Annotated in this window: 115 protein-coding genes and 3 pseudogenes (2 of these 118 cut by a window edge); 49 read left to right on the forward strand and 69 right to left on the reverse strand. The window is 63.7% G+C overall.

The window, feature by feature from the left end:
* A protein-coding gene (locus tag IM733_RS08145) for a 3-deoxy-7-phosphoheptulonate synthase (protein WP_248920384.1) crosses the window boundary here: on the forward strand, positions 1-311 show its 3' portion. 751 nt of this gene lie to the left of the window's left edge; the window shows 311 of its 1,062 coding nt (coding positions 752-1,062); the start codon falls outside the window, past its left edge; the stop codon is at positions 309-311.
* A 93-nt stretch (positions 312-404) separates the two neighbouring features.
* Here the strand turns inward: IM733_RS08145 and IM733_RS08150 are convergent, their stop codons facing one another.
* Positions 405-3,269: an Ig-like domain-containing protein gene (locus tag IM733_RS08150; protein WP_248920385.1), complete on the reverse strand. Its 2,865-nt coding sequence runs from the start codon at positions 3,267-3,269 to the stop codon at positions 405-407.
* A 161-nt stretch (positions 3,270-3,430) separates the two neighbouring features.
* Between IM733_RS08150 and IM733_RS08155 the strand changes: the two genes are divergently transcribed.
* The 10 genes from IM733_RS08155 to IM733_RS08200 all read left to right on the forward strand — a co-directional run bounded on the left by IM733_RS08155 (position 3,431) and on the right by IM733_RS08200 (position 14,687).
* Positions 3,431-3,712: a peptidylprolyl isomerase gene (locus IM733_RS08155; protein ID WP_248920386.1), complete on the forward strand. Its 282-nt coding sequence runs from the start codon at positions 3,431-3,433 to the stop codon at positions 3,710-3,712.
* Positions 3,713-3,725: 13 nt separating this feature from the next.
* Positions 3,726-5,642 carry an extracellular solute-binding protein gene (locus IM733_RS08160; protein ID WP_248920387.1) on the forward strand — a complete coding sequence of 639 codons (1,917 nt, stop codon included), beginning with the start codon at positions 3,726-3,728 and terminating at the stop codon, positions 5,640-5,642.
* Positions 5,639-6,697, forward strand: a complete 1,059-nt coding sequence (locus IM733_RS08165) for a microcin C ABC transporter permease YejB (RefSeq protein WP_248920388.1) — start codon at positions 5,639-5,641, stop codon at positions 6,695-6,697. Before IM733_RS08160 ends, IM733_RS08165 begins: the two co-directional genes overlap by 4 nt.
* Positions 6,697-7,713 carry an ABC transporter permease gene (locus IM733_RS08170; protein WP_248920389.1) on the forward strand — a complete coding sequence of 339 codons (1,017 nt, stop codon included), beginning with the start codon at positions 6,697-6,699 and terminating at the stop codon, positions 7,711-7,713. Before IM733_RS08165 ends, IM733_RS08170 begins: the two co-directional genes overlap by 1 nt.
* Positions 7,714-7,782: 69 nt before the next feature.
* The gene (locus IM733_RS08175) at positions 7,783-9,171 is read left to right on the forward strand and encodes a sigma-54 interaction domain-containing protein (RefSeq protein ID WP_248920390.1); all 1,389 of its coding nucleotides are present in this window, start codon (positions 7,783-7,785) and stop codon (positions 9,169-9,171) included.
* A gap of 364 nt (positions 9,172-9,535) precedes the next feature.
* Complete coding sequence (locus IM733_RS08180; protein ID WP_248920391.1) at positions 9,536-10,927, forward strand: GntP family permease; 1,392 nt, start codon at positions 9,536-9,538, stop codon at positions 10,925-10,927.
* An 11-nt stretch (positions 10,928-10,938) separates the two neighbouring features.
* Complete coding sequence (hbdH, locus tag IM733_RS08185; RefSeq protein WP_248920392.1) at positions 10,939-11,709, forward strand: 3-hydroxybutyrate dehydrogenase; 771 nt, start codon at positions 10,939-10,941, stop codon at positions 11,707-11,709.
* Positions 11,710-11,752: 43 nt separating this feature from the next.
* On the forward strand, positions 11,753-13,705 hold the full coding sequence (locus tag IM733_RS08190; protein ID WP_248920393.1) for an acetoacetate--CoA ligase: 1,953 nt from the start codon (positions 11,753-11,755) through the stop codon (positions 13,703-13,705).
* 142 nt (positions 13,706-13,847) lie between these two features.
* On the forward strand, positions 13,848-14,123 hold the full coding sequence (locus IM733_RS08195) for a peptidylprolyl isomerase (RefSeq protein WP_248920394.1): 276 nt from the start codon (positions 13,848-13,850) through the stop codon (positions 14,121-14,123).
* A gap of 93 nt (positions 14,124-14,216) precedes the next feature.
* On the forward strand, positions 14,217-14,687 hold the full coding sequence (locus IM733_RS08200) for an autotransporter outer membrane beta-barrel domain-containing protein (protein ID WP_432760399.1): 471 nt from the start codon (positions 14,217-14,219) through the stop codon (positions 14,685-14,687).
* On the opposite strand, the gene IM733_RS08205 is transcribed toward IM733_RS08200, so the two are convergent.
* Positions 14,643-15,266 carry a LysE family translocator gene (locus tag IM733_RS08205; RefSeq protein WP_248920395.1) on the reverse strand — a complete coding sequence of 208 codons (624 nt, stop codon included), beginning with the start codon at positions 15,264-15,266 and terminating at the stop codon, positions 14,643-14,645. The genes IM733_RS08200 and IM733_RS08205 overlap by 45 nt on opposite strands.
* A 132-nt stretch (positions 15,267-15,398) precedes the next feature.
* Between IM733_RS08205 and IM733_RS25700 the strand changes: the two are divergent.
* Positions 15,399-15,506, forward strand: a pseudogene (locus tag IM733_RS25700) (LysE family translocator); the annotation flags it as partial.
* Here IM733_RS25700 and IM733_RS08210 read toward each other — a convergent pair.
* On the reverse strand, positions 15,484-16,179 hold the full coding sequence (locus IM733_RS08210; protein WP_248920396.1) for a metallophosphoesterase: 696 nt from the start codon (positions 16,177-16,179) through the stop codon (positions 15,484-15,486). The pseudogene IM733_RS25700 and the gene IM733_RS08210 sit on opposite strands and share 23 nt — an antisense overlap.
* Positions 16,180-16,253: 74 nt before the next feature.
* Between IM733_RS08210 and IM733_RS08215 the strand changes: the two genes are divergently transcribed.
* A complete protein-coding gene (locus tag IM733_RS08215) occupies positions 16,254-16,766 on the forward strand; it encodes a DUF3016 domain-containing protein (RefSeq protein ID WP_248920397.1) in 513 nt (170 codons plus the stop codon).
* Positions 16,767-16,768: 2 nt separating this feature from the next.
* On the opposite strand, the pseudogene IM733_RS08220 reads toward IM733_RS08215, so the two are convergent.
* Positions 16,769-16,885, reverse strand: a pseudogene (locus IM733_RS08220) (DUF2867 domain-containing protein); the annotation flags it as partial.
* 70 nt (positions 16,886-16,955) lie between these two features.
* Positions 16,956-17,456: a methylated-DNA--[protein]-cysteine S-methyltransferase gene (locus IM733_RS08225; RefSeq protein WP_248920398.1), complete on the reverse strand. Its 501-nt coding sequence runs from the start codon at positions 17,454-17,456 to the stop codon at positions 16,956-16,958.
* A 604-nt stretch (positions 17,457-18,060) separates the two neighbouring features.
* Between IM733_RS08225 and IM733_RS08235 the strand changes: the two genes are divergently transcribed.
* From IM733_RS08235 to IM733_RS08260, 6 genes are all read left to right on the forward strand, one after another.
* Complete coding sequence (locus IM733_RS08235) at positions 18,061-18,318, forward strand: hypothetical protein (RefSeq protein WP_248920399.1); 258 nt, start codon at positions 18,061-18,063, stop codon at positions 18,316-18,318.
* A gap of 91 nt (positions 18,319-18,409) precedes the next feature.
* A complete protein-coding gene (locus IM733_RS08240; protein ID WP_248920400.1) occupies positions 18,410-18,736 on the forward strand; it encodes a DUF2388 domain-containing protein in 327 nt (108 codons plus the stop codon).
* Between the two features lie 598 nt (positions 18,737-19,334).
* Positions 19,335-20,060 carry an META and DUF4377 domain-containing protein gene (locus IM733_RS08245; RefSeq protein ID WP_248920401.1) on the forward strand — a complete coding sequence of 242 codons (726 nt, stop codon included), beginning with the start codon at positions 19,335-19,337 and terminating at the stop codon, positions 20,058-20,060.
* Between the two features lie 109 nt (positions 20,061-20,169).
* Positions 20,170-20,376 carry a DUF6434 domain-containing protein gene (locus tag IM733_RS08250; RefSeq protein WP_248920402.1) on the forward strand — a complete coding sequence of 69 codons (207 nt, stop codon included), beginning with the start codon at positions 20,170-20,172 and terminating at the stop codon, positions 20,374-20,376.
* A gap of 96 nt (positions 20,377-20,472) precedes the next feature.
* The gene (locus tag IM733_RS08255) at positions 20,473-20,754 is read left to right on the forward strand and encodes a hypothetical protein (RefSeq protein ID WP_248920403.1); all 282 of its coding nucleotides are present in this window, start codon (positions 20,473-20,475) and stop codon (positions 20,752-20,754) included.
* Between the two features lie 577 nt (positions 20,755-21,331).
* Positions 21,332-22,918: an ABC-F family ATPase gene (locus IM733_RS08260; RefSeq protein WP_248920404.1), complete on the forward strand. Its 1,587-nt coding sequence runs from the start codon at positions 21,332-21,334 to the stop codon at positions 22,916-22,918.
* A 237-nt stretch (positions 22,919-23,155) separates the two neighbouring features.
* On the opposite strand, the gene IM733_RS08265 is transcribed toward IM733_RS08260, so the two are convergent.
* From IM733_RS08265 to IM733_RS08275, 3 genes are all read right to left on the reverse strand, one after another.
* Positions 23,156-25,915 (reverse strand): hypothetical protein, encoded by a 2,760-nt coding sequence (locus IM733_RS08265; RefSeq protein WP_248920405.1) that lies wholly within the window; start codon positions 25,913-25,915, stop codon positions 23,156-23,158.
* Positions 25,916-26,110: 195 nt separating this feature from the next.
* The gene (locus tag IM733_RS08270; RefSeq protein ID WP_248920406.1) at positions 26,111-38,644 is read right to left on the reverse strand and encodes a filamentous haemagglutinin family protein; all 12,534 of its coding nucleotides are present in this window, start codon (positions 38,642-38,644) and stop codon (positions 26,111-26,113) included.
* Positions 38,645-39,010: 366 nt separating this feature from the next.
* Positions 39,011-40,171, reverse strand: a complete 1,161-nt coding sequence (locus IM733_RS08275; RefSeq protein WP_248920407.1) for a substrate-binding domain-containing protein — start codon at positions 40,169-40,171, stop codon at positions 39,011-39,013.
* Between the two features lie 373 nt (positions 40,172-40,544).
* Between IM733_RS08275 and IM733_RS08280 the strand changes: the two genes are divergently transcribed.
* The 8 genes from IM733_RS08280 (at position 40,545) to IM733_RS08315 (ending at position 49,219) form a co-directional block, all read left to right on the forward strand.
* Positions 40,545-40,700, forward strand: a complete 156-nt coding sequence (locus IM733_RS08280; RefSeq protein WP_213657233.1) for a hypothetical protein — start codon at positions 40,545-40,547, stop codon at positions 40,698-40,700.
* 3 nt (positions 40,701-40,703) lie between these two features.
* Positions 40,704-41,180, forward strand: coding sequence for a hypothetical protein (locus IM733_RS08285; RefSeq protein ID WP_248920408.1), 477 nt, complete (start codon positions 40,704-40,706; stop codon positions 41,178-41,180).
* A gap of 126 nt (positions 41,181-41,306) precedes the next feature.
* Entirely contained in the window at positions 41,307-42,890 is a 1,584-nt protein-coding gene (locus IM733_RS08290; protein WP_248920409.1) for a GGDEF domain-containing protein, read from the forward strand.
* Between the two features lie 254 nt (positions 42,891-43,144).
* Positions 43,145-44,644, forward strand: a complete 1,500-nt coding sequence (glcD, locus tag IM733_RS08295; RefSeq protein ID WP_248920410.1) for a glycolate oxidase subunit GlcD — start codon at positions 43,145-43,147, stop codon at positions 44,642-44,644.
* Positions 44,644-45,696 (forward strand): glycolate oxidase subunit GlcE, encoded by a 1,053-nt coding sequence (gene glcE / locus IM733_RS08300; RefSeq protein ID WP_248920411.1) that lies wholly within the window; start codon positions 44,644-44,646, stop codon positions 45,694-45,696. Before glcD ends, glcE begins: the two co-directional genes overlap by 1 nt.
* A 9-nt stretch (positions 45,697-45,705) precedes the next feature.
* On the forward strand, positions 45,706-46,932 hold the full coding sequence (glcF, locus tag IM733_RS08305; protein WP_248920412.1) for a glycolate oxidase subunit GlcF: 1,227 nt from the start codon (positions 45,706-45,708) through the stop codon (positions 46,930-46,932).
* A 441-nt stretch (positions 46,933-47,373) separates the two neighbouring features.
* A complete protein-coding gene (locus tag IM733_RS08310) occupies positions 47,374-47,712 on the forward strand; it encodes a hypothetical protein (RefSeq protein ID WP_248920413.1) in 339 nt (112 codons plus the stop codon).
* Positions 47,713-47,785: 73 nt separating this feature from the next.
* Positions 47,786-49,219: a PLP-dependent aminotransferase family protein gene (locus IM733_RS08315; protein ID WP_248920414.1), complete on the forward strand. Its 1,434-nt coding sequence runs from the start codon at positions 47,786-47,788 to the stop codon at positions 49,217-49,219.
* Here the strand turns inward: IM733_RS08315 and IM733_RS08320 are convergent.
* Together IM733_RS08320 and IM733_RS08325 are read right to left on the reverse strand one after the other, a co-directional pair.
* Positions 49,212-50,408, reverse strand: a complete 1,197-nt coding sequence (locus tag IM733_RS08320; RefSeq protein ID WP_248920415.1) for a cyanate transporter — start codon at positions 50,406-50,408, stop codon at positions 49,212-49,214. The two genes, IM733_RS08315 and IM733_RS08320, sit on opposite strands and share 8 nt — an antisense overlap.
* Entirely contained in the window at positions 50,405-50,863 is a 459-nt protein-coding gene (locus tag IM733_RS08325; protein WP_248920416.1) for a nucleoside deaminase, read from the reverse strand. The genes IM733_RS08320 and IM733_RS08325 overlap by 4 nt, the downstream gene beginning before the upstream one ends.
* A gap of 192 nt (positions 50,864-51,055) precedes the next feature.
* Here IM733_RS08325 and IM733_RS08330 point away from each other — a divergent pair, with 192 nt between their 5' ends.
* Positions 51,056-51,493 carry a carboxymuconolactone decarboxylase family protein gene (locus IM733_RS08330; protein ID WP_248920417.1) on the forward strand — a complete coding sequence of 146 codons (438 nt, stop codon included), beginning with the start codon at positions 51,056-51,058 and terminating at the stop codon, positions 51,491-51,493.
* Positions 51,494-51,613: 120 nt separating this feature from the next.
* Here the strand turns inward: IM733_RS08330 and IM733_RS08335 are convergent, their stop codons facing one another.
* Complete coding sequence (locus tag IM733_RS08335; protein WP_248920418.1) at positions 51,614-52,624, reverse strand: AraC family transcriptional regulator; 1,011 nt, start codon at positions 52,622-52,624, stop codon at positions 51,614-51,616.
* 170 nt (positions 52,625-52,794) lie between these two features.
* Here IM733_RS08335 and IM733_RS08340 point away from each other — a divergent pair, with 170 nt between their 5' ends.
* The 3 genes from IM733_RS08340 to IM733_RS08350 are packed head-to-tail and all read left to right on the forward strand — an operon-like array spanning position 52,795 to position 55,442.
* The gene (locus IM733_RS08340; RefSeq protein WP_248920419.1) at positions 52,795-53,979 is read left to right on the forward strand and encodes an acetyl-CoA C-acyltransferase family protein; all 1,185 of its coding nucleotides are present in this window, start codon (positions 52,795-52,797) and stop codon (positions 53,977-53,979) included.
* 14 nt (positions 53,980-53,993) lie between these two features.
* Entirely contained in the window at positions 53,994-54,842 is an 849-nt protein-coding gene (locus IM733_RS08345) for a 3-hydroxybutyryl-CoA dehydrogenase (protein WP_248920420.1), read from the forward strand.
* Positions 54,843-54,854: 12 nt separating this feature from the next.
* Entirely contained in the window at positions 54,855-55,442 is a 588-nt protein-coding gene (locus tag IM733_RS08350) for a TetR/AcrR family transcriptional regulator (protein WP_248920421.1), read from the forward strand.
* A gap of 158 nt (positions 55,443-55,600) precedes the next feature.
* Here IM733_RS08350 and IM733_RS08355 read toward each other — a convergent pair whose 3' ends face one another.
* Genes IM733_RS08355 through IM733_RS08375 form a run of 5 tightly spaced genes read right to left on the reverse strand, consistent with a single transcriptional unit; the run spans position 55,601 to position 62,117 of the window.
* On the reverse strand, positions 55,601-55,978 hold the full coding sequence (locus tag IM733_RS08355) for a response regulator (protein ID WP_248920422.1): 378 nt from the start codon (positions 55,976-55,978) through the stop codon (positions 55,601-55,603).
* A gap of 44 nt (positions 55,979-56,022) precedes the next feature.
* Complete coding sequence (locus IM733_RS08360) at positions 56,023-57,249, reverse strand: hybrid sensor histidine kinase/response regulator (protein WP_248920423.1); 1,227 nt, start codon at positions 57,247-57,249, stop codon at positions 56,023-56,025.
* Positions 57,243-57,818 (reverse strand): chemotaxis protein CheB, encoded by a 576-nt coding sequence (locus tag IM733_RS08365; RefSeq protein ID WP_248920424.1) that lies wholly within the window; start codon positions 57,816-57,818, stop codon positions 57,243-57,245. Before IM733_RS08365 ends, IM733_RS08360 begins: the two co-directional genes overlap by 7 nt.
* A complete protein-coding gene (locus tag IM733_RS08370; protein ID WP_248920425.1) occupies positions 57,815-58,636 on the reverse strand; it encodes a CheR family methyltransferase in 822 nt (273 codons plus the stop codon). Before IM733_RS08370 ends, IM733_RS08365 begins: the two co-directional genes overlap by 4 nt.
* A 4-nt stretch (positions 58,637-58,640) precedes the next feature.
* On the reverse strand, positions 58,641-62,117 hold the full coding sequence (locus tag IM733_RS08375; RefSeq protein ID WP_248920426.1) for a response regulator: 3,477 nt from the start codon (positions 62,115-62,117) through the stop codon (positions 58,641-58,643).
* A gap of 255 nt (positions 62,118-62,372) precedes the next feature.
* Between IM733_RS08375 and IM733_RS08380 the strand changes: the two genes are divergently transcribed.
* Positions 62,373-62,735 (forward strand): response regulator, encoded by a 363-nt coding sequence (locus IM733_RS08380; RefSeq protein WP_248920427.1) that lies wholly within the window; start codon positions 62,373-62,375, stop codon positions 62,733-62,735.
* 113 nt (positions 62,736-62,848) lie between these two features.
* On the opposite strand, the gene cobF is transcribed toward IM733_RS08380, so the two are convergent.
* Positions 62,849-63,598: a precorrin-6A synthase (deacetylating) gene (gene cobF / locus IM733_RS08385; RefSeq protein ID WP_248920428.1), complete on the reverse strand. Its 750-nt coding sequence runs from the start codon at positions 63,596-63,598 to the stop codon at positions 62,849-62,851.
* Positions 63,599-63,669: 71 nt separating this feature from the next.
* Entirely contained in the window at positions 63,670-64,959 is a 1,290-nt protein-coding gene (locus IM733_RS08390) for an OprD family porin (protein ID WP_248920429.1), read from the reverse strand.
* Between the two features lie 358 nt (positions 64,960-65,317).
* On the opposite strand from IM733_RS08390, the gene IM733_RS08395 reads away from it, so the two are divergent.
* The 3 genes from IM733_RS08395 to IM733_RS08405 all read left to right on the forward strand — a co-directional run bounded on the left by IM733_RS08395 (position 65,318) and on the right by IM733_RS08405 (position 66,750).
* Positions 65,318-65,677 (forward strand): histone-like nucleoid-structuring protein, MvaT/MvaU family, encoded by a 360-nt coding sequence (locus tag IM733_RS08395; protein ID WP_248920430.1) that lies wholly within the window; start codon positions 65,318-65,320, stop codon positions 65,675-65,677.
* A gap of 206 nt (positions 65,678-65,883) precedes the next feature.
* Positions 65,884-66,411 carry a lactoylglutathione lyase gene (gloA, locus tag IM733_RS08400; protein ID WP_248920431.1) on the forward strand — a complete coding sequence of 176 codons (528 nt, stop codon included), beginning with the start codon at positions 65,884-65,886 and terminating at the stop codon, positions 66,409-66,411.
* Positions 66,412-66,507: 96 nt separating this feature from the next.
* Positions 66,508-66,750, forward strand: coding sequence for a hypothetical protein (locus IM733_RS08405; protein WP_248920432.1), 243 nt, complete (start codon positions 66,508-66,510; stop codon positions 66,748-66,750).
* 123 nt (positions 66,751-66,873) lie between these two features.
* Here IM733_RS08405 and IM733_RS08410 read toward each other — a convergent pair whose 3' ends face one another.
* A complete protein-coding gene (locus IM733_RS08410; protein WP_248920433.1) occupies positions 66,874-67,695 on the reverse strand; it encodes a shikimate 5-dehydrogenase in 822 nt (273 codons plus the stop codon).
* A 164-nt stretch (positions 67,696-67,859) separates the two neighbouring features.
* Here IM733_RS08410 and IM733_RS08415 point away from each other — a divergent pair, with 164 nt between their 5' ends.
* Together IM733_RS08415 and IM733_RS08420 are read left to right on the forward strand one after the other, a co-directional pair.
* The gene (locus IM733_RS08415) at positions 67,860-68,207 is read left to right on the forward strand and encodes a hypothetical protein (protein ID WP_044488202.1); all 348 of its coding nucleotides are present in this window, start codon (positions 67,860-67,862) and stop codon (positions 68,205-68,207) included.
* A gap of 101 nt (positions 68,208-68,308) precedes the next feature.
* Positions 68,309-68,491, forward strand: coding sequence for a hypothetical protein (locus IM733_RS08420; RefSeq protein WP_248920434.1), 183 nt, complete (start codon positions 68,309-68,311; stop codon positions 68,489-68,491).
* A 431-nt stretch (positions 68,492-68,922) separates the two neighbouring features.
* Here IM733_RS08420 and IM733_RS08425 read toward each other — a convergent pair.
* The 12 genes and pseudogenes from IM733_RS08425 to IM733_RS08480 all read right to left on the reverse strand — a co-directional run bounded on the left by IM733_RS08425 (position 68,923) and on the right by IM733_RS08480 (position 78,682).
* Positions 68,923-69,161 (reverse strand): annotated as a pseudogene (locus tag IM733_RS08425) (hypothetical protein).
* Positions 69,094-69,639, reverse strand: coding sequence for a DUF2514 domain-containing protein (locus IM733_RS08430; protein WP_248920435.1), 546 nt, complete (start codon positions 69,637-69,639; stop codon positions 69,094-69,096). Before IM733_RS08430 ends, IM733_RS08425 begins: the two are co-directional and overlap by 68 nt.
* Positions 69,636-70,067 carry a lysozyme gene (locus IM733_RS08435; protein WP_248920436.1) on the reverse strand — a complete coding sequence of 144 codons (432 nt, stop codon included), beginning with the start codon at positions 70,065-70,067 and terminating at the stop codon, positions 69,636-69,638. The genes IM733_RS08430 and IM733_RS08435 overlap by 4 nt, the downstream gene beginning before the upstream one ends.
* A 57-nt stretch (positions 70,068-70,124) precedes the next feature.
* Entirely contained in the window at positions 70,125-70,577 is a 453-nt protein-coding gene (locus tag IM733_RS25530; RefSeq protein ID WP_283107522.1) for a tail fiber assembly protein, read from the reverse strand.
* The gene (locus tag IM733_RS08445; RefSeq protein WP_248920437.1) at positions 70,574-71,248 is read right to left on the reverse strand and encodes a hypothetical protein; all 675 of its coding nucleotides are present in this window, start codon (positions 71,246-71,248) and stop codon (positions 70,574-70,576) included. Before IM733_RS08445 ends, IM733_RS25530 begins: the two co-directional genes overlap by 4 nt.
* Positions 71,249-71,347: 99 nt before the next feature.
* A complete protein-coding gene (locus tag IM733_RS08450) occupies positions 71,348-72,211 on the reverse strand; it encodes a hypothetical protein (RefSeq protein ID WP_248920438.1) in 864 nt (287 codons plus the stop codon).
* Positions 72,212-72,219: 8 nt separating this feature from the next.
* On the reverse strand, positions 72,220-72,522 hold the full coding sequence (locus IM733_RS08455) for a hypothetical protein (RefSeq protein WP_248920439.1): 303 nt from the start codon (positions 72,520-72,522) through the stop codon (positions 72,220-72,222).
* Positions 72,522-75,995: a host specificity protein J gene (locus IM733_RS08460; RefSeq protein ID WP_248920440.1), complete on the reverse strand. Its 3,474-nt coding sequence runs from the start codon at positions 75,993-75,995 to the stop codon at positions 72,522-72,524. The genes IM733_RS08455 and IM733_RS08460 overlap by 1 nt, the downstream gene beginning before the upstream one ends.
* 56 nt (positions 75,996-76,051) lie before the next feature.
* The gene (locus IM733_RS08465) at positions 76,052-76,660 is read right to left on the reverse strand and encodes a tail assembly protein (protein WP_248920441.1); all 609 of its coding nucleotides are present in this window, start codon (positions 76,658-76,660) and stop codon (positions 76,052-76,054) included.
* A 513-nt stretch (positions 76,661-77,173) separates the two neighbouring features.
* Complete coding sequence (locus tag IM733_RS08470) at positions 77,174-77,530, reverse strand: VOC family protein (RefSeq protein WP_248920442.1); 357 nt, start codon at positions 77,528-77,530, stop codon at positions 77,174-77,176.
* A gap of 400 nt (positions 77,531-77,930) precedes the next feature.
* On the reverse strand, positions 77,931-78,362 hold the full coding sequence (locus IM733_RS08475; protein WP_248920443.1) for a helix-turn-helix domain-containing protein: 432 nt from the start codon (positions 78,360-78,362) through the stop codon (positions 77,931-77,933).
* Positions 78,362-78,682: a DUF4258 domain-containing protein gene (locus IM733_RS08480; protein WP_248920444.1), complete on the reverse strand. Its 321-nt coding sequence runs from the start codon at positions 78,680-78,682 to the stop codon at positions 78,362-78,364. Before IM733_RS08480 ends, IM733_RS08475 begins: the two co-directional genes overlap by 1 nt.
* A gap of 370 nt (positions 78,683-79,052) precedes the next feature.
* On the opposite strand from IM733_RS08480, the gene IM733_RS08485 reads away from it, so the two are divergent.
* Entirely contained in the window at positions 79,053-79,238 is a 186-nt protein-coding gene (locus IM733_RS08485; protein ID WP_248920445.1) for a hypothetical protein, read from the forward strand.
* Here IM733_RS08485 and IM733_RS08490 read toward each other — a convergent pair.
* The 24 genes from IM733_RS08490 to IM733_RS08605 all read right to left on the reverse strand — a co-directional run bounded on the left by IM733_RS08490 (position 79,235) and on the right by IM733_RS08605 (position 96,851).
* The gene (locus tag IM733_RS08490) at positions 79,235-79,402 is read right to left on the reverse strand and encodes a hypothetical protein (RefSeq protein ID WP_248920446.1); all 168 of its coding nucleotides are present in this window, start codon (positions 79,400-79,402) and stop codon (positions 79,235-79,237) included. The two genes, IM733_RS08485 and IM733_RS08490, sit on opposite strands and share 4 nt — an antisense overlap.
* 25 nt (positions 79,403-79,427) lie before the next feature.
* On the reverse strand, positions 79,428-80,183 hold the full coding sequence (locus IM733_RS08495; protein ID WP_248920447.1) for a C40 family peptidase: 756 nt from the start codon (positions 80,181-80,183) through the stop codon (positions 79,428-79,430).
* Positions 80,184-80,185: 2 nt separating this feature from the next.
* Positions 80,186-80,935 carry a phage minor tail protein L gene (locus IM733_RS08500; RefSeq protein WP_248920448.1) on the reverse strand — a complete coding sequence of 250 codons (750 nt, stop codon included), beginning with the start codon at positions 80,933-80,935 and terminating at the stop codon, positions 80,186-80,188.
* 9 nt (positions 80,936-80,944) lie between these two features.
* Positions 80,945-81,283 carry a phage tail protein gene (locus IM733_RS08505; protein ID WP_248920449.1) on the reverse strand — a complete coding sequence of 113 codons (339 nt, stop codon included), beginning with the start codon at positions 81,281-81,283 and terminating at the stop codon, positions 80,945-80,947.
* Positions 81,284-81,313: 30 nt separating this feature from the next.
* Positions 81,314-84,802, reverse strand: a complete 3,489-nt coding sequence (locus IM733_RS08510; protein ID WP_248920450.1) for a phage tail tape measure protein — start codon at positions 84,800-84,802, stop codon at positions 81,314-81,316.
* A gap of 3 nt (positions 84,803-84,805) precedes the next feature.
* On the reverse strand, positions 84,806-85,123 hold the full coding sequence (locus IM733_RS08515) for a DUF1799 domain-containing protein (protein WP_432760417.1): 318 nt from the start codon (positions 85,121-85,123) through the stop codon (positions 84,806-84,808).
* Entirely contained in the window at positions 85,120-85,503 is a 384-nt protein-coding gene (locus tag IM733_RS08520; protein ID WP_248920451.1) for a phage tail assembly chaperone, read from the reverse strand. Before IM733_RS08520 ends, IM733_RS08515 begins: the two co-directional genes overlap by 4 nt.
* 9 nt (positions 85,504-85,512) lie before the next feature.
* Positions 85,513-86,172 (reverse strand): phage tail protein, encoded by a 660-nt coding sequence (locus tag IM733_RS08525; protein ID WP_248920452.1) that lies wholly within the window; start codon positions 86,170-86,172, stop codon positions 85,513-85,515.
* A 39-nt stretch (positions 86,173-86,211) separates the two neighbouring features.
* Complete coding sequence (locus IM733_RS08530) at positions 86,212-86,640, reverse strand: phage tail terminator-like protein (RefSeq protein ID WP_248920453.1); 429 nt, start codon at positions 86,638-86,640, stop codon at positions 86,212-86,214.
* The gene (locus tag IM733_RS08535) at positions 86,637-87,308 is read right to left on the reverse strand and encodes a hypothetical protein (RefSeq protein WP_248920454.1); all 672 of its coding nucleotides are present in this window, start codon (positions 87,306-87,308) and stop codon (positions 86,637-86,639) included. Before IM733_RS08535 ends, IM733_RS08530 begins: the two co-directional genes overlap by 4 nt.
* Positions 87,309-87,310: 2 nt before the next feature.
* Positions 87,311-87,706 (reverse strand): hypothetical protein, encoded by a 396-nt coding sequence (locus IM733_RS08540; RefSeq protein ID WP_248920455.1) that lies wholly within the window; start codon positions 87,704-87,706, stop codon positions 87,311-87,313.
* Position 87,707: 1 nt separating this feature from the next.
* On the reverse strand, positions 87,708-88,076 hold the full coding sequence (locus tag IM733_RS08545; protein WP_248920456.1) for a hypothetical protein: 369 nt from the start codon (positions 88,074-88,076) through the stop codon (positions 87,708-87,710).
* Positions 88,076-88,372: a hypothetical protein gene (locus IM733_RS08550; protein ID WP_248920457.1), complete on the reverse strand. Its 297-nt coding sequence runs from the start codon at positions 88,370-88,372 to the stop codon at positions 88,076-88,078. The genes IM733_RS08545 and IM733_RS08550 overlap by 1 nt, the downstream gene beginning before the upstream one ends.
* 42 nt (positions 88,373-88,414) lie before the next feature.
* A complete protein-coding gene (locus IM733_RS08555) occupies positions 88,415-89,383 on the reverse strand; it encodes a major capsid protein (RefSeq protein ID WP_248920458.1) in 969 nt (322 codons plus the stop codon).
* A 9-nt stretch (positions 89,384-89,392) separates the two neighbouring features.
* Positions 89,393-90,139 carry a DUF6651 domain-containing protein gene (locus IM733_RS08560; RefSeq protein ID WP_248920459.1) on the reverse strand — a complete coding sequence of 249 codons (747 nt, stop codon included), beginning with the start codon at positions 90,137-90,139 and terminating at the stop codon, positions 89,393-89,395.
* A gap of 122 nt (positions 90,140-90,261) precedes the next feature.
* The gene (locus IM733_RS08565) at positions 90,262-90,540 is read right to left on the reverse strand and encodes a hypothetical protein (protein ID WP_248920460.1); all 279 of its coding nucleotides are present in this window, start codon (positions 90,538-90,540) and stop codon (positions 90,262-90,264) included.
* A 37-nt stretch (positions 90,541-90,577) separates the two neighbouring features.
* The gene (locus IM733_RS08570) at positions 90,578-91,675 is read right to left on the reverse strand and encodes a hypothetical protein (protein ID WP_248920461.1); all 1,098 of its coding nucleotides are present in this window, start codon (positions 91,673-91,675) and stop codon (positions 90,578-90,580) included.
* A complete protein-coding gene (locus IM733_RS08575; RefSeq protein ID WP_248920462.1) occupies positions 91,675-93,081 on the reverse strand; it encodes a DUF4055 domain-containing protein in 1,407 nt (468 codons plus the stop codon). Before IM733_RS08575 ends, IM733_RS08570 begins: the two co-directional genes overlap by 1 nt.
* A 2-nt stretch (positions 93,082-93,083) precedes the next feature.
* Positions 93,084-94,382, reverse strand: coding sequence for a terminase large subunit domain-containing protein (locus IM733_RS08580; RefSeq protein ID WP_248920463.1), 1,299 nt, complete (start codon positions 94,380-94,382; stop codon positions 93,084-93,086).
* Positions 94,369-94,830, reverse strand: a complete 462-nt coding sequence (locus tag IM733_RS08585) for a DUF2280 domain-containing protein (protein ID WP_248920464.1) — start codon at positions 94,828-94,830, stop codon at positions 94,369-94,371. Before IM733_RS08585 ends, IM733_RS08580 begins: the two co-directional genes overlap by 14 nt.
* A gap of 31 nt (positions 94,831-94,861) precedes the next feature.
* On the reverse strand, positions 94,862-95,473 hold the full coding sequence (locus tag IM733_RS08590; protein ID WP_248920465.1) for a putative metallopeptidase: 612 nt from the start codon (positions 95,471-95,473) through the stop codon (positions 94,862-94,864).
* A 233-nt stretch (positions 95,474-95,706) separates the two neighbouring features.
* Positions 95,707-96,144 (reverse strand): proteasome subunit beta, encoded by a 438-nt coding sequence (locus tag IM733_RS08595; RefSeq protein ID WP_248920466.1) that lies wholly within the window; start codon positions 96,142-96,144, stop codon positions 95,707-95,709.
* Between the two features lie 8 nt (positions 96,145-96,152).
* Positions 96,153-96,389, reverse strand: a complete 237-nt coding sequence (locus IM733_RS08600; RefSeq protein WP_248920467.1) for a DUF7681 family protein — start codon at positions 96,387-96,389, stop codon at positions 96,153-96,155.
* 135 nt (positions 96,390-96,524) lie between these two features.
* Complete coding sequence (locus IM733_RS08605; protein ID WP_248920468.1) at positions 96,525-96,851, reverse strand: phage holin, lambda family; 327 nt, start codon at positions 96,849-96,851, stop codon at positions 96,525-96,527.
* 112 nt (positions 96,852-96,963) lie between these two features.
* Here IM733_RS08605 and IM733_RS08610 point away from each other — a divergent pair, with 112 nt between their 5' ends.
* Positions 96,964-97,152, forward strand: a complete 189-nt coding sequence (locus tag IM733_RS08610; RefSeq protein WP_248920469.1) for an ECs_2282 family putative zinc-binding protein — start codon at positions 96,964-96,966, stop codon at positions 97,150-97,152.
* Between the two features lie 281 nt (positions 97,153-97,433).
* On the opposite strand, the gene IM733_RS08615 is transcribed toward IM733_RS08610, so the two are convergent.
* The 12 genes from IM733_RS08615 to IM733_RS08670 all read right to left on the reverse strand — a co-directional run bounded on the left by IM733_RS08615 (position 97,434) and on the right by IM733_RS08670 (position 104,328).
* Complete coding sequence (locus tag IM733_RS08615) at positions 97,434-98,396, reverse strand: hypothetical protein (protein WP_248920470.1); 963 nt, start codon at positions 98,394-98,396, stop codon at positions 97,434-97,436.
* 174 nt (positions 98,397-98,570) lie between these two features.
* Complete coding sequence (locus IM733_RS08620; RefSeq protein ID WP_248920471.1) at positions 98,571-98,717, reverse strand: hypothetical protein; 147 nt, start codon at positions 98,715-98,717, stop codon at positions 98,571-98,573.
* Positions 98,718-98,773: 56 nt separating this feature from the next.
* Positions 98,774-99,121, reverse strand: a complete 348-nt coding sequence (locus IM733_RS08625; RefSeq protein WP_248920472.1) for a hypothetical protein — start codon at positions 99,119-99,121, stop codon at positions 98,774-98,776.
* A gap of 199 nt (positions 99,122-99,320) precedes the next feature.
* Complete coding sequence (locus IM733_RS08630) at positions 99,321-100,001, reverse strand: hypothetical protein (RefSeq protein ID WP_248920473.1); 681 nt, start codon at positions 99,999-100,001, stop codon at positions 99,321-99,323.
* Complete coding sequence (locus IM733_RS08635; RefSeq protein ID WP_248920474.1) at positions 99,998-100,600, reverse strand: recombination protein NinG; 603 nt, start codon at positions 100,598-100,600, stop codon at positions 99,998-100,000. Before IM733_RS08635 ends, IM733_RS08630 begins: the two co-directional genes overlap by 4 nt.
* Positions 100,591-100,881: a hypothetical protein gene (locus IM733_RS08640; protein ID WP_248920475.1), complete on the reverse strand. Its 291-nt coding sequence runs from the start codon at positions 100,879-100,881 to the stop codon at positions 100,591-100,593. Before IM733_RS08640 ends, IM733_RS08635 begins: the two co-directional genes overlap by 10 nt.
* Complete coding sequence (locus IM733_RS08645; protein ID WP_248920476.1) at positions 100,878-101,348, reverse strand: hypothetical protein; 471 nt, start codon at positions 101,346-101,348, stop codon at positions 100,878-100,880. The genes IM733_RS08640 and IM733_RS08645 overlap by 4 nt, the downstream gene beginning before the upstream one ends.
* Positions 101,345-101,563: a hypothetical protein gene (locus tag IM733_RS08650; protein WP_248920477.1), complete on the reverse strand. Its 219-nt coding sequence runs from the start codon at positions 101,561-101,563 to the stop codon at positions 101,345-101,347. The genes IM733_RS08645 and IM733_RS08650 overlap by 4 nt, the downstream gene beginning before the upstream one ends.
* Positions 101,564-101,801: 238 nt before the next feature.
* Complete coding sequence (locus IM733_RS08655; RefSeq protein WP_248920478.1) at positions 101,802-102,608, reverse strand: ATP-binding protein; 807 nt, start codon at positions 102,606-102,608, stop codon at positions 101,802-101,804.
* Positions 102,598-103,476, reverse strand: a complete 879-nt coding sequence (locus IM733_RS08660; protein WP_248920479.1) for a replication protein — start codon at positions 103,474-103,476, stop codon at positions 102,598-102,600. The genes IM733_RS08655 and IM733_RS08660 overlap by 11 nt, the downstream gene beginning before the upstream one ends.
* Before the next feature lie 127 nt (positions 103,477-103,603).
* The gene (locus tag IM733_RS08665) at positions 103,604-104,026 is read right to left on the reverse strand and encodes a phage regulatory CII family protein (RefSeq protein ID WP_248920480.1); all 423 of its coding nucleotides are present in this window, start codon (positions 104,024-104,026) and stop codon (positions 103,604-103,606) included.
* A 65-nt stretch (positions 104,027-104,091) separates the two neighbouring features.
* The gene (locus tag IM733_RS08670) at positions 104,092-104,328 is read right to left on the reverse strand and encodes a helix-turn-helix domain-containing protein (RefSeq protein WP_248920481.1); all 237 of its coding nucleotides are present in this window, start codon (positions 104,326-104,328) and stop codon (positions 104,092-104,094) included.
* A 113-nt stretch (positions 104,329-104,441) separates the two neighbouring features.
* On the opposite strand from IM733_RS08670, the gene IM733_RS08675 reads away from it, so the two are divergent.
* The 5 genes from IM733_RS08675 (at position 104,442) to bamE (ending at position 106,584) form a co-directional block, all read left to right on the forward strand.
* On the forward strand, positions 104,442-105,269 hold the full coding sequence (locus IM733_RS08675; protein ID WP_248921144.1) for a S24 family peptidase: 828 nt from the start codon (positions 104,442-104,444) through the stop codon (positions 105,267-105,269).
* A gap of 73 nt (positions 105,270-105,342) precedes the next feature.
* Entirely contained in the window at positions 105,343-105,507 is a 165-nt protein-coding gene (locus IM733_RS08680; RefSeq protein ID WP_349292550.1) for a hypothetical protein, read from the forward strand.
* Between the two features lie 47 nt (positions 105,508-105,554).
* A complete protein-coding gene (locus tag IM733_RS08685) occupies positions 105,555-105,686 on the forward strand; it encodes a YHYH domain-containing protein (protein ID WP_248920482.1) in 132 nt (43 codons plus the stop codon).
* A gap of 37 nt (positions 105,687-105,723) precedes the next feature.
* Positions 105,724-105,861 carry a hypothetical protein gene (locus IM733_RS08690; protein ID WP_248920483.1) on the forward strand — a complete coding sequence of 46 codons (138 nt, stop codon included), beginning with the start codon at positions 105,724-105,726 and terminating at the stop codon, positions 105,859-105,861.
* Positions 105,862-106,275: 414 nt separating this feature from the next.
* The gene (gene bamE, locus IM733_RS08695) at positions 106,276-106,584 is read left to right on the forward strand and encodes an outer membrane protein assembly factor BamE domain-containing protein (protein ID WP_248920484.1); all 309 of its coding nucleotides are present in this window, start codon (positions 106,276-106,278) and stop codon (positions 106,582-106,584) included.
* Positions 106,585-106,632: 48 nt separating this feature from the next.
* Here the strand turns inward: bamE and IM733_RS08700 are convergent, their stop codons facing one another.
* Positions 106,633-106,938: a DUF1654 domain-containing protein gene (locus IM733_RS08700; protein ID WP_248920485.1), complete on the reverse strand. Its 306-nt coding sequence runs from the start codon at positions 106,936-106,938 to the stop codon at positions 106,633-106,635.
* 906 nt (positions 106,939-107,844) lie between these two features.
* Here IM733_RS08700 and IM733_RS08705 point away from each other — a divergent pair.
* Positions 107,845-108,003 (forward strand): hypothetical protein, encoded by a 159-nt coding sequence (locus IM733_RS08705; RefSeq protein WP_248920486.1) that lies wholly within the window; start codon positions 107,845-107,847, stop codon positions 108,001-108,003.
* A 90-nt stretch (positions 108,004-108,093) separates the two neighbouring features.
* Positions 108,094-108,300, forward strand: coding sequence for a hypothetical protein (locus IM733_RS08710; RefSeq protein WP_248920487.1), 207 nt, complete (start codon positions 108,094-108,096; stop codon positions 108,298-108,300).
* A 48-nt stretch (positions 108,301-108,348) separates the two neighbouring features.
* Here IM733_RS08710 and IM733_RS08715 read toward each other — a convergent pair whose 3' ends face one another.
* Positions 108,349-108,864 carry a hypothetical protein gene (locus IM733_RS08715; protein ID WP_248920488.1) on the reverse strand — a complete coding sequence of 172 codons (516 nt, stop codon included), beginning with the start codon at positions 108,862-108,864 and terminating at the stop codon, positions 108,349-108,351.
* A gap of 251 nt (positions 108,865-109,115) precedes the next feature.
* Here IM733_RS08715 and IM733_RS08720 point away from each other — a divergent pair, with 251 nt between their 5' ends.
* The 3 genes from IM733_RS08720 to IM733_RS08730 all read left to right on the forward strand — a co-directional run.
* On the forward strand, positions 109,116-109,964 hold the full coding sequence (locus tag IM733_RS08720; RefSeq protein ID WP_248920489.1) for a ParB/RepB/Spo0J family partition protein: 849 nt from the start codon (positions 109,116-109,118) through the stop codon (positions 109,962-109,964).
* Positions 109,965-110,155: 191 nt separating this feature from the next.
* On the forward strand, positions 110,156-110,434 hold the full coding sequence (locus tag IM733_RS08725; protein WP_248920490.1) for a hypothetical protein: 279 nt from the start codon (positions 110,156-110,158) through the stop codon (positions 110,432-110,434).
* On the forward strand, positions 110,431-110,486 hold the beginning of the coding sequence (locus IM733_RS08730; RefSeq protein ID WP_248920491.1) for a DUF551 domain-containing protein. Its footprint extends 166 nt past the window's final position; only the first 56 of its 222 coding nucleotides appear in the window; the start codon lies at positions 110,431-110,433; the stop codon falls past the right edge of the window. The genes IM733_RS08725 and IM733_RS08730 overlap by 4 nt, the downstream gene beginning before the upstream one ends.

Consider the following 110,486-nt stretch of genomic DNA (forward strand, 5'->3'; position numbering starts at 1 on the left):
ACACCGCCAGCATCGCCCAGGCCCGCCAGGGGCTGGCCAAGGCCGGGTTGCAGGCGCGGATCATGGTCGATTGCAGCCATGCCAACAGCGGCAAGGACCCTGCGCGTCAGCCGGCGGTGTTCGACGAGGTGCTGGCGCAGCGGTTGGCCGGGGATCGTTCGATCGTCGGGGTGATGCTCGAAGGGCACCTGTTCGAGGGTTGCCAGGCGCTGGGCAAGGGGGCGTTGAAGTACGGGGTGTCGATTACTGACGGGTGCCTGGGGTGGGGCTCGACCGAGGCCCTGCTGCGTGAAGCGGCTAAGCGGTTGTGATAGCTGGTAGGTGAAATTAACGTCGATGTTCAGTGGTAGAGCACCCGCATTGCGCCTTGACGCAATACGGGTGCCTTGATTACAGAGAGTCAGTTACAACGGTTTGAACACAACTCCGTTCATGGTCGCATTGTGGGCAGCGCTGGCGGGGAGCCAATAATGAACGTCGTTACCGCCATAGTTCCAGAAGTGATAACCTTGCGGAGGCTGGTTATACACCCAGGTATGGTAGGTGAACGGCTGGCTATAGACCCGTCGGATGTCATTAACCTGGGCCCCGGTGATCGTCGATGCACCGGAGACACTCGCCGCCCAGTTACTGAATTGCGTCGGGGTTATCCGTGCCGTGTTGATCACCGCGGTGAAGACATTGGTGACTTGAACGGGATAAGACACCGTACTGCTTCCATCAGTTACCGAAATTGTCGCGTTTCCGTTCCTGTTCCCCGTCACTTTCCCTTGTGCAGTTACCGAAGCCACGGCTGCATTGCTTGAAGTGTAGGTGTAACTGTTTCTTCCACCCGTCGCGGTTCGTACCGCCGTGTTGCCAATCGAGTCCAATCCGGTCCTTGGACGCCCTGCAATCTTCACCGAAACTCCGTTCAGTACCATGGTGTTGGTGTCGATGCTCAACACCGCGTTCACATTCAACCGCAAAGGGTTGGAGAAGGCAAAGTCATCCTGGCCATGTCGCTTGCGCTGATAACGGACGATGACATCCTTCCCGACATTGGCAAGCACCACGCTGCGCGGCACATTGAAAGTCAAGGTGCCGATCTGGTCGACCGTCTGCACCTCGCTCTCGAAACCCGGGGCACCGTCGAACACCAACCGCACCTGATCCAACGGCAGCATGCCCTGGTACGCCACCGTGAAGGTCGCCCCCGGCGTGAGCGGCACCCGGGCCGGGTCAAGGACCCCATTTTCAGCCTCCTGCGACACCGGCGGGACTCTGTCCCAGGGTGTATCGGCCGAGGCGATAATCAGTGTCGCAGTGCCCGACAAACGCACGCCACTGCCGTTGCGAACCGTGTAGAACACCTGAATGACTTGACCCAGGCCTGCCTCCACAACGCCTGTCGGTACGCTGAAGGCCATGGGCACACCGGCGTCCGCAACCTGGACATCAGTGAATGTGGCCGCCACCGTGCGCCCGATCCAGCTCAAGGTCACCCGGTCTTCGTTCTGCAGCAGCGCGGGAATATTGACGGTAGTCGCCCCTGGCCGCAGCAGCCCGTTCTGCGCGCCCACCACGATCGGTATCTGCAGCAGGTCCACCTGCTCGCCCACCAGCAAATGCAACGCCTCGGAGGACTGCCCGCCAGCCCCCGCCTGAACAACGTCGTAGCTGACCCTGAGGTTGCCACCGGTCAGCAACGCGAACTGGTCAGCCACCGTGCGCTCCATGCGGCCCAGGTTCGCCTCATTCTGCGACACCCGTGCCAACGGCACTGTCCGTTCGATCACGCCAGTCGACGAACGCCCACTCAGGACCAGCTGTGCGCGATCGCCCAGGTTCATACCCGGCCACGCAATCGTAGCGGTGATCGCCGCCAGGTTACCGGGTAACAGATTACCCACCGCTTCAACCACCTCCGGCGCCGGCAGGCGCTGGACCTTGCCTTGTACCGTCAACGTATTGCGCCGTGAGCGCCAGACCATTTCGCCATTGCGATACACCTGGTAGCTGACCCGCAACTGCCCATTCGCCCCCCTTACCAAGTCGGCGTTGGGAATCGTGCCAAAGCGATCCCCTGGGTACGGTTCACTGACTGTCCGCTGAATGATGATGTCGGGCAGCGTAACCGTGAAACGCTGACCATCGACCGTAGTGATCTCGTAGATGAACCGCAACTTGTCGCCCAACAGAATGATCGGGCGCATGACGTACACCTGCATCCGTGCATCCCGCGAGCCCACCTCGTCCAACGACAGCTGCCCCTCATGGATCTCGTCACCGATCAGAACCTGGGGAGACTCCAGCAATGAACCATCATCGAACTCAGGCAGCAGTTCGAGCACACCAGACCATTTCTCCGAGAAGTTCTCGACCTCGTCATGCACCCGCCAGACCACATGCACGACCTCCAGATCCTTGATCGGCTCCAGCAGTCCAACATCGATCAGGAAACTGACGGGGTTGTCGACCTCCCCTTCTTCCAGCGTATGGGTGAAGTAGACACCGCCCACGCTCAGGGTAATGACATCCCGCACCCGCATCTGCGGGTACGCATCGAGGGTGACCGGAATCTGCAGTCCAGGCGTCAGCGCCTCCGGCAGCACCAGCTGCGCGGCATGCAGCTCCGAATGCCAGGCTTCGTCGGGCTTGCGGTCCGGGCCACCAGGCAAGGTATCTTTGTAGAATACTGTCAGCTTCACCGAGTCTTCCGTGTTCTGCGAAGCCACACGGGTGACCCGCACATACCACTGGGCGAAACCGGTGACAGCTCGCTCGATGGGTACGTTGGAAGTGATATTGGCACCCGCCTGCGCCTGTTCTGGCGAGACCACTTCGGTGCGCACGGCAATCGGGTTGGGTTGCCCAGCCGGGTGCCAGAACAGCTCGATGCTGTCCCCCGCGCTCATGTTGTCGTAGGCTTGCAGGGTCACTGGCAGCCCGGTGACCGGGCTGACGTGCACGGCGGCGCGGTTGAGCCCGAAGTGCGCGTCCACCACCGGCGCGCGGGCCCCGGTCGGGAAGGCCGGGCGCACCGCCATGGTCCCCGAGCCCGCGATGCCGCTGTTCAGATGGAAGGCCTGGTTGAAATCCTCCACCCCCTCCAACACCCGCTTCGGCTCCGGCTCGGGGGCAGCCACCGTGGGCATCATTGAACCTTCGCCGCCAGGCAGCGGCGCAAGCTCACCCGGCGGTTCGCCCTGCCCGCTGTCGGGTACCACCGGGGTCACCTGGTCAATCGGTACTTCGCCACCCAGTTTATTGAAATCTTCGAGATCCATGAATGCTGCCCACCGTTTGAGGAGCGCCAGTGCTCATCGCCTAATGTCCTTGCTGGCGGTGGCTGCCACAACTGGCAAAAATGACAGGTCCGCCACAGCGCCTCACTGCGCAACACCCACTTTTAAGCTACCCTGTGCCTTTCCACTCAAGGAGTTACCCCATGGCCCGCGCCACCGCCCGCCACATCCTGGTTGCGACTGAAGACCAGTGCAACGAACTCAAAGCACAAATCGAAGCCGGCGCCGACTTCGCCGAAATTGCCAAAGCAAACTCCACCTGCCCCTCCAGCCGCCAGGGCGGCGACCTGGGCTCGTTCGGCCCGGGCCAGATGGTCCGTGAGTTCGACACGGTGGTGTTCAGCGCGCCGCTGAACGTCGTGCAAGGTCCGGTGAAGACCCAGTTCGGCTACCACCTGCTGGAAGTGACCAGCCGTCAGGACTAAGTCATCGCAGACGATGACTGGCCTTGTAGGAGCGGATTCATCCGCGATAGCGCCGGGACAGGCAATGCCGTTGCCTGGGAAGACGCTTTCGCGGATGAATCCGCTCCTACAGGGCCTCTGTGGCCTGATGCTGTCGTGCATGGCCAACGCCGCCCCGACCCACGCCCTCACCGTCTACGGTGAAGCCCCCCGCTACCCCGAACGCTTCCAGCACTTCGCCTACGTCAACCCCGACGCCCCCAAGGGCGGCAGCCTGCGCCGCTCGGCCCTCGAGATCGGCCAGTTCGACCATGTCCTGCCCTACATCGACAAAGGCATCGGCGTCAGCCAGGTCGATGGCTGGCTGTACGCGCCCCTGGCGCTGCGTTCGCTCGACGAGCCTTACACCGTCTATGGCCTGATCGCCCGGCGCATGGAGCGTGGCCCGGATGATGCCTGGCTGCGTTTCGACATCGACCCGCGCGCCACCTTCGCCGATGGCAAGCCGGTGCGCGCCGAAGACGTGCGCTTCACCTTCGAACTGCTGATGAGCAAGGGCAGCCTCAAGTACCGTACCCAGTTCGCCGACGTGGCCGCGGTGACCGTCGAAGGCCCGTTGCGAGTGCGCTTCGACTTCAATAAGCCCCACGGCCGCACCTTGGCGCTCGACCTGGCCAGCCTGCCAGTGCTGCCCGAGCACGACTGGCAACAGCGCGACTTCGCCAATGGCGCCGGCTTCGACAAGCCGGTGGGCAGCGGCCCCTACCGCATCGAGCGGATCGACAACGGCCGCAGCATCACCTTCGAACGCGACCCAAACTGGTGGGCGAAAGACCTGCCGGCCACGCGTGGCCAGTACAATTTCCAGCACCTGCGCATCGAGTACTTCGGCGACACCGAGGTGGCGCGGCAAGTGCTCAAGGGCGGCGGCTACGACTACAACCGCGAATTCTCCGCCACCGCCTACACCCTCGGTTACAACGGCGCGGCCCTGGATGACGGGCGCCTGCAGCGCGCCCAGCTCGGCCCGGCCAAGCCCCAGGTCGCCCAGGGCTTTGTGTTCAACCTGGACAAGCCGCCGTTCAAGGACCGCCGCGTGCGCCAGGCCCTGGCCCTGCTCTGGGACTTCGAATGGAGCAACCGGCAGATGATGCGCAACCTGTACGTTCGCCAGCAAAGTGTGTTCTCCAACACACCACTGGCGGCGCGCACGCTGCCCGACGCGGGCGAGCTCGAGCTGCTCGAACCGCTGCGTGGCCAGGTGCCCGACGAGGTCTTCGATCACGTGTTCAGCGCCCCCGTCACCGACGGTTCGGGCCTCATCCGCCCGCAACAGCTGCAGGCCCTTGCCCTGCTTGATGCCGCAGGCTGGCACCCGGACGGCGACCGCCTGGTCAACGCGCAGGGCGAACCGCTGAGCTTCACCTTCCTCAACGGCCAGTCGGGCATGGAGCGCCTGCTGCTGCCCTGGAAGCGCAACCTGGCGCAGATCGGCATCGAGCTGAACATCCGCAACGTCGACGCGGCGCAGTACGTCAACCGGCTGATGGCCCGCGACTACGACATGATCGTCACCGGCTATCCGGTGACCCTGTCGCCGGGCAGCGAGCTTTACAACTACTTCGGTTCAGCGGCGGCCAACGACCCGGGGTCGAACAACCAGATGGTGCTCAAGGACCCGGCCGTGGACCACCTGATCGATGGGCTGGTACGCGCCAGCACCCAGGCCGACATGCTGCGCCACGCCCATGCCCTGGACCGGGTCCTGCAATGGAACTACTACTGGATCCCCAACTACTATCCGCCCGGCAGCTCCACCGTGTGGTGGAACCGCTTCGGCCTGCCCAAGGTGCAGGCTACCTATGACGAAGGCCTGGACACCTGGTGGGAAGTCAGCCCCACGGCGCTGACCAACCAGCAGATGGACGCGCTGCGGAACACTTCACCATGACCGCCTACATCCTGCGCCGCCTGCTGCTGATCATCCCCACGCTGCTGGCGATCCTGCTGGTCAACTTCGCCATCGTCCAGGCCGCGCCGGGCGGCCCGGTGGAGCAGGCGGTGGCGCGCCTGCAAGGGCTCGGCGGCGGCGCGCCGGGCGCCCGGGTCGAGGCCGTGCACAGCGAGTCCCGCGCCACCCGGGGCCTGGACCCGAAACTGATCGAAGAGATCAAGCACCAGTACGGTTTCGACAAGTCGGCCCCCGAGCGCCTGTGGCTGATGCTCGGCCAGTACGCCCGGCTGGACTTCGGCCAGAGCTTCTTTCGCGGCGCCAAGGTCACCGAGCTGATCGTCGAGAAATTGCCGGTCACTCTGTCGCTGGGCTTCTGGGCGACCCTGATCACCTACCTGGTGTCGATCCCGCTGGGCATCCGCAAGGCCGTGCGCCACGGCAGCCGCTTCGACGCCTGGAGCAGCGCACTGATCGTGATTGGCTACGCCCTGCCCTCGTTCCTGTTCGCCCTGCTACTGATCGTGCTGTTCGCCGGGGGCACCTCACTGAACTGGTTCCCGGTGCGCGGGCTGGTGTCGGACGCCTTCGACCAGCTCAGCCTGCTGGGCAAGCTCGCCGACTACTTCTGGCACCTGGTGCTGCCGGTGGGCGCCCTGGTGATCGGCGGCTTCGCCACCCTCACGCTACTGACCAAGAACGCCTTCCTCGACGAGATCGCCCGCCAGTATGTGGTCACCGCCCGGGCCAAGGGCCTGAGCGAGCGCCGGGTGCTGTACGGCCATGTGCTGCGCAACGCCATGCTGCTGGTGGTGGCCGGCCTGCCCCAGGCGCTGATCACGGTGTTCTTCGCCGGCTCCCTGCTGATCGAGGTGATCTTCTCCCTCGACGGGCTTGGGCGCATGAGCTATGAGGCGGCGGTGTCACGGGACTACCCGGTGGTGTTCGGCACGTTGTTCATTTTCACCTTGGCCGGGTTGCTGATCCGCCTGGTCGGTGACCTGTGCTACACCGCGCTCGACCCGCGCATCGACTTCGACACGAGGGCGCATTGATGCTCTCGCCCGTTTCCCTGCGCCGCCTGCGACGCTTTCGTGCCAATCGCCGGGGCTGGATCTCGCTGTGGCTGTTCGCAGGTCTCTTGCTGCTGAGCCTCGGCGCCGAGCTGGTCGCCAACGACAAGCCGTTGCTGCTTTCGTACAAGGGTGAGTTCTACACCCCTGCGCTCAAGCGCTACACCGAGCAACAGTTTGGCGGCCAGCTGCCGTTCCAGCCCGACTACCGCAGCCAGTACGTGCGACAGCTGATCGAGCGCCAGGGTGGCTGGATGCTGTTCGCGCCGATCCCGTTCAGCGCCGACACCCCCAACTACGACTTGCAGGTGCCGACCCCAAGCCCACCCAGCGCGAGCAACTGGCTGGGCACCGACGACCAGGGGCGCGATGTGCTGGCCCGGGTGCTGTACGGCACTCGCGTGTCGTTGCTGTTCGCCTTCGCGTTGACCGTGCTCAGCGTGCTGATCGGCGTGACCGCCGGCGCCCTGCAGGGCTACCACGGCGGCTGGGTCGACCTGCTTGGGCAGCGTTTGCTGGAGGTGTGGTCGGGGTTGCCGGTGCTGTACCTGCTGATCATTCTGTCCGGTTTCGTCGAGCCAGATTTCTGGTGGTTGCTGGGGATCATGGCGCTGTTCTCGTGGCTTGCCCTGGTCGATGTGGTGCGCGCCGAGTTTCTTCGCGGGCGCAACCTGGAGTACGTGCAGGCCGCGCGGGCACTGGGCTTGCCGGACACCCAGGTGATGCTGCGGCATATCCTGCCCAACGCCATGAACGCGACGCTGACCTACATCCCCTTCATGCTCACCGGGGCGATCACCACCCTCACCGCGCTGGACTTCCTTGGCTTCGGCATGCCGGCCGGCAGCGCCTCGCTGGGCGAGCTGGTGACCCAGGGCAAGCAGCACCTGGAAGCACCTTGGCTGGGGTTCACCGCATTCTTCGCCCTGGCGCTGATCCTGTCGTTGCTGGTATTCATCGGCGATGCCCTGCGCGAGGCGTTCGATCCACGCCGATAGGCGCCGGCCTTGCCGGTGTTCGCGGCTGAAGCCGCGCCTACACATTCACTTCGATTGGGTTTCGCGACCATGCACGACAACCTCAAGGACTACCCCCAAGTCCGCCAACTGGCGATCCGCTCGCTGTTCGAGATCATCGAGCAGTCCAGCGAGGGCACGGTGATCGTCGACCGCCAGGCGCGCATTGTCTGGATGAACGAGCGCTACGCCCGGCGCTTCGGCTTGCCAGATGCCGCCAGCGCCATCGGCCAACCTTGCGAGGCGGTGATCCCCGGCAGCCTGATGCGCGAGGTGGTGAACAACGGCAAGCCGATCCTGCTGGACATGCTCGACACCCCCAACGAGCCGCTGGTGGTGATGCGCCTGCCGATCCACGACGATCAGGACACATTGATCGGCGCCATCGGCTTCGCCCTGTTCGACGAGTTGCGCAGCCTGTCACCGCTGCTCATGCGCTATTCGAGCATGCAGCAGGAGCTGGCCTCGACCCGCTCGCAACTGCGCGCCCGCCAGGCCCGCTACAGCTTCGCCCAGTTCGTCGGCAGCAGCGCCGCGTGCCTGGAGGCCAAGCGCCGCGCACGCCGGGGCGCGACCAGCGACTCACCGGTGCTGCTGCTGGGTGAGACCGGCACCGGCAAGGAGCTGCTGGCCCATGCCATCCACGCCGCCTCGCCCCGGGCACACAAGGCGTTCGTCAGTATCAACAGCGCGGCGATCCCCGAGACCCTGCTCGAAGCCGAGTTCTTCGGCACCGCCCCCGGCGCCTTCACCGGCGCCGAGCGCAAGGGCCGCAGCGGCAAGCTGCAGCTGGCTGAAGGCGGCACGCTGTTCCTCGACGAGATCGGCGACATGCCCCTGGCGTTGCAGAGCAAGCTGCTGCGGGTGCTGCAGGAAAAAGAGTACGAACCGGTGGGCTCCAACCAGATGCTGCGCAGCGACGTGCGCATCATCGCCGCCACTTCCATCGACCTGCAGGCGGCCATGGCCCGTGGGGCGTTCAGGGCCGACCTGTATTACCGGTTGAATGTGCTGCCGATCGAGGTGCCGCCGTTGCGTGAAAGGCTGGAGGACTTGCCGGCGCTGTGCGAGGCGATCCTCGCCGAGCTGGGCAGCCAGTACGAGCTGGACGCCGAGGCCCAGGCGCTACTGGGGCGCCATGCCTGGCCGGGGAACATTCGCGAGCTGCGCAATGTGCTGGAGCGGGCGACGTTGCTGGCGGACCAGCCGCGCCTTGGGGTGCAGGAGTTGATGAGTGCATTGGGGCCGTTGAGCCCAGTGGCGGTCGAGGCCACCCAGCTGGACTATCGCGAGGCGTGCGCACGGTTCGAACGCGACTTGATCGTGGATTGCCTCGCGCAGCATGCCGGGAATGTGCCGAAGGCCGCACTGGCAATGGGGCTGGGGCGATCGACGCTGTACAAGAAGATGGTGGCGCTGGGCATTCAGTCTCAATATTGAGATTTGTGTTTCTATTTTGAGATGGTTATCTGGAGAGCTGTAGCGCCTTTGCAACCGAGCGCCGCTCAAGCGGCGCATCGCGGATGAATCCGCTCCTACAGATGACCGAAAAGCCCAGTAAACCTGGCCTTACAGGTGAGGCACATTGCAACACACGTAGGAGCGGATTTATCCGCGATACGCCGCGCGGGCGGCGCTCGATCTTGAACGCGCAACAACGCTGCTGCCAGGCCAAAAGTCTCAAATTCGAGACTTTATGCGCTTAGCTCTTGGTTTTACCTAATAAAATCAACAACTTAACAATTGGCACGATTCCCGCTATCTCCCCAGCAACCATAAAAACAACACCCTGGAGACCCCCTCGATGACCGTGCTCATCGCCCTGGCTGCCCTCGCCCTGCTGATGCTCGCCGCCTACCGCGGCTACAGCGTCATCCTGTTCGCCCCCATCGCCGCCCTCGGCGCCGTGCTACTCACCGACCCGGCCGCCGTGGCCCCCGCGTTCACCGGGGTGTTCATGGAGAAGATGGTCGGCTTCATCAAGCTGTACTTCCCGGTGTTCCTGCTCGGCGCCGTGTTCGGCAAGCTGATCGAGTTGTCCGGCTTCTCGCGCTCGATCGTCGCCGCCGCCATCCGCCTGCTCGGCACCCGCCAGGCCATGCTGGTGATCGTGCTGGTCTGCGCCCTGCTCACCTACGGCGGTGTGTCACTGTTCGTGGTGGTGTTCGCCGTCTACCCGTTCGCCGCCGAGATGTTCCGCCAGAGCAACATCCCCAAGCGCCTGATCCCGGCGACCATCGCCCTGGGCGCGTTCTCCTTCACCATGGACGCCCTGCCCGGCACCCCGCAGATCCAGAACATCATCCCCAGCACCTTCTTCAACACCACCGCCTGGGCCGCGCCCTGGCTGGGGCTGATCGGCACGCTGTTCGTGTTCTGCACCGGCATGCTCTACCTGCAGCGCCAGCGCAACAAGGCCCAGCGCCGCGGCGAAGGCTACGGTAGCGACCTGCGCAACGAGCCGGAGACCGCCGACGACCTCGCCCTGCCCAACCCCTGGCTGGCCCTGGCGCCGCTGATCCTGGTGGGAGTGATGAACCTGCTGTTCACCCATTGGATCCCGCAGTGGTACGGTGCCAGCCACACCCTGCAACTGCCGGGCATGGGCGCGCCGGTGCAGAGCGACGTGGCCAAGCTCACGGCGATCTGGGCGGTGCAGGCGGCGCTGCTGGTGGGCATTTTGCTGGTGCTCGTGTGCGCCTTCGGCACCATTCGCCAGCGCCTGGCCGAAGGCACCAAGAGCGCGGTGGGCGGTGCACTGCTGGCCGCGATGAACACCGCCTCGGAATACGGCTTCGGCGCGGTGATCGCCTCGCTGCCAGGCTTCCTGGTACTGGCCGACGCCCTGCGCGGCATCCCCAACCCGCTGGTCAACGAAGCCATCACCGTGACCCTGCTGGCCGGCATCACCGGCTCGGCCTCCGGCGGCATGAGTATCGCCCTCGCCGCCATGAGCGACAGCTTCATCGCCGCCGCCAACGCCGCGCACATTCCCCTCGAGGTGCTGCACCGGGTCGCGGCCATGGCCAGCGGCGGCATGGACACCCTGCCGCACAACGGCGCGGTGATCACCCTGCTGGCAGTGACCGGGCTGACCCACCGCGAGGCGTACAAGGATATTTTCGGTATTACCCTGATCAAGACCCTGGCCGTGTTCGTGGTCATCGCCACGTTCTACGCCACCGGCATCGTATGAAGGAGAACGGCATGACGCTCAAAGGCAAGACCGCACTGGTCACCGGTTCCACCAGCGGCATCGGGCTGGGCATCGCCCAGGTACTGGCCGAGGCCGGCGCGAACATCCTGCTCAACGGCTTTGGCGACCCGGCACCGGCCATCGCCGAGATCGCCCGCCACGGCGTGAAGGTCGCCCATCACCCCGCCGACCTGTCCGACGTGGCGCAGATCGAGCAGATGTTCACCCTCGCCGAGCGCCAGTTCGGCGCGGTGGACATCCTGATCAACAATGCGGGTATCCAGCACGTCGCGCCGGTCGAGCAGTTCCCGGTCGAGGCTTGGGACAAGATCATCGCCCTCAACTTGTCGGCAGTGTTCCATGGCAGCCGCCTGGCACTGCCGGGCATGCGCGCACGCGCCTGGGGGCGCATCGTCAACATCGCCTCGGTGCACGGGTTGGTGGGGTCGACCGGCAAGGCCGCCTATGTGGCCGCCAAGCATGGCGTGGTCGGCCTGACCAAAGTCATCGGGCTGGAGACTGCCACCAGCAACATCGCCTGCAACGCCATCTGCCCAGGCTGGGTGCTGACCCCGCTGGTGCAGAAACAGATCGACGATCGTGCCGCCAGCGGCGGCGACCCGCTGCAGGCGCAGTACGACCTGCTGGCCGAGAAACAACCTTCCCTGGCCTTCGTGACGCCCCGCCACCTCGGCGAGCTGGTATTGTTCCTGTGCAGCGAGGCCGGCAGCCAGGTCCGCGGCGCCGCCTGGAACGTAGACGGTGGCTGGCTCGCCCAGTGAAGGTGGGCCGTGCGGCTCGATCCCCTATGCAGTGGAGGTTCCCATGAACGATGTACTCTGGCGCCCCAGTATGTCCCGGATCGAAGCCAGCCGGATGGACGCCTTCCGCCGCCGGGTCAACCTGCGTTTCAACCTCCAGTTGGACGACTACGCAGCCCTGCACCGCTGGAGCATCGAACACCCGTCACAGTTCTGGCAGACCCTCTGCGAGTACTTCCACGTCCGTTGGCATAGCCCCCACACCCACGTGCTGGAAGACCGCCCACGGATGGCCGACACCCGCTGGTTCACCGGCGCCACGCTCAACGTTGCGGAGCATCTGTTGACGCGGCGGGATGATCGCCCCGCCGTGATCGCCGTGCGTGAGGACGGCAACCGTCGGCAGCTCACTTACAACGACCTCGCCAGCCAGGTTGCCGGCTTGCAGCGAGCTTTCCGGCAAGCCGGCATCCAGCCTGGCGACCGCATTGCCGCCGTGATGCCCAACACCTGGGAAACCCTGGTGGCCATGCTCGCTGCCACCAGCCTGGGCGCGGTCTGGTCAAGCTGCTCGCCCGAATTCGGCACCCACGGCATCATCGACCGTTTCGGCCAGATCGCCCCTCGATTGCTGATCGCCTGCGCCGGCTACGAGTACGCAGGGAAATCCATCGACCTGGTGGAGAAGATCAACCAGGTCGTCACGCAACTACCGAGCCTGGAAACGTTGCTCGTCGTGCCCTACACGCGTTCGAACACCCAGGCCAGCGAGTTCACGCACGCCAATGCCCGGCTGTGGCGCGATTACTTCCAGCCCGGTGGTGCCCCGACCTTCACCGCGTTGCCCTTCGACCACCCGCTGTACATCCTCTACTCCAGCGGCACCACCGGCGTGCCCAAGTGCATTGTCCACCGCGCCGGTGGCGTGCTGCTGCAACACCTCAAGGAGCACGGCCTGCACAACGACCTCAAGGCCGACGATGTGCTGTTCTACTACACCACCTGCGGCTGGATGATGTGGAACTGGCTGGTGAGCGGGCTGGCGCTCGGGGCCACCGTGGTGTTGTATGACGGTTCCCCCTTCCACCCCGGCCCCCAGCGCCTGCTCGACCTGATCGACGCCGAAGGCATCCAGGCCTTCGGCACCAGCGCCAAGTACCTGGCGGCGCTGGAACAGGCCGGGGTCGAGCCGGCGAAGTCCCATCGCCTCGACAGCCTACGCCTGCTGCTCAGCACCGGCTCGCCGTTGTCGCCGCACAGCTACGACTACGTGTACACCCGGGTGAAAGCCGATGTGTGCCTGGCGTCCATGTCCGGTGGCACGGACATCGTCGCCTGCTTCGTGGCGGGCAACCCGCTGCTGCCGGTGCGCCGTGGCGAAATCGCCGGCAAGGCGCTGGGCATGGCGGTCGAAGTGTGGAACGAGCACGGCAAGCCGGTGATCGGCGAGAAAGGCGAGCTGGTCTGTACCCAGCCGTTCCCGTCGATGCCACTGGGTTTCTGGGGTGACGCCGATGGCAGCCGCTACCACGACGCCTATTTCAGCCAGTTCGAAAACGTCTGGTGCCAGGGTGACTACGCCGAGGAGAATGCCAACGGCGGCCTGGTGATCCATGGCCGCTCGGATGCCGTGCTCAACCCCGGTGGGGTACGCATCGGCACCGCGGAAATCTACCGCCAGGTGGAAAAGGTCGAGGAAGTGGTGGAAAGCGTGGCCATCGGCCAGGACTGGGGCAACGACGTGCGCGTGGTGTTGTTCGTGCGCCTGCGCGACGGCTTGCAACTGGACGAGGCCCTGCGCCAGCACATCCGCCAGGTGATCCGCCAGTACGCCACGCCGCGCCACGTGCCTGCCGTGATCGCCCAGGTCACGGACATCCCGCGCACCCTCAGCGGCAAGTTGGTGGAATTGGCGATCCGCAACGTGGTGCATGGCCTGCCGGTGAAGAACACCGATGCCTTGGCCAACCCCGAGGCGCTGGAGCAGTTCCGCGATCGTCCGGAGCTCAAACTGTAGGAGCGGCTTCAGCCGCGATGCAGGCAACGCTGTGCCTGGCCCCCGCTTCGCGGGTGATCGCGGCTGAAGCCGCTCCTACAAAGGCCATCGTCAGGCATAATGGCGGCCTCCCTCTGCCGTCCCGAAGTACAGGTACCTCACAATGAAAGCCCAAGCCCGCCACATCCTGGTCAAGACCGCTGACGAAGCCGAGAAGCTCAAGCAGCGCATCGCCAACGGCGAGGCCTTCGACGTGCTGGCGAAGAAATTCTCCACCTGCCCCTCCGGCAAGCGTGGCGGCGACCTGGGCGAAGTGCGCCCAGGCCAGATGGTCGGCGCCATCGATCAGGTGATCTTCAAGAAACCCCTGCGCGTGGTACACGGCCCGATCAAAAGCAAGTTCGGTTATCACCTGGTGCAGACGTTCTTCCGCGACTGATCGCACCTTGCCACCTGGCATTTCTGCCCGTTGTCCCATACCAGGCGTTTATCTACAACTCAGGCAAGATCGCAGCCGCCTAACCACGCGACTGTGACGGCGTTCACCGCAGGCCAGAAAGCAACAGTACGCAACGCAGGGTTGATCGACCTGAGCACTGGCAACGATGCCCAGGGGCGTCTCACCCTGAACGGCGACTACCTGGGCGACAACGCCACACTGCGGCTCAACAGCGTGCTGGCGGGTGACGAGGCGGTCTCCGACCGCCTGGTGGTGGGCCTGGGTAGCATTACCGGTAGCACAAGGCTGCAGGCCAACAATCTCGGCGGCGCAGGCGCAGCCACGGCGGGCAACGGCATCCAGGTCGTGGAGGCCCGCGAGGGCGTCCCCAGCAGCGACACGGCATTCGTTCAAACCCAGACACGCTCGGCCGGCGCCTACGACCATCGTCTGTTCAAGCAACCTGGACAGCCGCCAGCAGGAAGCCAGCGGCATGAACCTGGGGGTACGCTGGCAACTCTAGCGGCGGGCCGCCAGCAGCCCCAGCCCGGCGACGCCCAGTAGCGAGGCGCTGACCCGGTTGAACATCCGGCGCGGTGCGGGGCGCTCGAACCAGCGCTGCAGGTAGGCACCCAACCCAGCGTAAATGGCGATGGCCGCCCACTCCAGCAGCAGGAACAGCACACCCAGTTGCAGGAACTGCTCGCTGACCGGGACGCTGCCACCCACGCTGACGAACTGCGGCAGGAAGGCGGTGAAAATCAGAATCGCCTTCGGGTTGCCGGCCGCCACCCAGAACTCCTGGCGTGCCAGCTTCCAGGTACCCCGCGGCTGCTCCCCCGTCACCTGTGCCTCCCCCACCGGCGCGCGCCACAGCTGCCAGGCGATGTAGAACAGGTAGCCCGCGCCCAGCACCTTGATCGCCAGGAACAGGTACTCGCTGGTATGCAGCACCACCGCCAGCCCCATGGCGGCCAGGGCGATCATGCCGCTGAACGCCAGCAGGCGCCCGCCACCGGCCACGCAGGCGGTGCGCAGGCCGTAGCGGCTGGCGTTGTGCAGCGACAGCAGATTGTTCGGCCCCGGGGCCATGTTCAGGGCAAAGCAGGCGGGGATGAACAGCAACAGGCTCGACAGGTCCATTCTTCTTCTCCTTCAAGGACCACGGCAGCGTCGCGCCCGATCCGGGCTTGCGTCAAGCACAGTCATACGGCAAATGGCCGCAACAGTCGCCAGCGATGACACTGCTGCCGTCCCCCGATAGCCCTGGCCTACCAGGTACCGCGCCGGTTCGCGCGGCTGCTGCCGTGGCTTGAGCGGGCGTCCGGAATGAGGCTGATCCTGCTGGCAGGCGGCGTGATCATTCACCTGGCATGGGGCTGACCAGTGTCAGCGATGCGAGGTCGAGCAAGCTGAAGTGACCACTGCCCCAGCCGCCGGTATCGAGGTGCCAGACGTTACCCAGCACTGTCATCCTGCGCAGCGGCGTATGCCCGACCACCAGGGCGCGCAGCCCTTCGACCCACTGCTCGTCGCCTTCCCTCAGCCGCCGCCGCGACCACTGGCAGATTTCCCGTACATCAGGATCATCGTCGTTTTGCAGGCTCTTCTTCAGTGCCGCCCAGTCACTGAACGGGCTGTCGGCATGCAGCAGGCCAATCGGCCCATGGACGGTTTCGACCTCCAGCGCGATGGGCATCGTCAGGAAGGCTTCCACGAACGGCTCCTGCTCGTGCTCCGGCAGGTCGATAAACCAACCGCCCCCCGCTGCACGGTACATGTCCAGGTCGACCCGCCCACCGCACAGGTGGTTGATCGCCAGTGTCTCGTGGTTGCCCTGCACCGCATGGAACCAGGGTTCGGCCAGCCATTCCAGGGCGCTCTCGCTGTCAGGCCCTCGGTCGACCAGGTCACCCACGCTGAACAGGCGATCGACCCGAGGATTGAAACCCACGTCCTCCAGGCAAGCTTGCAAGCGCTGGAAATGCCCGTGGATATCGCCCACGGCCAGGTCGCGCCCGCGGGTGTTGGCGGCTATCCGCCGATAACGGCTCATTGCATCGTCCTCTGCGACTTCCCCGGTACAGGCGTAAAATGGTCAGGCAAGCCGCCCACACCCGGAGGTGCAGCATGCGTACCACCCTGGCCTGTGCCGTACTGATGGTGCTGGCATTTGACAGCATGGCACAGGGCACCCCGGCCGCACAGGTCGAGGTGCAATTCGAACACCCGGAGAACTTCCGCGATGCCAGCCTCGACAGCGCAGGCTACGAGCAAGGCGCCGAGACGCAAGTGATGCAGGCCATCACCACACACCTGCAGAAACTCGGCCAGCGCTACCTGAAACCCGGCCAGCAGTTGGTCATCGATATCCGTGACATCGACCTGGCGGGGCGTTTCGAGCCCTGGCACAACCACGCCTACGATGTGCGCTTCATGCGTGACATCACCTGGCCCAGCATCGACCTGGTCTACACCCTCACCCAACCTGGCCATCCAGCCCTTCAGGCGCAGGAGCACCTGAGCGACAAGATGTACCTCAGCCGCCCTGGGCGCCAGGCCAACGGTGATCGCCTGTTTGCCGAGAAAGCCATGCTCACCGACTGGTTCCGCCAGCGCTTCGCCCAGTTGCCGCCCTCCTGAACTCAATCGCGCAAGCGGGCCAGCGCCAGCGGCGCGATCAGTCGGTGGAACGGTGCCACAGGCAACATGTAGAGCCGCCCCAGCAGGTTATGGGTGCGTACCACCGTGCTCATCGCCACTACGGCCTGTTCGCCGGGACACTGCTTACCATCCTGCTGGGATTGCTCTGCACCTGGTTCGGTTGAACCCTCAGAAGTCCAGTGCCAGGCTCTGTCGCCCTTCCAGCGCCAGCAGGAACTGTTTGGCCGGCAGCCCACCCGCGAAGCCGGTGAGGCTGCCGGACGCCCCGATCACCCGGTGGCAGGGGGCGATGATCGAGATCGGGTTGCGCCCGTTGGCCGCGCCAACCGCCCGTACCGCGTCAGGTTTGCCGATCTGCCGGGCGATGTCGCTGTAGCTGCGGGTCTCACCGAAGGGGATGGTCAGCAGTGCCGCCCAGACCTGGCGCTGGAAATCGGTGCCGGCGAAGTCCAGCGCCAGTTCGAAACACTGCCGTGTGCCGGCGAAGTACTCGCCCAGTTGGCGGGCGGTTTCACGCAGCACAGGATGATGATCATCGCGGTGCAACTCGCCCAGCCGCACGCGGTTGCTGCGCTCATGCTCCCAGAGCACGGCGGCCAGGCACTCGCCACGGGCCACCAGGGTGAGGGTGCCGACGGGGGAAGACTGCAGCGTGAAAGCGTTCGACATGGCGGGCTCCTGCCGTGAAAAAGCGATGGCCCACTCTACGCATCCCTTCGCGGCGATGCATCCGCATTCTTGCCCGCTTCTTCATGCCTGGGCTCCCCCCCGGCCCAGGCATGGCAAAAGGACTAGGCCCGCGAACACATGAGCGCGGCGTCGAGCAGGCGCCCCTTGTCGTACCAGGCATCGCGCTGGTAGGCGAGGAACTTGCACTGCCGATCCACCTGCCGCATCTCGACCAGGCCGGAGGTTCTGTGGGGGCGGTGCTGTCGACGAAAAACTCAACCGTGTTGTGGCTTTGCAGCAGGTAAATCTTCGCGCCACCTTGCAACTCACCCTGTACACAGCCCAGATATTGCGGCGGGTTCTTTGCGGTCATGCCGGACGTGTAGTCATGCCCCGCGCGAACATCCGTGTTGTTCGCACAACCGCCCAGCAACAGGCTTGAAGCACTGACCAGCAGCAACACCTTGAGACCGCTTGACTCTCATTGAGCATTTCATGGACCGCGCCGCTGGTCTGCCATGCCACTTGGGTCAGCGAAACAGGCGTCTACTGATGGGCAGGCCCTGTGGCACGACCAAGAAGACACCCCCCGAGGTGCACGCCCATGAAACACATCCATAAGTTGGTGCAGCAACGTCGTCGACAATTGCACGTGCATATGTCGCCCAGCGGCTTGCAACACACACCAGACGAAAGCTGGCCTATGTCGGCACGCAGTGCCCCGGCGCAGGAAGGTCGCAAGGTCATGGATAAAAGACCTGCACTCGAAGCGCTCGAGCATGGACTGAACAACATAGCCAGCCTGCACGACGCTACATTGACCACTCGAAAAGTAAAATCCGCGGCCGCTGTACACACCTGAGCGTGATGCCGTCAGGTTCTTTATTGTCAGTGAGTACGCCAGGTTTGCTATCGTGGCGCCTCATAACTTTGGCAGCACGGAAGCAGCACGCATGGCGGCATGGAAAACCCTGGTCATTGCCCTCCTGGCAACGATCAGCGCACAGGGTTTGGCGAACGAAAAAAACGGAACATACGAGGGGGTCATGTTGATGATAACGATACTCCCTTTCACTCCCTTGACAGCAACCACCGCGCTTTCCGAATCGGCGAAGGACAACTTCAAACCCGCCAAGGCCGACGCACTCACCTTCATTGGCTCAGGGGGCGAGATACGAGGGGCGCAGTTCGAGCAGGCCGTCCGTTACTATCACGCTGCCTACGCCCCTGCGCCCATGACGGATGATCAGCTGGCCCTCGCGATAGTGACGGCATTCTGAGCCATGGCTGCCCACTGCCAAGCGCCCCGCTACCGCCTGCACAACCAGCCCGGCAGTACCCCAGGCTCTTGCACACCTCGTCAAGTTCGATCGAATGGCTTTGAGGCTGGCCCAACTCTTCCTCGATCGTCATCGTCCTAACCTCGTTGAATGAGTTCAAAGTGCCAGATGGCGCTGTGAAGTGTCGAAGATTGCACAGGATGCTCAAGGCCGATTTGCGCCATCGCACGTGCAGCACACCACCCGCCTTCATTTGATTCAACGACTTGCAACGCGATGCATCCTGAAAGATTTAGCAACATTCCCAGATCGCCAGATCGCCAGGTCCCTGAAACTGAACGTGACGGATGCTGTCTGTTTGCCATCGGTCACGACTGAGGTCGCCCGACCCGGCGGGCCAGACAGGATCCACGTCCTGGCTCGCTTCCAGAACGGCCTCGACTTCCCGGCTTACCCGCGCGCCCCTCTGCGGGGCTGCTACCCCTTATCAAGGCTGAAAGAGCGAACCATGAAACACAACATTCTCCTTGTTGCCGTCTGTGCAGCCCTGCTTCAGGCGTGCACCCCGGCTACCACTTCCCCTGAAGGGTCGCCGTCCATGCCCACCCCCTCCTCGTCCGTCGCTGGCCAGCCTGCACTCTCGGCCTACTACTGGAACCTGGTATCGGCCAACGATGCTTCAGGCAAGCCCATCGCTGGCCTGGACAATGGCTTCGAACGCAAGCTGCGGCTGAACTTTTTCGACAGCAAGCTGAACATCAGCGGCGGCTGCAACACCCAATTCGGGGGTTACAGCTATCAGGACGGTGTACTGAAGGTCCAGTCGCTCGCCTCGACCCTGATGGCCTGCGACAAGCGCCTGATGGATGGGGACGCCCCGATTGGTCGCCTGTTCAAGGGTGACCTGCGCACAGCCATCACCGGCGCCGCCCCTGAACCGGTGCTGCAGCTGACCACCCAGGACGGCTCGGTGCTGAAGTTCCAGGGCGAAGCCACCCCAGAGACCCGCTACGGCAGCAAGGGCGAGATCAAGTTCCTGGAGGTGGCCGCCAAGCCCGTCAAATGCAGCCACCCGCTGATCCCGAACTACCAGTGCCTGCAAGTGCGCGAGCGCCGTTATGACGACGCCGGCCTGCAATTGCCGACCCAGGATGCCTGGCATCCGCTGTACCAGTCCATCGAGGGCTATGAGCACCATGATGGCGTACGTACCGTGCTGCGGGTGAAGCAGTACGCGTGGAAGAACCCGCCCGCCGACGCACCGTCGCAAGTCTATGTGCTGGACCTAGTGGTCGAGCAGGACGCCTCGGGCAAAGGCAAGTAAGCACCACCCAAAGTTGCGAGCCGGTAGCCACCGGCCCGCAACGTGTCGGTCATCTTGAGGCGCGCGCAGTGCTACGCTCCGAGTGAACATGGCCATCCAAGGATTGAAAATGGGCTTTGACTGGCACGCTGGACCGATCACCCGCGCCACCCCACTGGACAACAACTACCGGAACACGCAGAAGGTTCGGCAGTTCCTGGTCGCTGAGTGCGGCGAGTCCTTCAAGTTCGACCGCGCCTTCATGGCCTGGATCAACAGCGGCGCACCCACCACCATGGGGGACGTCGCAGATGAATGGCTGCGCAGGCACCCGTGACGACTGCGGGACCTGATAACGCCTGGCTGCAGACCACAACCCTGCCCCGCCTGAGCCAGTCAGCAATTGCGAAAACTCAAACTATATGGAAATAGCATGAAGAAAATAGTCATGGTCTTGGCATTATCGGCGCTGTTCGGTTGCGCACATGAAAAGTCGCAATACGTGCTTGATGTCGAGAATGCCCCAGATCCCGTTTCAACCGAAGCGAAAGCCTCCGAGTGCGCCCACCTTTTCAGTGAGATTGACCGTAACAACGCTGCCATGGCGAAGCGTTATCAAGACGGTAGTTTCTCGATGAGCCAACAGAACGAGAAGGATGCTCGCAACGAAGCGCTTTCCATTCGGACGTTCAAAATTGGCTGTCCACGCCGATAGGAACTGGCGGGTGTTTCAGCATTACCGCCAGAACGCCTTGCCTCCTGCGCGTGCCGCATGAGCGACTGAGGCAAGGGTGGCCTTGACAGGGGGGGGAAATCTGCACGTCGATTCGGGAAGTGCCGGATGGGCTGCATGATCGAGCGCTCAATGCCATCAAGGCAGGTGCGTCGCTTGGTCAACCAGGGGCGAACGGTTCCACCATCGCCCTACCCCACAAGTCATTTGTGCTCAAACCAGGCAAAGGTGGGCTGTGGTTCAACGAACCAAGTGTTACAATCCGCCAATTCAAATCAGCGCTCAAGGCGCTGGACATTCGTGAACGCCGTCAGTACGACACCCGCCACCTCCGCGCGCCCCTGAGCCTTATGGCTGGGATGAACCGAAGCGTTCATCACGAACCAGCTTGGCCATAGCGTCGAGATGTTGCTCTCTACCTACGCGAAATGGATCAGCTCCTCCTCGGACTGGAGGGCGCTTGAGAAGCTGCCGCCCTCTCGTCTGATGGGGCCTCCATGGAGGCACAGACCGACGAGCGAGCCTTAATACACCTCTGGAACCCCCGCAGGACAAGCACTTGATTTCCACAGCCAATATCACCATGCAGTTCGGCTCCAAGCCGCTGTTCGAAAACGTCTCGGTCAAATTCAACAACGGCAACCGCTACGGCCTGATCGGCGCCAACGGTTGCGGCAAGTCGACCTTCATGAAGATCCTCGGCGGCGACCTGGAGCCGTCCGGCGGCCAGGTGATGCTCGAGCCGAACACCCGCCTGGGCAAGCTGCGCCAGGATCAGTTCGCCTATGAAGAGTTCACCGTGATCGACACGGTGATCATGGGCCACGAGCAGCTGTGGAAGGTCAAGGCCGAGCGTGACCGCATCTACTCGCTGCCGGAAATGACCGAGGAAGACGGCATGGCCGTCGCCGAGCTGGAAACCGAATTCGCCGAGATGGACGGCTACACCGCCGAATCCCGCGCCGGCGAGCTGCTGCTGGGCCTGGGCATTCCACTGGAACAGCACTTCGGCCCGATGAGCGAAGTGGCCCCGGGCTGGAAACTGCGCGTGCTGCTGGCCCAGGCGCTGTTCTCCGACCCGGACGTGCTGCTGCTCGACGAGCCGACCAACCACCTGGACATCAACACCATCCGCTGGCTGGAAACGATTCTCACGGCGCGTAACAGCACCATGATCATCATTTCCCACGACCGTCACTTCCTCAACAGCGTCTGCACCCACATGGCCGACCTGGACTACGGTGAGCTGCGCCTGTTCCCAGGCAACTACGACGAGTACATGACCGCCGCCACCCAGGCCCGCGAGCAGCTGCTGTCGGACAACGCCAAGAAGAAAGCCCAGATCGCCGAGCTGCAGACCTTCGTCAGCCGCTTCTCGGCCAACGCCTCCAAGGCCAAGCAGGCCACCTCGCGCGCCAAGCAGATCGACAAGATCCAGCTGGCCGAGGTCAAGCCGTCGAGCCGGGTCAGCCCGTTCATCCGCTTCGAGCAAACCAAAAAACTGCACCGCCAGGCCGTTACCGTCGAGAAGATGGCCAAGGCCTTCGACGACAAGGTGTTGTTCAAGGACTTCAGCTTCGCTATCGAAGCCGGCGAGCGCGTGGCCATCATCGGCCCCAACGGCATCGGCAAGACCACCCTGCTGCGCACCCTGGTCGGTGAAATGACCCCGGACAAGGGCGAAGTGAAATGGACCGACAGCGCCGAAGTGGGCTACTACGCCCAGGACCACGCCCACGACTTCGAGGACGACGTCACCCTGTTCGACTGGATGGGCCAGTGGACCAGCGGTGAGCAGGTGATCCGCGGCACCCTGGGGCGCATGCTGTTCTCCAACGACGAGATCCTCAAGTCGGTGAAGGTGATCTCCGGTGGCGAGCAGGGCCGCATGCTGTTCGGCAAGCTGATCCTGCAGAAGCCCAACGTGCTGGTGATGGACGAACCGACCAACCACCTGGACATGGAATCGATCGAGGCGCTGAACCTGGCGTTGGAGAACTACCCAGGCACCCTGCTGTTCGTCAGCCATGACCGTGAGTTCGTGTCGTCCCTGGCCACCCGTATCATCGAGCTGACGCCTGATGGCGTGGTCGATTTCAGCGGCACCTACGACGACTACCTGCGTAGCCAGGGCGTGTTGGTCTGACACCGTCCCAGTAAGCGGATCGTTCCGCAGATACGCCGTCTAACCGGCGCCTGCCAGGGGGCATTCGTTGCCCCCTGGCCATTCGCCGGTTTACCGTGATAAGCCGAAAACAGGCTAACACCTCCCAAGAGTGCTCGACATCCAGACGTTCAGGGATTCTCCGAACAAGCTTCCCTATGCTGAAGGGCTGTTATAACTCAGCGTCAGAGAGCAGTTAGGATGGTATGAATTTCTGTATCAAATAAATCTACACCAACTCCTATCGTGCAAAATCCTTGCGCCCCCGGGGGGGTATCTAGAAATTATCCAGGACAAACTATTACCGGTAAAACGTACTTGAGCGTAAAATATTGGAAGAGCAATAGGATGGAGACTCACAACATGTCTTAGCAAATGCGCTTTCGCGTCTATCTCAGCCAGAGGGCTGTTATCTTTCAGCTTCACCACATAAATAACGCTCTCTTCATTAATCGGTATAGTGAGAGTAAGATCAAACTCGAGTTCATCGACAAGCTCATTTGAAATCAACGCGACCGGCATACTCAACGAAACATCAAAACCCTCCACCGACAACTCCAGATCACCCAGACCGCTGAAACCCCTGATCGTCAGATCCCAACTTACACTTCCTGCCTGCATAGACTGGGAACTGCCAAGCTTCGGATTGGCGACAATACTCTCCTGTGGCAGAGCACCTTCTTTCAATATCATGCTGGCCATGAGATACATTCTTCCCAGCGGGCTGTTTATCCCCTCCCTGGGCACCAACTTTACCGTGTAACGACCCCCGCGGCGCATTACCTGTTTATTATTTCTAAACTCCGCACCTTCGACGAACACTTCTGCTTCTTCCGCCAGATTGTTTGACATCACGTACCCCTTCTCCATCCTCAAGGGGGTCGTGAAACCCGGCACCACAACATGCAGGCCAAACTCACCGCGAACGCCTTTCGGTTTGATCGTCCAGGTGGCGCCACTGTCCGTAACCTCGGCCAGTGTTCCGTAGGACGGTGTCGCGGGCATTTCGTCTTCCGTCAATTGCGCTTCCAGCCCGTCGAACATCAGCTTGGCAACAAGCCCCGTCAGGCCCAGTGGGCTGTCCTTCTTCGGCACGATACGCACGCTACTTTCCACACCCACATGGAAAATCCATTGCCCGCGCACCTTGACCGTCTCCACCTCCAGAACAGCTTCGTCATCCAAAGCCTCTGACAACAGCAACACCGTCGGCAATGTCGCTGACACCAAGAAACCTTCGACATCGATCGTCAGGCCAAAACTGCCACTGAGGTTTGCCCCTATCAGTGTCCACTCCACCCCATCCGCGGTCATCGGTCGTTCGTTGCCGTAGTCCGGGCTTGCCGTTACCTTGTCCGAGGTCAGGCTGCCGTTCACAAAGCCCATGCTGCATTTTCCATTCGCCAGCAGCAGCGGGCTATCGGGCTTGGGCTTGACCTTTATCGTACGCGCCGTGCTTCGACGGAAAATCAATACTTCACTCACCGCATCGCCATCGATGGTCACATCCACTTCATCACTCAAGTTCTGTGACAGCAATGCCGCAGGTCCCAAGGTGAATGACCCGAAATTATCCGCGAACACGTTAAGCCCAAACTTGCCACTGGCATCCACACCGGTGACCTCCCATTCCAGCCCCTGCTCAGTCATCGGCCGCTTGGTGCCGAAGGCAGGGACTGCCGACATCGTGTCCGGGGGAAGCTCGCTGCCGCTCCAAACGGTCATGTGGGATGCCCAATCCAAGCCCGGCAGTGGACTTCCTGGCTTGGGCTTGACCTTTATCCTGCGCGCCGCCCCACGACGGAAAATCAACGGGAACGCCAAGGGCTGGTCGTCGATGGTCATGTCGACTTCATCATAGAGATAGGCTGAAACCTGCACGCCAGGCATCTGCATCGGCGCGTCCTCGTCCAACTGCGACGCCGTCGCCATCAGGCTGAACAGTCCGCTTTCGCCACCACCTGTGATTTGCCATTCAAGACCGCCGCCAGGCATTTCCCGAGCTTCCTTGGGGGCGAACTCAATACCCAACTGCTCGCTCCCCTTAGACCAACCGAGCGCAATAGACTGGCCGATAAAGAAATCGTTACCCGCCTTGGGCATCAGCTTCAATGTGTAGCGACCTTCCCGAACCAGGCACAGGCCAGCCGGCGTGGGTTCAATAACGTTCCCTCCCCCATCGCGCAGTTCCAGCACCAGCCCCTCAGACCAGGGGTCGCTGATAAATGCCGGGATGCTTTGCTCGCATGCGCTCGTGTGACCAAATGCGTCTTCATAGGTGACGTCGAAATTGATACGGCCGTTATCGATGTCCGCTAACTGGGCCTTGTACTCCAACTTCGAGTGGCCCTCCTTATCAGTCGGGATGTATTGAATATCCTGCCCGCCAACCTTCCACCCCACCAAGACTCCTGGAGCAGGGCGACTGGCGTCAAAGTCACTGCTGACCGTGGCGGTCAGGGTCGTGGAATTCCCTTGATCGACGATCGGGTACGTGCCATCCCACTCCAGGTCGGTAATGCGCCCCCAGTAATCGCCCACTTGCGCTTCAAGCGGGTAGATGGGCGCCTGCCAGTAGCTGCCCAAGCCCAAGGTCACATCACCGGACATCACGCCATGGGCGCCTGTCGCCGTCAGTTGCCACTCGGCGCCTGCCGCAGGCAAGTCCTGGTAGGCGGTGTCCTGATCGTTAGTGTCGGTAACGAATTCAGGACCCGCTTCCAAGCCATAACTGCCTGGCGTGCCCTCGGTACCCATCCAGCGCAGGCTGAGCCGCTGATCCACCCAGGTACTGCCATGCGGCGCAATGACTTCCAGGCGATGCGTGGCGCCATGGCACAGTTTGAACGGCGGCGCATCCTGGGGGATATCGTGCTCCGGGTTGCCGTCCGGCGACTGCACGATCAAGCGCACAGGCGAGGCGGCTTTCTCGATGGGTTGAGACACTACCTGGACGCGAGGGTCTTCTTGCTTGGACATGGCAATCTCCGACGAGTGTCTGCACAGTGCTGCGAAGACTCTAATGCGTTGCCCCAGCCTCGAAAACTGACAGAAATACCAGGTAGGCACCCCCTGGAGCCTGGGCGACGACGTTCCGCCTGTGCTATCGAGGAACGGCTGTTGGCCGGCAAAGCCGGCTCCAACAGGGGGCGGCTTTGCCGGTGAGGGCTGGCCTCATAGCAGCAGGTTGCCCCGCTCCTCTTCGGTCAACTGGGCCTTGGCCTGCTCGTCCAGCGCGCCCGCACCCAACACCTGCACCGGGCTCTGGCGGTTGTACTGCGGGTTCAGGCTCGCCCCGTCCTGCCCTGGAACCAGCTTTTCACCACCGAACCCCAGCACCTGCACGGTGATCACCGACGGCTGCCGCGCCCGGGCCGCTGACTGCTGCTGGCGGCCGGCCTGCTCCGCCGCCTGGGTGGCCGACGAGGCCGCCGCGCTGGCCGAGGCGATCGCCCCGGTATTCACCGACGCCACCACCGGCATGCCCTTGGCGTCACCCTGAACCTGAATGTTGGCGGCGTTGACCACCTGCAACGCGGCGATGTTGACGTTGCCCGACACACGAATCCCAGCCTCGCCGGCATCGATGGTGCCCAACGGCGCGATCAGGTCGATGTCACCCGGCGGCACCTCGGCGATCGGGTTGAGCGTGGCGATACCGGCACCGGTGCTGGGTACGCTCGGCGCCAGGCCGACGTTGCCCCACAAGTCATAGGTGCGCTTGGGCGGGGTATAGACCACGGTGGTCTTCGAACCACGGCCGGCGTTGATGTCACCGCTGGCCGACCAACCGAGGATCGAGCCGCCGAAGGTGGTCATGATGCGGCTCTGGCCGAGCAGGATGCTGCCCTGGGCATACAGCTGGATATCGCCGCTGCCCTGGGTGATCACCCCGGCGCTGGCCGGTGGCGCCGCGCCTTCGATACCGAACACCTGCTGGCCACCCGGCGTCAGCACCTGGATATCGCCCCCGAAGTCGGTGTGGATGCCGGCGCCGCCGTAGAACGTGGCATTGCCGCCGTAGCGAATCAGGTTGCCGGCCACGTCCTTGTCGGGGAACAGCGTGGCGATGGCCTGGCGCCCGCGCAGGTAGCTGCCGGTGCGTGGGCCGTCGAGGTCGTTGTACTCGCGCCCACCCTCGCGCAGTTCGGCGAAGTACACCTGGCGGGCGAAGATGCGCTGCTGTTCGGCGGGCAGCGTGGCGAACAAGGCGCGGGCCGCTTCGCCGTCACCTTCGAAGGCATGGCGCTCACGCAACCAGGCCTGCAACGCGTGCTCGTAGGCCTTCACGACTTTGTCCGGTTGCCCGCTCAGGGGTTGCGACGGGTCGGCCAGGCGCGCGGGGTCGAGATAGCGGCGCAGCAGGCCAGCGTAGTCGGGGCCGTGCTCGCCGGCACCGACGATCAGCGCGACGGATGCGCCATCGCCGCCACCACCGCCAACCCGGCCGATACTGTTGATCGCCGCTTCCTGGTAGGCCGAACCCACGCCCTGCCCTGCCTGGAACAGATTGCGCCCGGCCACCACTTCCAGCAGCCCGGGGCCTGCGACGTTGAAGGTGCTCAGGCGAATATCGCGCCCCGCGCTGACCAGCGACACGTCGTTGCGGTCGCCATGGATGATCAGGTTGCCGGTGGACTGCACCGTGCCCTGGCTGCTGAACCGCGAGTGGGCAAGCTCACCCGGTGCGTCACGCCGCCCCTCCAGGGGCACGCCGGCATTGACGATGTCGCGCCCGGCCATGATCCGCGTCGGCCCTGCGCCTTGGTACAGTTTCAGGCCACTGCCACTGAAGGTGATCAGCTCACCGGTGTTCAGGCCGACGATGTCGCCTTGCAATGCGTAGAAGCGCGACGCCGCGCGCGGCTGCGCCCCCACGAGCGAGTAGGTGTTCAGGCCATAGGTGTACAACGGGTAGCTGCCCCGCTCGCCGGCCAGGTCGCCATGCAGGTTGCCGGCCTTGGTCTGGCCATTGCTCAAGCGGCCCAGGAACGCCGGGCGTTCCGGTGTAGCGAGTGGCGTGCTGTCGGTGCCGGCCTGGCTGATCACGTAGCCACCGGCGTAGATCGAGTTGCCGGCCAGCAGCTGCAGTTCGGTGTTGGCCGACGGCGCAGTCATCAATGAGTAGGGTGAGCTCTCGAAAATGCCGATGTCGGCGGCGGAGCTGCCGTAGTACAGGCTGCCATTGGCCGCGACCGCGCGCAGGGCGGTCGGATAGAACAGGCGCCCGCCATCGAGCGACAGGTTGGCGCTGGCAGCGCTTGTTTCATGGGGCGCCACCACCGGCACCAGGTTGCCCCCCGCGCTGAGCAGGTCGACCGCAGTGTCCGCTCGCCACAGCGAGAACCAGCTGAAGCCATCGGCCTTGTAGGCCCGGCCATCGTCGCCGGTGAACGGCAACGTGTTGTACTGCGCCACCCGGCCAGCATCGCCGACGCCTTTCACCACCACATCGCCGCGCGCCTGCACGCGCACCGCGCTGTCGCCTGGCGTCAGTACCAACCCACCGAGCGCCCTGGCACGGGTGGCGGTGTAAGGGTCGTAGGCGCGCGATTCGTGGGTATCGTGGAAGTTGTTGTAGCTGCCGTATTGCGGCTGGATCACCCCGACGCTCGCCGCCTCGACGCCCAGGGCGCCGCGCAGGTTGACCAGGGTGCCTGCCAGGTCCGTATTGGCCTTGGCGGCCGCGACTGCGCCCAGCCCAGGGTTGAGGCCGCCACCCACGCGCAGGTCCAGGTCGCCGCCACCGGTCTGCACCACCTGGCCATCGGCAGCGGCCCGGCCGCTGCTGGCCACCACCAGGTTGAGGCCCTGGCTGCGCTCGATGTCGGCCAGCTGTGCGCCGCTGGCCTGCAGCAAACCCGCCGCCCCGCCCACCGAGACGGCCAGGTTGCCGCCGCCCAAGGTACCGATGCCGGTGAAACCGACCAGCCACGGGTCGACGGGGTCTGCGCCAGGCTTGTGCGCATAGGTGCCGAAGTTGATGCCCCAGGCGGCCGGCGTTCCCGCCTCGCGCTGGCCCTGGCGCCACAGCCAGCCACCGACGGCGGCCGTGGCCTGCTGTGGACGGACACCGCCCGCCGCCTGCTTGCCGGCCACCAGGTTGCCGGTCAGGTTGCCGCCGGCCTCGATGCGTAGGTTACCGCCCTGTTCGGGGTACCAGGCACGGAAGTTCTGCGCGGTCACTGCCTCATACGTGGCGCCGGGCGCGCCCAGCAATGAACCGTCGGCTTGCTGGCCGCGGGCGATCAGGTGCGGGTCGCGGCCGTCGACGAGCAGCGCCGGGGCCTGGGTGCCGGCCGTGTAGACGCCGAACAGCGAATCCATGCGCCAGTCGCCGGCACTGATCAGGTCCAGGTCGCCGGTGCCGGTACGTAGCACGCTGAACAACTGGGTGGTCGGCGTGACCACGATATGTTCGGGCTCGGGCTTGGGCTGGCCGGGGTCGTCGATTTCGCGGCACCAGTCGGGCACCAGCTGGCAGAACACCAGCTGGTCCTCGGTCACCGGGTCGCCGGCCGGGAAGCCTGCGCCGTTGTCCGGGGCCCAGACGATGATCTTCTTGGGTGGCGCGGCCACGCACCAGTCGGGTACCAGTTCGCAGAACACCCGTTGGTCCTCGGCCACCGGCTCACCCGCTGGGAAGCCCGCACCGTTGTCCGCAGCCCAGACCAGGCCCGGCTTGGGCTTAGGTGCCGGCACGCACCAATCGGGCACCAGCTCGCAGAACATCAGCTGGTCCTCGGCCACCGGCTCACCCGCTGGGAAGCCGGCGCCATTGTCCGGCGCCCAGACCATGCCGGTGCCCGGCGCGGGGCCGCCGCCACCGGTCTTGACCTGGCTGGCGATGTAATGCTGGTCGGCCAGGCGCAGCAGGCCGGCATCCGGCTCCGGACGGGTCAGGCGATTGTCGGCGGCGTCCAGGTCGGCACCGGCCACCAGGCGTATCGACCACGACTGCGAGCCTTGCGCCAACATCGGCGCCAGGGCCCAGTTGCGGCCCTGCTGGCCATTGACCCGGGGGCGCAACTCGATCAGGTCGACACCCTCGGCCAGTTTCACCTCGGTGCCGGCTGGCAGCCGGGAACCGGCCGCCAGCGGCAAGGCTCCGCGCTGGCCGAGGCCGCCCTCGGGCAAGGTGACGCCCTTGCTCCAGGTGCCGCCCTGCACCGCCACCGCCACCGGCAGGCGGCTGCCGGCTTCCAGGCGGCTGCCCTGGGCCAGGGTGACCGCCTCCTTGAGCAACGTGCCGGCCGCGTACAGCAGGTTGCCCGCCTTGTCGTACACCGCCGCGTCGAGCACGGTGCCGGCAGGCAGGTTCAGCGCCGCCGCCAGGTACAGCGCGCCGGGCAGGCGGGTGTTGGCCGGCAAGGTGGTGTCAGCGAACGGCAGGTCGAAGTTGAGCACGCTGCCCCCCGGGTAGCGGGTGCCTTCGGCCAGTTCGACGCCGCTGCGCGGGATCACCAGGTCACTGTCGAACGGCTGCTTGCCCGGCAGCAGCAACCAGCCACGGCCATCCATGCGCGCCTCGTCGCTGGCGAACGCCGGCGGCGCGAAACCGTCGTTGATGCTGCCGTAGATCTCCAGGTTACCGCCGGCACGCAGCACCAGGTTGCCGACCTCGCCCGAGCCGTAGGCCAGGGTTTTCTGGAAGGCCGGGTTGAGGCTGGCGTAGCGATGGCCGGACAAGTCCAGGTCGCCCTGGACGATCAGGTCGGTAGCGCTGTCGACGGTGGCGATCTCCACCCCCGGGCGCAGGTGCAAGGCCTGGGCGTAGGTGTTGTTGTTCAGGCCGGCCAGGCGCTTGTCGAGCAGGTCGCGGTTGCCCAGCAGGGCATTGATGAACAGCTCGCTGCGCTGGTGCTTGGCGTCGAGGTAGGCCTGGTCGATGAACTGGAATGGCCTGCCGCTGGCGGCGATCCCCCCCTTGAGTGCGTCGCTGTAGCGCTGGTTGCCGACCACGGCAATACTGCGCGCACCGAGCATGTTCAAGGGCCCACGGGCATCGATGGCGATATCGCCGCTGATGTCGCTGCCCAGCCGCGGCGCCGTCAATTGCAGGGTACCGAGCGCACGCCCGTCATGCTGGCCCGGGCCGCTGCCGATGCTGGCCGTGGTGCCATGGCGCAGGTCGAAGGTCGCCCCGCTGGCCAGGGTCAGTTGCCCGTTGCCGCTGTTCAGTTCGATCAGCGCCCGGTTCGGTGCATCGATGATCGCACCACGGCTGTCGACCCTCAGCACACTGCCATGGGCATCCAGCTGGCCGCTGCCGGTCACGGTCAAGCCGTGCTTGGCGGCCAGGCGGATGCTGCCGACCTGTTCGCCGCTGGCATCGACCCGGCCGGCGACGGTCAGCTGGCCGTTGTCGAGGGAGATGTTGATGTCATGGGCCTTGAGCTCATTGCCGATGACCAGGTCGCCCTGCCGGATCTGGAATGCACGGCCGCCGAACACCTGGTCGCGGTTCAGGCGCTGGTTGAGGCCGGCGAAGTCATCCAGTTGCCGGGCGCGGATGTCCACCGCGCCCTGGGCGTAGGGCACCAGGGTGCCGCCGGCGTTGTAGTAGCCACTGGCGGCGCCAAGGTTCTGCCCGAGCAGCTCGACGCGCCCGCCCCGCTCGCCCAGGGCGATCGCGCTCAAGCGCCCGGCGCGGTTGTTGCTGGCGCTGAGGTCGATCCACGCGCCAGCGGCCTGGTGGATATCACCGTCGCGGCTGCGCAGCGCCAGGTCGCCGCCCCAGCTGTAGCGGGTCACGTCGTTGAACGTCAGGGCGCGGCCCGCCAGGTCGATGCGCGCGTGATCACCCAGGCGCAGATCGTCGTTGGCCTCGAGGGTCAGCTTACCGCTGGGCAGGCTGAAAGTGCCGTCGATGGCCAGGCGCTGGCCGCTCAAGGCCAGCTCCGCTCCCAGGCTGTCACGACCACTGGCCAGGGCCGTGCCACCGCCCAGCACGGTCAGTTGGCCACCCGCGACGATGCGGTTGACCGAGCCGGCGGCGCCGGTCCACAGCGGGGTGCTGACCCGCAGGTCGCCGCCCCTGTACTGGAAGCCGCCGTCGACGAACGCACCGCGCTGATGATGGATGCGCAGGCTGCCCGTGTGGTTGGCACTGATCTGGCGGCTGGCCTGCAGGGTGACACGGGTGAAACCCAGCACCTGGCGCGCCATGTCGTCGCTACCCTGGGGCTGGCTGTTGGGGCCATAGCCGAACGCCAGGCTGCCGACCTGGATATCCAGCACCCCGTCGCCGCTGCCGGCGCCCCCGGCGATGGGGGTGCCCGGCAGGTGGCGGGCGCCGCTCCAGATCAGGCTGTCGGTGCGCAGGGTGGCACGGTCGCTGGCGCTGCCGTGGCCATAGATCGCCGGGGTGGCGAGGATCAGGTCGTGCAGGCGATTGCGGCCGGTTTCGCGGTCGTAGGTGTCCAGGGTGGCGGTGCCGAAGAAATTCAGCGAGTCGGCCGCCGACAGGCTCAGGGTCTCCAGTGCCGGCACCCCCGCCTGGGTGTCGCCGCGCAGCAGGCGGTCGAGCACGGTCTGGTTCAGGGTCAGCCCGTCACCCAGGGTGCCGGTCGCCTTCGCGGCCGCCAAGGCCTCGGCGGAACCGACGTTGATCCGGCCCACCGCCAACCCCAGGTGCCGGGTACCGAAGCGCACCTGCTCATCCAGGCGGAAGGTCTTGTCGGTGGCGGCGAACAGCGAACCTTCCGAGTACAGCCGGGTGGTGCCCTGGCAGGCCCCGCTGGGGCAATCGCCGATCAGGATGCTGCCTGGCGCGAAGAGCTCTCCGGCCACCGCCGGCAAGACATCGAGGCGCCCGTTGGAGACCGCCAGCAGGCCATGCTGGTTGGGGTCGATGAGGAAACCGTCATTGGCATCGTAGGGCACCCGGCCCTGGCCCAAGGTGTCGATGGCCGCGCCCTGCTCGACGACGATGCCGCCGCCGCGCCTGCTGGTCGAGAGGAACACCTCGCCCGCCCGCAACTCGGCACCGGAGCGCACGCGGATGGCCGTGGTGTTCTCGGTGAGGCTGAGCAGGTTGCCGCCCTGGCCATAGCTCAATTGCGCACGGGCGCCGATGCTCAGGTGCGGCGCCTTCAGGGCGTTGAGCTCGCTGGCGAGGATCCGCGTCAGGTCAGCCGTGTCGGCCCGCCCGCCCGCCCCGGGGCCGAGGATCTCCAGGTGCTCCGCGCCCATGACGGTCGCGCTGCCTGGGCGCCCGCCCTCGGCGGCGGCGAAGTTGGCCTGCCCGGCAAAGCGCAAGGTGCTGGCCGCGTCGTCGTTGGCCCGCAGGCGCAGGGTCAGCCATTTGCCATCGGCTTCGGTCGCGGCGCGCGGCACGCCCTTGGCGGCGGCATCGGCGGCGACGAAGCGGGCATAGGTGGTCTCGTTGTACTGGGCGTAGCGCCGCAAGGTGTCGGCGGCGGTGAGGATGACCTGGCTGGCGAGCGGCTGGCGGACCGTGGTGTTGGCCACCGAGAGGCTGCCCGAGGTGGTCCAGGAACCATTGCGCATCGCCAGGCTGTCGGCCTGTGCCCCGGCCTGGGCCAGGCCGTTGAGTTCGACACGGTAAGCACCCGGCAACAGGGCATAGCTGGCCGGCAGCAAGGTGTAGGTGCCCGCGGCGAGGCCTGGCACGCCGTGGTCGAGGGTGATCCGCTGGCCGATGGCCGGGTCGGCCGCGCCGGAAGCACCCGCCAGGGGCGCATAGTCCTGGGCCAGCCCCGGCACGATGGCGTAGACCGGGTTGCTCGCCAACGACGGCAGCAGCAACCGGCCATGACTGTCCAGTTGCACCAGTGGGTGGTAACGCGCGTCAGTGGAGCCACCGCGCCCCGAGACGAAACCGGCGCCGGTAAGCTCGCCGCCACCAGACAGGTCGACCAGCGCCCCGGCCTGCACCTCCACCTGCCGAGCCCCAAGCATGACGCCGTGCGACGTGTCGCCCGCCGCCCCGATCAGGCTCACCGCCTTGCCGCCATACAGGTAGCTGAGCCCGTCGAGGGTGCCACCGTAAGGCATCAGCAGGCCTGCGGCGCTGACCGAGGTGATGCTGCCGGGTAGCAGCGTCAGCCGTTGCACATCGCCCGCCGAGCTACGTGCCTCGGTACCCAGGGCGACTTCACCGAGCGGCGCACGGACCACCCCGCCCTGCTCCACGGTACCGCCCTCCAGGCGCACGCGACCGAACACCGACTGTGGCACCGCCGGGGTGGCGGTGCCGACCCGCCCGATACGCAGGGTCGCGTCCAGGCCCGCAGCAATGGCACCGAACGCCCCTGTGACCGGATAGACCTGCGCGGCGACCAGTTCAAGGTCGGCGTTGCTGGTGAAGCGCCCGCGATCGACGGCCGGGTCGGAACTGCCCAGCAAGCGGATATCGCCTTCGCTGCGCAGGCGCCCCAGGGTGAAACCGCGCCGGTCGAACTGCAGGCTCTGGTTACCGGCCAGGTTCAGGCGCCCATTCGCGCCCAGGGTGACCTCGTCGCGCAGGTCGAGCAGGTTGGCCTCGACCTGCAACAGCGCTTCGCTGGCGCGTTGCGACTGCCCGCCCTTGACCGTGGGGCGCGTGGCCAGGTCGCCGCTGTGGTGCGTGCTGCCGGCCAGGCGTACGTATGGCGCGTGCAAGCGCACCCGGGTGTCGCTGGCCGCGCCTTCGGCGAGCACCAGGGAGCCGGTGTACAGGCGCAGGTCCTGGGCCAGCCCCAGGTCGACATCACCGGCGAATGCCAGCACGCCGTCGCTGAGCAGCGCCAGGCTGCCGAAACCACCGGCCTGGACGCGCTCGATGCTCAAGCGCCCCTGGCCATAACGCAACGGCCCTTGCGCGGCCGGGCTCGCGTGCTGCTCGAGCAGCAGTTCACGGGGCGCGACCAATCCATCCACCAGTGCCCGGTTGAGGTACAGCCCGGTGTCCAGCGCCACCGCCAGGCTGCCCGCCGCCGCGCCCTGGCCACCGGAGGCGGCGCTGAACTCGCCGTCCAGGCGCAAGCCGTTGTTCGATGCCAGGCTGATGCTGCCCCCGGCGCTAGCCACTTGCAGCGGCCCCTGGCCGCGTATGTCGAGGGTCGCCTGGGCACCGTCGGCGCGCAGGCGAGAGCCCTGTTCGAGCACCACGAACAGGTCGGCCGCCTCACTGACGCCCTTCGTTTGGTCGAGGTTGCCACCAATGACGATGCTGCCGCCGGCATCCACCCGGCCATAGCGCCGCCCTTGGCTGTCCAGGGCGGTGTAGGCGCGCCCCCTGACGTCGACCAGCGCCTCGCCACCGAGATTGATCGAACGTTGATGGGGCGCCTCGGCGATCCCCGACGCCGCCAGCGGCGCACGTTCCTGCAACAGGCTCACCGCGCCGCCCGGTGCTTGCAGGCTGCCGTCCAGCGTCAGTTGCGCAGTGCTGCGCAAGGCGATCGATTGCAGCGGGTCGACACTGATCGCGACGCCTCGGCCCACCACCAACGCCGCCGCTTCACGCTTGGCCTGGCTCAGCAGTGCATCGCCCGCCGCCAGGTTCAGGCTGGCGCCGCCACGTTGGCCAATGCGACCCTTGAGCGCATCCTCCTGCAACAACGGCGGCAGCCACAGTTTGGGCTGGCCGACCACCGCGTCACCGGCATCCAGCTGCTCCACCGGTCGGGTCACCTGCACCTGGCTGCCCTCGGCCACCCTCAGGCTACCGCTGGCCCGCACGGTGTACTGGGCAAAGCCCAGCGCGAAGAAGCCCTCGGGGAGATAGACACCGGCGGTATCGCCGCGCGGTCCACCGATTTGCACATTGCCACCGCGCATGTCGAGGGTGCCGGCGCCCATGCTGCCATACCCTCGCAGCTCGCCCCCGAGCTGCAATCGGCTGTTGCCATCGCTGCTCCCGGAGCTGTCGAAATAGGCTGTCTGCAAGGTGAGGTTGCCGCCGCTGCCGCCAAGCAGCCGATTGCCGTCGCCGCGTACCACGCCACCCGAAACGTCGAGCAGGCTGCCCTGGCCCAATACCAGGTCGCCGGTGCTGCGCAGCACCAGGTTGCCGCCATTGCGCCAGGCGCGCTCACTGGCATCGCCGTGGTCGCGGCGCACGCCACTGGCATCCAGGCGCACGCCCGGTGCGACGACCACCTGCGCCCGCAGCCCCGCCGGGGTTGCCAGCGCCTGGTCGATCACCGCGCCGGCATTGAGCTGGCCAAGCACGTTGCCCAGGCGCAGCGTGCCGCCCCGGGCGACCAGGCCGGCATCGACCTGCACCTGGCTGCCATGCAACGCCAGTTGCCCGCCATCGGCCAGGCGCAACGCATCGGCGACCTCGACCCGCTCGCTGGCGGCCACGCTCAGGCCGCCCAGGGCGAAACCGTTGAGCAAGCCTGTATCCAGCACCAGACGACCACGCCGGGCCTCGTCCAACGGCGCCTGCAAGGCCACGCCCGCGCTGCCGCCACGGGCACTGTCGCGCAGCAGCACCTGGCGCAGCACCGGGTACAGGCCATGCACCAGCTCCTTGCTCGACGCCTGGTACAACGGCACCTGCTGGCCAATGACCAACTGCGCGCCACGGGCCTGGGCGGTATGCGCTTGCTGGTAGCCATCCAGCGCGGCCACGGGGGCCTGCTGCTGGCGCTGGTCGCGCCAGGTCTCGCCGATCAGCTGGCCATCGAGCAGCGCGGCCTGGGTGGCGACCACCAGGCTGCCGGCATCGCGGCCCACGGTGTAGCCCTGTTCGAAACGCTGCCCTGGGGCGATCAGCGGGTTGTGGAACAGGCGGGTCTGCTTCCAGCGCACGCTGGTCTGCTCGAACCCCTGGTAGACACCGGTGTACAGCAGGTCGCCCGGCGCGCGGGACAGCTCGTACAGGTGACCATCCTCGCCGCGCAGCCAGCTCTGGCGGATGACGCCGTCCTGCACCGCCAGGGTGCCGCCGGACAGGTTGAACCGGGCACCGGCGCGGGTCACCAGGTCCTGGCCGGTGAAGGTGACCGTGCCGCCCTGGGCCATCCATTCGCCGACGCTGTGGTTGCGCGTGCCTAGATAGCCGCCGACCTCCAGCAGGCCGCCCGCCGTGTACCAGCGATCGCTGGCATAACCATTGACCCCAGCAGCCACATGCACCAGCTCACGCACGTCGACCCAGACATCGCTGTTGATCAGGCCGCCCTTGTCGCGATTGCCGGCCGCATCGCGTTGTTCGTTGCCCTGCACATTGATCTTGACGAGGTTGCTGTGCATCGCCACCTTGACGCCCAGGGCGCCGGCCACATCAATGCCCGCGCCATCCTCCACCAGGCTGCGCCGGCCCGCGCTGACCGCCACCTGCCCGCCCGTGGCGAGGGTCAGCGAGCCGTCCTGGAAGTGCACGGTGCCACCGCTCACCGCCTCCACCCGCGATTGCTCGGGGCGGTCGATGACCGTGCTGAGGTTGTCGAAACGGCCGCTGGCCAGGTTGCCGGCGCTGCCGTTGATCAATGCCCGCGAGGCTTCGCGCTGGCTGTCCAGGGCACTGCTGTCATCGAGCAGCACGGCCGTCACGCTGCCCCGGCCGAAGGTCACGCTGCCATTGCTGTCACTGGCCGCGTTGAGCAGGTGGATGCTGCCACGGCGGTCCACGGCAGTGCTGGCCAGGGCCACGCCCTCCTGGCGCACCTGGTGGCCGGTCAGGGTGATATCGCCGCCTGCAGCCTGGAGCAAACCACGGTTGGCGACAGTGCCTGCGCCGCTGTCGCCACGCAGGCTGCTGGCCACCTCATTGCCCCGGGTGGTCGAGAACGGGTTGGCCTCGGTGCCGCGCCCCCGACGGATGTAGAAGTCGTCACCCGCCGCCAGGGTGGTCTGGCCCTTGGGGCTGACGATCTGGCCGTCGTTACCTACCTCGCTGCCCAGCAACAGCACATAGCCGCCACCCGCGGTGGAGGTCGCCGGCTCCCGGGTGTGGATCTGCGCACCACGCTCGACCAGCACTTTGCCAGCGGCATTGGCGAAGGTGGCCTGGCTGCCACTGTTGTCGACATACAGCCCGCGCTGGCTGAACTGCTCGTCACTGATTTGGGCCGCGGCGGCCACCAGGTTGCGCACGTTGACCTGGCTGGTGCCGTTGAACACCACACCATTGCGGTTGACCAGCATCACCGTGCCGGCGGCTTCGATCTGACCATGGATCTGGCTGGGCCGGGCGTTGGGATCGTTGACTCGGTTGAGCACGGCCCACTGCGCCTGCTGGTCGAAGGTGACCGTGGTGTCGCGGCCGACGTTGAACGTCTCCCAGTTGAGGATGGCCTTGTCAGCGGTCTGCTCGATGCGCACCTGGGTCTTGCCGCCGTTCTGGGCCTGTTGCGGCGCCTTGGCGTTGAGCCAGCCTTGGGTCAGCGGGTTTTCGTCGACCTTCAGGCCGCCCTCGCCCAAGCCATTGGGCACCACCTGCGGCTGGACCTGGGCCAGGGTTCGTCCATTGGCCTGTGCCGCCTGCTGCGCGGCGATCGCGGCAACCGTGTTGTTGAGGTTGCTGACCGAATGCTGGAACTGTTGGTTGATGCGCTGCTGCTGGGCCAGGGGGGTGGCGAGCCCGGCTGCGGCAGGCCTGCGCCCCCCCCTGCGGCTGCGGCCGGTGCGGTCGAGGCGCCCTTGGCGGCGAACCAGGCCGAGCTGAACGCCTGGCCCGCCTGGGCGCTGCCCGCCAGCAGGAACAAGGCAATGGCCTGGGCCAGGGGCTTGAGCAGCAGGGGTTCGCCGCAAGACTTGCCACGCGGTTGCACGGCTAGGGCTGGGGAGGCTGGCTGGGGCATGCCGCGCGACATCGCTTCGGTTCCTTGTGCTGGGGGATGGCGGCGGTAATGCCGCTTTGCCATAAGGCGTTTGGAGCGGTGGGGGACCGAAGGTTTGTCATGCAAAGTTCATTTGCTTGCGCTAGGGGATTTCGAGGTGATCGACGGGAGGGTTTTAGCGCCTACAAGATCGAGCGCCGCGCGGGCGGCGCTCGATCCCCAGGGCGCTGCAAAACCCCCGCCAAGCACCTCGCAAGACCAACGCGAAAACCGGCAGTGCCCTACAGGCCACTGCCGGCTACCCGCCAATACCGGCAGGCGGTTTCAGCTACCCGTATTACAGGCGGCCAATCCCGTTGCACACCGCGCTGTTGTTGATGTCCAGGCCATCACCATAGGTGTTGTCCAGGAACACCTTCTTGATCTCGGCGGCATAGGTGGCCGGCAGATTGACGAAGGTGTGGGCGGTGATCAGGGTCGACTTGCTGCCGCTGTACAGGTCGTTCAGGAAACCGCGTACGGCGGTGGCGTCGGCGGCGTCCTTGTAGCACTGACCCACCAGCAGGTTGGTGTAACCCACGATCGGGTAGCCGGAGGTCGGTACCGGGCGGTCACCCGCGGCGGAGCCGAAGGTCGGCACCCACTTGCTCGGCTGGACACGATCGGCAAACGTGGCCGGGGCCACGGCGGTGCCGAGTGCGGTCTGGGCATTGGCGGCGGTCGGCAGCGGCGCCGTGCCAGCGGCTACCGGGTTCTTGCTGACGCGGGCGACCACGGCGTTGTTGCCTGGGTTGACGTAGTCAGGGCTGATGTAGCCGATGCTGCCATCGGTGGCGTTGACCTGGGTCATGACGTCACCACTGCCGGCGACACCTTTCCAGGTGGCAGGCACGGCCGTGAGCTTGGCGCTGGAGAAGGTGCTGCCGACCTTGAACTGGGTCGGGCAGGAATCGTTGAGGAAGCGGGTCAGCAACTCGGTGGTGCCGCTGCTGCCGGAGCGATAGACGATGGTGATCGGGGTGTTGTCGGCGGTGTTGAGCAACTGGCCCCAGGTGGTGGCCGAACCCGAGAACGCGGCGCACAGCTGGGCACCGCTCAGTTGCAGGGTCGTGTTGCCGGCTTTCTTGTAGGGAATGGTCACCGAAGTGCCCACGGACGGGATCTGGATCAGCTTGCCCCAGGCACCGCCGCGCGCGGCGTCGGCGGTGTAGTCGTTGATCTCGGTGGCGCTGAGCACCGAGTCGCTGCCGGCGTATTCGACGTTGGCACCGGCCTGGTTGACCGCACCGCCGTTGTTGAACAGGAAAGCGGTCTTGCCGCCGCCGCTGCCAACGCCGACGTAGGTGAAACCGGCGGGGAGGATGCCGGCCAGGGCGCCTTTGCCGTTGTACAGCGGCTCAGGCAAGGTGGCACCGCCACCGACAACGGCGGCCATGGATTGGGCCGAAGCCAGGGTAGCAGCCACCAGGGAGGCGGCGATCACAGTACGCTTAAACATGAAGCAATCTCCTATCGTCGTGTTCATACGTTGAGTGGGTCGCGCATTGCATGGCCACAGGCCGCATACCCCGATCCAGAGGGGCTCAAGGCCTGTCCACGGGGCCAACATTCGCAGCTTGTGGTGACAGGGAAAGGAAAAAACATCGGGAGTTGCGCGAGGTTTTCCTCGGGTCCATGGCATGGATCGCCGGCTGTTTTCAAGGGTGTTTCAGGCAAGCGCAGGCACGCCGGGCGTGTTGCCTCCAGAGGATCGCGTCGAGGGGCTCGGGAGGTCGGCTGGCGCACAGTGCGAGGCGAAAATCGTTTACCATCGCCACCTTGTGCGAACCGGTGGTCCGGCACCGAACGAAGTGGCGAAAGGAACCTTGAAGATGCAGCGAATGATCCAGTTCGTGGCGGTGGTCGTGGCATGCACGCTCATCGGCGTGGCATGCGAGCACTACGGCGTGAACCAGTACCTGAAATGGCTGTTGATGAGCCTGCCGGCGATTGTCTGGGTACGCCTGCGCAATCCGGCGAAGGGCTAGAACATGCCTCGCCTGCCCAGACTGCTGTTCCCTGTGTTGTTGCTTGCCGCCCTGGCCGCCTGCGACCAGAAACCGTCCCGCGAGGAAAAGATCCTCGCCAACCTGCCGCTTCAGGAAGCCTACGATCACAACATCGAGCGCATGGCCCAACTGCTGGCGATAACCCACGCCCAACTGCCTGAAAACACGATCAAGGACGTCCTGCGCAAGCACCTGACCGTCGAGGATCAACGCCAGGACCTGTTCAAGCTCTACAGCGAGGCGCATTTCAGCGATGCCGAGTTCGACCGCATCGTCGAAGTGACCCGCGACCCGACCAAGGCCAAGGCGCTGGCCGAGACCGACGAAGGCAAGCGCCTGAGCGACAAGCTGACCGGTTTCATGCGCGAAAGCGCCAGCGACCCCAAGCTGCAGGCGATCGCCGAGGAGCGCATGCGGCAGGTGGAGGACGAACTGGAATCCCTGGAGCAGGCACCTTGACCCCACTCAAGCCTTGAAGCGGCCCATCCGCCGCCGCCTGCATTGCCTGGCCGCTGATTCCCATGGCCGAATACCACCATTACGCGTAAGGTTGATCACCTTTTGCGCCCGCCAGTGAGACCTGGATTGCCACACGCCAAGCACGGATTGCGCCTGGACCTGCGCACGCTCATCTTCGTTCTCTGCGCCCTCACCGCCTTGGTGATGCTGTTGACCAGCTATTTCGCCAGCTACCGGGTGCAGCGCCAGTTGCTGATCGACCACTCGCTGGAAGCCAACCGCGTGTATGCCGCCAAGCTGGCGGCAATCACCGAGACCTTCCTGGGCAACGCCCTGCAACAGCTGGCCTTCAGCGCCGGCGTGCAGGGTCGCCAACTGGCTGACAGCGCCGCCCTGCAAGCGGAGACCGAACGTGTGCTGCATCAGAGCAACGCCTTCAACTCCACGTTCCTGATCGATGCCCAGGGCACCCTGCGGGCGATTTCGCCGGCCCCGCTGCGCCACCTCGTCGGCACCCTGTCCACCTCGCCCGGCGCCCAGCAGGCGCTGCGCGAACGCCGCACGCTGGTGTCGACGGCCTTCCTGTCGGCGGCCAACAACCTGGTGGTGGTGCTGTCGCAGCCGATCTACGATGCCAACGGCCAATACCAGGGCTATGTCGGTGGCAGCCTCTACCTGCGCGAGCACAACATCCTCACCAGCCTGCTGGGCGAGCACTACTACCAGGATGGCTCCTATCTCTATGTGGTCGACCGCAACCGTCGCCTGCTGTATCACCCCGAGACAGAGCGCGTGGGCACGCAAGTGGTCGGCAACACACTGATCGACCAGTTGGGCGAACTGCACGAAGGCACGCGCCGGGTCGTCAACAGCCAGGGCGTGGAAATGCTCGCCGGCTTCGCCACGGTGCCCAGCACCGGCTGGGGCGTGGTGGCGCAGCAGCCACTGACGGCAACAGTCGCCCCGCTACACCACCTGGTTCTCAGCGTGGTCGGCATTTCCGCGCCGCTGGCGTTGCTCGGTTGCCTGCTGCTGTGGTGGCTGGCGCTGGTCATCGTGCGCCCGCTGTGGCAACTGGCCGCGGCGGCGAGGGGCCTGGACCGCACCGGCACCACCGAGCGCATCGACCGGGTGCGCGCCTGGTACTTCGAGGCCGCCGAGCTCAAGCGCGCCCTGCTGTTCGGCCTCAACCTGCTGCAGGAGCGCATCGGCCGCCTCAACCGCGATGCCCAGACCGATCCGCTGACCGGGCTGGTCAACCGCCGCGGGCTGGATTTCGCCTTGTCGCTGCTGCAGGCCGAAGGGCGCGACTTTGTCGCCATCGTGCTCGATGTGGATCATTTCAAGCGGGTCAACGATGGCCATGGCCATGAAGTCGGTGACGCGGTGCTGCGCCGCCTGGCCGAGCTGATGCGTGGGGCCTGTCGCGAAGGGGATGTGCTGTGCCGGACCGGGGGAGAGGAGTTCCTCATGCTGCTGCCGGGGGCGAGCCTGGAGGCGGCCCTGGCCGTGGCCGAGCGCCTGCGGCTGGCGGTACAGAATACCGCCATCGCCCCCGTGGGCGGCGTCACCGTCTCGCTGGGTGTGGCGCGCTGGCAGGCTGCGTCCGACAGCGAACCTGGCGCCACTCTCAAGGCAGCGGACCGGGCGCTGTACCAGGCCAAGCGCAGTGGTCGCAATAGGGTTTGCCGCCTCCAGAACGAACGCTGACCCGCAGTGGCAGGGGCGGCGTCCAGGCATAGCCAGTTTGCAACGCAGGTAGGATTCATCCGCGATGCGCCGCGCGGGTGGCGCTCGATCCGCTAGGCGCAGAAACCCTGCCGTCGCCCCCTTGAAAGGGCGAGCGCCGTCAATCCAAAACTCGACGAAATCGCTTTTCGCGCCCAGGCTCCCAGGATGACCGCTTTACTGAAGCGGGCCCGACAACGGCCCTGGACAACGACAAGAAGCCATCGAGCGAGCCCATGAACATCCTCTACGACGAGCGTATCGACGGCCCCTTGCCCCGCGTGGACAAGGCCACGCTGCTGGCCGCCTTGCGCACCGCCCTGCCCGACCTGGACATCCTCCACCGCGTCGAAGACCTCAAGCCCTACGAGTGCGACGGCCTCTCGGCCTACCGCACACTGCCGCTGCTGGTGGTGCTGCCCGAACGCCTCGACCAGGTGCAGACACTGCTGCGCCTGTGTCACCACCACGGCGTGCCGGTGGTCGCACGCGGTGCCGGCACCGGCCTGTCCGGTGGCGCGCTGCCCGTGAGCCAGGGCGTCCTGCTGGTGATGGCGCGCTTCAACCGCATTCTCGAAATCAACCCGCAGGGCCGCTTCGCACGCCTCCAGCCGGGCGTGCGCAACCTGGCGATCTCCCAGGCGGCGGCGCCGTTCGGGCTGTACTACGCCCCCGACCCATCCTCGCAGATCGCCTGCTCGATCGGCGGCAACGTCGCCGAGAACGCCGGTGGCGTGCACTGCCTGAAATACGGCCTGACCGTGCACAACCTGCTCAAGGTCGAGATCCTCACCGTCGAGGGCGAGCGCCTGGTGCTCGGCGGCGACACCCTGGACAGCCCGGGCTTCGACCTGCTGGCGCTGTTCACCGGCTCCGAAGGCCTGCTCGGCATCGTCACCGAAGTGACCGTCAAGCTGCTGCCCAGGCCACAGGTGGCGCGGGTGCTGCTGGCCAGTTTCGACGATGTCGCCCAGGCCGGCCGCGCGGTGGCCGAGATCATCGGCGCCGGGATCATCCCCGGCGGCCTGGAGATGATGGACAACCTGGCGATCCGCGCCGCCGAGGATTTCATCCATGCCGGCTACCCGGTGGATGCCGCGGCGATCCTGCTGTGCGAGCTGGACGGCGTCGAGGCCGATGTGCAGGACGACTGTACCCAGGTCGACGCCGTGCTGCGCGCCGCCGGCGCCCGCGAGGTGCGCCTGGCCTGCGACGAAGCCGAGCGCGCGCGCTTCTGGGCCGGGCGCAAGAACGCCTTCCCGGCGGTGGGCCGGATTTCACCGGACTACTACTGCATGGACGGCACCATCCCGCGCCGTGAACTGCACAAGGTACTGCAAGGCATCGCCGCGCTCTCCCGCGAACATGGGTTGCGGGTGGCCAATGTGTTCCACGCCGGCGACGGCAACATGCACCCGCTGATCCTGTTCGACGCCAACCTGCCCGGCGAGCTGGAGCGGGCCGAAGCGCTCGGTGGGCGAATCCTTGAGCTGTGCGTGGCGGTGGGCGGCAGCATCACTGGCGAGCACGGCGTGGGCCGCGAGAAGATCAACCAGATGTGCGCGCAGTTCAACGCCGATGAAATCACCCTGTTCCAGGGGGTCAAGGCGGCCTTCGACCCCCATGGCCTGCTCAACCCCGGCAAGAACATCCCCACCCTGCACCGCTGCGCCGAGTTCGGCGCCCTGCATGTGCACCATGGGCAACTGCCCTTCCCTGACCTGGAGCGGTTCTGATGAGCCTGGACCGCGACATGAGCCAAGACCTGCTGGCACAGGTCAACCAGGCACTGAGCCAGGGCACCGCACTGCGCATCCAGGGCGGTAACAGCAAAGCCAGGCTCGGCCGCCCGGTCGACGGCGAGGTGATCGATACCCGCGGCCACCGTGGCATCGTCAGCTACGACCCGACCGAGCTGGTGCTGACCGCCCGTGCCGGCACGCCGCTGCAGGACATCGAGGCCACCTTGCAGGCGGCCGGGCAGATGCTGCCCAGCGAACCCCCGCACCTGGGGCCCCACGCCACCCTCGGCGGCATGGTCGCGGCAGGCTTGTCGGGGCCTCGCCGCCCTTGGGCCGGCGCGGTACGCGACCACGTGCTCGGCACGCGCCTGATCACAGGCCATGGCAAGCTGCTGCGTTTTGGCGGTGAGGTGATGAAGAACGTCGCAGGCTTCGATGTCTCACGCCTGATGGCCGGCAGTTTCGGCTGCCTTGGGCTGATCACCGAAGTGTCGCTGAAGGTCCTGCCCCGCCCTCGCCAATGCCTCAGCCTGCGCCTGGAGCTGCCGCGGCGCCAGGCCCTGGCCGAACTGGCCGAATGGGCTCAGCAACCCTTGCCGATCAGCGCCGCCTGCCATGACGGCGAGGCGCTCTACTTGCGCCTCGAAGGCGGTGAAGGCTCGGTGCGCTCGGCCCGCGAACGCCTGGGCGCAGAGGAGGTGCACAATGGATTCTGGCGCGACCTGCGCGAACAGCGCCTGGCGTTCTTCCTGGGCCCGGCGCCCCTCTGGCGGCTGGCGCTGCCCAACGCCACGCCCGAATTCGAGTTGCCCGGGCAGCAGTTGCTCGACTGGGGAGGCGCCCAGCGCTGGCTGACCTCGGATGCGCCGGCGGCGCTCATTCGCGCTCAGGTCGCACGGTTCGGTGGCCATGCCACCGCCTACGCCCCCGGTGACGACAGTGCCGCTCCGCTGCCCACGGCGTTGATGCGCTACCACCAGGCGCTGAAACGGCAACTCGACCCCCAGGGCATCTTCAACCCCGGGCGCCTGTACCCGGACCTGTGAGGCCGCGCCATGCAAACCCACCTGAGCGACACCGCCCGGCAACTGCCCCGTGGCGAAGAAGCCGAAAGCATCCTGCGCAGCTGCGTGCATTGCGGTTTCTGCACGGCCACCTGCCCCACCTACCAGTTGCTCGGCGACGAGCTCGATGGGCCGCGTGGGCGCATCTACCTGATCAAGCAGGTGCTCGAAGGCCAGCCGGTCACCGCCAGCACCCAGCTGCACCTGGACCGCTGCCTGAGTTGCCGCAACTGCGAGACGACCTGCCCATCCGGGGTGAAGTACCACGACCTGCTGGATATCGGCCGCGCCGTGGTCGACCAGCAGGTGCGACGCCCCTTCGGCCAGCGCTTGTTGCGTGGCGTGCTGCGCGCGGTGCTGACGCGTCCGACCGCATTCAAGGCGCTGATGCGCACCGGCCAAGCCTTGCGCCCGCTGCTGCCAGCCGCACTGAAGGCCAAACTGCCCACCGCCATCGGTGCCCCTGGGCAACGCCCTCCTGTGCGCCACGAACGCCGCATGCTACTGCTCGAAGGTTGCGTCCAGCAGGCCCTGTCGCCCAACACCAACGCTGCCGCCGCGCGCCTGCTCGAGCGCCTGGGCATCAGCATCGAGCCCGCTCGCGAGGCTGGCTGCTGCGGCGCAGTGGACTACCACCTGGACGCCCAGGCCCAGGGGCTGCAACGCGCCCGCGCCAACATCGACGCTTGGTGGCCGGCCATCGAGGCCGGTGCCGAAGCCATCGTGCAGACGGCCAGCGGCTGCGGCGCCTTCGTGCATGACTACGGGCACCTGCTGGAGAATGACCCGCGCTATGCCGCCAAGGCGGCGCGAGTCAGCGCACTGTCCCGCGACCTGGTGCAGGTGCTGCAAGCCGAGCCACTGGAGCGCCTGGGCCTGTGCGCCGAACAGCGCCTGGCCTTCCACTGCCCCTGCACCCTGCAGCACGCCCTCAAGCTGGGTGGCGCGGTGGAAAGCCTGCTGACCCGCCTCGGCTTCCACCTCACCCCAGTGGCCGATGGTCACTTGTGCTGCGGTTCGGCGGGCACCTATTCGCTGACCCAGCCGGCCCTGGCGCGCCAACTGCGTGACAATCGCCTCACTGCCCTGGAAAACGGCAACCCCGAGGTCATCGCCACTGCCAATATCGGCTGCCAGCTCCATCTGGGCGGCGCCGGGCGCACGCCAGTGCGGCACTGGATCGAAATTGTCGAGGCCGCCCTTGATCAGGCCACCTGAAATTGACCGCGCGCGCTGTGGAAGCGGCCTTGTGTCGCGAAAGGGCTGCATGGCAGCCCCAGAGATCCCCGGGGCGAAGCAGGCACCGCCTTAGCAGGGCAGCGGCCACGTCATGCAAGCGGCGCCACTCGGGGTCGGCATGCTCATAGGCCCAGTGCCCATCTTCCAGGTCGGCTGGCTGGAAGTGGCTGTTCAAGGCGCAGACCTCGGCGATGTGCAACAGCGAACGTGCGATTGCGCAGCCCCCCGCACCTGGCCACCCGCGGCGTGCCGAGCTGACGCGGATCAAGGTGTCGTCCACATCCCTGCTTGTAATTTAGGAAACTTCCTACTGCGATTACGGACGCTTCGTAGTTGTCGCCCCCTATTGGCGCCACCATCATCCGACCTGGAGACGCGACGGCCATCAGGTGGCCAGCCCTTTCCAGACGAGGCCAGACCATGCCCAGACACGACCAGCCCACCCGCGAACTGCGCCGCACCCTACGCCAGCTCATGGCCCACGAAGTCAGCAACCCCGACGACAACCCGCACCTGTCCGGTGTGCGCTTCTTCTGCGCCACCGATGAACACACCCGGCAACTGATCGAGCGCGTCGAGCTGCTGGCCAGCGAGGCCTTCTTCGACCCCCATGGCCGCGCCATCCCGGCACGCATGCGCGACGCCGCGGTCGATGGCGTGTGCATCAGGCAGAAGCGCAAGGCGCCCTCCGACGAAACGGTGATCCACATCGCCCTGCCACAAAAGGGCTACATCACCATCAGCACCGCCAGGTTCTGATCACGCCGCCCTCTTGCAGCTTGCGCCGAGAACCTCGAAGCTTGGACACCCCCGCGCTTCGGACCCACCGCCAATGGAACTGCATATCCGCCTCGAAGGCCGCAAAGGCCTCGCCGACCAGCTCTACCGGCAACTGCGTGCCGGCATCGACAGCGGCCACCTGGCCGCCGGCACGCAACTGCCGCCCACGCGCCTGCTGGCCGAGCAACTGGGCGTCTCGCGCAAGACCGTGGCCGAAGCCTATTCACAGTTGACCTACGACAACCTGCTCAGCGGCGTGGTCGGCCGCGGCACCTTCATCACCCCGCGCCAGCCCATCCGCCCGAGCGACGCCGAGGCCGTCCCCCTGGCGGCCGCAGGCTCACTCGAGCGCTGGCGCCAGCGCGCCACGGTGCTGGGCCGCCGGGCGCTGGAGGCACCGTCGCGCTACGACTTCGTCGGCGGCGCATCGAGCAAGGCGCAGTTCCCCTATGACCAATGGCGCAGTTGCATGCAATACGCCCTGCGCCGCAGCCAGCGCCACAGCGAACGCCACTTCGCCCCCCAGGGGCTGCCCGAACTGCGCGAGGCCATCGCCCACCACATCGCCTTCGCCCGCGGCGTGCATTGCAGCGCCGCCGACGTGATGGTGTGCAATGGCGCCCAGCAGGCCCTGGACCTGATCGCCCGGGTGCTGGTCGAGCCAGGTTGCAAGGTGGCGATGGAAGACCCCGGCTACCCGCCCGCACGCCAGCTGTTCCTGGCCCTGGGCGCCCGCCTGCAGTCGGTGCCGGTGGATGATGAAGGCCTGTGTGTCGACCAGATCGAGGACGGCACGCAACTGATCTACGTTACCCCGTCGCACCAGTTCCCGCTGGGCATGCCCATGGGTGAGCAGCGGCGCCAGGCCTTGCTGGCCCGGGCCGCCGAATTGGGCGCGCTGATCATCGAGGACGACTACGACTGCGAGTTCCGCTACCAGGGCCCGGCCGCCGAAGCGTTGCAACGCCTGGACCGGCACGGCCTGGTGGCCTATGTCGGCACCTTCTCCAAGACCCTGCTGCCCGAGCTGCGCCTGGGTTATGCCGTGTTGCCGCCCGCCGTGCTGCAAGCCGCCTGCGTGGCCAAGCACCTCACCGACTGGCACAGCCCGAGCCTGCAGCAGTGGGCCCTGGCCCGGTTCATCGGCGAGGGCCACCTGAACAAGCACATCCGCCGCTGCCATGAAATCTACAGTGCCCGCCGCGAGCGCATCCTCGCCCGCCTGGGCGACGACCTGGCGCCGTGGTTCAGCGCCGTGCCGGCCAGCGCCGGCTTTCACTTGAGCGCCCTGGCCAGCCCCGGTGTCGATGTCGAGCTGCTGGTCAACCTGGCGCGCAAGGTGGAGGTGGGGATCTACTCGCTGGCGCCGTTCTTCAGCGAGGTCCCGGTGCGTCCGGGGCTGCTGCTGGGCTTTGGCGCCATCGAGCTGCTGGATATCGACCCGGCGCTGGACCGGGTGCGCGACACCTTGCAGCGCCTCAGTTGACCGCGGTCACCCCACCCGCCTCGTCAGCACGCGCGATGGCCCTGGCATAACCACGCGGGGCAAAGCACGCGGTCACCAGCCACATGGCCAGCACGGTGCAGGCGAGCAGGGTCCAGGACGCCTGGAAGTCGCCACTGACCTCCCGCAGCCAGCCGGTGATGTACGGCACGATGCCGGTGATGATGAAGCCCACGCCTTGCACGAACGCCGCCAGGCTGCCGGCCTCGGCCGGGGTGCGCAGGTGCTCCAGGGTCAGCGTGAGGCTGAGGCTGAAACACGCCCCCAGGCCCAGGCCGATCATCGCCACCCACAGGCCCATGGCGCTGGCCGGCGCCAGCAGCAGCCCCAGGAAACCACCCAGTTGGATCGCCAGCGCCAGCCACAGCCCCGGCCGGCGATCGACCAGACGGCGCAACAGCAAAGGCAAGCCGAGCGCGCCGACGACCTGGAAAAGGGTCATCAACCCCACCAGCTCGCCACCACCCTGGGCTGTGCCGCCATGCTCCTGGTGATAAGCCGGCAACCAGGCCACCATGCTGGTGTAGCCGCCATTGATCAGGCCGAAATACACCGCCAGCAACCAGGCGCGGCGGTTGCCAAACCAAAGCCCACCTCCACGACCAGCCAGCGTGGGAACCTCTTGGCGCGGTCGCAGGGCGATCCAGGCCAGCAACGCCAGCACGGCCGGCAACGCCCAAATGCCGAGGCCGACCTGCCAGTGCCCGAAATATGCACTGACCCCAGGGCCAAGCACTGCCGCCAGGCCGCCACCGCTCATCAGTGCGGCCGAATACAGCCCCATGGTCGCCGCCAGGCGGGTGGGGAACCAGCGGTTCACCAGGCCCGGCATCATGCCCTGCACCACCGCAACGCCCAGGCCGGCGACCACCGCGCTGGCGATCAGCGCCCAGGCGCTGCCCAGTTGCAGGCGCCACAGGCAGGCGACGGCGATGGCCGCGAGGCCCGCGAGCATGCCGCCATGCTCGCTCAGCCAACGCCGCAGCCAGGGTTGCAGCAAGGGGACCAAGCCCATGCACAGCACCGGCAGCGCGGTCAGCAAGGCCGCCTGCTGGTAGCCCAGGCCCGTGCCCTGGCGCATGGGTTCGAGCAGCGGGCCGATGCTGGTGAGGATCGGCCGCAGGTTCAGCGCCAGCAGCATGACCAGCAACAGGTTCAGTGCCGCTCTCATACCTGGCCAGCCTGTTTCCACTCAAGGTACAGGCCGGCTTCGCCTGCTGGCTTGAGTGGCCGCAGCGGCAGGCTCTGCTGCTGTGGCGGGCGCGCCATCTGCGCGTAGATGGCGGCGGTGGACAACCCGTAGGGCTCGCCTTCTTCGTTGTCGTAGGCGAACCAGGCACGCTCGATGCCGCACAGGTGCATCGCCGCCAGGCACATCGGGCATGGGTGGCCACTGGCGTAGATTTCCGCGCCATCCAGGCGCGCCCGCCCCAGAACCTGGGATGCCTGGCGGATGGCCTGCATCTCGGCATGGCTGGTCGGGTCCTGGGTGCTGTGGATCTCGTTGACGGCGCGGGCGATCACTTGGCCTTGATGCACCAGTACAGCGCCGAAGGGGCGGCCGCCGGCCTGGATATTGGCGCGGGCCAGGTCGAGGGCCTCGCGCATGTAGGTATCTGCGGACATGAATCGGTTCTCCGGTAAAGACCCGGGCATTATCCCGGCTGCGGCGCACGGGCTGAAATGAAGAGATTGGATGCCAGTCAGTGGCCACCTGAATGTGCGCATTGGCCTCCTGGCAAAGCGCGGGATTGGCTATTCGGTGGTGCCGGCGGTGGCGCTAAGGTAGCGCCATCCCCACTCACTTGGAGAAACGCCATGCACGACCGTATCGAATGGGCCAAGCACGCCCCGGAAGCCTACAAAGCCATGGTTGGCCTCGAACAGGCGCTGATCAACTCGGGCCTGGAGCACTCGCTGCTGGAACTGGTGCGCTTGCGCGCCTCGCAGATCAACGGCTGCGCGTATTGCGTCAACCTGCATGCCAACGATGCGCGCAAGGCCGGTGAAACCGAAGCCCGCCTGCAAACCCTGAGCGTGTGGCGGGAAACCCGCTATTTCACCCCGCGCGAGCGTGCCGCGCTGGCCTGGCTGGAGAGCCTGACCCGCCTGCCCGAGCGCGGCGCGCCGCAGCCTGAGTACGAGGCATTGCTGGAGCATTTCGAGCCCAAGGAGATCGCCAACCTGACCCTGGCCATCGCCACGATCAATGCCTGGAACCGCTTTGGCGTGGGCTTTGCGATGGTTCCAGCCTGATAGATGCGTTGACCTGGCATGTGCTCTGTAGGAGCGACTTCAGCCGCGATCACCCGCAAAGCGGGTGCCAGGTACCACGTCGCCTGCATCGCGGCTGAAGCCGCTCCTGCAAGGAACGGCTCAAGCCGGCCTGAGCTTCGCCCTGTAGCTCCCCGGGCTTTGCCCGGTCCACTTCTTGAACGCCCGGTGAAACGCGCTGGGTTCCTGGAAGCCGGTCTGCTCGGCAATCTCGGCAATGCTCAGGCAGCCTTCGCGCAGCAGCTCGAAGGCCATGGCCCGGCGCACCTCGTCCTTGATCTGCTGGTACGAGCGCCCTTCCCTTTCCAGTTGCCGACGAAAGCTGCTGGCACTGAGCCGTTGCCGCTCGGCCATGGCGTCGAGCGTCGGCCATTGCCCGTAATGCCGGGCACGCAAGTGGCGATACACCTCGGCGACCAGGCCGTTCTGGTTGCGAAAGCGGATCACCAACCCTTGCGGCGCGCTGCGCAAAAAGGTCTTCAGGGCCGCCAGGTCCTGCATCACCGGCAGGCGCAACCAGGCACTGTCGAACTCTACCTCGGTGCGGCCACTGCCCAGGCGCAGGTCCGGCCCCCACAGCAAGGCATCGTCGTCCTGGGCCGGGCGCGCCAGGGCCAGCTCGGTGCGATCGATGGCGATGCGCCGCCCGGCCAGCCAGCACAACAGGCCCACCACCAGCACCAGGAAGGTTTCCTCGGCGTAGCTGCGCGTCAGTGGGTCGTCGATGCTCGCGTGCACGCTGATCAGCGCACGCGCCCCTCGCACCGTGAGCGTGCCCTGCAGGTCGCGCAGGAACAGGGCGAAATTGCCCAGGCACTGGCGCAGGGCTTTCTCCAGGTTCGGTTCCTGGATCAGTCCGCGGCAGATCAGGGCGAAGCTGCCCAGGGGCATGCCATGGCTGTCGAGGCGGAAGAATTCGTCGTGCAACTCATCGATCAGCGCCAGCCACAACTGGGCGAAGGCCTTGGCCGGCACGCGCGCCTGGGGCTGCGCCAGCACCGCCGGGTCGATGCCCACCGCGTGCAGGTGGGCGTCGCGCGCCTGCGGGCGGTCGCGCAGGGCGTGGAGCATGGCATTGAGGAAGTACACCGCGACCGTATCGCTATCGCGCATGGCAGGCATCCGCTGTCTATGCTGAGTGGCAAAAAATGCCAGGTTGACTGAACAGATCCGGCATAGGCCGCCCGAAGGCCTTTGCCTAGACTCGATCCACCCCAGGGTTCTGGGCCGCCATTCTCGCAGAGCCGCCCCCACCCCGCCACGCCTTCGCATACGGAGCCAGCATGAGCAGCACAGAAATCTACGTCGTCAGCGCGGTACGTTCGGCCATCGGCAGCTTTGGCGGGTCGCTCAAGGACCTGCCCCTGGCCGACCTCGCCACCCAGGTGAGCCGCGCCGCCATCGAGCGCTCGGGCGTGACCGCCGAGCAGATCGGCCATGTGGTGATGGGCACCGTGATCCCCACCGAGCCCCGCGACGCCTACCTGGGCCGGGTCGCCTCGATGAACGCCGGGGTGCCCAAGGAAGTGCCGGCCTTTAACGTCAACCGCCTGTGCGGCTCGGGCCTGCAGGCCATCGTCTCGGCCGCCCAGGGCCTGCTGCTGGGTGACAGCGACATCGCCCTGGCCGCCGGCGCCGAGAACATGAGCCGCAGCCCGTACCTGCTGCCCCAGGCCCGCTGGGGCGCGCGCATGGGTGACCTGCAAGGCGTCGATTATCTGGTTGGTGTGCTGCAGGACCCGTTCGACCACTTCCACATGGGCATCACCGCCGAAAACGTTGCTGCAACCGAGGGCATCACCCGCGAGATGCAGGACGAAGTCGCGCTGACCAGCCAGCGCCGCGCCGCCCGCGCCATCACCGAGGGCCGTTTCGCCGGGCAGATCGTGCCGATCGAAATCAAGACCCGCAAAGGCCCCGTGCAGTTCACCGTCGACGAGAACGTGCGCGGCGACGTCACCGCCGAGCAACTGGCCGGCATGAAGCCGGTGTTCAAGAAAGACGGCAGCGTCACCGCCGGTAACGCCAGCAGCATCAACGACGGCGCCGCCGGCCTGGTGCTGGCCAGCGGCGACGCCGTACGCCGCCTGGGCCTCAAGCCCCTGGCGCGCCTGGTGGCCTACGCCCATGCAGGCGTGGAGCCGGCACTGATGGGCCTGGGCCCGATCCCGGCCACGCAGAAGGTGCTGCAGAAGGCCGGCCTGAAAGTGTCCGACCTCGACGTGATCGAGTCGAACGAGGCCTTCGCCTCCCAGGCCTGCGCCGTCTCCCGTGCCCTGGGCTTCGACCCGGAGAAGGTCAACCCCAACGGCTCGGGCATTTCCCTGGGCCACCCGGTGGGTGCCACCGGCGCGATCATCGCCACCAAGGCGATCCATGAACTGCAGCGTGTCCAGGGCCGCTATGCCCTGGCCACCATGTGCATCGGTGGCGGCCAAGGCATCGCCATCGTCTTCGAACGCGTGTGACAGGAGCCAGCAACGTGAGCATTGAACAGATCGCCGTGATCGGCGCCGGGACCATGGGCAACGGTATCGCCCAGGTATGTGCGCTGGCGGGCTACCAGGTGTTGCTGGTGGACGTTTCCGACGCTGCGCTGGAGCGTGGCGTGGCGACGCTTGGCAAGAACCTCGAGCGTCAGGTCGGCAAGGGTACCGTCGAGGCGGGCAACGCCGCGGCAGCCAAGGCGCGTATCCGCACCAGCACCGATTACGCCCAGCTCGCCAGTGCGCAACTGGTGATCGAGGCGGCCACCGAGAATTTGCAGCTCAAGCAGCGGATTCTTCAGCAGGTGGCGGCCAACGTCGCGGCCGAGTGCCTGATCGCCACCAACACCTCGTCGTTGTCGGTCACCCAGTTGGCGGCGAGCATCGAGCACCCGGAGCGGTTCATCGGCGTGCACTTCTTCAACCCGGTCCCGATGATGGCGCTGGTGGAAATCATCCGTGGCCTGCAAACCAGTGATGCCACCTACGCCCAGGCGCTGCTGGTCACCGAGAAACTGGGCAAGAGCCCGATCACCGCGGGCAACCGTCCGGGCTTCGTGGTCAACCGCATCCTGGTGCCGATGATCAACGAGGCGATCTTCGTGCGCCAGGAAGGCCTGGCCAGCGCCGAGGATATCGACACTGGCATGCGCCTGGGCTGCAACCAGCCGATCGGCCCGCTGGCCCTGGCCGACCTGGTTGGCCTGGACACCCTGCTGGCGATCATGGAGGCCTTCCACGAGGGTTTCAACGACAGCAAGTACCGCCCCGCCCCGCTGCTCAAGGAGATGGTTGCGGCCGGCTACCTGGGGCGCAAGAGCGGCCGCGGCTTCTTCACCTACTGAGGCGTGTACGCTATGCCCCCGGTCAATGCGGCGATGCGCTGCGCCAACTTTGAAGAGCGGCGCGACAAGGCGATGGCGTTGTTCGCCGAGAAGGGCTTCGGCCAGGTCAGCATGCGTGAGCTGGCGGCGCATGTGGGTTTGACCGCGGGGTCGCTGTACCACCACTTCCCGAGCAAGCAGGACCTGCTCTACGACCTGATCGAGGAGCTGTACGAGGAGTTGCAGGCCACCCTCGATCAGGGGCGACGGGCGCTGGCGCGCGGCAAGCCAGTGTTGGCCTGCCTGATCAGCGCGCACTGGCAGTTGCATGGTGAGCGGCCGTTGCAGTTTCGCCTGGCGGAGCGGGATTTCTGCTGCTTGAGCGAGGTGCAGCAGGCGCGGCTGGTTGGGCTGCGGGAGCGCTATGAAGCCGGGCTGCTGCGATTGATTGCGCCACAGGCGCGGTTGGCCGGGGATGCGCTCGTGGCGACCGGGCATGTGTTGGCGACGTTGCTGAACCAGTTGCCTGGGATGCTGCGCGGGAAGGGGCTGGGTGAAGCCGAGGGGGTTGGGTTGATGGAGGCTCTGGTGGTGGGGGCTGTGGAGCGGACGTTGGGGTAGGCTGGCGCATGTCGAAAGTCTTTCAGCGCTCTGGAGATCGAGCGCCGCGCGGGCGGCGCTCTATTTCACAGGCGCTGCAATGCTCCCGGCGAACACCTTGAATGGGCTGGCTGCAGGGCGAGAGACATGCAGGGCGAGAGACATGATTTCACGCTCCCCTAACGCAACAACCCCTGAATCTCCTCCCGCAACCTCTCCAGATCAAACGGCTTGGCCAGGATCGGCGCCCGCCGCGCAATCGGGCTGCCCGATTCAAGAATCTCCGCCGGATACCCACTGATGAAAATCACCTTCAAATCAGGCCTCAACCTCACCGCCGGCTCGGCAATCTCGACCCCCGATATCCCCCCAGGCAATCGATAATCGGTCACCATCAGGTCCAGGTGCGGCTTGCTCGCCAGAATCGCGAACGCCTGCTCCCCATCCTCGGCCACCAGCACGTGGTACCCCTCGCCCGCCAGGTAGTCCCGCAGGATCATGCGAATCGCCGGTTCATCCTCAACGATCAACACCACATCTTGCGCATCTTCACTCATGACAACGCCTTCGAATCCAGCACGATAGCTCTCAGACCCCAACCCTAAGCAGAGGTTGCCTGCGTCTGGTCACTTTGGCACTGCAGCGTCGTCAGCGGCAGGTAGACACTGAATGTAGCCCCGTGCCCCTCCTCACTGTCGACCTGGATACGCCCACCGTGAGCCAGCACGATCTGCTCGGAAATATACAGCCCCAGGCCCAGCCCGCCCGTGGCCTGTTGCGCCGCCACCCGTTCGAACTGCTGGAAAATCCGCTGCTGGTGCTGCGCACTGATGCCAATGCCCGCATCCTGCACCTGCACGCAGGCCATGGCGCCGTCCTCGAACACCCGCACCCGCACCGGCTTACGCTCACCGTAACGCAGGGCATTGGACAACAGGTTGGCCAGCACCTGCTCGATGCGAAACTCATCCCATTCGCCGTGCAAGGCCTGGCACTGCTCCAGCACGATATGCGTGTCCAGGGCCCCCGCCTGCGCGGCGAAGTTCTCGACCAGCCCCCGCACCAGTTGCCCGAGGTCGAAGGCCTTGGGCCGAATCGACAACTTGCCGGTGCGGATCCGCGACACGTCGAGCATGTCCTCCACCAAGCGGATCAGGCTGTTGATCTGCCGCTCATCGCGCTCGACCATCGCCGCGAGCTTCTCCTCGCTGAACGCCCCCAGGTTGCCCCGGGCCAGGTGCATGCGCCGCAGCTGGGTCTCGAGAATCAGGCCATTGAGCGGTGTGCGCACTTCGTGGGAGACGATCGACATGAAATCATCGCGCATGCGCACCGCCCGCTCCAGCTCGCCACGCGCCACCTGCAACTGCGCCAGCAACTGCGCCTGCTCCTCACGGCTGCGCTCCAGCGCCTGGAGCTGGCGGTCGAGGGCCTTGCGCTGGCGGAACAGGTCGACGAACACCGAGACCTTGCTCTTCACCGCCAGGGTGTCGAGGGGCTTGTGCAGGAAGTCCACCGCCCCGCTCTCATAGCCCTTGAAGGCGTAGTTCATCTCGCGCCCGGCGGCGCTGACGAAAACGATGGGTATACTGCGGGTCTTTTCCATGCCACGCATCAGCTCGGCCAGTTCGAAACCGTTCATGCCCGGCATCTGCACGTCAAGTATCGCCAGGGCGAATTCGTGCTCGAGCAGCAGCGACAATGCCTGCTCGGCGGACTGGGCCTGATGCACCTCGCGGTCCGCGCCCTGGATCAGGGCATCGAGGGCCAGCAGGTTCTCCGGCAGGTCGTCGACGATCAGCAGTTTCGCGGTGATATGGCTTAGCATGCGCTGGGTTCCAGGGTCGCGAGCAACTGCCCGATACCACTCAAAGAAAGTATATGGTCGGGCTGCTGCAGGGCCAGGGCGGCCTCCGGCATCAGCGCGACCTGTGCGTCGCGAGGGTCCTGGACCACGGTCCGGCCACCGCTTTGTCTGATGCGCAAAAGCCCCCGGGCACCATCTTCGTTGGCCCCGGTGAGCAGCACGCCGAGCAGGCCCGGGCCGTAGGCGTCCGCCGCCGACTCGAACAGGTAGTCGATCGCTGGCCGCGAGAAATGCACCGGTTCCTCCTGGCTGAGCGACAGGGTGAAATCACGCTCCACCGACAGGTGATAGCCCGGCCCGGCCACATAGATCAAACCCGCCTCGATGCAGGCCTTGTCGACGGCTTCGCGCACCGGCCGCTGCAGGCGTCGCTGCAGCACCTCCGCCAACTGACTGTGGCGGTCGTCCGGCAGGTGCAGCACGCACAACACCGGGATGGCGAAGCTGTCCGGCAACGCGCCGAGCACGTTGAACAACGCCGTGACGCCGCCCGCCGAGGCGCCGATGACCACCGCGCGTACACCTGTCATGTCTTGCGATAGATCCGTTCGGGCCGCACCAACGGCTCGAAGCGATCACTATAGGCGGAGAAATCCACCGACTCCTTGCTGCCAAGCACCAGGAAACCACGGTGGCACAGCGAGTCGTGGAACAGCCCGAGGGCGCGGTCCTGCAGGCCCTTGTTGAAATAGATCAGCACATTGCGGCACGACACCAGTTGCGTCTCGGAGAACACGCTGTCGGTGGCCAGGCTGTGGTCGGCGAAGGTCACGTTGTCGCGCAAGCTGCTGTCCATGATGGCGTTGCCATAGGCGGCGGTGTAGTACTCGGAAAAGTCCCGGCGCCCGCCCGCCTTGCGGTAGTTCTGTGCGTACTCGTGCATGCTCTGCATCGAGTAGATGCCCTGCTTGGCGCGCTCCAGCGAGTGCGGGTTGATGTCGGTGGCGTAGATGATCGTGCGCTCCAGCAACCCTTCCTCGTGCAGCAGGATGGCCATGGAGTACACCTCCTCGCCCGTGCTGCACCCGGCGATCCAGAGCTTGAGCGACGGCCAGGTGCGCAGCAGCGGCACCACCTCTTCACGCAGGGCGAGAAAGTGCCCGGGGTCGCGGAACATCTCGCTGACCGGGATCGTCAGGTACTGCAGCAGCTCCATGAACATGCCGGGGTCGTGCAGCACCCGTTCCTGCAGCGCCGACACCGTGCGGCAGTCGAACTGGCGCAGGGCGTGGAGGATCCGGCGCTTGATCGAAGCGCCGGAATAATCGCGAAAATCGTAGCTGTACTTGAGGTAGATCGCCTCGATCAGCAGCCGGATCTCGATATCGGTGTTGCGTTCACTGGTCAAGATTTCAGATTCGCTCCAATTGCGGCAGCCAGACCCGGATCAGCGAGAACAGGCGGTCCAGGTCGATCGGTTTGGCCAGGTAATCATTGGCGCCAGCCTGCAGACAACGCTGCTGGTCGTCCTTCATCGCCTTGGCGGTCACGGCGATGATCGGCAGCTTGCGCCAGCGCGGCTGCTGGCGGATCAGCCGGGTGGCCTCGTAGCCGTCCATCTCCGGCATCATCACGTCCATCAGCACCAGGTCGATGTCGTCGTTGGCCTCCAGGCACTCCAGCGCCTCGCGGCCATTACGGCCGATCTCGACGATCGCGCCCTTGTGCTCCAAGGCGCTGGTGAGGGCGAAGATGTTGCGCACGTCGTCGTCCACCAGCAGGATCTTGCGCCCCTCGAACACCTTGTCGCGGCTGCGCGCGGTCTTGAGCATGCGCTGGCGCTCGTTGGACAGCTGCGACTCGACCTTGTGCAGGAACAGCGTGACTTCGTCGAGCAGGCGCTCCGGCGAGCGTGCGCCCTTGATGATGATCGAGCGCGAGTACTTGAGCAGGTCGGCCTCTTCCTCGCGGGTGAGGTTGCGCCCGGTATAGACGATCACCGGCGGGAAGCTGCGGATATCCTCGGCGGTCATGCGCTTGAGCAGCTCGTTACCCAGCATGTCGGGCAGCTTGAGGTCGATGATCATGCAGTCGTAGATGTTCTCGCGCAGCAGCGCCAGGGCGTCCTGGGCCATGGCCACGGCGGTGATCTCGATATCGTCGTCGCCGATCAGGCGAGCGATGCTGTCGCGCTGCAGGTCGTCGTCCTCCACCAGCAGGATGTGCTTGAGCTTCTGTGTCAGCTTCGCCTCCAGGCGGGCGAACACCGCCTTGAGTTCCTCGCGGCTGGTGGGTTTGACTGCATAGCCCACCGCGCCCATGTGCATGGCCGCCTCGACGCGGTCCTCCACCGAGATGATGTGCACCGGGATATGCCGGGTGCTGGCCTGCTCCTTGAGACGCTGCAGTACCGTGAGCCCGGAATGGTCGGGCAGGCGCATGTCCAGCAGGATCGCGTCGGGCATGTACTGGGCGGCCAGTTCGAAGCCTTCATCGGCGGCCTGGGCCACCAGGCAGCTATAGCCCAGCTCGTGGGCCAGGTCGTAGAGGATGCGGGCGAAGTTCGGCTCGTCCTCGATCACCAGAATGCAGCGATTGCCGAACGGCGCACGCGCACGGTCATCGGCGAAGGCCGAGGCCGGGCGCTCGCTCCTGACCGAGGCCGGGGCCGGAGCCGGGGGCGCCGGCGGCAGCGCGTCGACCGTCGGGCGCTGGCTGTGTACCACGTTGCTGTGCTCCACGGTCGGTTCGAAATGCACCGGCAGGATCAGGCTGAACACGCTGCCTTGCCCGGGGCTGCTGTCGACGCTGATCTGGCCACCGAGCAAGTGCGCCAGGTCGCGGGAGATCGACAAGCCAAGGCCAGTGCCGCCGTACTTGCGGTTGCTGGTGCCATCGACCTGGTGGAAGGCGCCGAAGATCGCCTGCTGCTGGTCGGCGGCAATGCCGATACCGGTGTCGCGCACGGCGAAGACGATGCCCAGGCCCGCCTGGTGGCTGATGCCCAGGCTCACTTTGCCGCGTTCGGTGAACTTGATGGCATTGGACAGCAGGTTCTTCAGTACCTGCTCCAGGCGCTGGCGGTCGGTGTGCACCACAGGCGGCAGTGGCGCCTCGAGGCGCACCTCGAAGTCCAGGCCCTTGTCCTGGGCCAGGGGCTGGAACATGCCCTGCAGGCCTTCGGCCAGGCGCTCCAGCGATGTGCTCTCGGGGCGCACCTCGAGCTTGCCGGCTTCGACCTTGGCGATGTCGAGGATGTCGTTGATCAGGTTGAGCAGGTCGTTGCCGGCCGAATAGATCGACTCGGCGAACTTGACCTGGTCCTCGCTGAGGTTGCCCTCGGCGTTCTCGGCCAACAGTTTGGCCAGGATCAGCGAGCTGTTGAGCGGCGTGCGCAGCTCGTGGGACATGTTGGCGAGGAATTCGGACTTGTACTTGCTCGAGCGTTGCAGGTCGTCGGCGCGGGCCTGCAGCTCGACCTGGGCCTGGTTCAGCTCGCCGTTCTTGCGGTCCAGGGCCTCGGTGCGCTCGGCCAGTTGCTCGTTGGTCTGCTCCAGCTCGGCCTGTTGCGTCTCCAGGTGGGCCTGGGATTCCTTGAGCACGCGGGACTGCTCCTCCAGTTCCTCGTTGGCGGTCTTGAGTTCTTCCTGCTGGACCTGCAGCTCTTCGTTGAGCTGCTGCGTCTCGGCCAGCACTTCCTGCAGGCGCTGGCGGTAGCGGGCGCTTTCGATGGAGATGCCAAGGTTGTCGCCAATGCGCTCCAGCAGTTCCAGGTCGCGTTCCTGCAGCGGGCGCAGGAAGCCCAGTTCCAGTACGCCATTGATCTGCCCGTCGTCGCGGGTCGGCATCAGCGCGCCGCTGCGTGGCAGGCCACTGCCCAGGCCGGAGCTCAGCCGGTAGTAGTCCTCGGGCAGGTCGTCCAGGCGCAGCAAGCGGCCCTGGCGCAGGGCCTGGGCCAGCAGGCCGGCGTGCTCGCCCAGCACCTGGTCGCGGGCCTGCTGTTCGCTATCCAGGCCATAACTGGCCACTCGAACCAGCTTGCCGTGCTCGTCACGCACATACACGGCGCCGACCACGCTGCCGAGGTAGCTGGCGAAGAAGCGCAGGATATTGTCACCGAGCATCGGCAGGGTGAGCTGGCCAAGTACCTGCTCACCCAGCTGGGTCTGGCCGGCGCGCAGCCAGGCCTGGTGCTCCAGGCGCTCGGCCGCACGCTGCTGGCCCTGCAGGTTGTCGACGTAACTGGCAGACAGCGCCAGCAGGTCACGCCGCCCCAGGTAGGCGAGCAAGGCGCTGAGCGCGACGATGAACAGCACGAAGGCGGAAATCGCGGTCACCGTGACGCTGCTGACTTTCTCGTTGCGCGCCATGCGCAGTTGCTGCTCGGTGCCGATGAAGGCGTCGAACTCCTTGCGGATTTCGTCGGTAATACGTTTGCCACGGCCCCGGCCGATCAAGCCCTGATAGTCACCCTGGCTGCGGCGCAGGTTGATCATTTCGCTGCCGAAATTGTTCCATTCACGCTGTAACGCAACAATGCGATCGACGCGGTCGACCTGCTGAGGGTTGTCCGCCACCATCGCCTTCAGGCTTTCGAGGCTACTAAAAATGCGCGGCTTGGCCACCTCGTAGGGGTCGAGGAAGCGTTCCTCGCCCGACAGCAGGTAACCGCGCATGCCGGTTTCCATGTCGATCGACAGCTTGATCGTTTCGTTGGCATTGCCGATCACCCGGTCGGTGTGCTCGACCCATTGCATGGCCGAGAGCAGGTAGTTGATCACCGCGACAAAGGCCACGGCCCCCAAGAGCCCCACGCCCAGCGGCAGGCCGACATTGCGGCTCAACAACTTGCGGAAGCTGCGTTGGTCCATCGAGGCTGCTTGAATCATCTGAGTGTGCCCGAGCGAGAAAGTCCATTGAACAGTGTGGCGGCGACGTCATGTATGGCTTGCCCTGCGCTACACCGACCGGGTTGATACAGCGAGTCTAACCAGCTTTGGCGGATCTGGCAGGGCATTTAGCCAGTATTTGAAGGCGCTGCGCGCCAATCGTTCCATCTATTTACGCAGGTCGGTAAGCTTGGGAACTTCTACCGTTGCCGTGGGCACAGAGTAGAGACAAACCATCGAAACAGGATCCGCGCCATGCACCTTCTGGTAGTCGAAGACGACGACATCGTACGCATGCTGATAGTCGAAGTGCTCGACGAGCTGGGCTACACCGCTATCGCGGCGGAAAACGCCATCGCGGCGTTGAAGATCCTCGAAGACCCCAACCAACCCCTGGACCTGCTGATGACCGATCTTGGCCTGCCGGACATGCGCGGCGAAGCACTGGCCGGCAAGGCGCGCCAGGTTCGGCCATTGCTGCCGGTGCTGTTCGCCAGTGGCTATGCCGAAAGCGTCGAGGTGCCCGCGGGCATGCACCTGATCGGCAAGCCGTTCAGCATCGACCAGTTGCGGGACAAGGTGGTGGAGATCTTGGGCACGCCTCAAGGCCATGCCTGAGCCATTCGCCGGCAAAGCTGGCGTCTACAAGCCTCAGGACCAGCGCCGCACCTGTAGGAGCCGGCTATGCCGGCGAACAGGCCAGTGCCGACAAAACACCTCTCACAGGCCGCTCACAGCTCCCGCCGCAACAGGTAGGTATCCATGATCCAGCCGTTGCGCCGCCGCGCCGCCTCGCGCAATTCGAGGATGCGCGCCTTGACCGCCTGCAACGGCCCCGCCACCAGCAACTCGTCCGCCGTGCCCAGGTAGGCGCCCCAGTAGATCACCAGGTGCGGATCCTCCAGCGCGGCAAACGCACATGCCCCGTCAAGCATCACCACCACATTGTCGACCCGCGCCAGTTCGCCCAGGCGCCTTCCTGGCAGCACGGTCAATGGCTCGCCGATACGATTGAGGGGGATCTGGTGCCGGGCCGCCAGGGCCTGCACGCTGCTGATACCGGGGATGACTTCCAGGGTGAGCGCCACACCACGCTGGCGGACCAGGTCGAGGATGCGCAAGGTGCTGTCGTAAAGCCCAGGTTCGCCCCAGAGCAAAAAGGCGCCGACGTCATCGGCGCCCAACTCGTCGTCGATCAGGCGGGCATACAGCGCCGCGCGCTCGGCGTGCCAATCCTGCACGGCGCCGACATAGTCGGCGGCCTGCCCATCACGCCGGGGATCCTCGACCTGCACCAGGCGATACCCGCCCTCGGGCAGGTAGCGCTCGAGGATAGCCTTGCGCAGTTGCAGCAAGGCGCCCTTGTCGGCGCCCTTGTCGAGCACGAAGAACACCGTGGCGCGCTGCAGCGCCGCCACGGCCTCGAAGGTGACCTGGCGTGGATCGCCTGGCCCGATGCCGATCAGTAGCAGCTGTTTCATCGAATGCCTCGCCTGGATGCCGGTGGCCATTGTCGGCCGGCCACCGGTATTTGGCAAAGCGGCTGCCAGCTTTAGAAGATCGAGAAGTTGTAGCTGACGATCACCCGGGTCTCGTCCATGTCACGCGCCCATTTCTCGTAGTTGCTGCGGTAGGTGGAGTTGCGCAGGCGCACGCTGACGTCCTTGAACGTGCCGCTTTGCACCTGGTACTTGAGCTCGCTGTCGCGCTCCCATTCCTTACCTTCGGCCAGGCTGCCCGGGACCTTGATGTTGTCACCGTTGATATAGCGGGTGAAGAAGGTCAGGCCAGGCACACCAAGGGCCTTGAAGTCATAGTCGTAGCGCAGCTGCCAGGAGCGCTCCTGGGCGGCGGCGAAGTCGTTGACCTGGGCGTAGTTGACCAGGTACGGGTTGGTGCCGTCGAGGTACGGCATGGCGCTGTCGCCGAACATGCGCTGCCAGCCGGCGCTGATCTTGTGCCCACCCAGGCTGTAACCCAGCATGCCGCTAAAGGCGCGGTGGTCGATGTGGCCGGCGCGGGCATTGCCGATGTCGTCGCTCTTGATCACCCGCAGGTCGGCCGACAGGGTACCGACGTCCAGCGGCTGGCTGGCGACCAGGCCGAGGAAGTGCTGGCGATAGATGTTCTCCAGCTTCGATACCTGGTACTGGGCGCTGACCCGGTCGTTGAAGCGGTAGTCGACACCGGCGAGGTCGAAGTGGTCGGCCTCGATATCACAGGCGTAGCGCTTGTTCTTGCAGTGGACGCGAATATCCTGGCGGTCAGTGGAATCTCGCGCGGTGTACTGGTTCAGGCGCGCCAGGGTGAACTTCAGGTCGCGCACTTCCTCGGACGTCAGCCAGGCGCCATGGAACAGGGTCGGCAGCAGGCGGCCGTCGTTGTACTTGAGCAGCGGCACATCGGGCATCATCGAACCGTACTTGAACACGGTCTGCGAATACTTCACCTTGCCGGCGATACCCATCTTGGCGTACTGGTCGACGGAATGACGCGGGTTGTGTCCGGAGGACGGCAACAAGCCGCTGTTACTGTCGGCCGGGCTCGAGTCCAACTTGTAACCGAGCATCCCCAGTGCATCCACACCAAACCCTACCGGGCCCTGGGTATAACCGGACTGGACATTGAGGATGAACCCCTGCGCCCACTCCTCACGCTTTGACGCGCCCTGGCTGGAACTGCTGTGGCCGTCACGGAAATCCCGGTTGAAATAGACATTGCGCGCTTCGACCTTGGCACTGCTGTCTTCAATGAAACCGGCCGCCTGGGCGTTGACACCGGCACACAGGAAGAACAGGCCGGCAACTCGGCGCCCAGGGGCGAGGGGAAAGGGGGCAAACATGCGAGGGAACATCCAAAAGAGGGGCAGAAAACAATCCGAGCAGTCACCTGCATCGGCACTACGGGACAGGCGAACAGACTTCGACCATCATCTTGGATTTTGCGCCAATGCCTCTAGGGCAAGCCATTGGACCATGGTCTAGAACGGCCTGGCGAGGCCCGCCTGGGCATTTTCGAATAACGTGCAGGAAACCGACAAAGTTCCCGGGTAATTGATTGAAAGTTTGCTGTTTACCACCCTGCCCGGCACTACTACACTCACTATCAGCGAACAGCAGTCCCCCCCGCGTGGCCAACGTTCAATACAATCTTCATGTTCGTCACGTCATGCCACGGCAGACTTAACAGGAGTGATGACAGTGTCCAGACTTGCAGAGTTTCGTGCTGCCGAAAAAGCGCTTCAGGAACAGATGGCACAATTGGAAGCGCTGAAAAAGGATGCCGGCCTCAAACGCGAAATCGAATTCGAGCAGAAACTAGTCGGCCTGATGAAGAGCTATGACAAGCGCCTGCGCGACATCATCGCGATCCTTGACCCCAAAGGCGCGAGCAAGGCCCCCTCGGCACCCGTCAAGCAGCAACGCCGCCCACGGGTGGTGAAAGTCTACGAAAACCCGCACACCGGCGAGCTGATCGAGACCAAGGGCGGCAACCATCGCGGGTTGAAGGCCTGGAAGGAACAGTACGGCGCACAAACGGTGGAAAGCTGGGTGCGCTGATGAAATATCAACGCACTCTTCACACTTTTTTCACTTGTGCCCGCGCAGTATCGAACCAGCTAAAGGACTAGCGACCCCATCACGCGCCCGCACATGCGGGCCTCTAATTCCAGCGCCCTGCCACTGTGCAGGGCGCTTTCGTTTGCGCTGCCGGCTGACTGCCGTATCATGGCCCATCTCTTTTAGGCCCAGATCCCGGAGTACCCATGAGCCTGCACCAGCTGCAAACACTGCCCGGCGTCACTGCCCAGCCAGACACCGCCACCGCCCAGTTCGTCTTCAACCACACCATGCTGCGGGTCAAGGATATCGAGAAATCCCTGGACTTCTACACCCGCGTGCTGGGCTTCAGCCTGGTGGACAAGCGCGACTTCCCGGAAGCGGCCTTCAGCCTGTACTTCCTGGCCCTGGTCGACCAGAAGGATATCCCCGAGGATGACAGCGCGCGCCACCAGTGGATGAAGTCGATCCCTGGCGTGCTCGAGCTGACCCACAACCACGGCACCGAGAACGACCCTGAGTTCGCCTACCACAACGGCAACACCGACCCACGCGGTTTCGGCCACATCTGCATCTCGGTGCCGGACGTACGCGTCGCCTGCGAGCGTTTCGAGGCGCTGGACGTGCCCTTCCAGAAACGCCTGAGCGACGGCCGCATGAAGCACCTGGCCTTCGTCAAGGACCCGGACGGCTACTGGGTCGAGGTGATCCAGCCGACCGACCTGAAGGACTGACCTTCAGCCGTCGCGCTCGTCGGGCGGGGAACGCCCGCCCCCTTGCTGTGGTATATGAAGAAGACGCTTCTTCCATGCCACAGCGAGGTCAGGACGATGCAAACCCTTCACTGTGAATACCGCAAGCACACCATCACCGCCAGTGTGATGCCCCACCCCGACTCGCCCCTGCCCTATGCCGCCGGGTGCCTGATCACCGACCCGCAAGGCCACACCAGCCGGCGCTTGTCGATGCCGATGAAGTTCTTCTCCGACCTGAACAACGCCCAGCACGTATCCCTGGCCCATGGCCGGGCGCTGGTGGATCAACGGCTGGACGAGGGGCATGACACCTTCTGACAGTGAGTATCCCCCCTTTAGGAGCGGCTTTAGCCGCGAAGCAGGCACCGCGATGCAGGGCATCCGCTTCGCGGGTGATCGCGGGTAACCCCGCTTCTACAGGAAAAAGCGAAGCCAACGCGATCACGCCTGCCTGGCAAACGCCACCGCCGCCGCGACTTGCTCGTCACTTGGGCGCACCCCGGTATACAGCACGAACTGTTCCAGCGCTTGCAGGGCAATGACTTCCAGCCCGGTGATCACGGGCTTGCCCAGCGCCTCGGCCTGCTGGATCAGCGGCGTGCGCGCCGGCATGGCAACTACATCGAATACCTGTTCGGCCGCCGCGATCGCGGCTTCACTGAACGCCAGCTGGGCGGCCTCCGGGCCACCCGCCATGCCGATCGGCGTGACATTGACCAGCATCGACGGGCATTGGTCACCCAGTTCTGGCAACCAGCGGTAACCACACGCCTGTGCCAACTGTCGCCCGGCCGGCTCATTGCGCGCCACGATGATCCCGTCGCGAAAACCCGCATCGCGCAAAGCGCTGGCCACCGCCTTGGCCATGCCACCGCTACCGCGCAGGGCAAAGGCGGTGCCCGGGTCGACCCGATGCCGCGCCAGCAACTGACGCACCGCCAGGTAGTCGGTGTTGTAGGCCTTCAGGCGCCCCTGGGTGTTGACCAAGGTGTTCACCGACGCAATGGCCGCCGCGGACGGGTCGATCTCGTCCACCAGGGCCATGCAGGCCTCCTTGTACGGCATCGACACCCCACACCCGCGGATACCCAAGGCACGGATACCCGCCACGGCGGCCGGCAAGTCCTGGGTGGTCATGGCTTTGTAGTAGTAGTCCAGGCCCAACTGCTGGTAGAGGTGGTTGTGAAAGCGTACGCCGAACGTGCCCGGGCGCCCGGCCAGGGAAATGCACAGGACGGTATCCCTGCTGGGTGGTGTGCTCATGGCCTGTTTCTCCGCGTGTCGACTGAAACGATTGCGCCAGCCTACCAGACACGACCACCGGTCGCCCCTTACACAACCTTTACCCTCCCCCTGCGAGCACTTGACGGTTGCCGGAGTCATAGTAATCAAGCCCCGAGCCTGGGGTTGTCTTGCGAGGATTGGCCATGAACCGTTTCATCCCCGGAATCGCCCTGCTGGTCGGCGCGCTGGCCATCAGCGGGCAGGCATCCGCCCATGGTGGCGGCTGGTATGGCCCGGGCCCGGTGCTCGGCGCGGCAGTGGCGGGCGTGGTGGTCGGCGCGGCGATTTCCGGCGGCCATGACCGTACCGTGTACGTGCAGCAGCAGCCGGTCTACGCACCTGCGCCAGTCTATGTGCAGGCGCCACCGCCGCCACCGCCGGTCTATTACCAGCCCTATGTCGTGGAACGCTACGTACCCGCCCCACCACCGCCGGTCTACCGCCGCTACTACGGCCCGCCACCGGTGTATTACGGGCCACCGCGCTGGTGAGCGGCATAGTTGATAAAACCAATGACCACTATCGAGGACATTGATTTCAAACCCCGAGGGCGTCTGCGTAAGGTGGGGCCATGTTTACAGGAGATGCCCCCATGGCCCCTATCCAGATCATGTCCGTCGTCGGTAGCGCCGTCCCGAACAACCTGCGTCAGCAGGGCCTGCTGGCCTGCTGGTACCTGATACGCAACGGCGAGGCCATCAGCGGCCCGCTGACCACGCGCTCCTCGGCGCAGGCCCTGGCCGACCGGCTGCACGATTCAAGCTTCATCGCCTGACCTGAATTTGTTGTTGTGCGTTGCTCCCTACGCCCCTTCTGGCCCGCCCTTCCCGGCGGGCTTTTTTTGCCTGGGTGGATGCGCCTGCGGGGTTACAGGTGGCTGACAGAAAATGGTACAGGATTAAATTTCGTTCACGTTGCGCCCTTTGGATATAAGGCATTCGACAGCCGTTCGGCCATACTCCAAAGATGTTTTTCGTGTTTTCGTGAGTTTTGCAAAGTGACGAAACCCAATGAATACGGGGGTTTCGTCACTTCGCGTCACGCTCCGTCACCCGCAAAAACACAGCCATTGGTACAAAAAGTGGTACGAATAACTTCCCACTCTTCGGCGTTCTGCCGGTCCCGCCAGCCGTCCTGGCTGACGTTACTCCCACTCCGCTTCACGCTCAGCATGAGCCCACAACCTGGCCGCTTTAGGTGCCAGGGTCAATGCCGCGTGAGGGGTTGATGCCCGAGCGCATACAGCTGGTAATCCGTCACGGCCTTGTACGCCGACTCAGCGTCAGGCTCAGCCGCTCGACTTCCTCTGGCGGCGCGCCAGCGTCCTGGGCCTCGTGATATCGACGCAAAGCGGCAATCGCCTCCCGAATCAACGGCTCACCCGCTTCGATCATTCCCTCGATGGTTCGCTTCACGGCTCGGTCCTGACGGTTTGACCAAGGCATTATAGGACGCCTCGCAGGCAAGCCCAGCTACTTGGGCACGGTCAAACGCTGCCGCCAGTTCTCCCGCTCGAGCATCAGCCCGTGCGAGCAGGTCGGAGAGCACCATTGCGGCGCGGCGGGCTGCCTCGCCTCGAGCGGCAACGGCGGGATCCGCGCCGGCGCAACCGACGGTGGCGGCGAGTTTGCCGGCGTCGTCGTGCAGCCGCTGGCCAGCAGCATCAGCCCCAGCAGCAGAACCTTCGGCAATCGTTCGTTGTTCCTGAGCATGCGCCCTCACCCCCTCCTGCGCCTGGGCGCGTCGTTGTTCTTCGTCCCGCGCGGCACGCTCTCCAATCACTTCTGCCAGGCGATCACCGCTGTCCCGCTGCGCCGATGCTGCGACGGCCGCCACGCGCTCGACCTTGCGCCCATGCTCGTAGGCGCCCCAGTAGGACGCCAACACCAGCAAGAGTGCCGTGCCGCGTATCCACCAGTTCACGCCGCCTCCAGAAACAGAGCGCGCTCAGCGTCACGCCGGCGCACAAGGCCGGCAAGCACCTTGCCCCCGGCCTTGTTCCAGCGCGGGAATTGCTCAGCCGCGGCGGCATAGTCGCCAGCGTTGAGCAGACGGCGGAGCGTTGACGACTCGAGGTTCGCCGAGCCGAGGTTGTAGGTGAAGCTGATCACGGCGTCCCACTGGTTCTGGCTCAGCGGCGCCGTGACCAGGCGTTGCACCTCCGGCTCGAAGCGCTGCACGTCGTTCAGCAGCATGCGCTCAGCCTGCGCCTTGCTGATCGACATGCCTGCCTTCACGCCGCGCGTGGTGCCATAGCCGATAGTCCAGACGCCGACGGCATCCTGGTAGGCCAGCAGGTGCAGCCCCTCGAACGACTTGATGAGGCTCAAGCCACGTTGCGATGTACGCATTTGGTTACTCCAGGCAAAAAAATACCGCCAGGCGGCGGTCGGTGGATTCGGTGCTAATCAGGCCGGCGGCGCGGGCCAGTCGATGGTGTTCGGGTAACCAGGCTGATCAGGCAGGCGGTTCAGCGCGATGCGGTAGCGCTTCCAGTCCTTGAGCAGCGCCGCTTCCGCGTCGGTTGCGTCGTCGAGATCGACAGCATCCTGCAGCGGTGCAATTGCTGAGTCGGCAGCGGCGCGGCGGTGTGCAGTCTCGGCCTGAGCCTCGCGCAGTTGCAGAGCAGGAAGCAGTACATCTATCTCGATCTGAGACGCCTTGCGCCAGCCCTGAATCTCGTGAGTACTCAACACAAGCATGGCCCCGTCGGTCCAATAAGCGGGAGTCGGGTCAAGGTATGCGCTGACCTCGGCCGCGCTCATTTCGACATAACCGAAAGGCAAGTAGTCGTCGATTGGAACGCCCTGCTCAAAGGCCATTACCTGGCTGCCAGCAGGGTTTCGGAAATATCGCATCATCTGAGTTCACTCCATGCGGTAAGTGCGCTGACGGTACCGTTGGATGCACCAACTGAATATGTTGCGCCTGGCGGGACAATGGCTGTGGCGGTCGCAATATAGACCCCTGCCGCCCCCGCATAAGCTGCGTACACAACTGTGCCTCCGATTGTGATGTTGAGCGCGGTATTCACCGATGAGGCAGGACCGGCATGAACAATCACCTGGATCGGGCGGCCGGTCGTGTTCACGTACAGCGGGCCGAGCAAACGCTGTGAGAGCATGCTCTGCCACGCCTGGGCTACACCTACATCACCGATGCCCAGCGCGGTCTTTGCCGCGACGGCAGTTGTAGAACCGGTTCCACCCTGGGCAATGCTCAGCGCGGCCGTCAGACCATTCAACGATGTAATGTCGCTGTTTGCGCCACGGCTGGCGGCACCTATGTTCAGGCGCAACGTGGCGACATCCGCTGCTCCGCCGAACAGTGCGAGCGTGCTACCCCACTGATCAACGATCTGCCGCAGGCGGTCAGCCGCTTCTTTCACGTAGCCTTGCATCGGGGCCAGGCCGTAGCTGCCAGCGGCAACTGTCGAGCCCTGATAGGCCGGAAGAATGCCAATCACCGACGCGCTCGCGATGTTGGCGACCTCGTACCACCGCCCGTCAGGGCCTTGGAATGCATCACCCACACGAGCATTCAGCGTGAAATTTGTACCTGTGCCAGTCACTGTCGTTTGGCCGGCAGTGATCGCAACCGTACCCGTTCTATACCATGGCATGCGATTTTCTCAGTTGTAGGGGAATGGATAGCCGCTGGTCCTGATAACCAGCGCAATTGGGTAGCGGTCTGTCGGCACATCGAAGTAAGCATTTGCGCTTTGGGCCGGCGCTCGCTGCTGGGGAAGAAGCGTCGTTCTTGCCGACATGCAGAACATGAACTCCACGCCCCCCACCACGCCATAGGCGCCCTCCTGCACCGCTGTCAGGAATGGATAGATGTAGGGGCTGGTGAGCGGGCCTAAGCCTGCACTTCGGGTGAAGTTCACATAGGCTGCAAACTCCTCCGGCGAACCGAGCGAGACTGTCACCCTGTTGATCACGTTTGCCGGACCGCCCGGATACACCGGGCCGTATGACCTCGTGCCGCCAAAATACGGGCTGCTTCGATAGCTCGTTCCCGGGATTGAAATTGGTGCCGGCTCCGGCGGCGCCACCGTTGCAACGATGTTGAGCGGCCGCTGACTGGAATTAAATGTCAGCACGCCGTCTTCTCGAAAGCACTTCATCCCGGTGATCGGTCCAGTGTCGCGCATGGTGTCGAAGTAGAAGAACTTCGTCGAAGTACTCGCGCCGATGTAGTAGAAGGTGGTGATATCGCCAGCCTTCGATGACCCGCACGGCGATCCGCTTCCCGTGATGAACACTATCGGAGCCACTGCTCCGGATACTGAGAACCCCAGTACCGGCTCGGTCGTACTGCTCTCCGTCCAGTTTGATGGGTCGCTTGGATCAAGCTGGACCGACCGCAAATCGAGGCGCGGCCAGTATGTCTGCAGCGATAGGTAGCCACTCTTCAAAAGCCCATACGACACTTTGCTGGTGTCATACAGCACGCTCCCATCCGGCTTGTATGAAATGAAACCCGTGGTCATGGCACCCCTCAGTAATATCCGTAGTGGATGCGGCAGTTCATGGAGTAGTAGCCCCAGCCTCCGGCATATGAGTAGGCCCAGCTCAGTGTCGTGCCGCTCAGCGTGATACCTGGTCGCTTGCCGAGGTTGCGGTCTTGGGCACTTAGCTCGGCCACCGCATAGAACAGCGTCCTCCCGGCTGGCGGCGACGGGACAGTGATCGTCCCATTCACTGCCCCCGTATCGATATACCCCAGCATCTGGCTGATAGAGGACGTCATGTCGATCAGCAGCGTGCCGTCGGGGGCGTAGGCCAGAAATCCGGTAGCCATCAGATGTTGATCCCCATCTTCGTGGCCACCTGGCCGTTCGGGTAGTAGGTGTTTAGCGAACTGTTCGAGATCGTCAGGCGCTCGCCGCCGGCGCCGGTGCCATTGATCTCGATCGCCCCGCTCTTCTGGATTCGCCAGCCGCGCTGCCCGGCAATGAAGTCGTTCGACTGGATCGTGTCGCCGATCATTGCGTTGGTGATCCAGCCGGTGCCGATCAGCGCCTGGCTGATAAACACCTGACCGCCCTGCACCGTGAACGGCGAGGTGAGCGTTCCGTTGATGTTGTTCACCACGGCGAACCGATCAGCAGACACAAGGAACTGACTCTGCAAACCTGCCGGACCGTTCTCTATGCCAAGGCCAATGCCGGCGGCAACGTATTGGCCTTGGGCGTTCAGCTGCATCCTTACCGCCCACATTGTGCTGGCCTTGCCCTCGAAGTTGGCCTGCGCCTGGCTGACGGTCTGCACCGTGGCGCTGGTCTGGCCGAGCTGGGCGCCCAGCGTTTCGGAGCTGCGCGCCAGGGCGTCGGCCTGCGTTGCTCGCACCAGCTGCTCGCGCGCGATCGCCGCCGTCGAATCCCACAACTTCAGTGCGCCAGCCAGGTCGCCCTCGGCATTGTCGTCGCGGGCGGAGGCGCGCAGGACCTGCTGGCTCTCGGCCGTTGAAGTAACCTTTCCGTCGACGTCCTCGATTTTCGTCGTGTTGGTCGCAACCTGCTGCGCCAAGCCGTTGACCGATTCGACAGACTGGCCGACATCGAGCCACAACGCGGCGTTGGGTGGCGCGCTCGCGCCCGAGGCATCAGCCGGCACGGGCACCTTGGCCTGATAGATCCGGCCGGCGACGACGACCATCTGGCCAACCTCGTAGGCCAAACCCTTGTCGTAGGCCTTCAGCCCGTCCAGGGCGTCGATCTGGTCCTGCAGGCCGTCGATCTTGTCCTTCAGCTCCTGCCCCAGCATGGACTCGTCAATCTCGCCAGAGATCATGTCGAGGATCGGGCCGGGGTCGGTCTGTGCTATGCCCTGGACAACAGTCGGCGCCACCGGGTACCACGGGCCGATGTTGCCGGTGCGATCAACCAGGCGCGCCCAGAAGAAGAACCGCGCCCCCGCGGCCAGGCCGGACATCACGTACTCACTTTGTGGGTAGGCCAGGTCGGCCAGCTTCGTGGCTTGGGAGAGGTCTGTGGTCGCCCCATGCCAGATCTCGGTGCGCTGAGTGTCCTCGGCCCCGGGCGGCATCCCCCACTTCAGGCGGATCGCGAAGATCTCGCTGGTCGCGGTGAGGTAGGTAACCGCTGGCGGCGCCCCCTCCTTGCCCTTCAATTCGGTGAGCACCGAGCTGCGCCAGGTCGACGTGATGTCGAAAGCGCTGACGGCGCGTACGCGGGCCAGGTACTGGCCGGCGTAGATCCCGACGACATCCACCGAGGCAGTGCCGGTGCGCTGCAGCCGGATCCAGTTTCCGCTGTCCTTGCGCCACTCAACGTCATACGCGACTGCGCCGTCTACAGCCGGCCAGCTGATCGTCATGGTGCTGACGGCCAGGCCCTGGCTGATCGCGTAGTCGGAAGTGAGGGTCACGCTCGCCGGCGGCGGCACCGTGGTCACCGGGATAACGCTGATCGGCCGTTCCTCGAGCTTCGCGCCAGTATCGATGGCGGCGAACTTGCTCGGGTTGAACTCGAGCGCCGTGATCTCGTACTCGCCCTCGGCGGTGCGCGAGGTCTTCAGCACGCGGAACAGCTGGACCGCCAGGTCGTCGGCATCAATGGCCCATTGCAGCTCTGGCTCGGGCGGCGTGCTGTAGGCCGTGGTCACGGTCACGGCGCGGCCGGCTACCGACGCTACAGTTCGGCCCTGGGCACTGCCGTTGGGCAAGTTGATGATCAGCCGGTCGCCGGCCTTGATCTGGGTGTCACGGTCCAGGGTCACGATCTTACCGGCTGCGGCTGCGATGCGCCCACCATTCGACCGGCCAGACAGCAACTCATCGGCAACAGGGATGACGTGGCCAGGCAGCGGGATGCGCCCTTCCATGCCGGTCTTGAACGTAACGGTGCGGTCCTGGTTGTTGCTCAGCAGTGCCCACTTCCCGCGGCGCTGGGCCTCGGAGGCCCGGGTACAGCCAATGGCCGAGAGCTCAATGGGCCGGTCCTGGTACCGACGTTGCAGCGCCAGGTCAGTAACCGGAATCACGTCGGTGTCGTAGTTGTTGCCCGGGTTGTCGTAGCTGACCAGGGCGCGACTGTAGTGCGTACTGCGCTCGGCGCCGCCGTAGGTGAACTCGCCGTCGATGACGTTGGCGCGGGTGAACACGTAGTCGAAGTCCTGCGCGCGCGGCATGTCGGCCTGCATGAACAGCGAACCCTGTGCCCAGTACACCATGCCCCGGTAGATCGCCGACAGATCACGCAGCAGCGTCCAGGCCTCGGCCTTGCCCTGAAGGTTCATGTCGCACAGGAAGCGCGGCTCCTGTCCCCCTACCCCGTCCGGCACCAGCTGGTCGCAGTACTGGGCGATGCGATACATCTCCCACTTGTCGACCATCCACGACTTGATGCGCTTGCCCAGGCCGAAGCGATCTTCAACGCAGAGGCCGTAGGTGATGAACGCCGGGTTGTTGGTCCAAGCCTGCTTGAAGGTTCCGTCCCAGGTGCCGGTGTAGGACCTGGCAATCGGGTCGTAATTGGCCGGCACAGGCCAGCGCCGAGCCTTGCACTTCACGGTCACCGACGGGATGTTCTGGAACTGCTCGGCGTCGAACTCGATGTAGAGCAGCGCGGTGTTCGGGTAGCGCAGCTTCTGGTCGATGATCTCGGTATAGCCCGCGATGGTCATCGTGTCCGCGATGGCGCCGGTGTTCTGGTTCGGCGTCAGGCGGCGCACGCGGAGGGTCCAGCCGGTCAGCGCCTTCGGCAGGTCGACACGCACAGAGCGCTGGTAGGTGCTGGTGGTCTTGCCGTCCACCGCGCCCAGACTGACCTCCACGAATGCGCCGCCATCGGTGGCCACATCGACGGCGTACTCGATGCGGTAGCCGTTGGTGTCGCCGGTGTTCGGGTCCTGGCTGAGCAGGCGCGGCCAGCTGAAGCGCAGGCGCACGGCCGACAGCTGGATGTTGCTGAGCGCCCGCGTCCACGGCGCATCGCTGCGCAGCTCGACGCCGACCGACGTTTCGCTCTCAACAGCCGGGATGCCCTGGATGTAGTCCTGCTCGATCGCGCCGCTGCGCCACTCCCACTTCACGCCCGGAAAGTTGACGTTGCCACTCGCGTCCATGATCGGGGTGTTGTCGAGGTAAATGTCGCGGTCCGTCGGCGTGCCGTCGAATTCACCCTCGCCCACCGCCAGCAGGATCTTGGCGATGTTGGTGGACCTCAGGCTGTCGGGCGCCTCGTAGGGAGCTTTGGACTTCTTCTCGCCGCCCTTGGCGCCGCTGATGACTGGGGGAAGTGCTGAGCCCATGCTTTCCTCCGGGCAATAAAAAGCCGCCCGAAGGCGGCCTGGTGTCTGCTCTGTTGCTACGCCTTGTCTTCGGCATAGATGGATGCCGAAATGATCGCACCGCCCCAGCGGCGCTCGCCGATGCAGATCGGTACCGGGTTGCCGCTGGCGGTGGTGTTCTTGGCGCTGCCGAAGGCGTAGGACGGCAGGTTCTCTGGGGCTGCGCTCTGTGACAGCCCCTTCGCCTGCGGGCTGAGCATTTGGATCACGCCGCCAGCAACGTTTGCCGCACCTGCTGCGTATAAAGCGCTTACGGCTGGGCCGGAGAAAAAACCAAATGGATTGAAATATGCCACCGCTATTAAGACTGCTCCAAGAACGGTTTGCAGCATGCCCCCACGCTTGCTCCCAGCAACGATAGGCACAAACCAAAGCTCGCTGGCACCGCCCAGATCAAGATCACGCTCACCAATGTTCTTGCCATTTTTGAAGACTGCAAAGTGTAGACCTCTGCCTTCTGCCTCGATTAAGTCACGAGCAAAGCCAGGATGGTTTACATCTATAGCTTTCGCTGCTTCTCTTGGATCGCCACGATCCAGCAGCAGGCTGTGACACTTACCGTACTTCCGCCCCAAAAAACCGCCCAACCGAATTTTGGTCCTTGGTGTGTAGTGAGCTGCTGTCATCACGTGCCCTCCAGGCATAAAAAAACCTCCCGAAGGAGGCTTGATGGAAAATGGCGCTGTTAGCCTGCGCAGGATTTCACGACCACTAGGACCTTATCGCTCGGTGCCTGCCAGGTTCGATGAAATCTGTAGAAAACCTTCGATGTCGTAGCCCCTGTCGGCACCACGTCTGCGACGTGCCACGGAGATTCGGGGTTCGGAGCGATGACACTAAACCCGCGACCAGATTTCTGAAGCACACCGCCGACACTTCCACCAATCAGCGAGGTCGACTGCCATCCGTCGCGTATACATTCAGCCGTCTGCTCAGCCGGCTTTTGCGATGTGAGGGAAAGTACAGGGGGGGTTGCCCGAATATCAGCAACATTCGCACACCCCGCCAGCAACGCCAGCCCAACCGCCCCGACCAGAATTCGCATGTCATCCCTCCTTGAAATGAGGGCAATCTACCACAGCCACGCCGCGCAACGCGCACGACGCCGAATACGCTGCAGGTTGCTGAGCTTCACTTGTTCAGTTCGTTTCGGTCCAGACTGCCAACTCATAGCCATCATGGTCGGTGAAGTGGAACCTCTTACCGCCTGGGAACGAAAACACCTCTCGGCTGATCTTGCCGCCTGCAGCCACCACCCTGCTCTGGGCGTCAGCGAGGTCGTCTGAATACAAGATGATCAGCGGGCCGCCTGGCCTGACAGGCTCGCCCGTGGTGAAACCGCCATTGAGCCGACCGTCACTGAACTCGGTGTATGTTGGGCCGTAGTCGACGAAGGTCCAACCGAACACCTTGCCGTAGAAATCCTTGCTGCGGCTGATGTCGCTGACGTTGAACTCTATGTTGTCGATCTGGCGATCCTTTCTTCTATTACTCATTGGCACCTCCCTGTTGGAGATCGAAATCTACCACAGCCAATCTGGGGCCGGTGCCAGCCGACAAACGAGCACAATGGCCTTGCCATTCGAACTATTCTTACATCTCTCAAACACTCACGCGAAGGGTGCCGAGATGCCCGAGAATGAAAAGCGGAGATTTGCCGAGGCGCTGGAGCATTGGGCTGAGACAGTTGAGGCTATGCGGGCCAGCGAGCGTGCCGAGGCGATCGCCACTGTCGAGGAGCTGGAGAAGCTGCACCTGCGACGGGCATTCCACGCCAGCGCCCTAGGGAAGCATCACCACTCAGGGAAGCATCACCACTCAGGGAAGCGTCGGAGCCAGGGGTAAGCGCCGGATACAAAAAAGCCCAGCGCGGGGCTGGGCTTAGGCGGGAAACGATTAGGCTGCGTGAGCTTCTACCCAATGATCCCCACAAATTTGGAATGTGGCCCCTTCATCTGGGGGCGTGTCGGCATTCACTCTCACCGGCCCGTAATTCGCTTGAATGTATGCGGAATACCACGCCCGCATTGCAATGTCAGACGCCCCTGGCACAGGCTCGCTGCCTTTCTTTTCCCAGTTTGCGATGGTTTGCGGATCCACTCGAAACAGTGCTGCCGCTTCCTCTTGGATCAGATCCTGCTCCTTGCGGAGAAACCTGAACTGGTGGCCTGTCATTGGCTTCTTCTGCTGGACAATGTCAACAGCAATAGCCCGATGGAGACCTTTCACGTCCTGGATCTTCACTCCTTTGCCGTAGGACGTCTCAACAATCGTGTAACCGTTCTTCAGGTAGATGCCTTCCAGGCCGCTCCCTGTATATTCGTACATTACTTTACCTCCCATACGGTGATGGCAATCATCTCGCCGGGATCAAGGACGGGCTTCACAGCCACGACAACGCAAACGATGTCCCGTGGCGCAGGCTCGCACATCCTGAACTCAAAGCTTTTGTGTTCTGCGCTATACGTAGGACCCTTCACTATGGCCCCGCGTTGCAAGCACCTCAGCGCCTCACCTACCGTCACCCCTCGCTGAGCAAGCCGCTCAAGGAAATGCTCAGTGAAAATCACTCTCGACGAGTCCCGTGACAGCACGTGAACCAGATCTTCGAGCTCCTGCGGGGACCACAGTGGTGAAATAGTGCTCATACGTACCTATAAGATTTATAGGTAGCGCAATACTAGTGCGCAACCCGTTATTGTCAATATCTGTGGCAAGCCCCACCCCAAAGGTAAAGCGCAGGGCCGCCCCGGTAGGCGTACGGAGGCCGATCTGGTCGACGTTTGTGCGACAAACGGTAGTCAGCGCCTGAAGCTTAGCCAAGAAAATCAAGGAGGTTGCGAATTTGAAGGAACTGAACGGGACCAAATAGCAGCACCCTGTCCACCCATCCACCCTGGACGGAAAGCCAGTACGCTGGCTGGACCGAGGCGTAGTAGCGTTGTGCCTCCTAACGAACCGCCCCGGTCCGTTGCCGGAAAGCCCATGGACTGGGGCAACGACAATAGGAGCTTATGAATGTCATTCAGCATCACTTGCGTAGGCATCGCCGAAGACGGCCGCTTGCTGGTCACCCTAAAGAGCAACCCCACAGGCACCCAAACTCAAATATGGGTGGCGCCGAACTCCCCGTTGCGAGACCTTACAATTGCCCAAATTGAACAGCTCGCAAAAGAGACCGCCGCCAAAGAGCACGCCTGCTAAAGCTTGCTCATCGACTCTAACGAGATGACTCTCTGAGCCAACGCTTGAACAGCTAAAGCGCGCTGGCTCTCCTCGTAAGTGAGGCGGACTCCCAGACAGGCTAAAGCCTCTCTGGTGCTGGCCAGGTCATTTTCCAACTGCTTTATCTTGTCCGCATCTTTCATATCCCTCTCCTGCGGCCTGGCCGCGTCATTTTGCGTCTCGGTGACGCAGTACAAGGCGCGTTCGGTCGAGCCAAGGCCCGCCAAACACGATGATTTCTGATGGTCTGCCATACAAGTGGTGCAGCAGGAACGGGCCAAGACCGTACAGGTCGGCCTGCTCGCCGGGCAGCTTTGGGTCGGCACCCAGGTAAATACCGGCATGGTTCGGGTGTGCCGTCCGGCCCACGGCCATGACGATCATGTCGCCGCGCTCAGGCCGGTCCACCTGGTAGAAGCCGGCAGCCTCGTAGGCCTGCTCGTACAGGCTCGGCCCGCCTGCCTGCTCCCACCAGCCATCCTCTCGGGCATAGGCGGGAAAGGTCAGGCCCCACTCGCGGCGATACCAGTCGGCGCAGACCTGCCAGCAGTCCCAGGCGCCGTGCACGAACGGCCTTCCCAACAGCGGCGTTTCACCGGCGGGCGTGATCATACGCAGGTCACCCTCCGGCCACGAAAGGATGTGCCACGGCAGGCCAGTGGCCTCGCACATGGCCAGGTCACGCGGCGACGGCCTGCTGGTTGCATCTGGGTGCGAGTGCACGATGCCGATTACCTGGCCCTGGTCTTCCGCCTCGGCGTACTGCTCAGGCGCGATGCGGAATTCTTCGGTCGGCTCGGTGGCCACGTTCACGCAGGGGAAGTAGACCTGCTTCCGGCCCACGGCCAGAATCAGCCCACAACACTCGCGCGGGTACTCCGCTGCGGCGTGCTGCTGCACGGCGGCAAGGATGTGTTTCAGCATGATCAGCTCCTGGTGATCAAGGAGACGGCTGGGAACCCGCCGAAGTTGAGCTGGTTACCCTGCCCGAAGCGAACAGCACAGCCGGTATCCAGGCAGCCATTGCACTGATCCTTGGCGGGATCATCCGTGGGGTTGCCGTCGAAGTCGAAGTAAGGCCCGGTGTAGCTGCAGTTCGGCCCGCGGTAGCCGTTGGTCATCGCCCAGTGGCATAGCTGGGTCATCTGCCGGCCGATGCTCTCGCCCCCGACATCACCAGGGCTGGCCAACTCCCACGACACAGTGGTCCCGTTCTCGGAAACCTTCTGGTCGATGTACCAGACCTCTGTGCTCTCCTCTGTCGGGTCGGCCTCAGGGTTCCCACCTGGGAAATTCGCTGCATCCAAGTATCGTTTCAGCGTGTGCCGAATCGTCAGCTTGAATTCGAGCAGGTTGTCGAAGGCCAGGCACAGAGCAGTGATCCGCCCGCCAACGTTGCCGACCGAGATAGTCGGGCGCACGGCGGTACCATCCGAGTTCGCCTCGATGCCCTCGATATGCATCGGCCAGGCGCCATACTCGTTGCCCTGCCACCAGATGGATCTGGCCGGCAGCTGGTCGGCATTGACGCCTGCTGCTGCCAGTTCCGTGGGCGTGTGCGGGATCGCATGCCCATGGAAGCGCAGAATGTCGGCGCCCCAGTCCGAGCCGTCGAGTTCGAACAGCAGCACCTCGCTGCCTGGCTGAAGCAGCTGGATGTCCTTGATCAATGACATGGTGGGTCCTTACGGGTGAAAAGCCCGCTGGAAGGTGGCGGTGACCTTGAACTGCTCGCCGCCCATGGGGGTAGGTTTGGGATCGGCGCAGGTGAACAGGCCCAGTTCGCCCAACGGCGTGCTCCAGAGGAATGCCTTCGCGCCGGCGTGCCGGTCAAAGAAGGCCATGACCTCCTGCACCCTGGACTTCCGGCCGGTGATGGTCACCGGGTAGCTGTCTTCCTTGTTGTTCGGGCCGTCGCCGACGATCTGCCGGTAGCCGCCGCCGAAACGGGACTCCCGCACCCGATACTTGATGTCGGGAGTCTCGCCACGTTCGGTGGGCCAGCGAAAGGTCTCTATCGCCATAGTGATCTCGGTAGGATGAGGATGAGGTAATCAGGACCGCCGCTGCATGGTCCTGCCAATGGCACCGTCAGGACGTAGGTCCATGCTCAAGAGCTTCCGATAGCGGGCATCAACGAATGCGCCGATCTCTTTCCCGAATTGCTCCATGCCAGGGTTGTTTGTTTGAACCTGGTTTGAGCCATCGCTGTTGATGGTAATGCTGACCGCAACAGGTGCCGCCTGCCCTCCCACACTGGCGGCCGCGATCTGCCTTGGGACAGCCATCGGCGCCACCAGCCCGCCATCGGCGTAGCCACGGGCGTTCAGCGTCTTGAGGAAGTCGAGCATGCCTGGCTGGCTGACCACCTCCTTCCTCAGCACAAACTCACCGCCATGCACTATCCCGGCCGGCTCATACTTGCCACCGTCACCGGTGTAACCGCCGCTGGAGAACTTTGGGGTATAGGTCATGCCTGAAGAAGCGCTGCCCAGGCCAAAATCGAAGCCACCAGCCGACGCTCCGCCAGATGAGCCGCTCGCCGCAGCGCTGCCACCACCGAACCATGCCCCCATAGCGGTGCCAGCGATACTCGATAGCAGACCAGACGCCGCTTGCCGGGTTGCAATCCGCGCCATGTCAGCCAGGATCGACTTGGTGAAGTCGGAGAACGAGAACTTGCCGGATATGGCGAAGTTCGCAACCGCATCCTCCATCGAGCTGAAGGCGTTGGTAAACAGGCTCTTCGTCTGTCCGGCAACATCCCGCGCAGACTCCAGGTAGTTCTGAAAGGCCGACGAGGCGCCACTGCGCCAGTTTCCTTGGGCTTCAGAGATCTTGTCGTAGTTTTCGACCACAGTGTCACGGTACTTGTCCTCGGCGCTGACCAGTATGGCCAGGTCACGCTCGTAGTCATCCTGGCTGTACTTGTCCGGGGCCGTGCGGCGACGGTCCAGCAACTTGGCACGTTCATCGTTGAAACGATCAGCAACCCCGTCCAAGTCACGCTGTAAGCCGGCCTGACGATCACCAAGTCCAAGAGCGCTTGCAGCCCTGGTGCCGGAGGTCGACAGAGCAGCACGTTGACGATCCAGCTGGTCAACGTACGCCTGGGTGGCGAGCTCCTGCCGCTTCAGTCGGCCCTCCTCATTCGTGGCCAGCACGGTCAGTTCCGAGTCTGCGTCCTTCTGCGCCTTGACCATTGCGGCGCGCGCATCGGCGATCTTCTGGTCAAGCTGGATGCGCTGCTGTGCCGATGTGGTGCTGCGACCCTTTGCTGATTCCAAAGCCTGGATTTCTGCGTCGTAAGCGTTCGTGACCTCAACCTTTTGCTGCTCAATGATCGCTGCCCGCTGTGAAGCGTACGACTCTTGCGAGATCAGACCGGCCTTCTGCGTTGCATCCAGTTCCTTCTGGACATTGTCGTAGTAACCGGTGATCGACTTGAGCTGGTTTTGAGCGCCATTGAAGGCTGTCAGGTCGACAGCACCTGCTGACGGGGTCGCAGGGTCTTTGTACTTGTCCCTGATGTTCTGAATGTCTTTAGCGATCTGTTTCTCATCCAGCAGAGCGCTGGTTGAGTTCCGCTTTCTCAATTCATCGACGCTTTTCCGGTAGTCGGCGATCTCCTTGTCGCGCTTCTGCTCGTTGCTTTGGAAATCCGCCCGCACCTTGCCGATGTGCTGCGCAGCTGCCAACGCCTTCTGCTGCTCTTCCTGGGCCGCCCCTTTCGCAGCAGCCCGCCGATCCTGCTCGCTCTTCTCAACGAGTAGCTGGGTTCTTTCAGCTTCCAGCTTGGCAACACCATTGGCTGCCAGCTGTCGTCCAAAGTCGCCGCCAATGGCTTCGCCTTGCGCTTTGAAATCAGCAATGCGCCTCTCAAGCTCCGACATTTTGTCAGCGAAGGATTTCTCCCGCCCGACATTGAGCATCGCGTCCCATGCGCCTTTGGCCCCGTCTTCAACGTCCTTCCAGGCCGCCTCGATAGTTCCGAGATTTGCCTTCACCTTCGCTGACACCGAGTTCAGCGATTCCGCGTAGGCTGTGCTGGCGACCTTTGCCGCTTCCTGGGTTTTCCCTTGGCGTTCCAGCGAGGCGATTTGTTCGTAGGTGCTGGCCGTCAGGAAATTAAGCGACTCGTTGAGAGCGACCGTCGCCTTCAGCGGCTCCTTGGCGATCTTCTCGAAGTTAGCAACAGTCTCCGATGCGGCCTTTTCCGTAGCATCCTCGAAGTTCGCAGCTGCTGTTGCGATCATCTCAAACGATGTGACCGGGATGCGGGTAGACGCCGCCAGCCGCGCCAAACTCGCGGCGGCTTCATGAGCGGTCCCGTTTGCCTCTGACACGGCCTTGGCCATGACGCTGAGCTGCGCAGCGGTGGTTCCTGCTGTGTTGCCAGTTAGCGCCAGTGCCGTCTTGTATGCGGTGGTCTCAGAGCTGCCTTGCTTGTACGCAATACCCAATGCGACAAGAGCGGCAGTTGTAGCGACTACTCCCCCAAGGACCAGACCGAAACCGACACTCAGTGGAGGAGTTGCGGCAGTCAGCGCGTCAGTTGCTTCTTTCGCATTCTTCGCAGCGTCGGCTGCGGTGTTCGCGCCCTCGGCCATTGAGCCCAGGCTTTCGCCCGCAGCCTCCGCTCCTTCTGCGGCCGCTTTGCCTCCGGTACCGACGACCTCGAGTGCATTGCCTACGGTTCCGATCCCTCCGCCCAGACCAAGCACGGACTTGATCTTCGCGCCAAGTACATCGATTGTCGGGCCTATACCGCCGAACGAGTCAGCAATCTGGCCTCCCTGCTGGATCAATACCAGCAGCGGATTTTGACCACCGGCCAAACTGGTGAAAATGTCAGTGAATTGGGCCGGCAACTGACGCAGCGCTGCCTGAGTCTGTCCTGTCGATATACCGGCTTGACGCATGCCCTCGCTGAACTCGCCCAGTTTCTGCCGGCTGGTTTCGATTCTTGCGCTGTACTCGCGGAACGTGTCTGCATCGATCAAGCCCGCATTGCGGTATTTCTGCAGGTCGGCCTGTTGTTTGTCGAGCTTGTCGAGTGCCGCCACAACAGGGTTGATCTTGCCGAGCAGATCCTGCAAGCCTTCGGCCTGAAGGCCGGTAGTGGCTGCCGCCCGCTTTGCGGTTTCGGCGAGACGGTCCTCGGTTTCGATGATCGCTCGGCCGCGGGCATTGATCTGCTCTTGATAGGCGGACCAATCGGCAGCTGAGGCCTTCGCGGAGCCCATGGCGGCGCCGGCACCGGTCACACTTGCAGCCAGCGACTTGTGATAATCGCTGGCATCCAATGAGGTCTTGGCCATCGCCGTCAGGCGGGCCATCGCATCATCCGTGGTTTCCGCGACCTTGGCTTCGGCCGTTGCAAGGCCCCCAGCAGCCGATGCGGCCTTTCCGAAACCCGCCGCCAGGCTATCGGCAGCCTGCTCTGCCCTGCCGCCCGCCTGTGCCAGGAGGTCTAAGTTGTCCTTCGCCTCAACGGCATCTCCGGAATCAATCTGCAGACCGAGAGAGGCAATGGTGGTCATGATCTACTCCTGCTGTTCGGCCATGACGGCCAGTGCCTCAATCTCCATGACACGGAGATCGGGGAAAATGTCGGTGAGGTCGCGGCGCTTGATGCCGAGCATTGAGGCCGCTGCAGGAATGGCGGCGTAGTCCAGGCCTGACGGGCCGCCAGAAGCCACCCGCCACTGCGTACCCATGGCATCGAACAGGCGGAAGGCTGGCCATGCATCTGGCCAGACCTCCACCACCTCCTCCTCGATGTCATCAAAGGTCAGGCCCAGCGTCGCCAGTTGCTCGGCAGACGGACCGCGCTCGTAGCAGGCCCGGGCCGCCGCCCTCAGTTTCCCAGGCGGGCCGGGCTGTAGGCGGCCTGGTAGGCGTCGATGACCGCCTTCGGCGCTCCGGTGCAGGTGCGCACCAGGTCGGCGATGGCCTCGACGCTGAATTCGTCCTCCAGATCCCAGCCGGTGACGATCTCTCCTAGTTGCCCGGCCTGCAGGGCGATTTCACCGGTGGTGACCTCCTCCCAGGTGGCCCCGTCCTTCTGGACCTTCTCCGCCCAGGCGTCGCGCGCCTTGTTCCAACGATCGAACATCATGGACAGGGCCACGCGGTCCATATAGCGGAACTGGAACTCCACGGGCGCCGGCTCGGCGCCAATGCGCGGAACCTGCACCACGGCGGTGAACGTTGGGTTCTGCGCGATTTTGATCTTTGCCATGAGGGCTCCTTACGCGCCGGCCAGGATACGAACGGGACGGCCCGACAGCGCGATGCTGATGGTGCGCGTCATGAGGCTGTTCCGATCCATGGTCGGGGTGGTGGTGATGCTGACATAGCCTGGGTAGAGGATCTGGTCGCCACCCGGCAGCTTGAGGCGCACCACCGCGAGCTCCTTGCTGTCGCCATAGTTCTCGACCAGTGCGACGTAGGCAGCGCTCGGCTGGTCCTCGACGGTGATCGACAGCGTGATCGGGTTGCGGTTGGTCGGGAACTGACGGTCGTCGTCATCTTCCAGATAACCCACGGTGAGGTACTGCTGCTCACCGCCAGCCGAGGTGAACGCGGTGACCTTGGAAATCTGCGCCCAGGCGGTCACCGGGAGCACCGAGCCTACGCCGGCGCCAGGGGTGTACTTGTCCACGTTGGTGGTGTTGAGGCCTTTCAACGCGAAGGTGTCGGCAGCAACGCTTGCGGCACTGACGGCGCGGTCGGCGATGAGCGCCCAGCCGGAGCTGACCAGCAGGACATCGCCATTCTCGATGTCGTGACCGGCAGAGGTGGCCACCGGTGGCGCGGCGTTGGTCAGGGCGGTGAAGGCGACGGCGGCGCCGAAAACGCTGGCGATTTCCAGCACAGAGCCGTTCGGCAGCGGGAATTTTGCGGCCATGAAGTGTTTCCTCGTTGTTGCCCGCCGGGCGGCGGATGGTTAAGCCCCAGCGGGCGATTGGTCCGCGACACCGCGGTAGGTGAAGCTGGCCGGGACCGTGTAGGTCGCCGACTCGGTGATGGTTGGGCCCTGGTCAACTGGTTCGGTGACCAGGCCTTCGAAACCGTTGCGGCTGAGCGCCGAGTCCAGTTGGAAGAGGCTCGAAAGCTCCTCGACCAGGCTCTCGGCGGTAGCCAGTGGCTGGCCCGCGGGGCAGACGATGCTCACCTGATACACGCCGGCGTACTCGTAGGCTTCGCTGCCAAGGTAGCGACAGGTGGTGCCCGCCGGTAGTTGAAAGGCCTGCAGGTAGGTTTCGTCGGGCCCGGCTTCGAAACCCTGCTCGAAGTTCGCGACCCTGATCGGGCGCGCCATGGCCCAGGCCATCAACTTGATCTCGATGGCCTGTCGTGCTCTTGCGTGGCTCATGCTCGGTGGGTCCTGATGGCTTCTTCGACGATGCGCTGGAAGTCGGCGACGGTGACTCGCACCATGCCGCCAGGCGCCTGTGAGCTGTGGCCGTACTCCAGAGGGATGGCATACGGCAGGTTGTTGACGATGTAGGCGACCTCGCCGTGGGAGAGATCACCGGCAGCCAGGAGAAGCCTGTCCAGCGTCTCGCCGGCGCTCTCGATGTCCTCGATCTCGCCTGCGGCTGGAGCGCCAGTGGTGAGCTGCCAGTTACTACGGAAGCGGCCGCCCACGTAACCCTGGCCAACCCTCCGGACGCCGAACCCGAAGTTCTCGCGCTGCTCGCGCTTGGTCAGCGGCTTGCGCAGTCGCAGGCCGCCTTTCAGGTTGCCGCTCTTGGTGTAGTTGGCCTGGTCGGCAGTGATGCCGGCATTGATCGCCGCCGCCTTGGCGTTGTAAGTAGCTATCTGCTCAGCCGCGCTGCCCTGGGCCTCGACGTTCACTTTCCAGAGGTCCGGGTTGCCGACCGGCGACATGGACACCAGCTTGCGGCCGACCATGATGACGACCTCACGGAAGGTCAGGTCCATCGCCTCCTTGGCGGCCTCTGCGAACTGCTCCAGCTGGGCAGCAAAGCTCCCATCCAGGCCGCCGTAGCGGCTGGTCATGTGTGAGCCGCGAGCCATGGTCACTTCCTCAGTTGAATGATCCAGGTGGCCTTGGCCGCGTCCTGTCCGACGCTCATGACTCGGTAGCCGCTGATGCGGTCACCGATGGCGGGGATGGCGGGGATGGCAGGGACTTCCGTGACCGCGTCGCCATCCTTCACGAACAGCTCGTTCTGCAGCGCCTTGAGGCGTACGTCTGTCGCCAGGATGCGTGTACCGTCGATCTCACGGGCCTTGTACTGGCCGAAGACGCCACGACCGGCATAGTGCAGCGTTGCCGCTGGCGCACTACCGCCCTTCTCAGGGTCATAGGTGCCAGGTACAGACCGGCTGCCATCAACCACCGCCACTGCGTCGGCCAGATCCGTATCGAAGGCCTGGGCCAGCTCGGCCTGTAACTCGCGTCGAAGCCCCATGTCACCCCCTGACGATCTTGACCTGGCCTGTGCCCAGATACCGCGCCAGCAGGGCCAAGGCGAAGGACTCACCAGCGCTGATGGCCTTGGACGCAGCCGAGTAGGTCTTGCTACTCGACACACCGTCAGCATCCACGGACCTGCTCAGCACGCCGGTTTCTTTCGCCTGGTACAGGTTGCCCGCCGCCGCCTCCACCGCCACCTCTGCGCCCGCCTGCAAGACATCGGCGGGAACCGTGTCGAACTCGGGCAGGCCCTGGTTGGTGAGCCAGGTGTTGGCCATCAGCACCGCGCGCGCCTTCTTTTCATCCGGCGCCCAGGTCTGGCCCAGCAGCGCGTCGACCTGTTCGATGCTGATGTAGGTCATCATTACGCGGCCCCATCCAGCAGCTTCTGCAGGTCTTCCAGAGTGGCTTCAGGCCCGAACTGGACGCCCTTCTCGGTCAGCGCTGCCTGCAGCTTTGCCTTCTGCTCGGCTTCTTCAGCGGCTTTCTTTTCCGCTGCGGACTTGCTGACCTTGGAGGCTTTACCCTCCTTGATCGGCTCGGGATGCTCGTAGCCCTCCGGCGCGAACTTGGCGTCGATGATTTTATAGCCCTTGCGACGTAGGAAGGTCTTGCGCTCTGCCGAGACCGGGTGCTGCTCGTAGATGATGCTCTCGCTCATGGCGATCTCCTGAGGAAGGCGCCCCGTAGGGCGCGGTACCGGTTACTTGGTGGCGTCGCCGATGGTCATGACGCCGGCCGAGCCCTTGATGCTGTTTGCCACCAGGTCCCAGTTGGTGCCGGTGGACAGCTCGGAGTTGGTCGGCGACTTGCCGCCATTGGCGGTGTCCCAGGTGTAGCCCTTGAGGCCCAGGCCGAAGGTGTAGTCGGCCTGCATGGTGGTCTCGATGCGCTCCTTGCCGTTGGAGGTCTCGATGTTGGTGATCAGGTCGGAACCGTCCATCACCATGGCCGCGCCGTCGGCCAGGCTGAGCACCTTCTGCTTGTTCGGGGTGCCGGCCTCGTACAGCGCCGGGGCGTCGGTAACGATGACCGCCTTGCCCAGAACGTCGACGACCAGAACACCACCTGCTTGGAACAGCTGCTGGTTGTTGGCCAGGTTCTTGCCGATGAGGGCGTGATACTGGGCGCCGGTCATGACCTGGGCGATCAGTCGTGCTGAGGCGTCGCCGAACAGCGCGTGCGCACCGTTGATGGCGATGTAGTCGACGCCAGCGGTTGCAGATACGTCGTTGAGCGCGCCCGGCTGGTTGCCGATGGCCGCGACCAGGGCTGCAATGGCAGTGTTCAGCTGGTCCGAGACGATGGCTTCGGACAGGTTGCGGCTGATGACCTCCAGCGCTTCCTCGGGGTTTTTCTGCACCCAGGACAGCTGGGCAGGCTCCCACAGGATAGGGCCGAAGCCGCCGGCGATCTTCACCGAGTCGTACTGCTTCTGCGACAGAGGGGTCGCCGCTTGATTGCCGTTAGCGGCATAGCGGTCAACGCGACGCTGAGCGCCGTGCAGGCCAGCCCAGAACGACTCCTGCAGGAAGTCACCGTCGATACCCTGAGTGGTCAGTCGAATCGAACCAGCCGAGGCGGCGTTGAACTTGTCGACGTCCTGGCTGAGGGTTTCGATGGTGGCGTGGCGAAGGTATTCGTTGAACACCTTCATGTTCGAAAGGGCCATTGGGCCTCCTTATTCGCTTGCGATCAGGCCCTTCATGGCTTCCAGGCGCTCTGCCTTGGTGCCGCCGAAGTTGCCCTTTATGGTTTTGGTGCTGCCACCGCCGTTCGGAGCGCCGCCACCATTGGCGCCGGAACTCTTCAGGATGTGGTCGCGATGGGGGTACTGCGAGACGAGGGTTTCCAGCGCTTCGTTGAAGTCGGCCAACTCACCCGGGCGACTGCGGCTGAAGATCTTCTGGCCCTGGGCGTCGTATGCGACGACCTTGCCGTCCTCGATCTTGAAGCTGTTGCCAAAGGTGGCCTGGACCATGTCAGCCGGCACCGCCATCTTCTCGGCGATGAACTGCGAGCGGGCGAAGCTGCCACCGATCTTCTCGGCATACAGCTGCTGCTCGAAGCCCTGCGCCTTGGTGTTGGCTTCATCGAGCTGGGTCTGGAAGGCCTTGCTGATCTCGCCCTTCACCTTCTCGATCTCGCCGGCATCCACCAGCTTCTTGGCGTCGAGGTTGGCGACGATTTCCAGGGCTTTCTTGGCGGACGCGGCATCGTCGATGCCTTCGAACGCCTTGGCGGTCCTCTCGAAGCCGTCGGCGCGCTCGCGGTGCGACTTGGCTTCGGCGTTCAGCCGGGTGATGGTATTGCGAGTGCCCACGGCATCGAAGGCGACCTCTTTGCCATCGTCCTCGACGTAAACCGGCTTGCCATCTTCGATCACGGCGTACTGCTTGCCATCCACTTCAACGGTCTTGAGTTTCATGTCGTCTCTCTGGGCCATCCGGCCAGTTGATGAGCCATCCGGCCCCAGTTGCGCCCCGTCCATCCGAACCGCAGGCAAAAAAAAGCCCCGACAGATGCCGGGGCCTTGTGTTCAGCGTTTCTTCAATTGGACGTTTCTTGCTCAGCTTCTTGCTTAGCCAGAAGACTTTCTCGCCCATACGCAAACATTACGAGAGCGCTGTATAGGTTGATATTGTTCCCTTCCTCGCTCCAATACGTGTACCCCACGTACTGGTATTTCCCGATATCGACGACTGCCTCGAAATCGTCAACATGTGGATTCAGAGCGTCCCCCTGAACAATGATGTCCCTGCCCTGCAACTGCGTGATCTCTCCCTGAATAAAGCGTCGCAGGAAGTCAGCGTTCTGTTGATGGCTCATCGTGTGTCCTTGCACTGGTTTCGATTTCATCAATACATCAGGGTTTACGATCCACCGCAAGCGTCAGCCTGTCATGCAACTCGCCGAGGGACAGGAACTTCCCTTTGTCGTTGTAGAAGGCGCTGAGCTTCAGCCCGCCCTCACGCATCAGTCGGCCACGCTCCGGGCCAAGGATCTCGTCCTGGCGCGCTGCCGACTGTTTGCTGAGCCATTCGGCATAGGTGGTCGACTCCGGCACCTGGCCGTCCATGCTCGCCCGCGTTGCGCCGTCGCTGAAGCCCAAGGCCTTGGCGCTTTTGAGCACCGGAACCTTGGATGACCGGCAGCAGAAGTGGATGCGACCAGGCCCGGCCAGCCATGGGATCGTGTGGCCGATGGGCTTGTAGGTGCCCAGGGTGTAGGGCAGCCGGTCGCGGATCCGGCAGTCGCTTGACGTGTGGTTGTCCAGCGTACTGAGCCACTCGACGTGGCTGATGATATCGCTGTTGGCCTCGTACGCTGCGTCGCTGGCCGTTTCGGCGGTATGGGATACCGCAGACCGCACTACCGCCTCAACGTCGCGCCTGGCCTTCTGGAGGGCCCCGTCGGCGTATTGCTGAACCCGACTGCCCATGACCGTGCGAACGATCTCAGCCGTGGCACGCCCCTCGACCACGCCCGAGCGCACTGCGTCTCGCACTGCGGCGGCGCGGCTGGACTCGATGCCGGCCATCCACTCCCTCAGCAGGCGCCCCTGGAATGGTCGGGTCTGGGTGATAGCCTTCACAGCGCTGAACGCCGGGGAGACGACCGGGTAAGCCTCATGCACCAGGGCCGGGAGAACAGCGCCCAGCGCGCTCTGCTGGAACGCCAGCTCGTAGCTGATCAGCCCGTCGGTCACCTGGTCCATGGCCAGGCGAATCTCAATGAAGGTCTGCTGGTTGATCCGCAGCACCGCCGACAGGGCGAAATCGACAGCTGCGGCCGACAGGTCAGTGCCAAGGTTGTCGATAGCCTCGATCAGCGCAGCTCGAAGGTCGGCGTCCTTGCTGTTGAGGATCTTGATGACCGTCACAACTTGGCTGTTGCTCAGCCTGGACAGGTCGACCTCATGCCCGATTAGCTCGTTCAGCAGCTTCTCGTTGGCCGTCTTCATCACAGCGTACCGAGAGCCGGGCCTTGGGCCTCAATCTTGCCCAGCTCCTCTTCCCAGTCGTATTCATCGCTGATGACGCCGCGGCGCTGCATCTCGGTGAACAGCGTCTCCTTGGAGATCATGCCTGCGTTGGCCATGGACACTAGCGTCGGCAGCGACACTTCCGGTATGTAATCGACGTCGAAGTTACCGCGCATCTCAACGGTGCCACCCTCGCCCAGGTCGCGGTAGTCGGCCATGAACTGAAGCAATTGCGCCAGACAGTCGGCGAAGTGGTGCGCCATGCGCGCCAGCGGGGATAGCTCCTGCGCCGCCTCCTCCTCCGCCTGGGTGGCGGTCTTGATGGCGGACTCGTCCGGAGTCAGCAGCTTGGCCCCGGCCATGCGCATCTCGCCAATCAGGTCTTGCAGTGCAGTACGGCCAGACTCGACGGCTTGGCCGGTGTGCTCGACGTACTTGAGGTTGCCGTCTTTGGGAAGGTCGGTCAGCTGCCCGGTACCAACCTTGAACTCTGGAGGAATCACCTTCCCCTGATTGTCGTACTGCGCCTGAACGCCGATGCGCACCAGAATAGGCACGCGGATGACATGCAGGATGTTGTCCTGGTCGCTCTGGCTCTGCCAGTGCTTGACGTTCAGGTGCGCCAGCTCAATCAGCGGCGGCTTGGCCGTCATGAAACCGGTGCGGCCGGTGTAGAAGGTGACCCATGGGATGGCGGTCAGGCTGTTGGTGCCCTCATCATGCATCTCCCAAGTCCCGCTTGAGCTAACCTGCTTGCCCCGTACCGCTTTGGCCGACCGGCGATAGGTTCGCCAAGAGCCAGGCTCCAGCACACGGATCTGCTCGACGCACTTTGCGCCGAACTGGCCGTCCTCCTCCTCGACCACCTCGATGTAGCGGACCATGGTCAGGACGCCGCCCTTCGCGCGCCAGCCCAGCACCTGCTCAGGCTTGATCAGTACTACGTAGGGGCGCACGCCGGCGGCCTGCTCGTCGGCTTGGGTCTTCAGTTCGCCCGCTGGCGGGTGATCGACGAAGGCGTGACACAGGCCGTGGCTCAGGCCCTCGGTGAAGAAGCCAACCGCCCAGGAGTTCAGGTCATTGCCAGCGTGATCAATGTCTGCGGTCATCTCGACAATGGGCTCCGGCAAATCATCGCCAACCTGCAGAGGCTCGGCGAACACCCGGGAGGTCATGTTGCCGACTGTCTCGGAGTACGCTGGCAACAACGTCGAAAGGCGCAAGCGCTCTTTGTAGGACTCGTCGTCTTCGGCTGGGTACTGCGGCAGCAGGGACTTCCCTGCCGCCCGCATCGCCATGGTCCCGCCCATGAGCGGCGAGATCACGGCCCAGTAGGCGCGCATCGCGTCGACAGCGGGCAGCGTGATGCTCGGGTTATCACTCATGGTCACATTCTCAGGGATTGGGTCGTGAAGACCGGGCGTTCAATTGGGTAATCGTGGTGGATGAAGTAGCCGCCCGCGTCGTTCGCATGGTCCACGCCAGATTTCTTGTCGGGCTCGCCGTTGGGCGCCCACACCTGCTGCTCCAGGCCGTCCGCATAGGTCGGGCAGCGCAGCGGGTTGATCAGGTAGCGGCGTTCGCCATTCGCGTTGCAGAACATCGCGTTCATGGCGTTGATCCGGTCCTTTACTGGCGGGTTGGCGTCGGGCGCGATCACGCTGAAGCCGGCCTGCCGCAAGATGGCGATGTCCGTCTCGCTGGCGTTCACCGACTTGCGCGACCCGCCCGAGGCGTCCGGGTAGATCCTGATTTCGCAGGTCTTGTCGTACCCGTTGCCGTTGTGCCGCCAATAACGCTCCTTGATCCGCCGGATCATGTCCGGGGTATCGAAGCCGTCAATCAGCTCATCCACCGCCCTGGGCTTTCCGTCGGCGCGCTTGACATGCGTGATCGCCGCCATCTTGCCGACGTTGAAGTCCATGCCGATGAACAGGGGTTCTCCTTGTTCCACGGTGTCGAAGCAGGAATTCAGCTTCCGGTCGTAGGCGTGGTAGATCGAGCCTGCATTCAGGTTGACGAACTGGCCGTTCAGGTAGGCCAGGATCAGCTGTGCCGGGTACGACTCCATCAGCGATGGGATGTAGTCCGGTGGCAGGTTCAGTTCGTTGTCGAACGTGCTGGCCTGCACCAGGCCATACATGCCCTGCAGGGCCGGCTTCTCGCGCAGCTGCTTCACGAACTGCTGATAGACGAACTTAAACCCCTCGGGGGTCGTGGTCACGTCTACGCCGTTCTTCAGCCCGGGCACGTTGTAGCGCATCCGGGCAATGATCTTGCGCCAGGCGTGCTCAGCCTTCAGCGCGGGCAAAACGTCGAGCTCGTCGACCAGGGCATGCCCGATCTTGAAGCCCACGATGGTCTGCGGCTTCTCCATCGAGCGGCAGATGGTCGTGCTGCGGTACTGGCCGCCGCTGTAGAACTCGACTTCCTTGTCGCTCTCCTTGGTCTTGACCTTCAGGCCCCAGTCGAACGCGACCTCCTCGATGGTCGGGAAGAAGATGTCGCGGATCTGCGGGTACGTCGGGGCGAAGTAGCCGGAGTCGATCCGGGGCCACTCCCAAACATGCTTGCACAGCGCGGCACAGCCCACCCAGGTCTTGCCGGAGCCGAAGCCGGCCACGAAGCCGCGGAACTTCTGCTCCATGCGTAGGAAGCTTGCCTGGGGCACGTTAAGTGACGGCATCAGGCTTCCTCGCATCCACCACGTCGACCTGCACTCGGGTGGGCGGCACGTTGTCGTGGGGATTCTCGTTCTTGGTCTGGCGGTTCACGTAGACGTCGCCGACTTCCTTGGCCGCCTGCTCCAAGATCTGGAGGGCCAGGCCATAGTTGCGCATGCCCTCGACCTTCTCGACCATCCTGCCCAGTGCCCGGAGTCGGTAGGCACGATTGGCGATCGGGATCTCAGCCGTCTCTTCACGGAATCGCGCTCGAGTGTCTTCGAACAGGGTCACCCACCGCTTGGCCAGGTCCTTCCCGGAGCGCTTTGTGGGGTCGTGTGATTCGCACTGCTGTCGGGTTACCTCGATGCCGAATTCCTCTCGGACCGAGGCCGCAACCTGTGCTGGGGTATCGAAACAGGCCAAGGCCTGAACGATGAAGGCCTTCACCTCGTTGTTCAGGGCTGCCATAGGTTCAAATCCGTCTTAGGTCTGTCCAAGGTCAGGCAGACTTGAGCAGACAGGTTCCGCAGGCCCTCGAAATGTTGATCTTGGCCACCTCAGGCGGCCGGCTTGCAGCGTCGATCAGCTGCTGTACGTCTTCGCTGGCACCGTAGCGCCTCACTACGCCGACGAACTCTTCGACGTCATGGCCGCGCATCTCAAGCTTGGGCATACCGTCTTGGGTGAATGCCGGGGCGCCGTACTTATCGAGCTTGTGCGCTATGTGAAAGAGTTCGTGCTCCACTAGCGCGCAGAACTCAGCGTTGGTGCACTGGGCGCAATAGTCGGCAGCCAGGGTGATGAGGAAGTCCGGTTCTTCTCCGAACCATTCCCGCATCTGCTGCTCTTGCCGTGCCTTCTGCCAGCCGCCAGCGCGTAACATCAGTTGCTCGGCCTGGCCAAGCACCACTCGGCCCTGTTTGGCGAATCCAGAGGATGCCCAGAGCACGCCGATGTTTGCGTCGATCAGGTGGGCGTGGTCTTCGTTGTGGATACTGCCTGTGGTGGCCAGGATCTCCTGCTGCACCCACTCCCACACCTCAGGTGCCGGGCTCAAAGTCAGGAATAGGTGATCGACCAGGCTGGCTGGCGGATAAGGTCGCTGATTCATGATCGCGACCCTCCAGAGGTCACCAATAGGGCCCAGAAGAATCTTTTTAGATGGCCAACTACTGCCCTCACATCAACAGCAGGAGTGTCCATGGACGATTGGATTTGGATTGTCATACTTATCGCGTGTCTCGGGCTTACAGTTGCACCTGAGTGCACCGCGGACCCCGCTACGCTCACATGCCTTTTAAACAGGCCATAAGCTAACTTGTGCCGCACTCACCTGCGGCACACCTACCCTGCTTCGCGGATCACCCGAACCGTCCTGATCTTGCCGCCTGTATTCGTATCTCGCCTGGCGGCCATTTCGACGGCCTGGTACGCACTTGCGCCCATGTCCATTGCCGCCAGAGCGAATGGCGATCCACTTCCAATTGCATCGACCCGACTCGACCCAATTCTGGATTTCCAGATGCCGGTTTTGTCATCGTGGCCAACCAGCCATAACTCACCGTCGGTGATTGCATAGCCTGACGCCTCAACCGGTACCGTTGCAGGCTCGCCAAAGTAGGCAGCAATCAGCGCATCGAAGTCACAGGTCGCACCAGTGCAGATAAAGCTAACGCCGTTAACCACCTGCAGTTTCTCGCAGTCATCTTCCATGACTACGGTGCCGCGAACAGTTCTTGAGTCGTAGGCGATCACGCCGTCCTTGTAAGCGATGGTGGTCATGGTTGTTCTCAGGCGAATGGATCGGCAGGCTTGGCGATCGAGCGCACAAACCACATGAAGCCCTGCTGCAAGTTGGTCTTGGCCAGGGCCAGGGCCAGGAGTCGCGGGTCGACACCTTCGATCTGGCCGATCTGCTTGAACAGTTCGCCGGCGTCGGCCTCCAGGGCTTTGATCGAGTTCATCCCGTCGATCTCGCTCTGGGTGAGGTCGCGGTAGCCGGTGATCTTTTTGTGCTGGTTGTCCATGGATCATCCTCAGGTTTTCGCGCCACGAAACGGCGCACCTAGAATTTGTGGCGCGGCACCATGCCTTCGCCTCGTTGATCTGGCGTGCAACGTCGTCAGCTCGCTCTCGCACTGAGGGCTCGCATGATCATCGAGTCACCCCTGAGCCTTGCGAGACAGGAACAGGTCGGAGTAGCCGCGAAGCTTCTCCACGCCCATAAAGCCGACGGCACCGCCCGCGAAGGTGGCCATGCCCTGTGGCAAGCCCATCCATTCGAGCAGCGGCACCAGGGCCAAGGTAATGAGGCCGCAGAGCGCGCCCTCCAAAAACATTTGCCGTCTGCTGCCGCCGCCATACACCACCCGGAGGGCAGCGATCGCGACCGACAAGCCAGCGGCATACAACTGGGGCTGGTGAGCCAGCACCCATGTGAGCACGGCGGCCCATAGGCCAGGGTCCTTTTCGTGCATGATGTTTGGCATCTCGGTTCCTCCCTTTGCGGGGAGCTTGTGAATAAAATGCCCGCCCTTTGCAGGCAATGGCTCCGTGCTATCGTCGAGCTTCCACACAAGACGTTTCACGGAGCGAAAAACGATGAAGATAACCCTCAAGTGCGCCAAGTGCGGCAGTGACAAGTTCGAGGTCCCGGCTAGGCCGAACGACAACTCGAAGATCACCTGCGGCAAATGCGGCGCTGTCGAGACTTACGGAAAGCTCATGAAGGCTGTTGGTGACAAGGTCGCGAAAGACCTGGAACGGAAACTCGGGAAAATGTTCAAGTGACCTGAGCGTTTCAGCCAGAGGGCGCAGGAAGTCAGCGGTGCCCTCAACCTCAACGTCGAGTTGTAGCTTTTCCATGCGGCCTCCAGAAACGAAAAAGCCCCGGCAAATGCCGAGGCTCAAATGGGTGGAAATGGCAACCCTGTCAGGTCACTGTCGTGGCGTTTCCCTCCAGTCCCCGCGCCGACTGTTACCCCTGCACGTTGCCGACGGACTTCGATCGTCTCCAGAAATGGAAAAGCCCAGCGCGAAGGCTGGGCTCTATTACGCAAGGAGATAGAAGATCATGGAGTCCAGTAAGCAATCTTGCCGCCTGCACCAACAGCTACAAAATTGCCGTTGCCGTAGGCGACGCTCCGGATATCGGTTCCTGCGAAAGTGTTGGCTTGCTGAACCCAGCCGATCCCATCCTCGGAAACGGCTGTCTTGCCGCCGTCGCCGACAGCTACATACTTGCCATTACCGTAAGCAATGTCGCGGATAATGGTTCCACCGAAACTGGTATCTTCAACAGCAGTCCAGCTAAGCCCATCGGATGAATATGCCATCTTGCCATCCGCACCAACGATAAACATTTTCCCGTTGCAAAGCTTCATGGAAAGGATGGTGCTAGTGCCGAAGGTGCTGGTTCTGGTCGCGAATGATTGCGGATTACCCATTGGCATCTTCACAGCACTAAGCAGCTTCCCATTCGATCCCGCAATCAACACAAAAACGCCAATGACGTTGACGCAGTACACAGTCTCGCTAGAAGTGAAGGTCGTAGTGCGCTCCACCGTGCCTGACCAATCCTCATAACGGGAAAAGACTTTACCGTTAGACCCAACCAGTATCCAGGTCGCGATGTCGCCGTAAATTGGCTGATAATACACAATGCCATGCAAGTCTACATACGCGCGAGCAGCTGCCGTAAGGTCTGTCCAATCCCTTAAAGGGCGTGCAATGCTGCCGTGGACCACATTGCCGGATTGAGAAAGGCCTTGAAGCGTTGTCCCAAGACCGTTCCAGTACAGCTCGTTGAGGACCTTTCCGCTATCAGAGGTGACGGCGCCCTTAAGCTTGGTCCACGCTGTACCAGTTGCGTCTCCGCTGACAAGCTGAGTGGTTGTGGGAAGACCGTTGCCACCAGCCGCATAAAACTTGCCTTCCGCAAAAACCACGCGCCTAAGCATGCCGGTGTTATCCACCGGTGCTACTTGAGTCCAAAGATCTTGCAAGGTTTGAGATGCTGAGTTTGCGTTTACCATTTTAAACTCCGTTACTGAGCTGATTTAAGTTCAGGCCTCTGTATTGGGCGTATGGCGCTCATGGGCGATGGCTCGAGACTCGAGGTCTTCTGGCGAGGATCAGGGGTGACGAGGTTTCACCAACCTCAGGCCTGTCGCTGATGTAGGAAACTATGCCACATAAGTACTGTATATTCAACCAGTATTTGCTCCGTAACCTTTCAACCCTTGGATGATGAAGACGCAGCCAAGGAAGACATTGGCGCTGATGTCGCGGTGTAGGGCGTAGCTGGCCAGGGCCAGCGCGAATGCCAGTAGGCTCCACGCGGATGATGGCTTCATCCGATTTCCTACAGACATAAAAAAGCCCTGCCTAAGCAGGGCTCTCCCCGATCCCATTACCACCTGGAGCGGTGTTCGAAGTACATCATCCCAAAGTAGGCAACCGCGCTACCGACAACTACTCCCCAGAAGTCTGCAACCAGGAGATCAGATGCCTTGGGATTGCCGCGCTGCTCGGCCATATCGAAGAAGCTCAAATGCTCGGGCGGGAACACTACTGCCCAGCCGTGAGGGAGAACGATAAGAGCTAGCAGCACCAGTCCAACAACAACGTATGGCCATACACCGTCGAGGCTAAGCATGTTCTTCAAAAGCAAAAACGCCACAACGACAAAAACTGCAAGCACGCCCGTCAAGGCAGCTTGCTTGAGCATCTCAAGACCCAAAAGGAAACCGTCCAGCATTGCCACCTCTACGCCAATTTATTGAACATTGGATCCAACAATAAATTGACACCTGATGAGATAGCAAGATGCCATAACGAAAAAACCCGGCTGCTTGGCCGGGTTTTTCTGGTCACTCCTCAACACGCGCAGGAATGACAAGATGGGTGAATAATGCGACATGGCGACATGATATTGCAAGCCCTTTTGAGGGCCTTTTTCATGCCGCCTCGCCGGTCAACACGCCAACCGCCTCCAGCATGTGCTGAGCCTCGACCAGGGCCTCGTCCACCATCGACTCCAGGTTGTCGCGAATCGCCTTGCTCCAGCGCTGGTAGGTGCGCTCGGTGAGGCCCTGCGAATCCCAGGTGCTCATGTCGTAGTTCGATTCCGCCAGGACAATCATCTCGCCCGGTTTCGTCTCTGCTACAGCTCGGGCATGCCGGTTCGCACGGGCGACAGATTCGGCAGCGGCCTTGTTGCGCCAGTCCCACTGCCCTTCCCTGTCGCTCTCGCGCGGGTCTGGTGTCTTTGCCTGGGTCACCTTGCGCTGGATGCCCTTGCACTGTTGCGGCACGGCCCAGGTCAGCACTGCCTGCTGGGTGAACCGACGCGGCGCCGGGCTCTCCACCACCGCCACCAGGCGCCCGATGGAATCGATCTTCCGTCCCCGGTGTGTGCTGTACTTGGCCACCAAGGCGTTCCAGTGCCTCGGGCTGAGCTGGGCATGCAGCAGCCTATGCACGATCGAGTCGGCCAGCAGCGCGGCATCCTTGCCGGAGATCTCGCCCTTCTGCTTGGCGGTCTGGACCTTGGGCTCGAAGTCGCAGCCCCCGGCGCTGTTGATTGTCTCGGCGGCGAGTGCGCGCACCACTGCGGAAATGACGTTGTGGTAGTTCATGCTGCAGCCCTCCGTAGGTCTTTGAGTTTCTGCCTGTACAGGGCCTTGATGGCCTGCAGGTCTTCTATGGTCAGGCGCAGGGCCTTATGATGGCCCTCCAGCCACTCGACCTGGTCGGCGCCGATACGCTTCACCAGGCGGATCCGGTACTCGACGGCATTGCCCGACAGGTTCCGGTTGCACTTCACGCACTGGCGGTGGACGTTCAACGGCTCGAAGCGCAGCTCCGGGCAGGCGCCCACCGACCGGTAATGCCCAGCGTCCCAGCGGCTGCCGGTGATAAGGTCGTGGTCGCTCGGCAGTGAGTCGCAGCTGATGCACGGCAGGCCGGCGTCGCGCTCGCGGATGTAGGCATTGAACGCCGTCTGCGCTTCGGCCATGTGCTCGCGGCGGGTCTTCAGCTTCTCCCGGCGCTCCTGCAGGTCCTGGCGGGCCTGCTTGGTGATGGCCTTGGCCGCCACCTTCTGCACCTTCGAATCCTTCGACATGGCCAGCGCACAGGCGATGCTGCACACCTTCTGCGTGGTCATGGTCGGCCTGAAGTGCTTGCCGCAACCTGGCGCCTTGCACTTCTTCGGTTTGATCTCGGCTACGCGCATGGCTCGGCCTCCTTGGCTTTCTGCTGCTCGGGTGCGAAGTCGCCGCGCAGGGGCATGATCCACTTCTCCCAAACAATGCAGTTCGACTCACCCTGCATCTCAGCAACCACCCACACGGGCTCGCCGTCAGCCTGCTCATAAACGCCAGGGTCCATCGGGTCGCGCCGATCTACAGCACCAACCAAGTGCCGCGATACCAGCTCAACACACAGGCCAATGGCTGGCTGGTACGTGTGGTTGATCACAAGGGCCAGGTCGCCCGGCTTGAATTGATGGCTCATGCCGCCTCATCCCCCAGCAGGTCGCCGAAGAACACACCCCGGGCAGAGAAGTCCGCCACCACTCGATCGGTGTAGGCGATGCCCTGGGCACGATTGAACAGGCTGGTCACCGGCATGCCGTCCGGGCCGAGCAGCTTGCAGTCGCCCATCATGTCGAGCTTCTCCTCGTAGGACAGGTGGCGCATGACCCGGTACCAGGCCGCCTGGAAGTCCTGATCCTCGTTCAGCAGGATCTGCACGCCGTGATGCAGCTTGCAGTACTTGCGCGCGTCCGATGCGTCACCGATCTGGGTCATCTCGGCGATGCGCTTGTAGAACGCGAACCACAGGGCGTTCTGGTCCAGGGTCCGGTCCTTGCCCGGGCGCATGCTGACCACGACGAACCTCTTGTCGCGGAACAGGCGGGTGAGCATGGTCACAGCCTCGGACAGCTTGGCCTGGCAATTGACGCTGATTTTCTCGGTCATGCCGCCACCTCCAGCAGTTGCTTTTCCGCGGCGCGCAACCGAGCGGCAAGTTGTCGATTCTCTTCCAGCAGGTCCAGGGCCACCTGCTCGACCGTAACCTCCCCCAGGAACTCGTCCAGGGCATCCAGGTGCCTCCGCAGGTCATGGTCGCCCTGGCTGAATGCGCCCACCACTGACCACAGCAGCGGCTGGAGCTTTTGCTTGTCGAAGGTCATGGACAGCATCCTTCCAAGCGAACGGTTAACTCAGCCATGCAGACCCCTTGATCAACACTTTTCGGATTTATAAAATCTCGCGCACCGGCCTCAAGCCCGCATAAACCTTGCGGAGGTGTGTCAGTGCGGGCGAGAGGCCGACCACCTTCTTTCTCCGACCTGCTGCTCAATCCGTCATCGACGCCCCGGAAACCCTGGCGACGCAGTTCGGCTATGGCCTTTTCCTGTGCAGGCGTCATCACATGCCCTCCTTGCCGCGGTGAGACTCCCAATCGAACAGGACGACGATCATTCCGCCCTCGCGCAGGCGATCGACGCAACGCTCCCCCATGGCCACAGGCAGTTGGCTGCCGTCCAGGTTTGAGATCACGACAGTTGGCTTCACCTGCTCATAGCGGCCGTTGATGATCGAGAACAGGGTCGTCAGCTCGAAGTCGCTGGGCTGCTCCCTACTCACCCCGACTTCGTCCAGCACTAGGAGTGACGGCTCAATCAAACTGGCCAAGATGCTTGCCTCAGTTGTTTCGCTGGAGCGGTCGTAAGTGGCGCGGATGGCTTGCAGGACGGAACCGACAGTGCGGTACACGGCGGAGTGCGACGTGTTGCGCATTAGGTCGTAGGCCATCCCTGCGCCCAAGTGGGTCTTGCCGGTTCCAGGCTTGCCAAGCAGCACCATGCAGCGGCCGGCCTCGGCAATCTTGTCGAAGGTCTTCACGTAGTGGCGACAGAAGCGCAGCGCCTCAGCCTGGCCCTCGTGCTCGACCTTGTAGTTCGCCAGCGAGCGGCCAGCGAAGCGCTTCGGGATCAACGAGTCCCCCAGCTTTCGGGAGATCGCCATGCGTACATTCAGTGCCTGCTCTGCCTCTGAGCGCGCATCGCGCTGCTCCTTGGCGATTCGGGCGCATTCTGGGCACTGACTGCGCAGGGCCTTACCCATCAAAATTGTGACCTTCTGCTCGAAGGCGCCGTGCTTCTCGCATTCGGCAGGCTGGACGCGGCCCGCCACGGATGCCTGGTTGATCGGGGTCACTTTCTCAGAGCGCATAGCTACCGTCCTCCCGCTGCTTCAGGCCGGTGGTGTAGTCGCGATCTGCGAAGCCGTGGTGGCGCGAGGGTGCTTTCGGCTTGGCAGGTGCTTGCCCCACCTGTTCGGCAAGGCGCTTGGCGATCCAGGACGCCTTGAACCCTTGCCAGCCGGCAGACAGGGCCTCGGTCATCGCGACATCCGAAGTGATACCCAATGCAGCGCACTTCACGAGCTCGGCGTTCAGCGAGTTCCAGACGGTCTCGGTGACAGCAGCTCTCTTCGCCTTGCGCAGGGCCAGCCAATCCTTCAGCAGGACATCGGTCAGGCCATGAGGGTTATCAGCCAGCAGGTTGGACAGACCGAAAGGAGTCTTGCGGTCGGCCTTCGCCTTCGGGGCCGGAGCGGGTTCGTCTTCCAGCGTGGGGGGAGATGTAATCTCTTCCAAAGGAAGAGTTACATAGGGGGTTTCTTTCTTGGAATAGAGAAGGGAGTCGTCGATTTCGGTCTGTTTCGGAGCGGAGCCGATTCGGATGATTTGAGCCGAGTCAGACGATTTGGTCTGTTTCGGCTGTTCAGCGAAAACCCACTCTTTCGGGTCGCACAAACCGATGTCGCCTCGGGCACCTCCCTCACGGAAAAGGACACGACGGCGCAGCAGGCCAGAAATGGCCTTTGAAACGGTATCGGGATGAATGTGCGTAGCCTTGGCAATCGCCGTGGCCGGAATGCGCTGGGCGCCTTCGTTGAAGTTCAGAGTGGCCTTTGCCACATAGAGCACGATCTTCATTTCGCGCGCGGACAGGTCAATGGCCATAAGGCCATCCATCAGCTGATTGTCCATCCGGGTAAACCCCCCGGTATTGCGTAGTGGGACGATGTTTGTCATGATTTCTCTCACACATTGCTTCATCGAAATCGCCGACCTGCACGTCGGCTTTTTTGTGCCCGCTAGGTCCGCTATTTGTAAGTGCGAACCCAAAGGGCACTGATTCGGTACCCGCGCATGCGCGGAATTACGCCACCCTTACCGAAGACGCCATTACATCCAGGCTTTGTCTGACGTGCTCGATCTCCACCTTGATCTGGCCCTTTTCAAAAGCGCTGACGTGCTCGTCTTCAAGTGCGTTGTGCACGGCTATCGTCAAATCCGCGACCTCTTTACCGACGTTGATCAACGATGCGGTAAGCCCCGTGGGCTCCGGAGCAACCTTCGGCACTAGGTCAAAGCCAAACTCACTGGCGAGAGCCGCCAGCGGCCGCATGTCACCGGTATGAAGCAGAATCCCGAACAGGTGCTCGATCGTGAGCCGATGAGCATCGTTGTCTGGGTTGGCGCGCTGAAGGAGACTCACGTGTGGTACGCCCATCTTCGAAGCCAAGACTTTGGCCTCCCCGTCTAGAACCGCGCTTTGCGTGGCTCTCAGAAACTCGTCCATTCGTAAAACCTCTTTGCTGTTTCCGTGGTGGCCCGATGCCCCTTTCGGGAAAATGTGGACTACACCTACGCAGCTCCTTTCAACGCCTTTCGGGCAAATGAGATGAGGTCAGGTCGCAAGCCAGCGATGGTGATTTCACCGCTCGAAGCGTCCTGCAATCGTTCAGCAAGCTCGGTAGAGGCCTTCCGGTGACCACCTGCGAGCTGCCACAGGTGGCCAACAGTGGTCTTTGCGTCGGCTGCAACCTGCTGCCGACGCTCGTTCGTGGCCCTGCCCAACCAATCACGGAGGTGATCATTCATGAGGGTTCTCCTTACACGTAAAACGAAATTTAGCTTACGGCTAATTTATGAGCAAGGAGAATTTAGCTGTGCGCACATTTAGCAGCCAGCTAAACACTGGCATTCTTCGCGCCATGGATATCTACGAGATTCGCAAGCACAACCTGGTCAAGCTGATTGGCGGCCAGAGGAAAGGCTCCTGCGCCGAGCGCTGGGGGATGGCGCCTGCGCACCTGAGCCAGATCCTGTCGGACAAGACAGCGAAGAACCTGGGCGACGATGTGGCCCGGCGGATCGAGGGCATCGAAGGCCTGCCCCGCGGATGGTTCGACTCAATCCCTTCGGATGATGAGCCGCGCTCGGCAGCGCCTGGCCTAGATGCCGGCGGGAAATCGGCCGCCGACCTTGTCAAGCAGATGCTGGCGAAGAGCGGCAAGGGGATTCCGGAGGAGACGCGTCAACGGTTGCTAGCCGCGGCCGAGGAGCCGGCAGCCACCAACGTGATCACCGCCGACTTCTCCCGCCCGGGACTGGTAGGTGATGAGGTGTGGATCGCACACTACGATATCCGCGCGGCAATGGGTGGCGGCCAGGCGGTGCAGGACTACCCGGAAATGCTCCAAGACGTGCGCGTGAGCCCGCGGCACCTGCGAGAGCTCGGCGTCGAGTTCACTGAGCACTTCCACCTGAAACTGGTCACCGGCTGGGGTCAGTCGATGGAGCCCACGATCAAACACCGGGACCCGCTTATCGTCGATGTGAGCATCCGCGAGTTCGTCGGCGACGGGATCTATCTGTTCTCCTGGGGTGACCACATCTACATCAAGCGGCTGCAGATCGCGGACGAGGATCACTTCGAGATGATCTCGGACAACAGCAAGCACAAGGATCGGCTGATCCGACGAGAAGAAACCTACATCCAGGCCCGCGTGCTGCTGGTCTGGAACGCGCACTTGGTGTAGCCATGCCCCTAACCAAACCCAACCAAGAAACCGCGACCTGAAGGATGCTGCCGCCGTCCTCAAATAGTCTGGCGTGGACATCTTCTCTTTCGCCAAAAGGCTGCTCGCTGCCGGGGATGAGTATGGAGCCAACGAGCTGATGGAGATTGCCCTGCGCTTCCAGAGTGTCGAGGACAAACTGGATGGGTATGCGGAAGAGGTGAAGGCCGGCCGAGTGATTAGAAGCAAATCAGAATGAGCAACCACTGAAACTGCCTGAAGTTTTCTCAACACATGGAGCGCGTTATGAAATTCACCAGCATTATTTTGGCAGCAATTCTCGCAGCCACCTCCCTATCTGCTATCGCCCATGGCGGTCGTACCGACAAGCAAGGCTGCCATTACGACAAAAAGGCGGGTAGCCGGCACTGCCATTGAGACCGACCTTGCCCGCCACCGACCTGTACCGATCTTGATGTCCCAGCCCTTAGCCGTCGAACTGATGCGGATTGCAGTACGCCTGAGCGAGGCCGGCAACGAAGCCAACGCCCAGGCCGTGACCAGGTTCTGCCAGGTGATGCAGGCTGGGGAGGATCTGTTGGAAGGGTATTGAATCGGAAATCCTGAGACTCCTAGCGTGGAGCGCGCGTTTGTTGCAGCAGAGTCTCAGCGCCCGAAGGGGCGGACCACCAATAACAGGCCAGCAAGGATCGAATGCTTCACTCGTATCTTCGACGTCAAGCCAGGAAGCTCTGAGGTATATGACACGAAGCCCCAGGTTAACAATGAGCCTATAGAGCGCTACCAGAGGACGATTACGCATCTCGTATCAAGCCTATGACGCGAAATAGCCCGCCTCGGCTGGCTTTTTCATGCCTTCACGCTTTTTTCACGTACTACCCTGCACAGTGAAGGCTCATCCGATCTCCCTACGTTGGCCCGCATAGCAGTGCGGGCTTTTCTTTGGCTGCGTGATGGCTGGTGGCCATGATGGTAGGATGGCGACTCAATTCGCAGGGAGGTCGCCATGCTTCGCCACATCCACCGATTCCTTCTAGCTGCTGTAGTCGCCGTCCTGGCTGGGTGCGCCGGCACCCCATTTACCTTCGGCCAGGCCAGCCAGGTAAAGGTCGGCATGACCGAGGATCAGCTCTACGAGATCATGGGCAACCCCTACATGGTCACATCTAGGGAAGATGGCCAGATGTGGGTCTACAGCCACGCGACGGCGTTCGGCGGAGCGAAATCTGTGTCGTTCGAGACGAAGGACGGCAAGGTTACGAAGGTCCCGTACATTCCGAAGGATTTTATCGCCAAACCCAGCCCCGATGAATGATTTCCCCTGATCGATGAGGCCCGCCTAGCGCGGGCTTTTTTGTGGCTGTCAGAACGGTGGCTCCTCCTCGCCCAGCTCTCGTACCCGAGCCTGTTCGTCCTCCGGCTTCTCCCATTGCAGGATCACCGATCCGTCATCGCAGAAGGTCATGTCCAGTCCTTCTGTCTCGGCCAGCAGCTCCATGATCGCCTCCCAATCATGATCGCTGTCCATGTCCAGGCGATGGATCAGCACCCTCCTCCCCAACTGCGCCAGCGGTGAGTTGATCATCGCCGATACCCGCAGACCCAGGCGCTCAAGGCCGGTTAGCTCGGGGCGCGCGGCCGTTGAGGTGTCTTCGAGTACTGCTGCCATTTCCTACCTCCATTACTGTATATCCGTACAGCCACATCGGAATCATAGCTCAGTGCTAAACGAAGCGTAAAGGCGAAGCCGCTGGCAAAACGGTTCAGCCGGCTGTTTGCCGCCCAGCGAAAATAATTTAGCTCAAAGCTATTGGCGATATTTTAGCTTGAGGCTAAATTTCACTTCGCCGAGGCGCTACACAGTCCCTCGCCAGGCCCTAACAGGCCGCCGCTCTTTAGCGACACACCTTGCCGGATCGACACCGGCCCAGATTCAAAGGCAGCGATGGACAGGCCTCAACAGTCCAGAGGGGTGGCAACTGCCCCGGGCGTGCAGCGTAAAGCGCCGAGACCAGTTATCCAGCGGGAAGAAATGCCGAGAGGCCCGCGGCTGGAGGAACAACGAGAACAACGGCCGAGCCGACGCCAGCAGCGGGCGCGGCCGATGAGGTCACTTGCGTCGTCCGCTTCCTGGTGAGCCGCCGCGAAAGACCTGAGTTTCAAGATAGAGAGTGTCGCCTTCTCCCGGCTTGTACGGGGTCTTCCGCTCAATACGGCAGCCCTTGCACATGATTGGAACCGGCTTCCAGCTGTGGTGATACCGGAAGTGCGATTTGCAGAACCTGCATGTCGTTTCCGGCCACTCTCGATCCCTGCGCTCCTGAGTAAGCGAACTCTTCAGTTGCCGCAGTAGTTCAAGGCTCTTTGCATCCATGGCCAAACTCCTTGGTTTTTACCGATCGTAGCAGTCCGCCACCAGCAGGGAGAACCCTGTACGGCTGACGAAGGCGAAAGGCCTGAACCGAGCGAATGACCTGGCATGCAATGCGCCCCGCCACCCCGGCGGTAATGGGGCAGAACGATTCACTGATGCCGCTTCGATGAGGCGGCATTGGGAATCCACTGGAGGTGAATCATGACAATCGAGCAAATCATCAAAAAGCTCCAAGAGAACGAGATGTACCTCGAGATGTTCGCGGACGAGGAAAAATACGCGGCGCTGCGTCAAGCATTCCACGATGACAGTGCAAAGCTCCGCGGCATGGCCAGCCAGATGGGCCACTTCATCATCTGAACCATTCGGAGTTACCGAATAGTTCGATTTCACTGGCTGGCCTTGGCGACAGGGCCAGACGGGAAATCAACCGCCCTGGAGGGCAAGACGATGGCGAAGCGGCCAACCAACCGCATCAAGTACAAGCTCTGGGATCCGAACTCCACCATGGAGTACGACGGCACTATCGACGAAGGGATCTACTACGCAGCCTGGAGCCTTTCGCTTGAAGACCGGAAAGTGCTCATCGGCAAGCTGGTAGAGCAGCAAGCAAGCGCCACGGCCAAGGCTGAAAGCGCCACGTCAGCCGGACGTTAACTGCCCGATCCTCGCTAAGAGAGTGCACTGAGCAGTTAACGAGCGAGATCAGACCGTAGGTTTACTGTCAGGGCGATCTCGAAGTCCAACCCATGTCAGGTAGAAGACACCGGTGCGACCGCAGAACAAGCCCACTGTAAATCCTGACGCGGTGCCAGCAAGGCTGAGCATCTCCACAGTCGCCGATAGTTCTGGATGTACGGCTGCTTGATAACCGATGAAGTATTTCACGGCAAAAAAGAGAAGTGAGATTCCAAGGACTTTCCATGTCCCGGGCACGATTAGATGCTTGCCCTCCTGGTCCAAGGTAAGTCCGCGTCGAGGAAACAGCGCAATTGCGGCCAAGCCACCTAAAACCATTCCCACCAACCAGCAGCCCACTGTCAGCTCAACACGATCCTCGTAGTTGAGAGAAAAGAGTGACCAGATCACCAGAATCACCGGTGTGATGATTAGGGATCGTTGGCTTTCTCGACTGGTTTTGCATGCACTAATTCCGTAGTAGCAGACCAGGATAAATGCGCCGTAAACCCAGAGTGGCGTGCCTTCCAGAGCATCGAGCATTGCTCAGCGTCCTTGCCATAAGTTCGAGATTGGATGCTGTCACAGCCTAGGGTGTGTTGCCAATTTTTTCCGGCAAGGCGAGCGCCCAGCGACGGTCGATGGCAACGACGCCGGACACGTAACCGGCCCGATACTTGGTAATCCCCATCACCAGGCTGCATCGGAGAGTCTTCCCGACCCTACATCAAGCGTGTTTAGGGGGACAGGCGGGATCGGCTCTCCAATGCAGCCCCTCAACGGAAGTTAATTGCATGACCAGATCTATCAGGCAAATGATCAAGGACGGTGAAGTGCGCCGGGCCGACGCAATCAAGGTGCGGCTCGAAGACCTGCATGAAGAACCAGGCTTCAACCTTCGTACCGAAGGCGATGCCCTTGAGGCCAGTATTGACGCCTTGGCTGAGTTCATTGCGGACGGCGGGGTCATCCCAGCGCTGGAGATCCGTCCACGAGACGCCGGTGGCGTCTGGGTAGTTGATGGTCACCGCCGGCGCCGCGCCTTGATCAAACTCGACCAAGCTGGTCGACTGCCTCGCTTGCCCAGCAAGGAAGACTCGGCGGTTCTGGAGTTCTGGGTTGATGTCCGCATGTTCGAAGGCAGCGATGCCGATCGCGTAGCGCGGATCATCTCAAGCCAGGAAAACGAGAAACTCACACCGCTCGAGCTCGCCGAAGGCTATAAGCGCCTCAAATCGTTCGGCTGGACCGTGGACCAGATTGCAAAAAAGGTTGGTAGAACCCGGCAGCACGTCGAGCAAGTCGTCACGGTCGGCAATGCAAATACGGACGTACAGAACCTGGTCGCCGCCGGACAAGTATCCGCTACCACGGCGGCTCAAATTGTGCGCGCTCACGGCGATGGCGCCGGAAAGGTGCTCGATGCTGAATTGCAGAAGGCCCAAGCCAAGGGCAAAACGAAAATCACCGCCGGCACCATACGCGGCCCCAGCGTGCCGCGGCCAAAGCTGGAAGCGATCCACATCGCTGCATCTGCCCTTCTCAACGAACTGGCAGATGGATCTCTGGCAGGCACCCCTGCGGCTTTGCTCAGCACTCTCCGCCAAGCGGTCCAGGCCGCCGAGCCGAAACCACGCAATTAGATTGCAACTCCGCTTTTTGCAGGCGAGTCCGGAGCCCGGAACGGGCTAGACCAGACGCATCCCGGGTAGCGCCGGGCGCCTGCTCTACCTCACTTCACTTCGACCGCATTGGACAGGTGCCAGGGAGCTTCACGGCTCGGGTTTGGTCACCTGCGCTGGCATCTGCCTAATGCGGTCCAGAGGATCAACACATGCATGAATGTACTGATACCCAGGCCGTGTGCCGGGGCTGCGGTCTCAAACTGCGCGGCTTGCCTTCTTGGAAGGGCGGGCTGGCCTATCACCCCGACCCGAAAGGCGAAGTACACCGCTGCCATTACGGCGGCTGGGTCTGCTCGCGGCGCTGCGAAGTCAAGGCCTGTGTTGAGCTGGAAGGAACCATGCCCGGATGCGGAGGGGTGAACAGCTTCGAACGGCTTTCACCATTCGCTAAAGAGAGCATCAATCACCACTGGCCGGAGGCAGCATGAGCGGCTGGATCAAGTGCAGCGACAAGCTCCCCGAGCTACCCAAGGGTGGCGG

This window comes from Pseudomonas entomophila, assembly GCF_023277925.1.
Lineage (GTDB): Bacteria > Pseudomonadota > Gammaproteobacteria > Pseudomonadales > Pseudomonadaceae > Aquipseudomonas > Aquipseudomonas entomophila_D.

Bases quoted from the DNA above. Each gene is read 5' to 3' on its own strand.
- IM733_RS08480 (WP_248920444.1), bottom strand. From the start codon at position 78,682: ATGAGCACTATTTCACCACTGTGGTCCCCGCAGGAGCTCGAAGATCTG.
- IM733_RS08210 (WP_248920396.1), bottom strand. From the start codon at position 16,179: ATGAGCCGTTATCGGCGGATAGCCGCCAACACCCGCGGGCGCGACCTG.
- IM733_RS25530 (WP_283107522.1), bottom strand. From the start codon at position 70,577: ATGATGCGATATTTCCGAAACCCTGCTGGCAGCCAGGTAATGGCCTTT.
- IM733_RS08150 (WP_248920385.1), bottom strand. From the start codon at position 3,269: ATGGATCTCGAAGATTTCAATAAACTGGGTGGCGAAGTACCGATTGAC.
- IM733_RS08640 (WP_248920475.1), bottom strand. From the start codon at position 100,881: ATGAGCCATCAATTCAAGCCGGGCGACCTGGCCCTTGTGATCAACCAC.
- IM733_RS08675 (WP_248921144.1), top strand. From the start codon at position 104,442: ATGGATATCTACGAGATTCGCAAGCACAACCTGGTCAAGCTGATTGGC.
- IM733_RS08625 (WP_248920472.1), bottom strand. From the start codon at position 99,121: ATGCTGGACGGTTTCCTTTTGGGTCTTGAGATGCTCAAGCAAGCTGCC.
- IM733_RS08310 (WP_248920413.1), top strand. From the start codon at position 47,374: ATGCCCAGACACGACCAGCCCACCCGCGAACTGCGCCGCACCCTACGC.
- IM733_RS08350 (WP_248920421.1), top strand. From the start codon at position 54,855: ATGCCCCCGGTCAATGCGGCGATGCGCTGCGCCAACTTTGAAGAGCGG.
- IM733_RS08325 (WP_248920416.1), bottom strand. From the start codon at position 50,863: ATGTCCGCAGATACCTACATGCGCGAGGCCCTCGACCTGGCCCGCGCC.
- IM733_RS08175 (WP_248920390.1), top strand. From the start codon at position 7,783: ATGCACGACAACCTCAAGGACTACCCCCAAGTCCGCCAACTGGCGATC.
- IM733_RS08530 (WP_248920453.1), bottom strand. From the start codon at position 86,640: ATGAGCCACGCAAGAGCACGACAGGCCATCGAGATCAAGTTGATGGCC.
- IM733_RS08705 (WP_248920486.1), top strand. From the start codon at position 107,845: ATGACAATCGAGCAAATCATCAAAAAGCTCCAAGAGAACGAGATGTAC.
- IM733_RS08570 (WP_248920461.1), bottom strand. From the start codon at position 91,675: ATGAAGACGGCCAACGAGAAGCTGCTGAACGAGCTAATCGGGCATGAG.
- cobF (WP_248920428.1), bottom strand. From the start codon at position 63,598: ATGAAACAGCTGCTACTGATCGGCATCGGGCCAGGCGATCCACGCCAG.
- IM733_RS08225 (WP_248920398.1), bottom strand. From the start codon at position 17,456: ATGTCGAACGCTTTCACGCTGCAGTCTTCCCCCGTCGGCACCCTCACC.
- IM733_RS08500 (WP_248920448.1), bottom strand. From the start codon at position 80,935: ATGTCATTGATCAAGGACATCCAGCTGCTTCAGCCAGGCAGCGAGGTG.
- IM733_RS08710 (WP_248920487.1), top strand. From the start codon at position 108,094: ATGGCGAAGCGGCCAACCAACCGCATCAAGTACAAGCTCTGGGATCCG.
- IM733_RS08255 (WP_248920403.1), top strand. From the start codon at position 20,473: ATGAAGAAAATAGTCATGGTCTTGGCATTATCGGCGCTGTTCGGTTGC.
- IM733_RS08245 (WP_248920401.1), top strand. From the start codon at position 19,335: ATGCCCACCCCCTCCTCGTCCGTCGCTGGCCAGCCTGCACTCTCGGCC.
- IM733_RS08485 (WP_248920445.1), top strand. From the start codon at position 79,053: ATGTCATTCAGCATCACTTGCGTAGGCATCGCCGAAGACGGCCGCTTG.
- IM733_RS08610 (WP_248920469.1), top strand. From the start codon at position 96,964: ATGAAGATAACCCTCAAGTGCGCCAAGTGCGGCAGTGACAAGTTCGAG.
- IM733_RS08655 (WP_248920478.1), bottom strand. From the start codon at position 102,608: ATGCGCTCTGAGAAAGTGACCCCGATCAACCAGGCATCCGTGGCGGGC.
- IM733_RS08615 (WP_248920470.1), bottom strand. From the start codon at position 98,396: ATGGTAAACGCAAACTCAGCATCTCAAACCTTGCAAGATCTTTGGACT.
- IM733_RS08450 (WP_248920438.1), bottom strand. From the start codon at position 72,211: ATGACCACGGGTTTCATTTCATACAAGCCGGATGGGAGCGTGCTGTAT.
- IM733_RS08670 (WP_248920481.1), bottom strand. From the start codon at position 104,328: ATGAATGATCACCTCCGTGATTGGTTGGGCAGGGCCACGAACGAGCGT.
- IM733_RS08280 (WP_213657233.1), top strand. From the start codon at position 40,545: ATGCAGCGAATGATCCAGTTCGTGGCGGTGGTCGTGGCATGCACGCTC.
- IM733_RS08565 (WP_248920460.1), bottom strand. From the start codon at position 90,540: ATGAGCCATCAACAGAACGCTGACTTCCTGCGACGCTTTATTCAGGGA.
- IM733_RS08415 (WP_044488202.1), top strand. From the start codon at position 67,860: ATGAACCGTTTCATCCCCGGAATCGCCCTGCTGGTCGGCGCGCTGGCC.
- IM733_RS08620 (WP_248920471.1), bottom strand. From the start codon at position 98,717: ATGAAGCCATCATCCGCGTGGAGCCTACTGGCATTCGCGCTGGCCCTG.
- IM733_RS08725 (WP_248920490.1), top strand. From the start codon at position 110,156: ATGCATGAATGTACTGATACCCAGGCCGTGTGCCGGGGCTGCGGTCTC.
- IM733_RS08285 (WP_248920408.1), top strand. From the start codon at position 40,704: ATGCCTCGCCTGCCCAGACTGCTGTTCCCTGTGTTGTTGCTTGCCGCC.
- IM733_RS08405 (WP_248920432.1), top strand. From the start codon at position 66,508: ATGCAAACCCTTCACTGTGAATACCGCAAGCACACCATCACCGCCAGT.
- IM733_RS08555 (WP_248920458.1), bottom strand. From the start codon at position 89,383: ATGGCCCTTTCGAACATGAAGGTGTTCAACGAATACCTTCGCCACGCC.
- IM733_RS08660 (WP_248920479.1), bottom strand. From the start codon at position 103,476: ATGACAAACATCGTCCCACTACGCAATACCGGGGGGTTTACCCGGATG.
- IM733_RS08250 (WP_248920402.1), top strand. From the start codon at position 20,170: ATGGGCTTTGACTGGCACGCTGGACCGATCACCCGCGCCACCCCACTG.
- IM733_RS08580 (WP_248920463.1), bottom strand. From the start codon at position 94,382: ATGCCGTCACTTAACGTGCCCCAGGCAAGCTTCCTACGCATGGAGCAG.
- IM733_RS08510 (WP_248920450.1), bottom strand. From the start codon at position 84,802: ATGACCACCATTGCCTCTCTCGGTCTGCAGATTGATTCCGGAGATGCC.
- IM733_RS08355 (WP_248920422.1), bottom strand. From the start codon at position 55,978: ATGAGTGAAGATGCGCAAGATGTGGTGTTGATCGTTGAGGATGAACCG.
- IM733_RS08715 (WP_248920488.1), bottom strand. From the start codon at position 108,864: ATGCTCGATGCTCTGGAAGGCACGCCACTCTGGGTTTACGGCGCATTT.
- IM733_RS08650 (WP_248920477.1), bottom strand. From the start codon at position 101,563: ATGACCTTCGACAAGCAAAAGCTCCAGCCGCTGCTGTGGTCAGTGGTG.
- IM733_RS08690 (WP_248920483.1), top strand. From the start codon at position 105,724: ATGTCCCAGCCCTTAGCCGTCGAACTGATGCGGATTGCAGTACGCCTG.
- IM733_RS08205 (WP_248920395.1), bottom strand. From the start codon at position 15,266: ATGGACCTGTCGAGCCTGTTGCTGTTCATCCCCGCCTGCTTTGCCCTG.
- IM733_RS08475 (WP_248920443.1), bottom strand. From the start codon at position 78,362: ATGTACGAATATACAGGGAGCGGCCTGGAAGGCATCTACCTGAAGAAC.
- IM733_RS08420 (WP_248920434.1), top strand. From the start codon at position 68,309: ATGGCCCCTATCCAGATCATGTCCGTCGTCGGTAGCGCCGTCCCGAAC.
- IM733_RS08465 (WP_248920441.1), bottom strand. From the start codon at position 76,660: ATGACAGCAGCTCACTACACACCAAGGACCAAAATTCGGTTGGGCGGT.
- IM733_RS08505 (WP_248920449.1), bottom strand. From the start codon at position 81,283: ATGGCGATAGAGACCTTTCGCTGGCCCACCGAACGTGGCGAGACTCCC.
- IM733_RS08455 (WP_248920439.1), bottom strand. From the start codon at position 72,522: ATGGCTACCGGATTTCTGGCCTACGCCCCCGACGGCACGCTGCTGATC.
- IM733_RS08460 (WP_248920440.1), bottom strand. From the start codon at position 75,995: ATGGGCTCAGCACTTCCCCCAGTCATCAGCGGCGCCAAGGGCGGCGAG.
- IM733_RS08195 (WP_248920394.1), top strand. From the start codon at position 13,848: ATGAAAGCCCAAGCCCGCCACATCCTGGTCAAGACCGCTGACGAAGCC.
- IM733_RS08575 (WP_248920462.1), bottom strand. From the start codon at position 93,081: ATGAGTGATAACCCGAGCATCACGCTGCCCGCTGTCGACGCGATGCGC.
- glcE (WP_248920411.1), top strand. From the start codon at position 44,644: ATGAGCCTGGACCGCGACATGAGCCAAGACCTGCTGGCACAGGTCAAC.
- IM733_RS08265 (WP_248920405.1), bottom strand. From the start codon at position 25,915: ATGTCCAAGCAAGAAGACCCTCGCGTCCAGGTAGTGTCTCAACCCATC.
- IM733_RS08240 (WP_248920400.1), top strand. From the start codon at position 18,410: ATGGCGGCATGGAAAACCCTGGTCATTGCCCTCCTGGCAACGATCAGC.
- IM733_RS08340 (WP_248920419.1), top strand. From the start codon at position 52,795: ATGAGCAGCACAGAAATCTACGTCGTCAGCGCGGTACGTTCGGCCATC.
- IM733_RS08160 (WP_248920387.1), top strand. From the start codon at position 3,726: ATGACTGGCCTTGTAGGAGCGGATTCATCCGCGATAGCGCCGGGACAG.
- IM733_RS08275 (WP_248920407.1), bottom strand. From the start codon at position 40,171: ATGTTTAAGCGTACTGTGATCGCCGCCTCCCTGGTGGCTGCTACCCTG.
- IM733_RS08335 (WP_248920418.1), bottom strand. From the start codon at position 52,624: ATGCGCGATAGCGATACGGTCGCGGTGTACTTCCTCAATGCCATGCTC.
- IM733_RS08550 (WP_248920457.1), bottom strand. From the start codon at position 88,372: ATGAGCGAGAGCATCATCTACGAGCAGCACCCGGTCTCGGCAGAGCGC.
- IM733_RS08235 (WP_248920399.1), top strand. From the start codon at position 18,061: ATGAAACACATCCATAAGTTGGTGCAGCAACGTCGTCGACAATTGCAC.
- IM733_RS08490 (WP_248920446.1), bottom strand. From the start codon at position 79,402: ATGAAAGATGCGGACAAGATAAAGCAGTTGGAAAATGACCTGGCCAGC.
- IM733_RS08165 (WP_248920388.1), top strand. From the start codon at position 5,639: ATGACCGCCTACATCCTGCGCCGCCTGCTGCTGATCATCCCCACGCTG.
- IM733_RS08540 (WP_248920455.1), bottom strand. From the start codon at position 87,706: ATGGGGCTTCGACGCGAGTTACAGGCCGAGCTGGCCCAGGCCTTCGAT.
- IM733_RS08320 (WP_248920415.1), bottom strand. From the start codon at position 50,408: ATGAGAGCGGCACTGAACCTGTTGCTGGTCATGCTGCTGGCGCTGAAC.
- IM733_RS08190 (WP_248920393.1), top strand. From the start codon at position 11,753: ATGAACGATGTACTCTGGCGCCCCAGTATGTCCCGGATCGAAGCCAGC.
- IM733_RS08375 (WP_248920426.1), bottom strand. From the start codon at position 62,117: ATGATTCAAGCAGCCTCGATGGACCAACGCAGCTTCCGCAAGTTGTTG.
- IM733_RS08595 (WP_248920466.1), bottom strand. From the start codon at position 96,144: ATGACCACCATCGCTTACAAGGACGGCGTGATCGCCTACGACTCAAGA.
- IM733_RS08590 (WP_248920465.1), bottom strand. From the start codon at position 95,473: ATGAATCAGCGACCTTATCCGCCAGCCAGCCTGGTCGATCACCTATTC.
- IM733_RS08435 (WP_248920436.1), bottom strand. From the start codon at position 70,067: ATGCGTACATCGCAACGTGGCTTGAGCCTCATCAAGTCGTTCGAGGGG.
- IM733_RS08215 (WP_248920397.1), top strand. From the start codon at position 16,254: ATGCGTACCACCCTGGCCTGTGCCGTACTGATGGTGCTGGCATTTGAC.
- IM733_RS08685 (WP_248920482.1), top strand. From the start codon at position 105,555: ATGAAATTCACCAGCATTATTTTGGCAGCAATTCTCGCAGCCACCTCC.
- IM733_RS08495 (WP_248920447.1), bottom strand. From the start codon at position 80,183: ATGCTGAAACACATCCTTGCCGCCGTGCAGCAGCACGCCGCAGCGGAG.
- IM733_RS08605 (WP_248920468.1), bottom strand. From the start codon at position 96,851: ATGCCAAACATCATGCACGAAAAGGACCCTGGCCTATGGGCCGCCGTG.
- IM733_RS08390 (WP_248920429.1), bottom strand. From the start codon at position 64,959: ATGTTTGCCCCCTTTCCCCTCGCCCCTGGGCGCCGAGTTGCCGGCCTG.
- IM733_RS08170 (WP_248920389.1), top strand. From the start codon at position 6,697: ATGCTCTCGCCCGTTTCCCTGCGCCGCCTGCGACGCTTTCGTGCCAAT.
- IM733_RS08665 (WP_248920480.1), bottom strand. From the start codon at position 104,026: ATGGACGAGTTTCTGAGAGCCACGCAAAGCGCGGTTCTAGACGGGGAG.
- IM733_RS08525 (WP_248920452.1), bottom strand. From the start codon at position 86,172: ATGGCCGCAAAATTCCCGCTGCCGAACGGCTCTGTGCTGGAAATCGCC.
- IM733_RS08315 (WP_248920414.1), top strand. From the start codon at position 47,786: ATGGAACTGCATATCCGCCTCGAAGGCCGCAAAGGCCTCGCCGACCAG.
- IM733_RS08635 (WP_248920474.1), bottom strand. From the start codon at position 100,600: ATGCGCGTAGCCGAGATCAAACCGAAGAAGTGCAAGGCGCCAGGTTGC.
- hbdH (WP_248920392.1), top strand. From the start codon at position 10,939: ATGACGCTCAAAGGCAAGACCGCACTGGTCACCGGTTCCACCAGCGGC.
- IM733_RS08545 (WP_248920456.1), bottom strand. From the start codon at position 88,076: ATGATGACCTACATCAGCATCGAACAGGTCGACGCGCTGCTGGGCCAG.
- IM733_RS08700 (WP_248920485.1), bottom strand. From the start codon at position 106,938: ATGGCAGCAGTACTCGAAGACACCTCAACGGCCGCGCGCCCCGAGCTA.
- IM733_RS08720 (WP_248920489.1), top strand. From the start codon at position 109,116: ATGACCAGATCTATCAGGCAAATGATCAAGGACGGTGAAGTGCGCCGG.
- glcD (WP_248920410.1), top strand. From the start codon at position 43,145: ATGAACATCCTCTACGACGAGCGTATCGACGGCCCCTTGCCCCGCGTG.
- IM733_RS08180 (WP_248920391.1), top strand. From the start codon at position 9,536: ATGACCGTGCTCATCGCCCTGGCTGCCCTCGCCCTGCTGATGCTCGCC.
- IM733_RS08520 (WP_248920451.1), bottom strand. From the start codon at position 85,503: ATGGCAAAGATCAAAATCGCGCAGAACCCAACGTTCACCGCCGTGGTG.
- IM733_RS08410 (WP_248920433.1), bottom strand. From the start codon at position 67,695: ATGAGCACACCACCCAGCAGGGATACCGTCCTGTGCATTTCCCTGGCC.
- IM733_RS08155 (WP_248920386.1), top strand. From the start codon at position 3,431: ATGGCCCGCGCCACCGCCCGCCACATCCTGGTTGCGACTGAAGACCAG.
- IM733_RS08645 (WP_248920476.1), bottom strand. From the start codon at position 101,348: ATGACCGAGAAAATCAGCGTCAATTGCCAGGCCAAGCTGTCCGAGGCT.
- glcF (WP_248920412.1), top strand. From the start codon at position 45,706: ATGCAAACCCACCTGAGCGACACCGCCCGGCAACTGCCCCGTGGCGAA.
- IM733_RS08600 (WP_248920467.1), bottom strand. From the start codon at position 96,389: ATGGACAACCAGCACAAAAAGATCACCGGCTACCGCGACCTCACCCAG.
- gloA (WP_248920431.1), top strand. From the start codon at position 65,884: ATGAGCCTGCACCAGCTGCAAACACTGCCCGGCGTCACTGCCCAGCCA.
- IM733_RS08535 (WP_248920454.1), bottom strand. From the start codon at position 87,308: ATGGCTCGCGGCTCACACATGACCAGCCGCTACGGCGGCCTGGATGGG.
- IM733_RS08630 (WP_248920473.1), bottom strand. From the start codon at position 100,001: ATGAACTACCACAACGTCATTTCCGCAGTGGTGCGCGCACTCGCCGCC.
- bamE (WP_248920484.1), top strand. From the start codon at position 106,276: ATGCTTCGCCACATCCACCGATTCCTTCTAGCTGCTGTAGTCGCCGTC.
- IM733_RS08365 (WP_248920424.1), bottom strand. From the start codon at position 57,818: ATGACAGGTGTACGCGCGGTGGTCATCGGCGCCTCGGCGGGCGGCGTC.
- IM733_RS08360 (WP_248920423.1), bottom strand. From the start codon at position 57,249: ATGCTAAGCCATATCACCGCGAAACTGCTGATCGTCGACGACCTGCCG.
- IM733_RS08330 (WP_248920417.1), top strand. From the start codon at position 51,056: ATGCACGACCGTATCGAATGGGCCAAGCACGCCCCGGAAGCCTACAAA.
- IM733_RS08585 (WP_248920464.1), bottom strand. From the start codon at position 94,830: ATGGCAGCCCTGAACAACGAGGTGAAGGCCTTCATCGTTCAGGCCTTG.
- IM733_RS08380 (WP_248920427.1), top strand. From the start codon at position 62,373: ATGCACCTTCTGGTAGTCGAAGACGACGACATCGTACGCATGCTGATA.
- IM733_RS08560 (WP_248920459.1), bottom strand. From the start codon at position 90,139: ATGAAACTCAAGACCGTTGAAGTGGATGGCAAGCAGTACGCCGTGATC.
- IM733_RS08470 (WP_248920442.1), bottom strand. From the start codon at position 77,530: ATGAGTAATAGAAGAAAGGATCGCCAGATCGACAACATAGAGTTCAAC.